We start from the raw sequence: 97,815 nt of genomic DNA, 5'->3' as shown, positions 1-97,815 counted from the left end.
GAGCGGCCGCATCATGCGTTGAAATACAGAACCCCCGATGCGGTACATAGGGGATTCTGAGTAGAAAAATGCTAGTTGAAAATGTGTAAACCTATTTCAGGACTAGACATGGCGATCTCGAAGATCAGACCCCGACGTGGAACGCCTGTTTGAGGTTGCGGATAAACTCCGCATCCCGGCAGAGGGTCTTGCCCGGGCTGTCGGAGATCTTGGCGACCGGGCCGCCATTGCACTCGATCAGCTTGAAGACGATGTTCATCGGGCTGACACCGGGCAGATCGCAGGTGAGCTTGGTGCCGATGCCGAAGCTGGTATTGATGCGGCCACGGAAGTGGCGGAACAGCTGCACCGCCTTGTCGAGGTTGAGCCCGTCGGAGAAGACCAGGGTCTTGTCGGTAGGATCGATGCCGAGCCGCTGATAGTGGCTGATCGCCTTCTCGCCCCACACTACGGGATCGCCGGAGTCGTGGCGCAAGCCCTGATAGCTGCTGGCCAGCTCGAAGTCGAAGTCCCGCAGGAAGGCATCCATGGTGATGCAGTCGGTCAGGGCGATGCCGAGATGGTCGGTGAACTCGTCCAGCCAGCTGGTGAGGGCAGCGCGCTGGCTGTGTTCCAGCGGGAAGCCGAGCTGCTGGTGCGCCTGGAACCACTCATGGGCCTGGGTGCCGACCGCGGGCAGCTTGTACTTCTGGGCCAGCATGTAGTTGCTGGTGCCGCGAAACGCCGGCAGCCGCTCCTTGAGGCGACCCACTACCGCATCCTGTACCGCGTGAGAGAAGCGGCGGCGGGTGCCGAAGTCGATGAGGTTGAACTCGCTCATCTCATCGCTGCTCAGCTCCTTCTCCAGCTTGTCGATCTTCTGATCGAGCCGCTCCAGCGCATGGCTGACGCCGAACTGGGGGTAGCGGAAGCGGTTGCGCATCTCGCTGATGATGGCGAGCACCGGGATCTCCCACAGGATCACATCCTGCCAGGGGCCCTCGACCCGCACATTGATGCGGCCATCCTGCTCGAACACCTTGAGCAGGGAGGCATCGAGCGGCTTGCGGCGCAGGTGGTCGAGGTAGTCAGGGGTGAAGAAGGGGCGTTCGGCCAGAAAATCGAGCTCTGGCTTGGTCAGTCGCAGGGAACCGGCGAGGCGCAGTTGCTCCTCGATCTGCCCCATCATGGGCAGCAGATCCTCTTCATTGCGGCTGTGAAACTCGGCCACCACCTCGGCATCCGGATAGCGATGGAACACCGCCTGCTGCATATGCAGCTTGTAGGCATCGGTGTCGAGCAGGCTGGTGAGGATTGGGGGCATATCAGGCTCCTCGCAGACTGGTGAGCACGATGGAGCTCCCCTGCCGCATATGTAACGTGCAGGCGTCGGTATCGAGCAGGCTGGTAAGAATCGGTGGCATATCAGGCGTCCAGCAGGCGTTGTACATCGATCAGGGTCTGGGCCAGTTCGGCCCCTGCCTCGATCATCTGGGTGTGGGCGCTGGCAACCGTCGCGGGGGCGATGCCACGGCAGGCATCGAGATGGACGATCACCCGGAAACCGGCGCGGCGCAGTTGCAGCACGCTGGTTTTGACACAGTAGTCGGTGGCGAGGCCGCCGACCAGTACGGTATCGACCTTGCGGGCTTGCAGGAATTCGATGAGTCCGGTGCTGCGCCGTTCGGCCAGGTCGTGGAAGCAGGTGCCGTAGGGATGGAGATCCGGTTCGACCCCCTTCCAGACGAAGAAGTCATAGTCGATGGGAGCGGGCAGGCCGTCGAGCAGCTCGAAGCCCTTGCTGCCCGGTACGCAGTGCACCGGCCAGGTGAGGTCGGCGTTGGGCAGATCCAGCGGCAGCAGCATGCCAGCGGGGTCAGAGACGGCCCAGTCGGCATTGGCAGGGTGAGAGTCCTTGCTGCCGATCCGCAGCGTGGCGAGGGTGGCCTGAGCGTTGAGCGCAGCCACAATATCATCACCGCCCGCAACGGGCAGTTCGTTCGGGCAGAGGGGGGTAAAGCCCTTCTGCGCATCAATATCCAGGCTGGCGACGGTTCCCATGATTGGCTCCTGCACATACTATTCGTGTGATATTATCTACCAAACATTAATGGAAGGCGAGCAGGGCGATCGGCATGCTGAGAATGAGTCTGGATATGGTGGTGCTGCGGTTGCATGAGGAGCGGCTCGAGCTGCTCCTCGAGACCCGCGATCACCCCCCCTTTGCCCACTGCTGGCAACTGCCGGCGCTGCGCATCGACGAGACCCGGGATCGGGATCTGGATGCCGCCCAGCGCCGTCTGCTGGCGGAGTGGGGGCTCGGTCACTGCTACAGCGAGCAGGTCTGCACCCTCGGCAATCTGGAGCGGGATCCCCGCGGCTGGTCCACGACCCTGGTCTATCTCTGTCTGGTGGATCCGGAAGTGGAGGCGATCCACGGCTGCTGGCATCCACTCGCCAACCTGCCGGGGCTGAGCCTCGCCTTCGACCATGTCCAGCTTATCGCCAAGGGGCTGGAGCGGCTGCGGATTAAGAGCCGCTACAGCACCCTGCCGCTGCAACTGCTGGGGCCCGAGTTCACCCTCTCCGAGGTGCAGCGCGCCTTCGAAATCATCCTGCAGACCCCCATGAATACGGCGGCATTTCGCAAGCGGATCCATCGCGCCGACATTCTTGTAGACACCGGCCGCAAGCGCACCGGCAAACAGCGCCCCGCTATTCTCTACCGGTTAGAGAGTCCCTGCTGCGTGATGTTCGATCAGGTGATGCATGGAGCGGAAGCATGAGTGAGACCGGCGTGCACAAGGTGCTGGTGAGTGCCTGCTTGCTGGGTCAGCCGGTGCGTTACGACGGTCAGAGCAAGGGGATCGTCAGCGACTGGCTGAGTGCGCTGGGAGCCGAAGGACGGGCGCTGGCCTTCTGCCCCGAAGTGGCGGGCGGTCTGCCGACCCCGCGCCTTCCTGCCGAGCGGCAGGGCGAGCGGGTAGTGACGGCGAGCGGACTGGATGTGACTGAAGAGTTTGATCGCGGCGCCGAGCTGGCGCTGGAAATCTGTCAGACGCAGGGCATTCGCTTCGCCCTGCTGAAAGAGGGGAGCCCCTCATGTGGCAGCGGCCGTATCTATAACGGCCGCTTCGAAGGTGTTTCTGTGGCTGGCGAGGGCAAGACCACCGCCCTGCTGCGCCGCCACGGGATTGCTGTCTTTTCCGAAAATCAGTTGGCCGAGTTGGCTTCTGCGCTCTCTTTGGATTCCTCCCCGGATTTGGCGGCAACCGGTAGCGGCGCCTGACCGCTCTGCCACCCCTCCAGCACCTCGTCCTTCTCCTGCCAGCGCTGGTTTAGCCACTCCTGAAAACCGCGCTTGAACTGCTTGTCGTTGAAGTAATCTCCTATCAGCTGCTCATTCACTGGCAGCTCCTCAATCCGCACCTGAATGCGTTTTACCCGTCCCATCAGGAAGTCCTTGAACGGGGTCTCGGCGTTGTCCGGATAGCGGATGGTGACATTGATCAGGCTGTCGAACTGCTCGCCCATCGCCGCCAGTGTAAAGGCCAGTCCTGCCGCCTTGGGCGGCATCAGGTGACGATAGCGGGAGCGGGCCGCATCCCGTTTCTGCTCGGTGAAACGGGTCCCTTCCACGAAGTTGATGACGGTAGTGGGGATGTGGCGGAACTTCTCGCAGGCGTTGCGGGTGGTCTCGATATCCTTGCCGCGCAGGTGCGGGTTCTTCAGCAAAAACTCCCGTGAGTAGCGACGCATAAAGGGCATATCGAGCCCCCAGCAGGCGAGCCCCAGCAGCGGGATGTAGATCAGCTCGTGCTTCATAAAGAACTTGGGCACCGGCAGCCGATCCCGGAACAGGTGGCCGAGCACCACGATATCAGTCCAGCTCATATGGTTGCTGATGATGAGATACCAGCCATCCTTGCGCAGCTTGGTATTGTCCTCCACCTGCCAGTCGATGCGGGTGGTGAGGCGGATCACCAGCGCATTGCAGGCTAGCCACAGGCGCATGAAGCGGTTGTTGAGGCGGCTGCAGGCGCGGCTAAAGGCCGGGATCGGCAGCAGCAGTTTGGCCAGCGACACCAGCAGGATCAGACTGGCGCACAAGGCGGTGAAAAGGATGGTCAGGCCCGCACTGATGATCAGCACCAGCGGGCCGGGAAGCAGGGATAGCATGAATGTTTACTGCGCCTTGGTTGCCAGCAGTTGGCTCAGGGTCTGGTCCTTTTCGTGCCAGATCCCGTTCAACCACTGTTGAAACTCTTGTTGGAACTCGGGGTCATTGAAGTAATCCCCCACCAGTTTGCGGTCGATCGGCAAATAGCGGACCTGAACCTTGATTTGCCCGACCCGGCCACACATGAAGTCCCAGTAGCTGGGGATGCCGTCCGGATAGGCGATGGTGACATCCACCAGTTGATGCAACTGGTCACCCATGGCTGCCAGGGTAAAGGCGATGCCGCCTGCTTTCGGGTGGAGCAGGTGACGATAGGGCGAACCCTGCTTCTGATGTTTGCCCTTGGTGAAGCGGGTGCCTTCGACGAAGTTCATCACACTCACCGGAATGTGGCGGAACCTGGCACAGGCTTTACGGGTTGTTTCAATGTCTTTTCCCTTCAGATGGGGATGCTTTTCCAGAAATTTCCTGGAATATCGCCGCATGAAGGGGAAGTCGAGCGCCCACCATGCCAGACCGAGAAAAGGTACCCAAATCAGCTCTTTCTTGAGGAAAAACTTCAGGAAGGGGATTTTTTGGTTAAAAACCCGCTGCAGTACCAGTATGTCGACCCAGGATTGATGGTTGGCAATCACCATATACCACTCATTCCGGCGCCCTTTGTCCACTCCGACCACCTCGAAAGGGGTTTTGATGATGGTTTTCTGGATCAGATTGTTGAAACCGATCCAGCAGCTGGCACAGCCATCGAGCAGCCAGTTGCAGAGGGTGCGCCACCCCTTGAGGGGGAGCAGGAGCTTGAGCAGACCCAGCGAGAAGATGGGGACAAACCAGAAGAGGGTGTTGAAAAAATAGAGCAGGGTGGAGAGGCTGCCGCGCAGTCGCTCTGTCAGCTTGTTGGGCATGAGTCGGGTCCGTCTTGCTGTCGATAAAGGGCCATCAAGTGGTCAGATCTGTGGCCATAATATCAGCCGATTGCCCGTGAGACCATTCAGGGCCGTTACGGTGTCGGACTCACCCTTTCCCTTCTGTCAACTGCTGCGCAGTCGCGACAGCAGCCTGTCCATGGCCCTGTAACCGAGTGCCTCGATAAGATGCTCCTTGCCGATGGCGGGTTGTCCGGCCAGATCGGCGATGGTGCGTGACACCCGCAGGATGCGATGCCAGGCCCGGATGCTGAGCCCCAGCTTCTGGATGGCATTCTCCAAAAATTCGGCATCTTGCGCCGATAAGCGGCAAATATCCTCTATCTCACGGCTATCCAGCAGGTTGTTGAGCTTGCCGTTACGGCTCAGCATGCGCTCTCGCGCCGCCAGCACTCGATCGCGGATCTGCTGACTAGACTCCCCCCGCTCCGCCTTGCCGGTCAGGCTCCCCTTGGGCAGCAGCGGCACCTCCACCGTCAGGTCAAAGCGGTCGAGAAAGGGGCCGGAGAGTTTGCCGAGGTAGCGCAGGATCTGATCCGGGCTGGAGCGGGTCTGGCCGTCGCCATAGTGGCCGCAGGGGCTGGGATTCATGGCGCCGACCAGCTGGAAGCGGGCGGGAAAATCCACCTGGCGGGCGGCCCGGCTGATGGTGATGTGGCCCGTCTCCAGCGGCTCACGCAGGGAGTCGAGCACCTTGCGCTCGAATTCGGGCAGTTCGTCGAGAAACAGCACCCCGTTGTGGGCCAGCGAAATTTCGCCGGGCCGCGGGTGGCTGCCACCGCCCACCAGCGCCACCGCTGAGGCACTGTGGTGGGGCGTGCGATAGGGTCTGTGGTGCCAGTGACCGGCGCGCGGGGTGAGGCCACCGATGGAGTGGATTGCGGCGGTCTGCTGCGCCTCCTGCTCGCTCAGCGGCGGCAAGATGCCGGGCAATCGGCTCGCCAGCATGCTCTTGCCGGTGCCGGGCGGGCCGATGAACAGCAGGTTGTGGCTGCCGGCGGCGGCGATCTCCAGCGCCCGCTTGGCCTGAGACTGGCCGATAACATCCTGCAGATCTGGTACGTCGGGCAGGCTCTCCGAGCTTTGGGGGGCCGGCAGCGGCAGTTCGTACTGACCCGCCAGCCAAGCGGTGACGGCCAGCAGCTGATGGGCGGTGCGCACCTCGGCATCCTGAATGAGAGAGGCTTCCGGGCCGTTCTCCCGCGGTACCAGCAGGGTGCGCCCCGCATCCCGGCAGGCGAGTACGGCAGGCAGTACCCCGAGTACGGGACGAATTTCGCCTGTCAGGGCCAACTCCCCTAAAAATTCGTGATCGAGCAGATATTTTGCCGGTATCTGCTTGGACGCGGCAAGAATACCGATAGCGATAGCCAGATCGAAACGGCCACCCTCCTTGGGTAGGTCGGCGGGGGCCAGATTGACTGTGATGTGTTTGCTCGGGAACTCGAAGTTGCCGTTGAGCAGGGCACTGCGGACCCGATCCCGCGACTCCTTCACCGAGGTTTCCGGCAGGCCGACCATGTTGAAGGCGGGCAGGCCGTTGGAGAGGTGAACTTCCACTGTAACTTGCGGGGCCGCGATCCCGAGGCTGGCACGGCTATAAACCACAGCTAATGACATAAATCCCGTCCTTGAGTTGATATATGTTCTGACTAACTGCTTGTTGTTGGTTTTTTATTCCAGAGTTCCGGCTGAGGAATAGCCAAAATCAGTGGGTTGTCACAGAAAAAAGGCTTGCCCAATAAAAATCACCGTGCTAGTTCTAATAGCCATTCGCGGTAGAAACCGCCCAAATTTCACAGGATTTCCGGTTGTAACTATGAACATGGCCTCCCGTTTCGTCAGCATTATTGTGGTCCTAGTGGTGATTATTATCTCACCGCTCGGGGCTCGTTTAGCTGCACGGAACAAGGGATAGACCCACCACCGGACAGAACGAAACAAGCGACCCCCGAGCCTCACAGCCCGGGGGTTTTTTTTCGACCAAAGGACAGGATTTTCCACATGAACGGCGCGCAGTTTTTGGTACAGGCTCTCAAAAAACAGGGTGTGACCCAGGTGTTTGGTTACCCGGGCGGGGCCATCATGCCGGTCTACGATGCCCTGTATGACGGTGGTCTGGCCCATCAGCTCTGCCGCCACGAGCAGGGCGCTGCCATGGCGGCTGTGGGTTATGCCCGTGCCTCCGGTCAGGTGGGCGTCTGCATCGCCACCTCCGGCCCCGGCGCCACCAATCTGGTGACCGGTCTGGCAGAGGCGCTGCTCGATTCGGTGCCGCTGGTGGCCATCAGCGGTCAGGTGCCCTGTTCCGCCATCGGCACCGATGCGTTTCAGGAGGTCGACGTGCTCGGCATGTCCCTCTCCTGCACCAAGCACTCCTTCATGGTGACCGATGCCGCCGACCTGGGGCGGGTGTTGGCAGAGGCTTTCGCTATCGCCACCGAAGGGCGCCCCGGCCCTGTGCTGATCGATCTCCCCAAGGATGTGCAACTGGCTGCCGTGCCTGCCCAGAGCCCGCTGTTTGCAGTGGAAGAGTCGGAGGTGCTCAACCCCTCGGATCTGGCCGCGGCCCGCACCCTGCTGGCCGCCGCCGAGCGTCCGGTGCTCTACGTCGGTGGCGGAGTGGGCATGGCCAATGCCGAGCAGCAGTTGCGTGACTTTGCCGCCGCCACCGGCATGCCTGCGGTCACCACTCTCAAGGGGATTGGCGCGCTCGACCCCGATAGCCCCGTTTACCTCGGCATGCTCGGCATGCACGGCGCCAAGGCCGCCAACTATGCGGTGCAGCAGTGCGATCTGCTGCTGGTGGTGGGCGCCCGTTTCGATGATCGGGTGACCGGCAAGCTGGAAGAGTTCGCCCCTGAAGCCAAGGTGATCCATCTCGATGTGGATGCTGCCGAGTTCGGCAAGCGCCGCGCTGCCGAGGTGGGTATCACCACGGATCTCAAACAGGTGCTGCCGCGCCTCGCCATGACTCTCGACATCGCCCCCTGGCGTGAACACTGCGCCGCCATGGCCCGCGAATATGCATTTCGCTACGATCACCCGGGTCAGGCCATCTATGCCCCGGCTCTGCTCAAGCAGCTCTCTACCCGGCTACCGGATAGCAGCGTGGTGGCCTGCGATGTGGGTCAGCACCAGATGTGGGTGGCCCAGCATATGCGCTTCACCAGCCCGCGCAACCATCTCTCCAGCGCCGGTCTCGGCACCATGGGCTTTGGTCTGCCCGCCGCCATCGGTGCCAAGATGTCGCGCCCGGAGGATGAAGTGGTGCTGGTAAGCGGTGACGGCTCTTTCATGATGAACGTGCAGGAGCTCGGCACCATCCGCCGCGCCCAGCTCAAGGTGAAGATGGTGCTGCTGGATAACCAGCGCCTCGGCATGGTGCGCCAGTGGCAGGAGCTGTTCTTCGACGGCCGCTACAGCGAGACCATCCTCTCCGACAACCCCGATTTCGTCGCCCTGGCTGCTGCTTTCGGCATTCAGGGCGAGACCATCACATGCAAGGAGGAGGTCGCGCCTGCGCTTGACCGCCTGCTGGCGCACGACGGCGCCTATCTGCTGCATGTGGCCATTTCAGAGGAAGAAAACGTCTGGCCCCTGGTTCCGCCGGGAGTCGCCAATCACCAGATGATGGAGCAACGCCCATGAACCCGCACCCCCTTGCCCAGCCAGCATTTGCACAGCACACCCTGCATATCCACGCCCAGCCCAGACCCGAAGTGATGGAGCGGGTGCTGCGGGTGGTGCGCCACCGCGGCTTCGCTCTCTGCGCATTGAATATGGAGCAGGATTGCCAACAGCTGCGGATCACGGTTACTGTCGAGTCGGTGCGTCCCATCCAGCAGTTGTGGAGCCAGCTGGTTAAGCTGGTGGACGTCTCCCGGGTCGATGCACTGGAACAGCAACCCCGGATCAGAGCTTAAGGAGCCAAGCCAATGTCACAGCCTTCCCAATCCGCCACTCACCCCCAATACATCTGGTTCAACGGCAAACTGGTGTCCTGGCAGGATGCCCAGGTGCACGTGATGAGCCACGCCCTGCACTACGGTTCCTCGGTGTTCGAGGGGGTACGCGCCTACGATACCCCCAAAGGCACCTGCATCTTCCGTCTGCAGGAGCACACCCGCCGTCTGTTCGACTCCGCCAAGATCTACTGGATGGACGTCCCCTACAGCGAGTCCGACGTGAATGAAGCCTGCCGCACCGTGGTGCGCGAGAACGGCCTGAAGAGCGGCTACCTGCGCCCGCTGGCCTTTGTCGGCAACGTGGGGCTGGGGCTGCATCCGCCGCTGGATGCCAAGGCAGATCTGATGATCGCGGCTCTGCCGTGGGGCGCCTATCTGGGGGAAGAGGGGCTGAAAAATGGGGTGGATGTGTGCGTCACCTCATGGAACCGGCTCGCTCCCAACACCATTCCCACCGGCGCCAAGGCGGGCGGTAACTATTTGTCATCCCAGCTGATCAGCCGCGAAGCCAAGCGCAACGGCTTCGCCGAGGGGCTGGCGCTGGATGTGAACGGCTATCTGAGCGAAGGGGCGGGGGAGAACCTGTTTCTGGTGAAGAACGGCGTACTGTTCACCCCGCCTGCTACCGCCGCCATCCTGCCCGGCATCACCCGCGACACCATCATGACGCTGGCCCGTGATCTTGGTTACGAGGTGCGCGAGCAGGCACTGCCCCGTGAGGCGCTCTATGTGGCAGACGAGATCTTCATGACTGGCACGGCGGCCGAGGTGACCCCGGTGCGCTCCGTCGATCGGATGAAGGTGGGCGCTGGCAGCCGTGGCCCAGTGACCGAGCAGCTGCAAAACGCCTTCTTCGGCCTGTTCAGCGGCCAGACCGAGGACAAGTGGGGTTGGCTGACGCCCGTCAACGACTGATGAGAGAGGGGAGGCGCGGAGCCTCCCCGAGTCGCTTCCGGTGAGCGCTTCCCAGAGGAGCCTTCACCAGGATCGATTCCGATCCACTCGTATCATCACCGCATAACGCATCGAGCCCATATGGGCATTCAGGGAGTAGAGACATGCCGAAGTTGAGATCCGCCACCACCACCCACGGACGTAACATGGCCGGGGCCCGCGCCCTGTGGCGTGCCACCGGAATGACCGATCAGGATTTCGGCAAACCCATCATCGCCGTGGTCAACTCCTTTACCCAGTTCGTGCCGGGCCACGTCCATCTCAAGGACTTGGGGCAACTGGTGGCCCGCGAGATCGAAGCCGCCGGCGGCGTCGCCAAGGAGTTCAACACCATCGCCGTGGATGACGGCATCGCCATGGGCCACGGCGGCATGCTCTATTCTCTGCCATCGCGCGAGCTGATTGCAGACTCGGTGGAGTATATGGTCAACGCCCACTGCGCCGACGCCATGGTCTGTATCTCCAACTGCGACAAGATCACCCCGGGGATGCTGATGGCGGCTCTGCGCATCAATATCCCGGTCATTTTTGTCTCCGGCGGCCCGATGGAAGCGGGCAAGACCAAGCTCTCCGACCAGATCATCAAGCTGGATCTGGTGGATGCCATGATCCAGGGCGCCGATCCCAAGGTATCGGACGCCCAGAGCGAACAGGTGGAGCGCAGCGCCTGCCCCACCTGTGGCTCCTGCTCCGGCATGTTCACCGCCAACTCCATGAACTGTCTGACCGAGGCGCTCGGCCTTTCCCAGCCGGGCAATGGCTCCATGCTGGCGACCCACAGCGATCGCGAGCAGCTGTTCAAGCTGGCGGGCCAGCGTATCGTGACCCTGGCCAAGCGCTGGTATGAGCAGGATGACGAGACCGCCCTGCCGCGCAACATCGCCACCAAGGCGGCGTTCGAGAATGCCATGGCGCTGGATATCGCCATGGGCGGCTCCACCAATACCGTGCTGCACCTGCTGGCGGCGGCGCAGGAGGCGGGTGTCGACTTCACCATGGCCGATATCGACCGCATGTCCCGCAAGGTGCCGCAGCTCTGCAAGGTGGCGCCCTCCACCCAGAAGTACCATATGGAAGATGTGCACCGCGCCGGCGGTGTGGTCGCCATTCTGGGCCAGCTGGAAAAAGCGGGTCTGGTGCATGGGGATGCCCGTACCGTGCTGGGTTGCTCCCTCGTCGAGCAGCTCAATGAATATGATGTCAGCCGCCAGCCCAGTCAGGAGGTGGTGGACTTCTACCGCGCCGGGCCGGCCGGGATCCGCACCACTAGGGCGTTCAGTCAGGATTGCCGCTGGCCGGAGCTGGATCTGGACCGCGCCGAGGGCTGCATCCGCTCGCTGGACAACGCCTACAGCCAGGAGGGCGGCCTTGCCGTGCTTTCCGGCAACCTCGCGGTCAATGGCGCCATCGTCAAGACCGCCGGGGTAGATGAGGAGAACCTCACCTTCCGCGGTCCGGCCCGGGTATTCGAGAGCCAGGAGAGCGCGGTGAGCGGTATCCTCGACGGCACAGTGAAAGCGGGCGAGGTGGTGGTGATCCGCTACGAAGGGCCGAAAGGGGGCCCGGGCATGCAGGAGATGCTCTACCCCACCACCTATCTGAAATCTATGGGCCTCGGCAAGGCGTGCGCCCTGATCACCGACGGCCGCTTCTCCGGCGGTACCTCGGGCCTCTCCATCGGCCACGTCTCGCCGGAGGCCGCTTCCGGTGGCACCATAGGTCTGGTGGAGGATGGCGACATCATCAGCATCAACATCCCGGCCCGTAGCATGGTGCTGGAGGTGGCCGACAGCGTGCTGGCTGCCCGCCGTGTCGCCGTGGAAGCCCGTGGCTGGAAGCCGCTCGATCGTCAGCGTCAGGTCTCCTTTGCCCTGCGCGCCTATGCCATGTTCGCCACCAGCGCCGATAAAGGCGCGGTGCGCGATCGCTCGATGCTGGGGGAATAAATCATGGTCTCTGCGGCGGATTATCTACGCAAGGTACTGCTCTCCCCCGTCTACGAGGCGGCGCGGGTCACCCCCTTGCAAACCCTGAAGAAACTCTCCGAGCGGCTCGGCAACCACGTCAGCCTGAAGCGGGAGGATCTGCAACCGGTCCACTCCTTCAAGCTGCGCGGCGCCTACCACAAGATCGCTACCCTGACCGAGGAGCAGAAGGCGCGCGGCGTTATCGCCGCCTCTGCTGGCAACCACGCGCAGGGAGTCGCCCTGTCGGCCACCAAGCTCGGTATCAAGGCGATCATCGTGATGCCCAAGACCACGCCGGACATCAAGATCGACGCGGTGCGCCGTCAGGGCGGCAACGTCATGCTGTTTGGCAATAGCTTCGACGAGGCCTATGGCGAGAGTCGCCGCCTCGCCACGCTTGAGGGCTACACCCTGATCCCGCCGTTTGACGACGTTGAGGTGATCGCCGGGCAGGGCACCATCGGCAAGGAGCTGCTGGAGCAGGATACCCACCTCACTCACATCTTTGTGCCGGTGGGCGGTGGCGGGTTGGCCGCCGGGGTGGCGGTCTATATCAAGCAACTGCTGCCGGATGTGAAGGTGATCGGGGTGGAGGCGGAGGGGTCCGCCTGTCTCAAGGCTGCCATGGCGGCTGGCGAGCCGGTCAATCTGGAGCGAGTCTCGCTGTTTGCCGACGGGGTGGCGGTCAAGCGTATCGGCGAGGAGACCTTCCGCCTGTGCAACCAGTATCTGGACGAGGTAGTGACCGTCTCCAACGACCAGATCTGCGCCGCGCTGAAAGACATCTTCGACGACTGCCGCGCCATCGCCGAGCCGTCGGGTGCCCTGTCTCTGGCGGGCCTCAAGGCCTATAGCGAGCGGGAGCAGGTCAGGGGTGGCCGGATGGCGGCCATTCTCTCCGGTGCCAACGTCAACTTCCACAGCCTGCGCTACGTGTCGGAGCGCTGCGAGATTGGCGAGAAGCGCGAGGGCATGCTGGCGGTGACCATCCCCGAGCGCAAGGGGGCCTTCCTCGACTTCTGCCGTCAGCTTGGCCCCCGCATGGTGACCGAGTTCAACTACCGCTACGCCGATGCCGAGCAGGCCTCGCTGTTCGTCTCGGTGCGCCTCACCGGAGGTGATGACGAGTTGGGTCAGATCATCGATCAGCTCGGCGGGAACGGCTATCCGGTGGTCAACATGACCGAGAGCGAGCTGGCCAAGAATCACGTGCGTTACATGATTGGCGGCCGCCCGGCCCGGCCCCTCGGTGAACGGCTCTACAGCTTCAAGTTTCCGGAGCAGCCGGGCGCCCTGATGCGCTTCCTCGAGACCCTGGGCTGTCGCTGGAACATCAGCCTGTTCCACTACCGCAACCACGGTGCCGACTACGGCCGTGTGCTCTGCGCCTTCGAGCTGCCGGACGAGGACGTAGCCGCCTTCCACGACTACCTGCGCGAGATTGGCTACGGCTGGAAAGAGGTGAGCGACGACCCCGCCTACCGGCTGTTTCTGGCTAGTTGATGCTGCGATGAGGAGAGAGGGAGGCGTTGGCCTCCCTCTGTTTTTAGGCTGCAATTGGCCACTTCTGTCTGAGCCATTGAAATCCATGAGCCAGCACCATCAGTAGCAGGGTTCCGGGTAGTACCGTTTGCCACAGGAAGGCTGGCTCTTGTCCTGTCATCAGGATCAGCAAGGGATTGGCGCCCGCTGGAGGATGGAGGATATTCAGTCCCTGCATCAGGGCGATGGCCAGCCCGGTTGCCAGAGCCATCTGCACTTCAGCGGGGAGTGGAAGCAGGCCGATAACCAGTCCGACGCAGGCCGTCAGCAGGTGACCGCCCAGCACGTTTTTGGGGCGCGCCAGCGGACTATCTGGCAGGGAAAACAACAACACACAGCTGGCCCCGAAAGGTGCCATGACTAGCGCGACATGCCAGCTCAGATTGAGCCATCCCAATATGCCGATGGTGAGTGCGGCGCCCACACCTGCCCATAACGGGCCATACCATTTTGTCATCATGCTTTCCTCTTGGTTTGCCAGAACTGATTAGGCACATTAGGTAGACAGATCGGTGTACTTCAAGAGGCAAATCATGAGTGAGAAGCGTCAACAACTGGTGGCGACGGCCTACCGTCTGTTCAACCGTCATGGCTTTCATGCCACCGGCATAGATCGCATCTGGGCCGAGGCGGGGAGTACCAAGCGTACCCTCTATCGCCACTTCCCGACCAAGGATGCCTTGATTGAGGAGGTGCTGCTCGCTCGTGACCGGGAGTTCTTCGCCTTGCTTGACCAGCGGCTGGCCGATGTGAGCGGACGTGAAGCTCGCCTGCAGGCGCTGTTTGACGGTTTTGCAGAGTGGTTTGGCCGCTCTGATTTCTATGGCTGCAACTTTATCAACGCCAGCGCCGAGTTTGCCGACCCACGCCATCCGGTGCGCAAGCTGGTGATGGCCCACAAGCAGGCGTTATTGGGCTGGGTGATAAACCAGCTCAACTGTTCTCTGGCACAGGCTACCGAGCTTTGCCTGTTGCTGGAGGGGGCGATCGTGATGGCTCACAGCTATCAGCAGCCACTGGCGCTGGAGCAGGCCAGAATGCTGGCAAAGACCATTTTGACCGACGATACCGCGATAATGCAGGCCGCTTCACACTCCTGAGCTGCTGGTCATTTGAGGCTGCGTTCGGATGGGATACCCTGAATAGCGGAGAGGCCGCCTGACGGCTTCACACAGGGAAAGTGCGCACTCAGGCGCCCATAACGACTTATTGCAGAGGCGAAAATATGAATAAATCCATGCTTGCCGTATTGGTCAGTGGTTTGCTGGCGGCCGGAGCCGTGCAGGCCGCCGCTCAGGACAATACCTGGTATGTCGGTGGCAAGGCCGGTTGGTCCAATTACTATGGCGTTGACCACAACCAGTATGCCGAGTCGATTGCCCAGACGTTGGGTAATACCAGCGAGAACACGGATGATCTGGGTCTGGGCCTGTTCGCCGGTTACCAGCTCAACCCCAACCTGGGGTTCGAGCTGGGCTATGACTGGCTTGGCAAATACGACACCACTTCGGGTACTGGCGCCAATACCCTCAATACCGAAGCCAAAGGTCAGATGATTCAGGCCACCATGAAGATCAGCTTCCCGGCAACGAATGTGCTCGATCTTTATGGCCGACTGGGCGGTGCCTATGCCTGGACGGATAGCGAGATTAGCTTCGCCAATACCAGCGAGACCGGCAAGAAGCATGGCGCCGCCTTCGTTGGTGCGCTGGGTGCCGAATATGCCATCGATCGTGACTGGGCTGCCCGTCTGGAGTACCAGTACACCACGCCGCTGGGAGATGCCTCTCTCGATCGCTCCGGCATCGAGATGGATAACGGCCTGATTTCGTTCGGAATGCTCTATCGCTTCGGTCAGCAAGGTGGCGAGGTCGTAGCACCGGCGCCCGCTCCGGCCGCCGAACCGGCACCTGTAGCCGTGGTTGAGCCCAAGACCTTCAGTCTGAGTTCCGATGTGCTGTTCGAGTTCAACAAGGCGACCCTGAAGCCGGCAGCCAATCAGGCGCTCGATGCCCTGTTCAGCCAGATTGTGGCGGCCAATCCGAAAGATGGCGTCGCAACTGTCATCGGTTATACCGACCGCATCGGTTCCGACAACTACAACTTGGTCCTCTCCGAGAAGCGGGCCCAGAGCGTGGCCAGCTATCTGGTATCCAAAGGCTTGTATGCCGACAAGGTACGAGTCGAGGGGCGTGGCAAGGCCAATCCGGTTACTGGCAACAACTGCGCCAGCCGCTCCAAGCAGGAGCTGATTGCCTGTCTGGCACCGGATCGCCGAGTGGAAATTCATCTGGAAGGGGTTTCCCAGCCTGTCCAATAAGCAGTGCGACGGGAGCAATAAAGGTAAAAACGGGAGGCTTGGCCTCCCGTTTCTTATGGGGTGTTTACGATGTCGTGCCTCAGAGCCCGAACAGCGGGCGCAGGCGGATGCCGATCAGGCTGCCAGCGAGGGCCATCAGCATCCAGACCCAGCCATGCAGGCTGCCAGAGGCGGTGCCATCGAAGAAGCCGCCGAGGTTGCAGGCGGCGTACATGGCGCCCATCCCCATCAACAGGCCGCCGATGATGGAGGCCAGACTGTTGCCGATCCGCATCGGGGCGAAGGTGCCGCCACCGCTCAAACAGCGCGCCAGCATGGCCCCCAGAATACCGAGCCAGAACATGCCGACCATGGGGTTGATAAAGAGTGGCTGGGCCAGTTTCGGGTTCCCCTCGAACAGGCCGAACAGGGAGGCGCCGCGCAGCGCCATGTCATAGACGGCGCCGGTGATGGTCCAGGCCGAGCCATGCAGGGCGACGACAGTTGAGTTGAGTATGGCGATGATGATGCCGCCGGTCAGCACGGTGAAGCGGCCATCGCGCCAGAACAGATTGCCGCCGCTGAAGAGGGGCTTGAGTTCGCCGGTACGCTTGAGTTCGCTGTTGCGAAACAGCAGGAATAGCGCGGCGACCAGCGCCAGGTTGAGCAGCATGCCGCTCCAGATATTGCCGGTCAAATCCTTGGCCAGCACCACATGGCTGGAGAAGGTGGCCTCCAGTTCGGGGCGGAACTGGTTGCTGATAAGGGTGCCGATGCCGTAGCAGATCAGCACCAGCCAGAAGCGGGGTTGTCCCTCGCCGCAGCAATAAAGAGTGCCGGTGGCACAGACGCCTGCCAGCTGCATGCCGATGCCGAACAGGAAGGCACCGACGATGAAAGGAATGCCGATAGCCATCACGTTACCCACCATGGCATCGCCAAACAGGGCGTGGCTAAAAGAGAGGAAGGTGGTGAACAGCAGAATTTCGATGGCGATGGTGAGCAGGTGAACCCGCACATAGTAACTGTTGCGCTTGGTCAGCATTTCGCGCCAACCGAACACGATGCCGAAACGGCTAAAGGAGAGGGTGAAGCCGAATCCGATCAGGGCCATCAGAGCCCATTTCATACCAAAGGTGTTGCCAAGCCAGAGTAACGCTCCCCCCGCGATTGCCACGATGGGGAGCGACCATTTTCGATTCATGTCTGTTGATCCTTGCAGTTGGTTTTCAGAGGGGCGGATCCTATTCCCTCGTGGAGTCCAATGCTACCCATTTAGTCAATGCAGAGAAAAAGGGGGGCGCTGACTCCCGTCAGCGCCGGGGATCAATGGCGGGTGGTGTCGAGATGGAAGTGGTGAGTCTGCCAGGTCAGGATGCGGGCGTGCTGGGCGACCATGGTCGCCTCTTCGGCGGCGTGGCTGGCGCTCTGATTGACTTCGGCCGCCAACCGCGACATCTCGCCGACCTGATGGTGGATCCCTTGTATCAGCCGGGTCTCATCGCTCATCAACTGATCGACCTGAGCGATGCGCTGATTGATCTCCTCGCAGCTCTGCGCGATCCGGGCGACGCTCTGGCGCGCTGTCATCGTGTGAGTGACCGCCTGTTCGACCCGGGCCAGCTCGGTATCCATCTCGCTGGCGGCGCGCAGGCTGACATCCTGGATCTTGCCGATGATGGTGTTGATCTCGGTGGTGGCGCTGCCGGTGCGGGTCGCCAGCGAGCGTACTTCATCCGCCACCACGGCAAAACCGCGCCCCTTCAATGGCGGCGTTCAGCGCCAGCAGATTGGTTTGCTCCGCAATATCGTGAATGGCGCCCGCCAGCCCGGCAATCTGCTGCGAGAGGCCAGCCAGATCCGAAATGGTATGGGAGACCTGCTTCACGCCCGTGACTTGCTCCCCGATCACCTGTTCCACGGTGTGGATGGCGAGTGTCGCCTCTTGTGCCCGCTCTGCTGACTGCAGGGTTTGCTCCCCCACCTGATGCAGCTGGCTACCCGCCTGTTCAATGGAGTGGGTGAGCTGTTCGATGGCCTGTTCGATATGGTGGGCCGCTCCGACCTGTGCCTGACTGTCATCGGTGTGCCGTTGTGCCATGGCGGTCAGGCTGGTGGCGCGATCATCCTGCGTACTGGCGCTGCGTTGCAGCGATTCCACCAGGGTTGCCAGCTGGTCACGCATGGCCCCGATCTGGCGGATCAGCTCGCCGATGGCATCAAGGCCCGGCTCCGGCATGGGGCGGTTCAACTCCCCTTCGGCGATCGCGGCGGTGGCCTTGCCTGCGGCCAGCAGTCGCTGTTGGGTGGGGCGTCCCAGCCAGAAGATGAGCCCGGCCCCCAGTAGTGCAGCGCACAACAGCAGTCCGTAGCAGAGTCGGGTTGTGTTGGCGAGATGGGCCATCTGCTCGGCGGCATACTCGTTACCGCGGATGACGGTGGCGTCCACCCCTAGCCGGTGGGCGTTATAGAGGGTGTGCAGGCGCGCCGCAATCGCGCCCGCTTGCGCCAGATCCCCAGCCTTGATGGCGGGGACAAACTTGTCGTTGAGCAACTGCCAGAACAGCTCCCCCCGCACTTTTTGCTCCCCCAGCAGCAGCTCCCTGAGGGGCTCGTTCAGGTTGCTCTCTTGCCAGAAGCGGTTACGGCTCTCGAACTCTTGCTGCAGTCGAGTGAGGGTTTGCAGCAGGGCCTCCCGCTCCTCCGGTTTGGCATGGAGCAGGGTGTAGACCTGCAACTGGGATTCGATGAGGTAGAGAGGCGGCGGCAGAATATCGGCTACCACATCCTTCCCCTGTCCCATCTGATCGGCTGCGCTCCGGACCGAATAAAGCCCGAAAAAGCTGATGGAGATCAGCGTGATAATGACCATGATCCCCAGAACCTGACCAAAAAGCAGGGATCTGTCGTGAATGTGCTTGAGCATGTTGCCTCCATTCGGCTCCGTTCATGGATAGCATAGCTCTCTGGCGGGATAGTGAGACTCGGGTGTGGTCTGTTGATGGCGAGTCGGCTCTGGAGAAGGGGAGGTCGCAGTCAGAAGGCCGCTGGTGGCACGAAAAAGAACCCCGGCTGATGAGCCGGGGTCGCTGGTGGTGAGGCGGTGTCAGGCCCGGCTTGGCGCGGCTTTGCCGCTGCGCAGCCCATCCAGACTGAACAGCACCAGCGCGCTCCAGATGCAGGCAAAGGTGAGCAGTTTGTCCATCGCCAGCGCTTCCCCATAGAGGGTGACTGCGAGGATAAACATCAGGCTGGGGCCTATATACTGGAAGAAGCCCAGGGTGGAGAGCTTGAGCCGAGTCGCGGCGGCGGTGAAGCAGAGCAGGGGGGCCGTGGTGACGGCGCCTGCGGCGATCAGCAGCAGGTTGAGGTGCCAGTCGTTCTGGGTGAGATGGCTGGTGGGGCTGTCGGCAAAGCCCCACAGATAGATGGCTGCTGGCGGCAGCATGATCATGGTTTCGATCAGCAGACCGGTGAGAGCATCGAGGGCCAGTTTTTTGCGCACCAGTCCATAGATGGCGAAACTCGACGCCAGCACCAGCGCAATCCAGGGCAAGGAGCCAAAGGCGATAAGCTGGATGGCCACGCCGGCAAAGGCCAGCGCCACCGCCCACCACTGCAGGCGGCGCAGCTTCTCGCTCAGAAACACCATTCCCAACAGTACGTTGAACAGCGGGTTGATGTAGTAGCCGAGGCTGGCATCCAGCATATGGCCGTTGTTGATGGCCCAGATGAACAGCAGCCAGTTGCCGCCGACGGTGACCGAGGTAAACGCCAGGGTGAGCAACACTTTTGGCTGGCACAGCACCGCCTGCACCTTGTGCCACTGGCGCCCTGCCTGGGTGAGTACCATCAGCAGCACGCAGGACCAGATCATCCGGTGGGTCAGGATTTCGGCGGCCGGAACGGCAGAGATGGTCTTGAAATAGATGGGGGCTATGCCCCAAAGGGTATAGGCGCACAGGGCGTAGATGACGCCCTGACGCTGGATCTGTTGCGGCATGCGGATGACCTTTACTGAAGCGTTGGATGCGGGAAAACATCGCAAAAAATCAGTGTAGCGATCCTTTTGCGGGGAAAGAAGCGAATAAACGAAGTTTGAGGGATAGGAGGAGGGTGGCTGGCCGGTCAGCCTTTACCGCGGCGGATCTTGTCGACGTCCATCAACAGCCACAACATCAGGGCGATGGCGGAGATCCAGGGGCCCCAGGTCACGTAGGCCTCGCCGTGCCCCAGCACGAAGAACAGCAGGGGCAAACCGATCACCAGAAAAAGTACGCTTCCCAGAAAAAATAGCATTTTTGTCTTTATATTTAACATGTTGGCTTTTTTATCATTATAAGGATTGAGCCCGGTGATGGAAGGCCAAAAATGCAAAAGGGGGATTTCTCCCCCTTTTTGATCCGATAGTGCTGCTTTGTCGTGTTATTCCAGCTGAATCCAGGTGCTTTTCAGCTCGGTGTACTTCTCCAGCGCATGAAGTGACTTGTCGCGACCGTTGCCGGACTGTTTGAAGCCGCCAAACGGCATGGTCATGTCACCACCGTCCCAGTTGTTGACGAACACGGTACCGGCGCGCAGGGCGCGCGAGCCTTTCACCGCCTTGTTGAGATCCGCCGTCCAGATCGCCGCCGCCAGCCCATAGTCGGTGTCGTTGCCCAGCGCAATGGCTTCTTCCAGGGTATCGAAGCCGGTCACCGCCAGCACAGGGCCGAAGATCTCCTCGCGGAAGATGCGCATCTGCGGGGTCACGTCGTCGAAAATGGTGGGTTCGATATAGAAGCCGCCACTCTCCATATTGGTGCGGTTGCCGCCCAGCAGCAGCTTGGCCCCCTCCTGCTTGCCAATCTCGATATAGCGCAGCACCTGCTCCATCTGGATGTGATCCACCATGGCGCCGATACGGGTCGCAGGGTCGAGCGGGTTGGCCGAGATCCACTCGCGGGCATGGGCCAGCAGTCGCTCCATAAATTGCGGTTTGATGCTGTTTTGCACCAGCAGGCGGGAGGCGGCGGTGCACACCTCGCCCTGGTTGTAGAAGATGGCGCCAGCGGCGCTCTTGGCCGCTGCGTCCAGATCCGGCGCATCCGCCAGTATGATGTTGGGGCTCTTGCCGCCGCACTCCATAAAGGCGCGCTTGAGGTTGGACTTGCCGGAGCACTCCACCAGATGTTTACCGATCCTGGTGGAGCCGGTGAAGGTGATGCAGTCCACATCCATATGCATGGCCAGCGCCTCGCCCACGGTATGACCAAAGCCCGGCAGCACGTTGAACACGCCGTCCGGAATACCTGCCTCCTTGGCCAGACCTGCGATACGCAGGGCCGTCAGTGGAGATTTCTCGGAAGGCTTGAGAATAACCGAGTTGCCGGTAGCGAGCGCCGGGCCCAGCTTCCAGCAGGCCATCACCAGCGGGAAGTTCCACGGCACTATGGCTGCAACCACTCCGAGCGCTTCGCGGGTCACCAGTGCCAGGGCGGACTCCTCGACCGGGGCGACTTGATCGTAGATCTTGTCGATCGCTTCGGCGTTCCAGGCGATGCAGTTGGCGGCGGCGGGGGCATCATAGCCCATGGCATCGCCGATGGGTTTGCCCATATCCAGCGACTCCAGCAGCGCCAGCTCAACCTTGTTGAGGCGCATCAGCTCGGCGAAGCGCTGCATGATCTGTTTGCGCTGTTTCGGCGGCAGGCCGCTCCAACGCTTGTCGTTGAAGGCGTCACGCGCAGCCTGTACCGCCAGTTCGGCATCGGCGGAATCGCAGGCCGCTACTTTGGTCAGCAGCTTGCCGTTGGCCGGGTTGATGCAATCGAAGGTGGCGCCATTGACGGCATCCCGATAGCTGCCGTTGATAAAGGCTTGCGAGGGCAGGGTCAGATGGGCGGCCTTGTGTTGCCACTGGGCCAGGGTCAGGTCACTCATGTTCACTCCTTGAACCGGCAAAAGTCAGTTTCCGCGTATCAATATGCTAAACATCCAGCCGCTTGTAAATCCATCTTGTAACAATTCATTAAACATTGCGCCCCTGCCGATGCGCGTCTGAATGTCAGAAACTGGCGGGGGTGTTGGCCGAAATCAGCACGCATTCCTGCTCGCCGCTATTGCGAAAACGGTGGGGGGTGCGGCTGTCGAAGTAGTAGCCATCCCCGGCGCCCAGCAGGTAGATCTGCTCGCCCACGGTCACTTCAACCTCGCCCTTGATGACGATGCCGCACTCTTCACCCTCGTGGCTCAGCATGTCGTCGCCGGTGTCGGCGCCAGGTGGCAGCACCTCCTGCAACATGCCGATGGCGCGGTTGGCTCGGCTGTGCCCGACCAGCCGGTAGCTGATGGGATGCGTGCCGAGATCCGGCATATCGGCGGCGCGGAAGATCACTTCGGTGCCCATTTCAGTCTCTTCGGTGAAGAAGCTGGCCAGCGACATGGGGATGCCTTCCAGCACCTTGCGCAGGGAGGCGACAGAGGGGCTCACCTGATTTTTCTCGATCTGGGAGATAAATCCGTTGGTCACACCGGAGCGCTTGGCCAGCTCGCGCTGGGAGAGGGCCGCCTTGGTGCGAACCGCCTTGAGGCGGTGACCGATATCCATCTATATACACTCCTTGACTGTTTACTATTATTAAAATTGTGTTAAATATCTTATACCACCCTGCTGATGCGTCTAGCTAGGGGTGGCACCAGACAGGGCGATAACGGGCCCTTTTTTATGGATTCAGGTGTTTAATTTAATAGGCATTGGCCGACAGTTGCTAAACACCTTAAGGATGAGGTGACCATGAAACCGATCAGCGACATCAATACGCCCTCCGACATGTCCGCCTTCTGGATGCCGTTCACCGCCAACCAGCAGTTCAAGGCGGCGCCGCGCATCCTGAAGTCGGCAGAGGGGATGTATTATCACTCAGAGGATGGCCGCAAGATACTGGATGGCACAGCCGGACTCTGGTGTTGCAACGCGGGCCATGGTCGGCGCGAGATTGCCGAGGCGGTCTCCCAGCAGATTTCCCATCTCGATTTCGCCCCCACTTTCCAGATGGGCCACCCCCTGCCGTTCGAGCTGGCCAACAAGCTGGTGGAGATCGCCCCCAAGGGGTTCGGTCACGTCTTCTATACCAACTCCGGCTCCGAGTCGGTCGATACCGCGCTGAAAATCGCGCTGGCCTGGCAGCGGGCTCGCGGTCAGGGCACCCGCACCCGGCTGATTGGCCGCGAGCGTGGCTATCACGGGGTAGGCTTTGGCGGCATCTCGGTGGGGGGCATTCCCGGCAACCGCAAGTGGTTCGGCTCCCTGCTGACCGGGGTGGATCATCTGCCTCATACCCTCAACATCGCCAAGAACGCCTTCACCAAAGGGCTGCCCGAGGAGGATGTGGCGCTGGCCGACGAGCTGGAGAAGATCGTCTTCCTGCACGATGCCAGCAATATCGCGGCGGTGATCGTCGAGCCCATCGCTGGCAGTACCGGCGTGCTGATGCCGCCCAAAGGCTACCTCAAGCGGCTGCGGGAGATCTGCACCAAACACGGCATCCTGCTGATTTTTGACGAGGTGATCACCGGTTTCGGCCGCCTCGGTTCCCCCTTCGCCGCGCAGGAGTTCGATGTCATTCCCGACATGATCACCTGCGCCAAGGGGCTGACCAACGGCGCCATCCCCATGGGGGCGGTGCTGGTGCAGAAGCACATTTATGACGACATGATGGCGGCAGGAAAGGGGGCTATCGAGCTGTTCCACGGCTACACCTATTCTGGTCATCCGGTGGCTGCGGCTGCGGGGCTCGCGACCCTCGAGATCTATCGCAACGAGAACCTGCTCAGCCGCGCCGCCGATCTGGCAGGCTACTGGGAGGAGGCGGCCCATTCGCTGAAGGGCTGCAAGCACGTGAAGGACGTGCGCAACTACGGCCTGGTGGCGGGCATCGAGCTCGAATCCATGCCCGATGCGCCGGGCAAGCGGGCCTACGAGGTGTTCGTGCGCTGTTTCGAGAAGGGGGCGCTTATCCGGGTGACCGGCGACATCATCGCCCTGTCGCCTCCCCTCATCATCGAGCGCAGCCAGATCGACGATCTCTTCACCCTGCTGCAGGATGCCCTGCAGGTACAACCTTAACCCATTTGATGGCCCCGCACTGGCGGGGCCTTGCGTTGATTTGCTCAGCGCATTTACTGCATCAGTTATCACGGAGGATACATGACATACAGGGTCAGCAACTTCATCAATGGCCAGCCGCAGGAGAGTCGCAGCGAGCGCCAGGGGGCCATCTTCAACCCAGCCTGCGGCAAGCAACAGGGGAGCGTGGGGCTGTCGAGCGCCGCCGAGTGTCAGGAGGCGATCGCCATCGCCGAGCGCGCCTTTGCCGACTGGTCGCAAACCCCGCCGCTGGTGCGGGCCCGGGTCTTTTTCCGCTTCAAGGAGTTGATGGAGCAGCACAGGGACGAGCTGGCCCAGCTCATCAGCCGCGAGCATGGCAAAGTCTTCTCCGATGCGCAGGGTGAGCTGACCCGCGGGCTGGAGGTGGTGGAGTTTGCCTGCGGCATTCCCCATCTGCTCAAGGGGGAGCACTCTCTCAACGTCGGCCGCGGTGTGGACAGCTACTCCATGATGCAGCCGGTGGGGGTCTGCGCTGGTATCACGCCGTTCAACTTCCCGGCCATGGTGCCGCTCTGGATGTTCCCGGTCGCCATCGCCTGCGGCAACACCTTCATTCTCAAGCCCTCCGAGAAGGATCCCTCTCTCTCGCTGCGGATGGCCGAGCTGCTCAAGGAGGCCGGTCTGCCGGATGGCGTGCTCAACGTGGTGAACGGTGACAAGGAGGTGGTGGATGTGTTGCTGACCGATCCGCGGGTCGGTGCCGTGTCGTTTGTCGGCTCGACCCCCATTGCCCAGTACATCTATGCCACCGCCTCGGCCCATGGCAAGCGAGTGCAGGCGCTGGGCGGTGCCAAGAACCATATGGTGGTGATGCCGGATGCGGATCTCGATCAGGCGGTCTCTGCCTTGATGGGGGCCGCTTATGGGGCAGCGGGCGAGCGCTGCATGGCCATTTCGGTGGCCGTGGTGGTGGGTGACGAGACCGCCGATGCCCTGGTGGCCAAGCTGACGCCGTTGGTGGAAAAACTGCGGGTGGGCCCGGGGTTGGGCCAGAGCCCGGAAAACGAGATGGGGCCGCTCATCAGCAAAGAACATCTGGCCAAGGTGCGCGGCTACGTGGATCAGGGGGTGACCGAGGGGGCCACGCTGCGGGTCGATGGTCGCACGCTGAGCCACGATGAGGGTTACTTTATCGGGGGCTGCCTGTTTGACGAGGTGACCCCCGAGATGCGCATCTACCGCGAGGAGATCTTTGGCCCTGTGCTCTCCATCGTGCGGGTGCCGGATTACGAGACGGCGCTGCGCCTCATCAACGAGCACGAGTACGGCAACGGCACCGCCATCTTTACCTGTGACGGCGACACTGCGCGGGACTTCACGGCGCGGGTGCAGGTCGGTATGGTAGGGGTGAACGTTCCCATTCCGGTGCCGATGGCGTTTCACAGCTTTGGCGGCTGGAAGCGCTCCATCTTCGGGCCGCTCAACATGCACGGGCCGGACGGGGTTCGCTTCTATACCCGGATGAAGACGGTGACGGCGCGCTGGCCCCAGAGCCTGCGCAGTGGTGCCGAGTTCTCCATGCCGACCATGAAGTGACGTGCTGGCGCGTGTTCATGGCCTAACCTCTTGCCCCCGCCGGTCAATGATTGGCGGGGGCGAACTCTGTAAAGGAACAACAGATGCGATTGGGAATTCTCGATTGTGACCGGCTCGATCCCGATCTGGCGGATCGTTTTGGCCCCGTTTACTCCGAGATGTTTATCAGGGGCTTTGCGGCCCTGGCCCCCGAACTGGAATTTCGGGTCTGGTCGGCTCTCGATGGGGAGCTGCCGGAGGATCTGCACGAGTGCGATGCCTGGCTTATCACAGGTTCGCGCCACGACGCTTACAGCGATATCCCCTGGATTCAGGCACTGCGGGCGTGGATCCGTCAGGCGCACGATGCCGACGTCAAGCTGGCCGGTGTCTGCTTCGGTCATCAGGTGATCGCCCAAGCGCTCGGTGGAGAGGTGGTGAAGTCCACCAAGGGATGGGGGCTGGGAGTGTCGGTGCATCCCATGCTGGCAGATGAGCCCTGGATGGCGCCAGCGCGGGATCAGATCCGCATTCTGGCCAGCCATCAGGATCAGGTGGCCCTGCTGCCGCCCGGAGCAACCCGACTGGCGGGCAACGATTTTTGTCCCAACTTTATGTTCCTGCAGGGGAACAACATAGTGGCCATTCAGGGACATCCGGAATTTTCGGTGGAGTACAACCGGGCGCTGATCGAGCGACGCCGCGGCCTGTTGCCCGACGAGCGCTACCAGAGCAGCCTCTCCTCGCTGGAGGGGGAGGTGGATTCGGCGACCATGATGCAGTGGCTGCTGCAGTTTCTGGGGATCCTGCCGCTGCGGGCTGGCGCGGCCTGAACCCGGTTTGTCAGCCACCCCTTCGGATGCTAGATTTTGTAGCAAAATGAAGGATCAAGCGCTGAGATGTCGGGATCGGATGGTACACTGGCCGCCCATGTGGCGGCCTGTTTGTCTGGCTTGATTGCCGTCCCGGCCTGAGCCAAACCTGTCTGAGCCAAACCAGTGTGAGAGTGTGACGCCTTGAAACTACAGCAATTGAAGTATTTGATCGCGATCCGGGACCACAACCTCAATGTGTCCGTGGCTTCCGATGCGCTCTTCACCAGTCAGCCGGGGGTCAGCAAACAGATTGGCCTGCTGGAGAGCGAGCTGGGGGTGCGGATCTTCGAGCGCCGTGGCAAGCATTTGCACCGCATCACGCCGGTGGGGGAGGAGATCATCAAGTGTGCCGAGGCGATGCTCAACATCGAGAGCAAGATCAAGGCGATCTCCCGCGAGTATCTGGATCCGACCGTGGGAACCCTCAATATTCACACCACCCACACCATCGCCCGCTACCTGCTGCCCAAGTCGGTCACCTACTTCACCAAGAAGTATCCCAAGATCTCGTTCCACCTCCATCCGGTGATGTCGGCGAGCAAGGAGCAGATCAGCAAGGGTTATTCCGATTTCTCCATCGTTGCCCACGAGATTGGCTTCGACAAGGAGCTGATTGCGCTGCCCGCCTACCTCTGGACTCTCTCGCTGGTGGTGCCGCAGGATCATCCCCTGGCCAAGGTGAAGAAGCCGACCCTGGAGCAGCTCTGCCACTACCCGATCCTCAGCTACGAGAGCGGCGCCACCGGTCGTCAGGTACAGGACGAGGTGTTTCAAGCGGCAGGTCTCACCCCAAGCTACTACATGACGGTGATGGATGCCGGGGTGATCAAGCGCTACGTGGAGCTGGGCTTTGGCATCGGCATCATCTCCTCGCTGGTGGCCAACGACACCGACAGCTCCGGGCTGGTCTCCATCAATCTGGAGCACCTGTTCAAGCCCTGTCCGGCGCAGATCTGTTTCAGTAAGAGCATCTTGCTGCAGAACTACATGTATGACTTTATCAGCTCCTTCTCGCCCCACCTTACCAAAGAGGTGATCCAGAGTGTGATGCAGCAGCCGAGTCAGGCGCGCATCGACGAGCTGCTGGCCGGGGTGGAGCTGCCCATCTATTGATCCCGATCGGATTCCCGATCGCTGCCGGTTGTCTCTTCTGTCAGGCTGGGCTCTACTCGGGGTTCAGCCTGTCTCTTTTGGGCTATCTCCATCGTCCGAGGTCTCTATGTCCCGCATTCTGCTGCTTGCCAATCTCAACTGTGATCATGTGCTCTCCCTCTCCGAACCGCTGGTGGCGGGGGCCCGGCTGCAATATGTGGATCAGGGGCGCAGGCTGGGAGGCGGCGCGGCCAACACCGGCATCGGGCTGGTGTGGGCGGGCCACGAGGTGACCATTGCTTCCCGTATCGGGCTGGACGAGACCGGCGACTGGCTGCTGGAGCAGGCGGCCGGTTACGGGCTGGATTGCAGCCATGTGGAGCGCTTTGGCGGCGAGACCGGCGAGCTGCTGATCCTGGTGGACTCCACTGGCGAGCGCACCATACTGCGCCGCCCACGGCGCCCCGATCTGCCCGGCGATCTGCCGCTGGAGGGGGTGGATTGCCTCTATGTGAACTATCCCGGCACCACCATCATCAGCTACATGCGCCAGATGCTCGGCAAGAGCTTCGTGGTGGCCCAGTATCCCAAAGGCGGCCAAGCGCGCCGCCCCTGTCATGTGCTGGTGGCCTCCCGCTCCGATCTCGGTGAGGTGAGCGACCCCTGGCAACATGCCCGCCAGCTGGCGGGGGAGCAGCTCGAATGGCTGGTGCTGACCGAAGGCAAGGCGGGGGCGGTAGCCATCCATGGTGACGAGCAGATCCGGGTCGCCGCCCGGCCCGTCTCGGTGGTCGATACCACGGGGGCGGGTGATGCCTTCGCCGGTGGCTTGATCCACGGTCTGGCGCGGGGCATGGCCATCAAGGATGCGTTGCAGTGCGCGGTGGACTGGGGCGCATTTGCTGTCGCCTCCGAGAGCTCCATCCCCTCGGTTGCCCTGAAAAACTGGCTGAAACAACCCCACTGAACCACCTCCTTGACTGTCGATTGAGGGGCGGTTTGCGGGCCATCTGGCTGCTGGTCGAAGGGGCTTGGTGAGGGGGATGGTTCGGGAGATTTACCCGCCATAAAGCGGGCAAACGCCGGGCTAACCCGGCAAGTTTGCGATCAATCAAAGAAAGTGTCGATTTATGTGCATCTTCATCGACACCCGGTTGTGCTGCTCTTAACCTGTCACTCCGCAACTCAGATTAAGAGACAGGCCCTCCTCTGGCGAACCAATGGGCAAACAGAGGCAAACCGGTTGTCTCCTGCCTCTTAGCTCAACGTTGTCGTCCTGATTCCTGGCTTGTAGTAAGAGGCAAGTGCGACCATGCAACTGACACGATTTACCGACTACGCCCTGCGTACCCTGACCTTCCTGGCGGTTCAGCCGGGGGATCGTCTGTCGACCATTACCGAAGTGGCCGATACCTTCGGCATCTCTCGCAACCACGTGGTCAAAATTGTGCACCAGCTTGGCATCAAGGGGTACATTGAGACGGTACGCGGCAAGCACGGTGGCATCCGCCTCGGTCGCTCGGCGGTCTCCATCAATTTGCGGGATGTGGTGATGGACATGGAGCATGTGCTCTGTCCGGTCGACTGCAAGCGCGAAAACTGCCGTCTCTCAGGTGGCTGCCGCATTCAGGGCATTCTGCGCCGCGCCATGAACGCCTTCCTCGAAGTGCTGGGTGAGTACACTCTGGCTGATGCGGTGCGCGATCCTAACCGTCTCTGCCACCTGCTGGGTATCGAGCAAGAGACTATTGTGACCATGGCCTGATGGGGCGCGGAATATTGAACAAGATGTGAAAGGGGCCTGATGGCCCCTTTTGCTTTTGTACGCGGGTGGTTTTTAGCGACTGCCTGGCTGGCGGATCAGAGTGATGGCGCCGTGCAGACAGGCGAGGCCGCAGGCACCGCAGCCATTGCAGGCATCCATATTGACGTTGATGCCGTCGGCCGTGGCCTTGATCGCCTGTTGTGGGCAGGCATCTTCACAGAGCAGGCAGTAGAAGCCCTGCCGTGCCTGACAGCTTTCTTCAATCTGCACCCGGGTCTGCACCTGCCGACCCAGTTGCAGGTCGAGGGCGCCGGTGGGACAGGCTCTGGCGCAGCTGCCGCAGTAGCTGCACTGGCCGCAGGCGAGATCGAGCACCGGGGTACCGGCGATGGGGCTCCCCTCGTACTCCTCCTGGGTGGCCGGTTTGAGCAGACCACGCGGGCAGGCCTTGAAACACTCGCCACAGCGGGTGCAGAGGGAGAGGTACTGGGACTCCTCGATGGCCCACGGCGGGCGCGCTTCATGGCAAACCACGGCGGGCTTGCGGGAAGCTTGCCAACCTTGTGTCAGCCAACGGAGGAAATAGTGAGTCATGCTCGCCCCTGATACCTATTAGGGGTTAATTTTATCGAAGTTTCGGGAAGCAGGCCAGAGAATAGCGGCCGTCAGGATCGCAAGCGCAGTTGCCCTTGTGTAAGCTAGGCGGGTCTTATTACGTGGTTGAATGAAAACATATGTGGCTATTTCTCTGGCGTGCGTCCCTGCTCTATGTCTTTCCCCTGCTGATGTGGGCCTACTGCCGCATCAAGGATATCGAGTTCGCCGAGCTTGATACCGGCGTCAACACCCACAAGTGGGTGGTGCTGGCCGCCTACCTTATCTACGTGGTGCTCTGGATCCTGGTTAACCGCTATCTCGAACTCTTCCTGCGTCAGCGGAGCCGCAAATGATCGACCCCGGGCTCTGGGGGATCTTGCTGCCTGCCGCCGTGCTGGCCCTCGGACTGGGCTGGCTGATCGGGCGGCGGGCCGCCACGGCGCAGGCTCAGGAGCTGATGCTGGCGCAGGAGCGTTATCAGGTGCTGCAGGATCGCTTCGACGAGTTGCAGGATGAGCGGATGCAGGGCCAGCAGAAGCTGGATCAGCAGCAGACCCTGCTGATCAAGCTCACCGCCCGCCTCAAGGATGCGGAAGCGACCCTGCGCAGCGAACGGTTGGCCGCCGCCGAGAAGCTGCAACTGCAACAGGAGGCGGAGCAGCGCCTCAGTCAGCAGTTCGAGAATCTCGCCAACCGGATCTTCGAGCAAAACTCCGGCAACTTCCGCGAACTGAACCAGAATAGCCTCGATCTGCTGCTCACACCGCTCAAAGAGCAGCTCGAGGGCTTTCGTCGTCAGGTGGGGGAGACCCACGCCCAGGAGACGGCCCAGCGCCACAGCCTCAAGTTCGAGCTGGAGCGCCTCGCCGAGCTCAATGCCCGCATGACCGAAGAGGCGGCCGCCCTGACCCGCGCCCTCAAGGGCGACAGCAAGCAGCAGGGCAACTGGGGTGAAGTGGTGTTGGCGCGGATCCTCAGCGAATGCGGCTTGCGCGAGGGCCACGAGTACCACACCCAGGTCAATATCGAGGTGGAGAAGGGCAAGCGCTACCAGCCCGACGTGATTGTCCACCTGCCGCAGGAGAAGGACATCATCATCGACGCTAAGGTGTCGCTGACCGCCTACGAGCGCTGGTATAACGCCGATGACGAGCTGGAGAAGGCGGTGGCGCTCAAGGAGCACGTCGCCTCGGTGCGCAACCATATCCGCGAGCTGGGCCGCAAGGATTACCAGCAGTTGCCCGGGGTGCGCACCCTCGACTATGTGCTGATGTTCGTGGCGGTGGAGCCCGCCTTCCTCACCGCGATGGAGGCCGATCCTTCGCTGGTACGTTACGGTCTCGACAACAACATCCTGCTGGTGAGCCCCACCAACCTGATGGTGGCGCTGCGCACCATCGAGAACCTGTGGCGCTACGAGCGGCAGAACCAGAATGCCCGCCAGATTGCCGAGCGGGCCGGTCGTCTCTACGAAAAGCTGCGGCTGTTTGTCGAGGAGATGCAGCAGATGGGCGGCAGCCTGCACAAGGCGCAGGAGAGCTACGACAAGGCAATGGGACGGCTGGTCAACGGCCGTGGCAACCTGATTGCGCAGGTCGAGCGTTTCCGCGAGCTGGGGGTGGAGGTGACCAAGAGCCTGCCCGAGCCGCTGGTGGAACGGGCGCTGGAGCGTGACAAGGAGCTGGAGTAGTTTTTACCTGCACCGTCATCAGCCAAGGCCCAAACCCGGTTTGGGCCTTTTGCTATCTGCCTGCTTGCCCAGTGCTTACCCATCATCTGAAATCCGCAAAGCAAACGGCCCACCGAAGTGGGCCGTTTTTATTTGCAGTGCCGGTGTGGATCAGCGGCTGGCTGCGCGGGCGCTCAGTTCGGCCTTCTCGCTATCGCTCAGGAAGGCCAGGGTCAGGCCATTCTGCTGGGCGGTGCGGATCTCGCTGGCGGTCATGCCGGCGGCCGGAGCGGCCACCTCATATTCGTGCGGCAGGTCGATCCCTTCCACCGCCGGGTCATCGGTGTTGAGGCAGGCCAGCACACCGGCAGCCAGGAACTGGCGGATCGGGTGCTCGGTCAGGCTCGCTACCGTGGTGGTCTGGACGTTGGAGGTGAGGCAGGATTCGATGCCGATGCGGTGCTCGGCCAGATAGGCCATCAGGGCCGGATCCTGAATCGCTTTGACGCCGTGGCCGATACGCTCGGCGCCCAGCTCGCGAATGGCCTGCCACATGCTCTCGGGGCCAGCGGCTTCACCGGCGTGTACGGTGACGCGCATGCCTGCATCGCGCACCTTGCGGAAGTGGTCGACAAAGAGTTCGCCCGGGAAGCCCAGCTCGTCACCGGCCAGATCGATGGCGACCAGCTTGTCGCGGTGAGCCAAGCAGGCGGCCAGCTCCTGATTGCACTGCTCGGTGCCGAAGGTGCGGCTCATGATGCCGATCAGGTTGGTCTTGATACCGAAATCGCGGCTGCCAGCGGCCACGCCGTCGATGATGGCTTCCACCACGCCCTGCGGGTGCAGCTTGTGGGCCATGGCCATATAGGCCGGGCTGAAGCGTAGCTCGGCATAGTCGATACCGGCGCGCAGCAGATCTTCCACGTTCTCGTAGGCAACCCGGCGGCAGGCGTCATAGTCAGCCAGCACGGCCACACCCCAGTCCAGTTTCTTCAGGAAGGCAACCAGACTCGGCTCGTTTTCGACGATCTGTACGTGGGGGCGCAGCGCTTCCAGTTCGAAGGCGGGCAGCTGGATATTGTGTTGGCGACCCAGCTCGAGGATGGTTTGCGGGCGGATGTTGCCGTCCAGATGGCGGTGCAGGTCGGTCAGGGGGAGAGATCTGTCAATCATGGGGGCGCCCTCGTCGAGTCAGGTTTGAAAGCCTGCCATTCTAGGCGGGGCTTTCAAAAAAGATACCCCGTTTATGGTTAAACGGGGTTCTGGCAGGCGGTGATTTGTCAGGGCGTGATGGGAATCGTTTTTCCCCGGGACTCAGGAGAGATCGAGCTCCTTCAGCTTGCGGGTGAGGGTGTTGCGACCCCAGCCAAGCAGGCGCGCCGCCTCCTGCTTGTGGCCGTGGGTGTGTTCCAGCGCCGTCTCCAGCATGATCCGTTCGAACTGGGGCATGGCATCGGCCAGGATGTCGGTTTCTCCCAGCGCCAACTTGCTGGCCACCCACTCCTGCAACTGCTGCTGCCAGCAACCTGGCAACGCCGGTTGACCCGGTTCGGCGTTGTGGGTGATGGGGGTGAGCAGCTCGGCAGGCAGGTCGCCGACCAGCACTTCCTGACCGGATGCCATCACGGTGAGCCAGCGACAGACGTTCTCCAGCTGGCGCACGTTGCCCGGCCATGGCAGGCGGCTGATATAGGCCTGGGTATCGGGGTGCAGGCTCTTGGCCTCCACATTCAGCTCTTTGGCGGCGCGCAGCAGGAAGTGACGGGCCAGCTGGGGGATATCCTCACGGCGCTCCTTGAGGGCGGGGATGTGGATGCGGATGACGTTGAGACGGTGGAACAGGTCTTCCCGAAACTCGCCATCGGCGACCCGCTTCTCCAGATTTTGGTGGGTGGCGGCGATGATCCGTACATCCACCTGCACCGGCTGGTGGCCACCGACCCGGTAGAACTGGCCATCGGCCAAGACCCGCAGCAGCCGGGTCTGCACATCCAGCGGCATGTCACCGATCTCGTCGAGAAACAGGGTGCCGCCGTCGGCCTGCTCGAAGCGGCCGTGGCGGATGTTGTTGGCGCCGGTGAAAGCCCCCTTCTCGTGACCGAACAGTTCCGATTCGATGAGATCTTTGGGGATAGCCGCCATGTTGAGGGCGATGAAGTTCTTGTGGGCGCGCGGGCTGTGCTTGTGCAGGGCGTGGGCGACCAGCTCCTTGCCGGTACCGCTCTGACCGTTGATCAGCACCGAGATGCTGGAGCGTGACAGGCGACCGATGGCACGGAACACCTCCTGCATCGCCGGTGCTTCACCGATGATCTCCGGAGTGGCGGTGGCTTCTTGCTGGCGAGACTTGCGCTTGGTGCGCTGCTCCTTGAGATGATTCTCAGCGCGGCGCACCAGGGTCACCGCTTCGTCGATGTCGAACGGTTTGGGCAGGTACTCGAAGGCGCCGCGCTGGTAGGCGTTGACCGCGCTGTCGAGATCCGAGTGGGCGGTCATGATGATGATGGGCAGATCGGCCTGACGGCGGTGGATCTGCTCCAGCAGGCTCAAACCATCGATGCCGGGCATCCGGATATCGGAGAGGATCACATCGGGCGAGCGCAGCTCAAGGGCGTGCAGCAGGGCTTCGCCATCGGCAAAGCTCTCGCAGTTGAAGCCTTCGCTGCCGAGAGTGCGCTCCAGCACCCAGCGGATAGAACTGTCGTCATCGACGATCCACACTTTGGCGGTCATGGGGTTCCCTTACTTGCGAAGCGGTAGAAAAATGGTGAATTCGGTGTGACCCGGCCAGCTGATGCAGTCAATCCGCCCCTTGTGCTGGTCGATCAGGTTCTGGGCGATGGAGAGGCCGAGCCCGGTGCCCCCCTCCTTGCCGGTGATCATCGGGTAGAACAGGGTGTCGCGAATGGCATCGGGAATGCCGGGGCCGTTGTCGATGATCTTGATCTCCGCTGCCAGCCGGTAACGCTGGCCGTGGATGGTGATCTGGAACGCGGTGCGGGTCTTGATGCGGATAAGCCCGGTCTGATCGCCCAGTGCTTCGGCGGCATTGCGCACTATGTTGAGAAACGCCTGCTGCAGCTGATCCGGCTCCATCTCGAATTCGGGAATGCTGGGGTCGTAATCCCGTTCGATGCGCACCGTCGGTGGTAGCTCCAGCTCCACCAGTCGGCGTACCTGCTCCAGCACCGAATGGACATTGTGCATCTGGTGACGGCCGGGGCGCTGGGGGCCGAGCAGCCGATCGACCAGTACCCGCAGCCGATCGGCCTGTTCGATGATGATGCCGGTATATTCGCGCAGCGCCGGATCCGGCAGCTCTTTTTGCAGCAACTGGGCCGCGCCGCGCAGGCCGCCGAGGGGATTCTTGATTTCGTGGGCCAGCCCGCGCACCAGCTCCTTGGCCGCCAGCTGCTGGGCATGTTGCTGCTGCTCCTGACTGATCTTCTTCTGCTGGTCGATCTTGCGCAGCTCCACCACCAGCAGACGTTGTTCGTGGTCGGCCATCGGGGTGGCGCTCAGCTCCACCAGTCTCGGTTCTCCTTCCACCACCAGGGTCACTTCGCTGTCGGTAAAGCCTTGCCCTGACACGAGGCACTGCTTGAGCCGCTGCAAATCGAGGGAGATATGTTCCAGCAGATGGGGCAGTTCGATGCCGATCAGCCTGCGTTCACTGAGGGAGAGCAGCTGTTCAGCCGCCGGGTTGACGAACTGGATGCAGAGCCGCTCATCCATCAGGATCACGGCGGTCAGCAAATTATCCAAGAGTGTTTTGGCGTTGTCCGAGCGGGTTGGCACAGGTTTCTCCCTAAAACGGTGCTACACACCTGTTATGCACCGATATGGTGCATAGAGTTTACCCGCATCGGTGCGCTATATCACCCCTAGTCGGCTTTGGGGGTGGGTTTGGGAGCCGGCGTCACGCTCGCTCTATGCAGGTAAAAGGTGACTGCACTGGATTTAGCAAGGATCGTACCGTCTTTGGCGAGCAGCTCGAGCTGAGCTTCGTGGGCGCCGCGATCGACGTTTTCGACGCGGACAGAGAGGCTGTTGCTGACGATGGGGGCGGCTTTGCCATCCAGGGTCAGGCGCACATCATACTGGGTCGGAGGTTTGGGGCTGATGGTGCCCTGAAAGACGATGTTGCCTGTGTTGTCGCGTAGGGTGCTGCCCTGTTCCGGGGAGAGCAGTTCGATAGTCAGCTTGGCCGCCTCTTTCTCTTTCTTGGCATCGGCGCCGGTCAGGCTGTTGAAGTTATCCACCTGCACCGATCTGGGCGCGCTGCTGCCCAGCAGCGGGGCGACCCGCAGATCGACCTCTTTGGCGTTTTTGCCGGGTGGTGGCGCATCCGAGTAGTGGGTGATGCCATTACCATCGACCCAGGAGTAGACCTTGGCCGCGTCCGCACCGAACGAGGTCAGCAACAGGAGGCTGAGCACCCCTATGCCATGCTTGTTGTTCATCCATCTCTCCTTGACGGTATTTTGCTTAATCCTATCAGAGAAAAAACCCGCCAGATGGCGGGTTTTGTCACGATTAAGCAAGCTGACCAGATTTAAACGGCCAGTCTGCTGAGACTTAGACGGAGTAGTACAGTTCGAACTCCAGCGGGTGCGGGGTCATGCGCACACGGTCAACATCCTGCTGTTTCAGTTCCAGATAGGAGTTGATGAAGTCATCGCTGAACACGCCGCCACGGGTCAGGAACTCGCGGTCAGCATCCAGAGCGGCCAGGGCTTCGTCCAGAGAACCGGCAACGGTCGGCACTTCTGCGGCTTCTTCCGGCGGCAGGTCGTACAAGTTCTTGTCCATGGCATCGCCCGGATGGATCTTGTTGATGATACCGTCCAGACCGGCCATCAGCTGGGCTGCGAAGGCCAGGTACGGGTTGGCAGCCGGATCCGGGAAGCGCACTTCGATACGACGGGCTTTCGGGCTCGGTACCACCGGGATACGGATGGAGGCAGAGCGGTTGCGGGCAGAGTAGGCCAGCATGACCGGTGCTTCATAACCCGGAACCAGACGCTTGTAAGAGTTGGTGGTCGGGTTGGCGAAGGCGTTGATGGCCTTGGCGTGCTTGATGATACCGCCGATGTAGTGCAGAGCCATCTCGGACAGGCCGCCGTACAGGTCACCAGCGAACAGGTTGACGCCGTTCTTGGCCAGAGACTGGTGGCAGTGCATGCCGGAGCCGTTGTCACCGAACATGGGTTTCGGCATGAAGGTAACGGTCTTGTTGTAGGCGTGGGCCACGTTGTGGATCACGTACTTCAGTACCTGCACTTCATCAGCTTTCAGCGTAAGAGTGTTGAAGCGGGTAGCGATCTCGTTCTGACCGGCAGTGGCCACTTCGTGGTGGTGAGCTTCAACGACCTGGCCCATCTCTTCCAGCACCAGACACATGGCGGCGCGGATATCCTGGGAAGAGTCGACCGGTGCAACCGGGAAGTAACCGCCTTTCACGAACGGACGGTGACCCTTGTTGCCATGCTCATAGGCAGTGCCGGAGTTCCATGCGGCTTCTTCAGATTCGATTTTCACGAAGCTGTGGCCCATGGTGTTGGAGAAGGTGATGTTGTCGAACATGAAGAATTCCGGCTCCGGCCCGAACAGCACGGTGTCAGCGATGCCGCTGGACTTCAGGAAATCTTCTGCACGTTTGGCGATGGAGCGCGGATCGCGGTCGTAGCCCTGCATGGTGGCAGGCTCCAGTACGTCACAAACGATGTTCAGGGTGGTCTCTTCGGTGAACGGGTCCAGCTTGGCGGAGGCTGCGTCCGGCATCAGTACCATGTCGGATTCGTTGATGCCTTTCCAGCCGCCGATGGAGGAGCCATCGAACATCTTGCCGTCTTCGAAGAAATCTTCATCAACCTGGTGAGCAGGGATGGATACATGCTGCTCTTTACCCTTGGTGTCGGTAAAGCGCAGATCAACAAACTTGACTTCGTGTTCCTGGATCAGGGCCAAAACGTTCTGGGCTGACATGCTAAGTAACCTCCGGTGTTAAAACTCTCTGGGTGAATGCGTCGTCGTATTCACACAAGCCAGTATCGTGCCAAGTTTGTGACAGCTTGATTTCAGGGCAATCTCGCTGAAGAGGCTCCCCAAAATCAGGCGATCTCGACTCGCGTTGCATCAATTTAGTGCGATGGTGGATCGTTTTGGTGCACTGTAATGGTGCGCGAAATACGGTCACCGCCCATCTAAGCAGGGTTTGTCAGAGAGGTCTATGATCCAGATCTGTTGTTATGCGCGAATGTACTGCAATTCTGCTAGGCAGATCACAAAGGCAAGAGTACAATTAGCGCCCAATTTTACCCGGTGATTGAGGCGAGAATGTTAGAGAATTTACGCAATATTGCGATTATTGCGCACGTTGACCACGGCAAAACGACTCTGGTTGATAAGCTGCTGCAGCAGTCCGGCACCCTGGACCGCTCCACGGAAGGCCAGGAACGGATCATGGACTCCAATGATCTGGAACGGGAACGTGGCATCACCATTCTCGCCAAGAACACTGCGATCCGCTGGAATGACTACCGCATCAACATCGTTGATACCCCGGGTCACGCCGACTTCGGTGGTGAAGTAGAGCGCGTACTGTCCATGGTTGACTCCGTGCTGTTGCTGGTTGACGCCGTAGACGGCCCGATGCCGCAAACCCGTTTCGTGACCCAGAAAGCGTTCGCTCAGGGTCTGAAGCCGATCGTGGTCATCAACAAGGTTGACCGTCCGGGTGCTCGTCCTGACTGGGTAATGGATCAGGTATTCGACCTGTTCGACAACCTGGGCGCGACTGACGAACAGCTGGATTTCAAAGTTGTTTACGCCTCTGCACTGAACGGTTGGGCCACCATGGATCAGGACGTCGAGTCCGAGAACATGGAGCCGCTGTTCCAGGCTATCGTTGACAACGTTGAAGCGCCGAAGGCTGATGCCGAAGGTGGTTTCCAGATGCAGATCTCCCAGCTGGACTACAACTCCTACGTGGGCGTTATCGGTATCGGCCGTATCACCCGTGGTCGCGTCAAGACCAACCAGCAAGTCACCATCGTTGGTGCCGACGGCAAGACCCGTAACGGTAAAGTCGGTCAGGTGTTGGGTTACCTGGGTCTGTCCCGTACTGAAGTTACCGACGCGCAAGCGGGTGACATCATCGCTATCACCGGTCTGGGCGAGCTGAAAATCTCCGACACCATCTGTGATAACGGTGCCGTTGAAGCCCTGCCGCCGCTCTCCGTTGACGAGCCGACCGTGAACATGACCTTCCAGGTCAACACCTCACCGTTCGCCGGTAAAGAGGGCAAGTTCGTGACCTCCCGTAACATTCTAGAGCGTCTGAACCAGGAGCTGGTCCACAACGTGGCCCTGCGCGTGGAAGAGACTGATGATCCGGACAAGTTCCGTGTATCCGGTCGTGGTGAGCTGCACCTCTCCATCCTGATCGAAAACATGCGTCGCGAAGGTTACGAACTGGCTGTGTCCCGTCCGGAAGTAATCCTGCGTACCGTTGATGGCGTTCTGCAAGAACCGTTCGAAACCGTAACTGTGGACGTTGAAGAAGCGCACCAGGGTTCCGTGATGGAGCAACTGGGTCTGCGTAAGGGCGAAATGACCAACATGACTCCGGATGGCAAGGGTCGTGTCCGTCTGGACTTCATGATCCCGAGCCGTGGCCTGATCGGTTTCCAGACCGAGTTCATGACCATGACCTCAGGTACCGGTCTGCTGTACCACACCTTCGACCACTACGGTCCGCACAAGGGTGGCAGCATCGGCGAGCGTCAGAATGGTGTGCTGATCTCCAACGCAACCGGTAAGGCTCTGACCTACGCCCTGTTCGGTCTGCAAGACCGCGGTCGTCTGTTCATCGGTCACGCGACCGAAGTGTACGAAGGCCAGGTGATCGGTATTCACTCCCGTTCCAACGACCTGACTGTTAACTGCCTGAAAGGCAAACAGCTGACCAACATGCGTGCCTCCGGTACCGACGAAGCTCAAGTGCTGACTCCGCCGATCCGCATGACTCTGGAACAGGCTCTCGAGTTCATCGATAACGACGAACTGGTAGAAGTGACTCCGAAGAACATCCGTATCCGCAAGAAATTGCTGACTGAGCTGGATCGTAAGCGCTCTGGCCGTGGTTAATGCCATGTGCTGAGCCTCGGCAGCCTTCGTGGCCGCTGACGGTTCACTGATAAACGGACCCAAACCTCTGGTTTGGGTCCGTTTTTTTATGCCTGTGATCCGCTCTGGTCATCCTGATGAGCTCGTTCAGGCCATCCGGTAATGGGGCTGATGAGCGTAGAGCGAAGGTCGTGGGGATGGGTGAGATAAAAAAGCCGCAGCGGGTGAACGCTGCGGCTTTTTGCTGGCTTGCAGTGAGGGATTACTGGCGCCAGAAGGAGGGGAAGAAGAGCACGGCGACCGTCAGGATCTCCAGTCGTCCCAGCAGCATGCCGAATGACAACAGCCATTTGGCCGATTCCGGCAGGCTGGCAAAGTTGGTGCTGGGGCCGACCACTGGGCCCATGCCCGGGCCAACGTTGGCAACGGCGGTGATGGAGCTGGATATGGCTGTCAGGGGGTCAAGCCCGATGGCGCCCAGCAGTGCGGCTATCACCAGAATGATGGCGAAGTAGGCCAGTACGAAGGAGATCATCGAGCGGATGATGGCGTCATTGACCGTCCGGCCATTGTACTTCTGGGGGAAGACGGCAGAGGGGTGCATCAGCTGGCGCATCTGCTTTCTGAACAGGGCGAATGCCACCTGTACCCGGAAGATCTTGAGACCACCCGCAGTGGAGCCTGAACAGGCCCCAAGAGCCAGCAGCACGATGAAGACGATGCTGGCGAGCGGCCCCCAGGTGCCGAAGTCACCAAGGCCGTAGCCGGTGGTGGTGAGCACCGAGACGATGTTGAAGCAGCTGATGCGCAGGGCATCCCAGAAGCCGAACAGGTCTCTCTCCCACAGATAGAAGGTCATGATGACGGTAACCCAGACCACCAGCCAGAAGAAGCCGCGCACCTGGGCATCCTTGAACAGGCTGTAGTCCCTGTGGTTGAGGCTTTGCACATAGAGCAGGAAGGGCAGGCCGCCGAGAAACATGAACAGGGTGCCAATCCAGTGTGCCGAGTTGGAGAAGTGGGACATGGATTGATCGGAGGTGGAGTAGCCGCCGGTACTGAGAGTGGTCATGGCGTGGTTGATCGCTTCGAACATGTTCATGCCGCTGGCCCAGTAGGCCATGAAGCAGAGCATGGAGAGCACCAGATAGACCACGACGATGTTGTTGGCCACCGTCTTGGCACGCGGGGCGCTTTTGTCTGACCAGTCCGAGCTCTCGGTCTGGAACAGCTTCATGCCGCCGACGTTGAGGTAGGGCAGCACGGCAACCGCCATCACGATAAAGCCAACCCCGCCCAGCCACTGCAGGATGGAACGCCACAACAGGATGCTGTGGGCCATGTTGTCGAGGCCGGAGAGCACGGTGGAGCCCGTGGTGGTTACCCCAGACATAGTCTCGAAGTAGGCGTCGGTGAAGTTGATGTGGGTGATGAAGACAAAGGGCAGGGCGCCGAAGGCGCAGGCCACCACCCAAACCGAGGTGGTGAGCAGGAACATCTCCCGCACCCCCAGATGAAACTCCGCCTTGCGACCGTAGTGGAGGCAGAGCAGGGCAGCGCCGTGGGTGATCAGCACGGACTTGAGAAACTCGACAAATCCCTCTGACCCGGTGAGTAGTGCCAGCAAGGTGGGCAGCCACATGAAGAGCGCCAGCTTGGAGAGCACCAGCCCGAGAGTGAAGATAATGGGACGCAGCTTGATCATGTTCGATAACCTGGTCGTTGATTAACAAAAGACCCGGACCATCCCCTTGGGGGAGCTGAGCCGGGTCTGGTTTGACAGCCTGTGCGCATGAAGACGTTACAGGAAGAAGGGGCTTGGCTGAAACAGCCGCTCCACTTCCGGGATGTACTTCTTGTCCACCAAGAACATGACCACGTGGTCATCCTGCTGGATTTTGGTGCGATCGTGGGCGATCAGTACCTCATCGCCGCGCACTACGGCACCGATAGTGGTACCCGGCGGCAGCTTGAGCTCGCCTACCGTCTTGCCGACCACCTTGGAGGTGTTCTCGTCACCATGGGCAATCGCCTCGATCGCCTCGGCAGCACCGCGGCGCAAGCTGTAGACGTTGGCGATATCGGCCCGGCGCACGTGGGTCAGCAGGGCCGAGATGGTGGCCTGCTGCGGCGAGATGGCGATATCGATGGAGCCACCCTGCACCAGATCCACGTAGGCGCCGCGCTGGATCAGCACCATGGTCTTCTTGGCGCCCATCTTCTTGGCGAGCAGCGCCGACATGATGTTGGCCTCATCCTCGTTGGTCACGGCGATGAAGACGTCGATCTGGTCGATGTGCTCCTCGGCCAGTAGCTCCTGATCCGCCGCATCGCCGCAGAAGACGATGGTGTTCTCCAGCAGTTCGGAGAGCTGCTCCGCCCGCTTCTGGTTGCGCTCGATAAGCTTGACGCTGTAGCGCTTCTCCAGCTGACGGGCGAGGCCTGCGCCGATGTTGCCGCCACCGACGATCATGATGCGGCGGTAGGGGCTCTCTAGGCGCTGCAGCTCCGACATCACGGCACGGATATGGCCCGCGGCGGCGACGAAGAAGACCTCGTCATCCGCTTCGATGATGGTGGTCCCTTGCGGGCGGATCGGGCGGCCCTGACGGAAGATGGCCGCTACCCGGGTCTCGATGTTGGGCATGTGCTCGCGCAGGGTGGAGAGGGCGTTGCCCACCAGCGGGCCACCGTAGTAGGCCTTGACAGCCACGAGACCGACGCGGCCTCCAGCGAAATCAACCACTTGCAGGGCGCCCGGATATTCGATCAGGCGACGTACATAGTCGGTCACCAACTGCTCCGGCGCGATCAGGTGATCCACCGGCACCGATTCCGGCAGGAACAGGCGATCTCGCTCGGTCAGATAGGCCGGCGAGCGGATCCGTGCCACCTTGTTCGGGGTGTTGAACAGGGAGTAGGCCACCTGACAGGCGATCATGTTGGTCTCGTCACTGTTGGTGACGGCGACCAGCATGTCGGCATCCTGAGCACCCGCTTCGCGCAGCACCTTGGGGTGGGCGCCATGACCGTTGACCACCCGCAGGTCAAACTTGTCCTGCAGTTCGCGCAGGCGTTCGCTGTCGGTGTCGACGATGGTGATGTCGTTGTTCTCCCCGGCCAGGTTCTCGGCCAGGGTGCCGCCGACCTGGCCGGCTCCCAAAATGATGATTTTCATAGGGAACGTCTACTCACGTTGAGGCTGTAAAGGGGAGCGCCAGAACGGAGCTGGCGGCTCTCCCGAATGAGGTTTGTCATGCCCGGCTCAGAGCTTGACCAGTTTGGCGTAGTAGAAGCCATCCATCTCGGCTTCACCCGGCAGGAACTGGCGACCCGGGCAGTCCGGGGTGTCCTGTTCGTGCAACGGTACCAATTTGGCATCTTTGGTCGCGGCAAGGAAGGCGCGGATCTGTTCGCGGTTCTCTTCCGGCAATACGGAGCAGGTGGCGTAGAGCAGGGTGCCGCCGCTTTTCAGCTTGCCCCAGAGGGCATTGAGAATGCGGCGCTGCAGCTCGGCCAGCTCGCGGATGTCCTGATCACGGCGCAGCCACTTGATGTCGGGGTGGCGGCGGATCACGCCGGTGGCGGAGCAGGGGGCATCCAGCAGGATGCGGTCGAACTGGCCCTCCGGCCACCACTGTTCCGGCGCCGCGGCATCGCCATGGATCACCTTGGCGCTCAGGCCGATGCGGTCCAGGTTCTCCTGCACCCGCTTGAGGCGGTTTTCGTCGGCATCGACGGCAACCACGCCAGCCAGCTTGGGCTGACGCTCAAGCAGGTGGGCAGTCTTGCCGCCGGGGGCCGCGCAGGCATCCAGCACCCACTCGCCCGGTTGCGGGTCGAGCAGTGCCGCGGCCTGCTGTGCTGCACCATCCTGTACCGAGCAGTCACCGACCTCGAAGCCGGGCAGCTTGGTCACATCGCAGGGACGCTCCAGCAGGATGCAATCCTCGCCCTCTTCACCGGCCACGGCATTGATGCCGGCTTCGGCCATGCGAGCCAGCATGGCATCGCGGCTCTGGCGCTGGCTGTTGTTGCGGATCCACATGGGGGGGCGCTGGTTGTTCGCCTCCATGATGAATTCCCACTCATCGTGATAGGCCTGACGCAGGCGCTTGGTGAGCCACTCCGGATGACCGAGGCGAATGCTGGGAACACGGTCAATACGCAGCAGAATGACTTCGGCGCTGCGCTGGAAGTTGCGCAGCACGCCGTTGATGAGGCCACGCAGGGAGGTGCCCTTGAGCAGTTTGACGGCGTTGACGGTCTCGGCCACCGCGGCGTGAGCCGGAATGCGGGTGTAGATGAGCTGATAGAGACCGACCAGGATGAGGTAGTGGAAAATGCGGCTCTTGTTTTTGAGCGGCTTGTCCATCATCTCGTTGACTGCCGCATCAAGGCGGGGCAGCCAGCGCAGGGTGCCGTAGCAGAGTTCTTGCAGGAGAGCGCGATCGCGAGGTGCAACCTTCTCCTGGGCAGCAGGCAGAACAGCGGAGAGGGATTGACCCTGATCCAGCACCTGTTGAATAACGAGAGCGGCCTGTGCACGTGTTTTCATAGAGTTACCTTAGATGCGCAAGTCGGGGCCTGGGCCCCGCTTGTGTCAATTCAATCCAGTTCAATTCAATTGCGTGCCGGGTTCAAACCAGTCGCGGCGAGAGTTGAGCAGATCCGAAACGGACATCGCCTTCTTGCCGGGCGGTTGCAGGGTTAGCAGGCGCAGTACCCCTTTGCCGGTAGCGATATCGATCCCCTGCTTGTCGGCCTTGAGCAGGGTGCCGGCGGGTTGGCCGTGGTCACTGTCAATGACGGCGGCTTGCCATACCTTGACGGTCTGGTCAGCCACTTCAAACCAGCTGATGGGCCAGGGGTTGAACGAGCGGATGCAGCGTTCGATGGCAACAGCCTCCATCGACCAGTCGATGCGGGCCTCTTCCTTGGAGAGCTTTTCGGCGTAGTTGGCCAGCGCATCATCTTGTGCCTCGGCAGCGGTTTCACCGGCAGCCATGGCATTGATGGTGTCGACCAGTGCCTGAGGGCCCAGCTCGGCCAGCTTGTCATAGAGGCTGGCGGAGGTCTCGTCGGCGGCGATGGGGCAGCTGACCTTGCGGATCATGGCACCGGTATCCAGCCCCACATCCATCTGCATGATGGTGACGCCAGTTTCGGCATCGCCCGCCCAGATGGAGCGCTGGATCGGTGCCGCGCCGCGCCAGCGGGGCAGCAGGGAGCCATGGACGTTGATGCAGCCCAGACGCGGGGTATCGAGCACCACCTTGGGCAGGATCAGGCCATAGGCCACCACCACCATCAGGTCGGCGCCAAGGGCGGCCAGTTCGGCTTGCGCCTCTTCCTTGCGCAGAGAGGCAGGTTGGTAAACCGGCAGGTTGTGGGCCAGTGCCAGCTCTTTGACCGGGCTGGCAGTGAGCTTCTGGCCACGGCCAGCAGGCTTGTCAGGCTGGGTATAAACGGCAACGACCTCGTGGTCGGAAGACAACAACGCCGCCAGGTGACGGGCGGCGAAGTCGGGAGTACCGGCAAAAATCAGTTTCAGCTTATTCAATGGGGCAGATCCTCAGAGGACTTTGCGATCTTCACGGGCCATCTTTTCCAGCTTCTGGCGAATGCGCTGGCGCTTGAGCGGGGACAAGTAATCCACAAACAGCTTGCCGACCAGATGATCCATCTCATGCTGGATGCAGATGGCGAGCAGATCGTCGGCTTCCAGCTCGAACGGCTTGCCGTTGCGATCCAGGGCGCGGATTTTGATCTGTTCGGCGCGAGGCACCAGAGCACGGCTGCCGGGCACGGAGAGGCAACCCTCTTCAATGCCGGTGCTGCCGCACTGCTCGATGACCTCCGGATTGATCAATACCAGAGGATCTTCACGGTTTTCAGAGACATCGATCACTATGATGCGCTGGTGAATGTCGACCTGAGTCGCGGCCAGGCCAATGCCTTCCTCCGCGTACATGGTTTCGAACATATCATCTACAATCTGTTGTAACTCGGGTGTAAAGGTCTCGACAGGGGCTGCAACGGTGCGCAGGCGCTCATCGGGAAAACGCAATACATCTAGAATGGCCATAGTTTTTTCTTTAGTTTCGTATAAATGCAGTCAATATTGGCGTAATTCTAGTCATTTACGCCGACAAAAAACAGCAACACTTTGCGTACAGAAGTAACAGGGAGTGTTATGTATCTGAAGCAAACCATCCTCGCCTGCCTGCTGGTGACCGTGAGTCAGGCAGCACTGGCCGATCAGCTGAGGCTGAAAGCGGGTTACCCCGAAAGCTATGTAGTGCAAAAAGGCGACACCCTGTGGGATATCTCCGGCAAGTATCTTTCCGAACCCTGGCTCTGGCCCCGTCTCTGGAATATCAATCCGCAGATTGCCAATCCTCACTGGATCTACCCCGGTGATGTACTGCATCTGAGCTGGGTCAATGGTGAACCCCGACTCGGCAAGGCGATGCAGGGTGGCAAGCAAGTTATCCGTCTCGGTCCGAAAACCCGTTACGAGAACAAAGCCAACCCCATTCCGACCCTGCCTATCAGCGAGATAGGCCCCTTCCTGCAAACCGACCATATTCTGGCTGACAGCCAGCAGCAGAAAACCTTGCCCTATCTGCTGGGGTCGGATCAGAAACATATCGGCATGCTGGAGGGGGACACCCTCTATGTGCAGGGCTCCCTGACACCGGGGCAGGTCTATGGCATTTATCATCCCGGAGTGGTCTACAAGGATCGCGAAACCGGTGAACTGCTGGGCCAGGAGGCGATCTTTGCCGGTGTGGTGCGGGCCGTGGCGCGTCTTGATGGCGATCGGACTGAAGTTACCCTCACTCATAACCAGCGCGAAGTGCTGCAGGGCGACAAGGTGATGCCGCTGCCGGCTCAGGAGAACATGCCCGCCGTCTTCACACCGAAAGCGGCACCTGCCATCACGCCGGGCTATATCATCGATTTGCCGAACAAGACCCGGGGTGGTGGCAAGTTTGATGTGGTGCTGATCAACCGGGGTGGCCGCGATCAACTGGTCGCCGGGGATGTACTGGATGTCAGACGGCCCGGTGCTGCCTTGGTCACCAAGAATGGCGATGTGCAGTACAAGGAGCTCTCGTCGGTTTTTAACCGGGTGTTTTACAGCAGCAACAAGAAGGCACCACTGCCCTCTGAAGCGATTGCCCGCGTCATGTTGTTCAAGGTGTATGACAAGCTGAGTTACGGTCTCATCATGCAGAGTAACGACATGGTGAGTGCGGGTTATCAGGTCACTCACTTCTGACGTGAACTACCCCGACGCGCGTCTGGCGCTCTGGCTCACTCTCGATGCGGTCACCGGTATCGGTCCGGTGACCGCTGCACGTCTGTTGGAGCGGGCCGGGGGAAGTATTGAGGCCCTGTTTCAGAGCGATGAAGCGCAACTGCATGGTATGGGGTTGTTGTCAGAGCAGATCAAACAACTGCGCTGGCCCTCGCCGGTGGTTGAGCAGAGCCTGGCTTGGGCCGCTTTGCCTGACAATATCCTTATTCCGCAAGATCACCCGATTTATCCACCCTTGTTGCGGGACATTCCCGCGGCCCCCCTGTTGCTCTACTGTCGTGGCGATCTTGCTACGCTGTCGCTACCCCAGCTGGCAATGGTGGGGACACGCCATCCTACCTATGCAGGCAAAGATAATGCATCCCGCCTCTGTAGCGAGCTGGTTGGATGCGGGTTAGCTATCACCTCGGGCCTTGCGCTCGGTATCGATGGTGTTTGCCATCAGCAAGCGCTGGCTTGTGGCGGTATTACCCTTGCCGTGTTGGGGTCCGGGCTGGATTGCCTCTACCCCAAACGCCACCAGGGGCTGGCAGGTCAGATTCTGGAGAGTGGTGGCTTGCTTATCTCCGAGCTGGCGCCGGATAAAGGGCCGCTGGCTGAACATTTTCCTCGTCGCAACCGTATTATCAGTGGTCTGTCGCTGGGAACTCTGGTGGTGGAGGCGACCGAGCAGAGCGGTTCGCTGATCACAGCTCGCTATGCGCTTGAACAGGGGCGTGAAGTGTTTGCAGTACCCGGTGCCCCGCAAAACGCCCAGGCAATAGGGTGCAACAGATTAATTCAGCAGGGGGCCAAACTTGTGCTGAGTGCGGCCGATATAGTGGAAGAGCTGCCAGAGTGGGTCGCACGGCCACATTCGTCGGCCATACCATCTGAGCAACCGCATAATAGCGAATTGCCTTATGCCGATTTGTTGGATAACGTAGATTATGAGACCACGAGCGTGGATACCGTTGCCGAACGGGCCCAGCTTCCTGTCGAAGTGGTATTGGGCAGGTTGGTAGAGCTGGAGCTGGCCGGTGCAGTGATGGCGGTAGCCGGTGGATACGTCAGAGCGAGGAGGGCGAATCATGTTTGATGTATTGATGTACCTTTTCGAGACCTACATCCACAGCGATGCAGATGTGATGGTCGAGCAGGATGAGCTCACCGACGAGTTGAGCCGGGCCGGTTTCGATAAAGAAGAGATCGACAAGGCGCTCGACTGGCTGGAGCGGCTGGCCAATCTGCACGATAGCGAGCGGGAGGTCTATGTCACCGCCAGCGCGCAAGGCTCGATGCGTATCTACGCTCCGCAAGAGCTGGCACGCCTCAGCACCGAGTGCCGCGGCTTCCTGCTCTTTCTGGAACAGGCCCAGGTGCTGAATGCCGAAACCCGCGAAATCTGTATCGAGCGCCTGCTCGAGCTGGACAAGCCGGATATCGAGCTGGATGACCTGAAGTGGGTCGTCATGATGGTGCTGTTCAACGTGCCGGGCAGTGAAAATGCCTACCAGCAGATGGAAGAGCTGGTGTTTGATGAGTCAGACGGCGTCATTCACTGACAGTCCGGTGCCGCGCTGGTAGAATTCAGGCCATCTGGATTTCAAGGCGCGGCCCATGTCAAAAATCGATCATCACCTCTTTTCAGCCCACGAACATGCCTTCGAGCGCGAGCCGTGCCCGCAGTGCGGGGCCGAGCTGGTGATCCGCCAGGGCAAACATGGCCCCTTTCTCGGCTGTTCTGCCTATCCTGCCTGTGATTACATTCGCTCCCTGACGCCATCCGGCCGCGACATCGAAAAGGTGCTCGAAGGCTCTGCCTGTCCCGATTGCGGAGAGCCGCTGGCGATCAAGAAGGGGCGTTACGGTCTGTTTGTCGGCTGCACTCAGTATCCGGCCTGTCAGCACATCGAATCCCTGCAGGAGAGCGATGATACCCAGATCCTCTGCCCCGAGTGCAGCAAGGGTCATCTGGTGAGCCGCACCTCCCGCTACGGCAAGCAGTTTTACTCCTGTGATGGCTATCCCCATTGCAAATATGTGGTGAACGACAAGCCGATCCCCATGCCTTGCCCCGCGTGTGGTTGGGGCATCATGGTAGAGAAAAAAGTGAGGGGAACTCTGCGTTGGGTCTGTCCGCAAAAGAAATGCGGCCACCAAAGTGAGCAGGTATAATCCCGCCGCCGCAACCGGATTGAAACGTTTTCGGTGAACTTCAACCCCCCACTTGGAGTAAGGAAATTCCCACCATGAATAAACCCTTTGTTGCCGTATTGATGGGCTCTGATTCTGATTTCCCCGTGATGCAGACCACCCTCGAGGTGCTCAAGTCATTTGATATCGCAGTGGAAGTCAAAGTCACCTCCGCGCACCGCACGCCGGCTGCGACCCATCAGTATGTGACCGATGCCGAGGCCCGTGGCTGCAAGGTCTTTATCTGTGCTGCCGGTCTGGCGGCGCATCTGGCGGGTGCCGTAGCCGGCATCACGACTCGTCCAGTGATCGGGGTGCCCATCGATGGTGGCCCGCTCAAGGGGCTGGATGCGTTGCTCTCCACCGTGCAGATGCCGGGTGGTGTGCCGGTAGCGACCGTGGCGATCGGCAAAGCCGGTGCCAAGAACGCAGGTTATCTGGCAGCCCAGATGCTGGCAGTAGCCGATGATGAACTGGCGGCCAAGGTTCGGGCCGAACGCCAGAAGAATGCCGAAGAGGTGATGGCCAAGGATGCCGCCCTGCAGGCTCAACTCAAGTAAGTGAACGGGTGGCGATCCGGATGTGTCGTATTTTTCCTGTGCTACAGCAAAACGTCACTTTGTTGTGGTCGCCGCCGTATGGATTCAACTTGCTACTAAGCGACGAGGCGGCAGCCTGGCTGCCGCATTTTTCCTATGCCAAATGAATTTGAACAGGCGGTTGCCGCCCTCCAGCAGGAAGGGGTGATCGCTTATGCGACCGAGGCCGTGTTTGGTCTGGGATGTGATCCCGACTCCGAAGTGGCGGTGCAGCGACTGCTGGCCATCAAGCAGCGTCCGGTAGAGAAGGGGTTGATCCTGATTGCTGCCGACATGGCACAGCTGCAGGACTACATCGATCTGAGCCAACTTAGCGGTGAGCAACTGGCTCGGGTTGAAGCCAGCTGGCCCGGCCCCTTTACCTGGATCATGCCTGCCCGTGCAACGACGCCGGCCTGGCTGACCGGGCAGTTCGAGACACTGGCGGTGCGCGTGACGGCTCATCCTCAGGTACAGGCGTTGTGCCGTGCCTTTGGTAAGCCGCTGGTCTCTACCAGCGCCAACCTGACCGGTGAGGTGCCTGCCCGTCGGGTGGCCGATATTGGTGAGCGGCTGGCAAGCAAGTTGGCCTATATCCTGCCCGGTGAAGTGGGTGGTCAAGCTAACCCCTCCGAGATCAAGGACGCCCGAACCGGCGCCATTATCCGCCCCTCCTGAGCGGGCGGATACGTCATGATTTGCTATCAATCTGCTGAGCGGTGAGCTCATCTGATTGATTTAACTATAAAAATGGACAGGGCGTTCACGATCCTGCCTGACTGGAGACAAGATGAGCAAACCGGATGTGGCCCAGGTCAAGGCCTTCCTGTTGCAGTTGCAGGACGAGATCTGCCGTGGTCTGGAGCAGGCCGATGGCAGTGGACCCTTTGTGGAAGATGCCTGGAGCCGTGAAGGCGGTGGCGGTGGTCGCACCCGTGTGCTGCGCCACGGCGCGGTGATCGAGCAGGGGGGCGTCAACTTCTCCCATGTCTATGGCGATGCCATGCCTGCCTCTGCTACAGCCCATCGGCCAGAGTTGGCCGGTCGCAAGTTCGAGGCGATGGGCGTGTCGCTGGTGATCCATCCGCACAACCCCTATGTGCCGACCAGCCACGCCAACGTCCGTTTCTTCATCGCCGAGAAGGAAGGCGAAGAGCCCATTTGGTGGTTTGGCGGTGGCTTCGATTTGACGCCCTTCTATCCGTTTGCCGAGGATGTGCAGCACTGGCATCAGGTCTCCCGTGATCTCTGCCAGCCGTTCGGTGATGAGATCTACCCCGAGTTCAAATCCTGGTGCGATCGCTACTTCTTCCTCAAGCACCGCAACGAGACACGAGGGGTGGGCGGTCTCTTCTTCGACGATCTGAATTGCTGGCCTTTTGCCGACTGCTTTGCCTTTATGCAAGCGGTAGGTCGGGGTTATCTCGATGCCTACCTGCCGATCATCGAACGACGCAAGGCGCTGCCCTATGGCGAGCGGGAGCGGGAGTTCCAGCTCTATCGTCGCGGTCGCTATGTGGAGTTCAATCTGGTGTATGACCGGGGCACCCTGTTCGGGCTGCAGACCGGCGGACGTACCGAGTCGATCCTGATGTCGATGCCACCGCTGGCCCGTTGGGAGTATGACTGGCAGCCGGAGGCGGGCACTCCTGAAGCCTTGCTCTACACCGATTACCTCACGCCGCGAGAGTGGCTGTGACCCGAGGGACCATGATGGTCCCTTTTTACTGGCCGTTATTCGGCTTGTTCCCGAGAGTGAAAACCCGTTAAATCGGAATATTGCCCTCTGATGGAATTCATTGATGGATCGTTATCTGGTTTTTGGCCACCCGGTGCGCCACAGCAAGTCCCCCTTCATTCACACCCTGTTTGCCAGACAAACCCAGCAAGAGCTGGAGTATGGGTTGGCTGAACCCGCCGTCGACGAGTTTGCCCAAGCCCTGCGCACCTTCTTTGACCAAGGGGGCAAGGGATGCAATGTCACCGTTCCCTTCAAGGAGCAGGCATTCACTCTGGTCGATCGCTTGAGCCCGAGGGCCAAGCGGGCGGGCGCGGTCAATACCATCAAGCTGACCGATGATGGCGTGTTGCTGGGGGATAATACCGATGGTGCCGGATTGGTCGCCGATCTCAAGTCCCATGGTGTGACGCTGGCGGATAGCCGGATCCTGCTGCTGGGTGCCGGTGGCGCGGCTCGCGGTGCATTGGCGCCGCTGCTGGCAGAGCTGCCGAGCGAGCTGGTGATCGCCAACCGTACCCACACAAAAGCGCAACAGTTGGCTGCCGAATTCCACGATCTGGGGCCTGTGACTGCCCAGATCTATGAGCAGTTGGCAGGGCCATTCGATCTCGTCATCAATTCGACTTCTGCCAGCCTGCAAGGAGAGCTGCCGCCGTTGGCCCCTGCCCTGATCCACACTGATATTGCCATCTACGACATGATGTATGGCGCCTCGGATACGGCGTTTATCTGTTGGGCCAAACAGCATGGGGCCCGTCAAACCATGGATGGACTCGGCATGCTGGTGGAACAGGCCGCCGAAGCGTTTACCGTGTGGCGCGGAATTCGTCCCGGGACTAAACAGGTATTGAGAGAGTTGAAGCGTAACTTGGGGGTGATATGAACCAGGGTATTCTGTTTCCTGATCTGATGGAGTGGCAGGCTGACGAACAGCGGGTGCGTTTTCCTGCCCAGCAGATGGGGGCGCTGATAGATTGTTACATCAGTCAGCGGCGGCTGGAGAGAATGACAGGTCTGGCGCTGACGAGGGAGGATGACATCGTCAGAGCCTTCGAAAGTGTACGTTTTGATATTGAAGATATGGCTGAAAAACTCATTGAAGAACAAGAGTTTGCTGAAGATGGCGCTATCTACCTCTGATTTTTCAAAGTTTTTTTGTTTTGTAGCGGAACTACTTTGAAATGGCGCTGACTAACTAGATAGTTGAGGAAGTGCTAGCTAGTCACCTTTATAACTCCCCGGTATTCGTACTGGGGATTTTTTTATCTGCATGAAAGTAAAAGGTTTTTTCTTAATCTGTAAGTTGTGAAACTAAATTACATAAATTACTTTCACTTTCTGCTGCTTTGCTGTACAGTTGTCTGCGTAGGGTACAGAGGTAAGATGTTCTATCTTTCAGACCTTTTATTTCACGTAATTGAATGTGGCTGAATAGCTGCCCCGATGAGGTTCTCGTCGGGGTGTTTTTTTATGCGCATCATTTAGAGTAAATGCTTTAAATTGGCGATGCATTTGATAGAATGAGGCTGCTTCTTGAGGAATACCTGTCGTCTGGTACTCAAGATTCAGCTTCTTCCCAATTTTTTGAACTTATTATTTCAGGCTGGATGGCACCACTGTCGTCCGGCCTCATTTTTATCCCTTTCGGTTAGAACTTGTAATTAAATTTCATTTTTGTCTCTTTTTGTAATTCTTGTTCGTTTTGAAAGAACGAATTTGAAAACGCTATCAACGCCTGCTTAAGTTAATTATTTTTGTGAATTAACTGCCTATCTATATGAACTTTAAGCAGTATTGGATATATCAGGGGAGGTGAATGCGGGGTATTTGTCGTGAGGCAGGTGAAAGCGGCAATCTGAAACCCTTTCAATCAGCGGAGGAGTGCTCCGCCAATTGCAAGGAGAGCGAGGAGTAGATTACTCCTCGGCAGGTTGCTGTTCATCAGCGTCCAGCAGGTCGGTATCGTCACCACTGACGTACCATTCGGTCAGGGTTTGCGCCAGCTTCTCCACACCGATATTGGTGAGGGAGGAGAACGCTTCGACCTGGATCTGGGAACCAAGGTTGGCAACGGCCTGGCGCACCTTGATCACCTGGTTGTTGCGCGGGCCGGGGCTCAGTTTGTCAGCCTTGGTCAGCAGCAGCATGACGGGCAACTGACGGTGCGAGCTCCACTCCAGCATGTTCATGTCGGTATCTTTGAGCGGGTGGCGGATGTCCATCAGGATCACCAGACCTTTCAATGACTCACGGCGCTGCAGATACTCTGCCAGTGACTTTTGCCACTTGAGCTTCATTTCCAGCGGAACTTGCGCATAACCATAACCCGGCAAGTCGACCAGACGCTTGCCCGGTTCCAGCTCAAACAGGTTGATCAGCTGGGTACGACCAGGTGTCTTACTGGTGCGCGCCAGGTTCTTGTGTTTGGTTAAGGTGTTCAATGCAGATGACTTACCGGCGTTGGAACGGCCGGCAAACGCGATCTCGACACCCCCATCATTTGGCAGGTGACGGATGTCGGGTGCGCTGGTCACAAAATGCACCTTATTGAAATTCAGAGTTTGTGTATCCAACGTAAATTCCCCATGGAGATAGAGGGTTATAGAGTTACTTTTTTGTAAAATGGTGTAAAATAGCGTCGCTTAAACGCGTTTATTTTAACATGCCTTCAGCGGCATGGGATCTGGAAGCCTAATAACGAAAAGTTGGAACGCCATGAAGAACCTAGTCATTACTCTTGCTCTGATGGTTGGCGTAACGGGGATGGCACAAGCCAAGGGCGATGCCGCTGCGGGACAGACCAAGGCTGCCGTTTGTGCGGCTTGTCATGGACCGGACGGAAACAGCCTGGTTGATATGTACCCCAAAATTGCTGGTCAGCACGCATCATATATCAAAAAGCAGTTAGTTGAACTGAAGGCTGCCGCTTCTGGTCAAATTGGCCGGGTTGCGCCAGTGATGGGGCCGATGGCGTTACCTTTGTCGGAACAGGACATGGATGATCTGGCGGCTTATTTCTCCAGCCTGAAGGTTACCCCTATCGCTGTCCCTGACGACGTGGTCGAAGCGGGCAAGGCACTCTATATGGGTGGTGACATGAGTCGCGGTCTGGCAGCTTGTACGGCTTGCCATGGTCCCCGTGGCTCTGGTGTCGAACAGGCGAAGTATCCCAACCTGTCCGGCCAGCATCCTGCCTATATCAAGGCTCAGCTCACCGCATTCCGTGCCGGGACGCGTGACAACGATCCGAATGGCATGATGCGGGATGTTGCCAAGAAACTGACTGATCAGGATATCGAAGCCCTCTCCAAATATGTGGCGGGTCTGCACTGATATAGTCGATACGGTCGATTTGAGTTGAAACGGGGAGCTTGGGCTCCCCGTTGTTTTTATGGCTTTCAGATAATTCTCGGTTTAATCCCCCCGTTCTGTAAGAGATCTCCCATTCTCAAGGCAGGTCAAGGCTCATAAAATTGCATAAAATATTAAATAATCATTATTTATCAATAAATTATATGAATATTGATATTTTTCGACATGTTGAGAATGTTTTGAGTGGATTGAGCCGCTTTATAGAGTTGGTACAGTAGGCTTAATGGATTCACCCACGGATTGGGTGGCGGTTTCACGACAGGGTGTTGTGAGCAGAGGATGGCTGGCGTGGCGGGATGCCATGGGCTCGGATGAGCTGGCAAAGGATTGAAGGATCAGGATGGTGACCATCTCCGGAGCGGGATGGGGTTGCGGGATGCAGACTCCCCGGCACGATGGCAGGATGCGGTCGAGATGGGTCAAACAGGCACACGCACATTCAGGAACGACCAATATAAGGTCAGGATGACCACACAACGATATGATGCGGCGACAAGTTGTCACGGAGAGGACGAAACAGATTGTTTTCCCATTCAGGATGGCGCACGCATGAGCATATCAAGGCAGCTTCGGCTGCCTTTTTTCTTTTGGGTCATTAACCCGATCAGCCATTCTGTGTCAAAATACCAGCAACATGCCCAGAGGATACCGATCCTGCGGTGTTCAGTGGCCTGATTGGGCCTGATTGGTGCGGGATCCTGCTCTTGTTCCAGCCTTACTGTTCCTCGCATCGTATCCCACCGGGTGAGATCATCCCGGGTACGGGTCAAACCAGTTATTTTCGGAGTTAGCCATTCATGTCTGCCAAACAACCCACTCGCAAGCCTACTGGCAAGCGCAAAGAATCTGATGTCAGTGCTCAGGAAGGCCGTGAGCGTAAACGGGCAGCCAAGCGCAAAGGCCTGAAGGCTGGTTCTCGTCAGCAAGTTGAACAGCCGAAGAGCAAGTCTGGCAATAGCCAGTCCAAAGATCCGCGTATCGGTTCCCGCAAGCCGGTGGTACTGGTGGTGGATGACAAACAGAAGAAGCCGACAGCCCCCAAGGCGGTGAAAGAGAAGAAGCTGGTGATGACCCCCGAGCAGGAGCTGGCTTCCATCGAAAACGATGACCGCTTGAATGATCTGCTGGATCGTCTTGATGCAGGTGAAACCCTGGAAGCGGCCGAGCAGGCCTGGGTTGATCAGCGTGTCGACCGTTATCAGGAGCTGATGGATGAGCTGGGCATCATCGACAACGACGATGATGAAGATGATGAGCTGCCGTTTGATGATGGCGATGATGCCGAGTTCGACGAGCAGAAACCAGCCTCCGAAGAGGAGTTGTGGGACCGTTTCAACCAGGTTGATTTCAAGCCGGAACCCAAGCCTGAGCCGAAGAAAAAGTGATGAGTGGATGGATGCTGGCCGCCCTGTTGGGCGGCCTGATTTTGTCAGGATTGGCCATCTATGCAGGCATGCTGCTGGCCAGACTGAGGCGACAGCAAGCGATGCAGTGGCAGGCTATAACTGCTCGCAATGAGCGAATTCTGGAGAGCGTACGGGTCATTGCCCATGCGGTGCAGGAGGGGCAGTGCGATTACTCCGAAGGCGCCATTCGGCTGACCAATCTGCTGGATGCGTTGCAGATCAAGGGGGGGCGAGCGTTCGTTGCCGAGTTCCCGGGTCTGTACGGGCTGTATGAGAAGGTGAAAGATATGCCGACTCATGAGGCCAGACGCGCCCTCAAGCGCAATGAAGTGATGAAGATGGATCTCGAACGCAGCGGCTACGAGGCCGAGCTGGAGGCCCAGATCCTCAAGGATGTGGCCCAGCTGAAGGATTTTCAGTTAGGTCGGTGAGCCAACAATAACAACAAGAGAGGAAGCGAGCGTGCAAGCAGAACAGATTGTGTGGGATCAGGCCTTGATCGAAAAATATAACTACAGTGGCCCGCGTTACACCTCTTATCCCACTGCGCTGGAGTTCAACGAGAGCTTCGGCTATCCGGATTTTGTCCGCGCAGCCGGCCAGTATCCCGAGCGCAATCTGTCGCTCTACGTGCATATCCCTTTCTGTCACAAGCTCTGCTACTACTGCGGCTGCAACAAGGTCATTACCCGTCATCAGCACAAGGCTGACGAGTATCTCGACTACCTGGAGCAGGAGATCAAGGCGCAAGCCCCGCTCTTCAAGCACCGTATGGTCACCCAGCTGCACTGGGGGGGCGGTACACCCACCTATCTGGATGAAGCGCAAACGCGCCGTCTGATGGCCATGCTGCGTGAGCACTTCCATTTCGCCGAAGAGGGGGAGTTCAGCATCGAGGTTGATCCCCGCGAGATTGCCATTACCATGCTGGATGTGCTGCGAGACGTCGGCTTCAATCGCATCAGCCTTGGGGTGCAGGACTTCAACAAGGATGTGCAGGTTGCGGTCAACCGCGAGCAGGACAACGACTTTATTAAAGCCATGTTGGAACGGGCCCGTGAACTGGGTTTCCGCTCGACCAACCTCGACCTTATCTATGGCCTGCCGTATCAGGATCGTGCCAGCTTCCACCATACGCTGGAAGAGGTGCTCAAGACGGATCCGGCGCGCCTCTCCATCTTCAACTACGCCCATCTGCCGAGTCGCTTTGCTGCCCAGCGCAAGTTGAAAGAGGTGGATATGCCTGCGCCGCAGGAGAAGCTGGCCATGCTGCAGGACACCATTGCCTTCCTCACTGGCCAGGGTTACCAGTTCATCGGCATGGACCATTTTGCTAAACCCGATGACGAGCTGGCAGTGGCGCAGCGCGAGGGCAAGCTGCACCGCAACTTCCAGGGCTATACCACTCAAGGTGATTGCGATCTGCTGGGGCTAGGGGTTTCCTCCATCAGCATGATCGGTGATGCCTACTCCCAGAACCAGAAAGAGCTCAAGACCTATTACGCACAGGTTGCAGAGCTGGGTCATGCCCAGTGGAAAGGCTGCTCGCTCAATCAGGATGACCTGATCCGCCGTGAGGTGATCAAGCGGCTTATCTGTGATTTCCGTCTGAACTTTGCGTCTGTCGAGCAGGCGCACGGTCTCAATTTCAGAGAGTATTTTGCCGATGATCTCAAGCTGCTGCAGACCTTCATCAACGATGGATTGGTGCGTATGACGGAGGATGGTCTGGAGGTCTCCTCCACGGGGCAGCTGCTGATCCGCAATATCTGCATGTGTTTCGACGTGTACTTGCGCAACAAGGCGCGCCAGCAACAGTTCTCTCGCGTGATATAAGCTTGTTTGCCGATTAGAAAACAGAAAAGGGCGCCATCGTGGCGCCCTTTTCATATGTATTTTTGCTTAAGCAGCGGGTCGGAAAGGTTCTGGTAAGAAGTCTCTGCGCTGAGGCAAGCAATTGAGAGCCAAGCAAGGGGACGGTGAAATGCAGATAAAAAGATGGGGGCGACTTGCGTCGCCCCCGGTAGTCGTATCGCTCAGATCCTTGAACGAAGTTGCTCCCTGCAATCCCTGACTGTTTACCTCTTCCTTTAGGTTTCCCCTTCCCAATCCTTTGGGGTGTCCTTTAGCCATCTTGGCCTGACGAGTCATCCTGTCCCGTCGCACTTTCTCCGTCCTGGGAGGTGTCCTTTACCACATCCTGTGGTGAGTCCATTTGCCCAACCCTGGCAGCCAGTCTTCCTGACCGACTTCATTGCGTCCGTGCATGAGTAACTATAAGGATTTTCTAACCGGCTACAACGCCAGATTGGAAAACGTTTTTGTCATTAGCTATTTCGAAAGTTATGGGTTTCGATTTTTTCATTTATAAACAGCTAGTTAATTTAATCATCTTCATGTTTTAAGATCTTATCTTCCGATTATCTCGGGGATCTTTTCGGCTGTTGGCTTACATCTGGAATGGCAGATCTCTTACACGGCGTTTTGGTTGCTTCAGAAACAGATTTTGCCGTCTGATGATGGTCATTCGGGGTGAGTGGGCGAGGCACACAAAGAGCGGTTGAATGGAGAAATTATGAGCGCTGGTTGAGCCGCTCATAGATGGTCTGGCGCTCCTCAGGAGTCAGCGAAGAGAAGTAGTGGGTAAAGAGGCGCAGCAACAGGGACTTGTTCATGCCATCTTGCTGGGTCAGATTACCCAGCTCGTCGATGGCCATCGTGCTCATGGAGAAGGTAGCCTTTTTGTAGCTGGGCTTCAGGTGCTCGCCGCTCTCGATAAAGGCCAGCGCCGACAAGGCTTCGTCACGGTGCAGGCCCAGTTCGAGGCTGACCACCTTGGGTTTGCCCTTGGCGTAGAACTCCGCATCTTCGATAAATTCGTCGACGGTGAACTTCTTCTGGTGATGCAACTGGTGCTTTTTCTTCAGATCAGCCAGACCCATCTCACACCCCCACTTGCAGGAACTCTTTGGCGATGGCCCGGATCTCTTCGGCGGATTTGCCATCCGGCTCGATCTCCATCACCGACAGTCCCTTCTCTTCGCTGTCGTCATAGACGTTGCGGCCATAGGTGATGGCGTTCAGGACGTCGACACCGAACGAGGAGCAAACCTCTTTCGCTTCCAGAATGCGTTTTACCTGATTGGGCAGGGCGGGGCACTGGGTCAGCACTACGGCTGCATTGAGGGTCGGGTTGACCATCTTGCAGGTGGTGATGAGATCTTCCATGTGGGGCAGGGTCTTGAGGTCACGTCGTTTCGGGCGCAAGGGGATCAAGGCGTGGGTGGCGACAGCCATGGTGGAGCGCAGAGCTCGGTTGTCTTGCCCGCCGCAATCGACGATGACGTAGTCGTAGCGGTTTTTCAGGCTGAGCAGGTCGTTGCGAATATTGCCATAGAGCTGTACGCAGTTGATTTGTGGCAGCTCCGGATTGTCATTGCGCTCCTGAATCCAGTCAGAGGTGGTGCGCTGCGGGTCGCAGTCGACCAGTAACACCTCCCCCTGAAATTGGGATCTGAGGTAGACCGCCAGATTTTGTGCCAGGCAGCTCTTGCCACTCCCCCCCTTCTCTCCACCGACCAACAAGATCATGACGTTCCCCTATCCATGAGAAAACCGCTGATTTCAGTATAGGAGGGGCCTGTCTCATCACAAGGCGAGAGGAGTGATGCTCCTCTCGTTGTTTCGACTAGTAATGAACGCTGCCTCCCTGCCAGCGGCAGACATAGTCAGGCACCAGCATCTGGGGGGCCTTGTCGACATGGCATACCACCATGGGTATGGCAGGGGCTCCTTCAGCCTGACTGAGGGTGGGGAGCGCAGAGAGCAGCAAAGTCGCGAGCAACAGCATGGGTTTCATTTTCATAACAACTCCTTGGTAGTGCCATTCCTGTGTGATCTGGATCACTTTCTGAGTTAAGTCGAGGTTGGAGCCAGCGCAAGGTGAGACGAATAAATTCAATTAATGAAAAAAGTATCAAAAGGCGTTGTGGTGACCGACGAGGATGGTTGCCCACCTTGATGCGGACTTTGTGCATATTAAGTTGAACTGCACAAAGAGGTGGTGACTGATGAGGCCGAGCCTGATGGGGTTGGCACCAATGCCATGATCTGGAACAAGAAAAGATTTATGCAGTGAATGTGGTCGATGTGAGTATTTATTTCTACCGCGTTCCCCTCGTCACGGCGATGTATTCAATACATAGGGAGTAATATTCAAACTCTATTTATATTTTCATTTATTATTATGATTTTTAACGGTTTTTGTTATTTGCATTTAATCACTCCAGTGAACTGGCATGAATAAAAAATGAATCAATCTGAAATATAGCAGGGTGGTTTTGCATGGTTATTCGGTGCACTTTGTGTGGAAAATGCGCAATTTGCTACCGGGGTCATAGATTGGATGGTGAATATATTCAGTTCTGGGTGAATGTGATCAATGTCTAAGTTTGTCGTGATTTGCAGGGCTAACCTCGGTCTCGAAAGGCAAGGGCAGGATAGAACATAAGCCGATTACCCTACATAAAGAATATCCCGCCTTAGCCACGAGCATGAATAGAAGGAATCTATTCAATCACTCGCAGGGACCACTGCTAGACGGAATATAATCATGAGCAAATTTTATGTAGGTTCTGAAGTTGGCCAATTGCGCCGTGTCATGTTGCACCGCCCCAACCTCAGTCTGAAGCGTCTGACTCCTTCCAATTGCCAGGATCTGCTGTTCGATGACGTCCTGTCAGTTGAACGCGCCGGTCAGGAGCACGACAAATTCGCTCAGGTACTGCGCGATCAGAATGTCGAAGTTTTCCTGCTGACCAATCTGCTGGCGGAAACCCTGGATGTGCCGGAAGCCAAAACCTGGCTGCTGCAACATCAGGTCTCCGACTACCGCCTCGGCTCTTCTTTTGCCAACGATGTGCGCTGCTTCCTGGCTGACATGCCGCACCGCGAACTGGCCCGCATTCTCTCCGGCGGTCTGACTTACTCCGAGATGCCCTACAGCGGCGTCAACATGGTAGTTGGCATGCACGCTCCGACCGATTTCATCATCGAACCGCTGCCCAACCACCTCTTCACCCGTGACACCTCCTGCTGGGTTTATGGCGGCGTCTCCATCAACCCGATGGCCAAGCCGGCTCGTCGCCGCGAGACCAACCATGTGAAGGCCATCTACCGCTGGCACCCGATGTTTGCCGGTCAGGACTTCATCAAGTACTTCGGTGACGAGGAGCGTGACTACGACAACTCTACCATCGAGGGTGGCGACGTACTGGTTATCGGCCGCGGTGCCGTGCTGATCGGCATGTCCGAGCGCACCACCCCGCAAGGTGTCGAGCATCTGGCTCGCAGCCTGTTCAAACACGGTCAGGCCAAGCAGGTCATCGCCATGGAGCTGCCGAAACACCGCAGCTGCATGCACCTGGATACCGTCATGACCCACATGGACATCGACACCTTCTCGGTCTATCCGGAAGTGATCCGCAAGGATGTGCAGTGCTGGAGCCTGACTCCGGGCGGCGCCACCGGCATGAACATCAAGGAAGAGGGTTACTTCGTCACCGCTATCGAGAAAGCACTGGGCGTGGATCAGCTGAAGATCATCACCACTGGCGGTGACAGCTTCGAAGCCGAACGCGAGCAGTGGAACGACGCCAACAACGTGCTGACCGTACGTCCTGGCGTGGTGGTGGGTTACGAGCGCAATACCTACACCAACGAGAAGTATGACAAAGCCGGTATCACAGTTCTCTCCATCCCGGGTGATGAACTGGGCCGTGGCCGCGGCGGCGCCCGCTGCATGAGCTGCCCGATGGAACGCGACAGCATCTGATGAGACGGCGTGGCGCCGGCAGAAGCTGGCGCCACACAGAACCAAACTCGAGATTAACCACTATGAAAAAACCAACTGTCGTCGTCGCTCTGGGTGGCAATGCACTGCTCCGTCGTGGTGAGCCACTGGAAGCGGATATCCAGCGCAAGAATATTGCAACTGCCGCCAAGACCATCGCCTTGATCGCTCAGGAGTACAACGTGGTGCTGGTGCATGGCAACGGCCCGCAAGTCGGCCTGCTGGCCCTGCAGAACAGCGCCTACACCAAGGTATCCCCCTATCCGCTGGATGTGCTGGGTGCCGAGTCTCAGGGCATGATCGGCTACATGCTGATCCAGGAGCTGAAAAACCTGATGCCGAGCCGCAACGTCACCGCGCTGCTGACTCAGGTGCAGGTTGATCCCAAGGATCCGGCATTCGCCAACCCGACCAAATTTATCGGCCCCGTCTACGAAGAAGCTGAAGCCCGCACCTTGGCAGAAGAGAAGCACTGGGTGGTCAAGGCTGACGGCAAGTTCTTCCGCCGCGTAGTGCCGTCCCCGCTGCCTCAGCGCATCGTTGAAGGCGACGCCATCGAAACCCTGATTGCCCAGGGCCACCTCATCATCTGTACCGGTGGTGGCGGCATCCCTGTGACCTGGGATGGCCAGAGCCTGACCGGTATCGAAGCCGTCATCGACAAAGACATGTCTGCCGCCTATCTGGCCAAGCAGATCAAGGCCGACGCCCTGCTGATCCTGACCGACGCCGATGCCGTCTATCTGGATTGGGGCAAACCGACCCAGCGTCCGCTGCGAGTCACCAGCCCGGACGAGCTGGCCGGGGTCAAGTTCGATGCAGGTTCCATGGGACCAAAAGTCGAAGCCTCCTGTGAATTTGTCAAAGCGACCGGCGGCATGGTCGGCATCGGCTCGCTGGAAGATGGCCTCGCCATCCTCAAGGGTGAAGCCGGCACCAATATCGTCGCCACCCGCACCGTACATGCGTAATTACCGATATCTGTACTGAGAATGCGTAGTCAACACTACTGCCCGAACTGGTCTGAAACATATATAGAGAGAACTCATCATGGCTTTTAATCTGCGTAACCGTAACTTCCTGAAACTGCTGGACTTCACCCCGCGCGAAATCCAATACATGATCGATCTGGCCATCGACCTGAAGAAAGCCAAATACGGTGGCTACGAGCGCAAGCATCTGGTCGGTAAGAACATCGCCCTGATTTTCGAGAAGACCTCTACCCGCACCCGCTGTGCGTTTGAAGTAGCGGCCTTCGACCAGGGCGCACAAGTCTCCTACCTTGGCCCAAGCGGTTCCCAAATCGGTCACAAGGAGTCCATGAAGGACACCGCCCGTGTACTGGGTCGCATGTATGACGGTATCGAATACCGCGGCTACGGTCAGGAGATCGTGGAAGAGCTGGGCGCCTACGCGGGTGTCCCGGTCTGGAACGGCCTGACCAACGAATTCCACCCGACCCAGATCCTGGCCGACTTCATGACCATGCTGGAGCACGGCAAGGGCAAACGTCTGGATCAAATCAAGTTCGCCTACCTGGGTGATGCCCGCAACAACATGGGTAACTCCCTGATGGTCGGTGCCGCCAAAATGGGTATGGACATCCGTCTGGTCGCGCCGAAAGCCTTCTGGCCGGAAGAGGAGCTGGTTGCCAAGTGCCGCCTGATCGCCGAAGAGACCGGCGCACGCATCACCCTGACCGAAGATGTGAAAGAGGGTGTGCTGGGTGCTGATTTCCTCTACACCGACGTCTGGGTATCCATGGGTGAAGCAAAAGAAGCCTGGGATCAGCGCGTCAAACTGATGACCCCGTATCAGGTCAACATGGATGTCATCAACGCCACCAAGAACCCGGATGTGAAGTTCATGCACTGCCTGCCGGCGTTCCACAACGACGAGACCACCATGGGCAAGGAAGTGGCTGACAAATATGGCATGAAAGGCCTGGAAGTGACCGAGGACGTGTTCGAATCCGAGCACAGCATCGTGTTCGACGAGGCCGAAAACCGGATGCACACCATCAAGGCAGTGATGGTTGCTACGCTGGGCGACTAAGGTCGCAGTAGTGGTGCCGGGGGGCGACCCCCGGCTTTTCGACCATGTGACAGCGGCATAATACCTCCAACCCTACAACCCGCAGCCTGCATGGATACCACACCCACAGAAGGAAGCTGGACCATGACCAAATTCAAGTTCCCGTCAGCCTACACGATACTGTTTGTGCTGATCGCCCTGGTGGCCGCCCTGAGCTGGATAGTGCCGGCCGGCAAATATGAGATGACCATGAACGAAGCCCTCGGCAAAGAAGTGCCGGTGGCGGGTACCTACAAACTGGTGGAGGGGAATCCCCAGGGGATCGTCGACGTGCTGCTGGCACCTATCGATGGCCTCTACAACCACGACACCTATGAGGCAGGCGCCATCGACGTCTCCCTCTTTATCCTGATCATCGGTGGTTTTCTTGGCATTGTGACCAAGACAGGTGCCATCGATGCTGGTATTGAACGTGTGACCGACCGCCTGCGCGGCCGGGAAGAGTGGATGATCCCGATCCTGATGGCGCTGTTCGCCGCAGGCGGCACCATCTACGGGATGGCCGAAGAGTCACTGCCGTTCTACACCCTGCTGGTGCCGGTGATGATGGCCGCCCGCTTCGACCCTGTGGTGGCTGCAGCAACCGTATTGCTGGGTGCCGGTATCGGTACTCTGGGTTCTACCATCAACCCGTTTGCGACTGTTATTGCCGCCAACGCTGCCGGTATCTCCTTCACCGACGGTATCTGGCTGCGTGTTGCCATGCTGGTCGCCGGTTGGCTGCTCTGCGTTGCCTACGTCATGCGTTACGCCAAGATGGTGCGCAGCGATCCAAGCAAATCTCTGGTGGCTGACAAGTGGGAAGAGAACCGTGCCCACTTCCTTGGCAACAAGAGCGACCAGATGCTGGAGTTCACCCTGACCCGTAAAATCGTGCTGGGTATCTTCGTCGCCGCCTTTGCCGTGATGATCTACGGTGTGGCCGTGCTGGGCTGGTGGATGGCGCAGATCTCCGGCGTGTTCCTGGCTGCCGCCATCATCGTTGGTCTTATCTCCCGCATGAGCGAAGAGGAGCTGACCTCCAACTTTATCGACGGTGCTCGCGACCTGCTGGGTGTGGCGCTGATCATCGGTATCGCCCGCGGTATCGTGGTGGTAATGGATAACGGCATGATCACTCACACCATTTTGCACAGTGCAGAAGGGATCGTGACCGGCCTCTCCACCATCGTCTTTATCAACGTGATGTTCGTGCTGGAAGTGGTGCTCTCTTTCCTGGTGCCGTCCTCCTCCGGTCTGGCCGTACTGACCATGCCGATCATGGCGCCGCTGGCCGACTTCGCCAACGTGGGCCGCGATCTGGTGGTGACTGCTTACCAGTCAGCCTCCGGTCTGGTGAACCTGGTGACCCCGACCTCCGCCGTGGTCATGGGCGGTCTGGCCATCGCCAAGGTGCCTTATGTACGCTGGCTGAAGTGGGTGGCTCCGCTGCTCGGTATCCTGACCGTGCTGATCGTGGTCTGCCTGAGCCTGGGGGCCGTGCTCTCCTGAGGGATAACAAGCAAGATGAAACGGGAGCCTGCGGGCTCCCGTTTTTTATGGGCGCAAGAAGTGATGGGCACAAAGTAGCAGGTAACAAAAAGGCGACCCGCAGGTCGCCTCAGTGTATTTGGGGGAAAGAGCTTAGAGGGCCTGCGCCAGGGTGCGCACCACGGCGGCATGGGCCTGACGGGTACGGCTGATATGGCGCGGCGCGACCAGCACCACGTCATTGCCCGCGACGGCGCCCATGATCTCGGGATTGGCGTTGCGATCCAGCAGGCGAGCCACCACGGTGGCGGCCCCCGGAGTGGTGTGGATCAGCACCATCTGCTGGTTGTGTACCACTTCACGCACCATGTCGTGGATCGAGCGGGTACTGCCGGCGGGTTCCAGCTGCTCATCGACCAGGGTGTAGACCTTCTTGCCGTTGGCATTCTGCGCCTTGGCCACGCCGAGGCGGCGCAGCAGACGGGAGATGGTGGACTGGCTGATGTCGGCAAAGCCGCGCTCCGACAGCTCGCGGCGGATCTCTTCCTGGGTGCTGTAGCAGTGCTGACCGATGATCTGGCGACAGGCATCCAGCTGGGCCAGATCGGGCTCTTGGGCAACGGGACGACTGAGGGTTTTGACCACGGCGAATTCCTTTGATGATGACCGGAGGTAAACGCGCGATATCTGCCATAGCAGTCAGTTATCAGGTAAAAACACTGATAATCAACCTATATGCAGGGAATGAGCGGGCATTACCATCTTGCGATGGCAAATTATAGCTGACTGGAAATTTGGTGATGTGACAGGGTTCAAAAATGGGCCCCGCGGGGCCCAATCAGATATCAGTAACGCTCGCTGACGATGTCCTGTGTGAAGGACTTCTCGCAGTATTTGCACTTCATCCGTACCACGCCTTTCACTTCGCGCACCCGGAAGTAGCTGTCAACCGGCTCGTTGTGGGAGATGCAGTTGGAGTTGGGGCAGTGGAACACCCCGGCGATGAACTCCGGCAGCTCCAGCTGGTGCTTCTTCACCACATTGAAGTCTTCGATGATGTTGACGGTCGCTTTCGGGGCGAACAGCGCCAGCTGGTTGGCCTGTTGCTCGGTCAGACGGGTGTTCTCAATCTTGATGAGATCCTTCTTGCCCAGCGCGCCGGATTTCAGGTTGAAGCCGACGGTGATCCGCTCCTGGGTTTCGACCAGCTGGAACAGCTTGAGGATCTTGATGCCCTGGCCAGCGGGGATGTGATCGATGACGGAGCCGTGACGGATGGCTTCGACTTGCAGTTGGTTCTTGTCAGACATGATATTCCCCTAAGCTCAGACAGTTTCGTTCAGTACCAGTGCCAGCAGCGCCTGGCGTGCATAGACCCCGTTCTCCGCCTGCTGGAAGTAGCAAGCGTGGGGAGTCTTGTCGACCGCCACATCGATCTCGTCGACGCGGGGCAGGGGATGCAGGATCTTCATGGTGGGCTTGGCCCCTTCCAGAGTCGCCAGCTCCAGAATGAACTTGGCGGCCATGTGCTTGTATTCGGTCTCGTCGAAGCGCTCTTTCTGGACGCGGGTCATGTAGAGGATGTCCAGCTCCGGCATCACCTCTTCCATGGTCTGGTGGACGCTGAACTGGATACCCTTCTCTTCCAGCTCTTCGCAGATGTAGTCCGGCATCGCCAGCGCTTCCGGGGAGATGAAGAAGAAGCGGCAGTTGAACAGGCTGAGGGCCTGGGCCAGCGAGTGCACGGTGCGGCCATATTTCAGGTCACCGACGAAGGCAACGTTGAGGTTGTCCAGACGGCCCTGGGTCTCATGGATGGTGAACAGGTCGAGCAGGGTCTGGCTCGGATGCTGGTTGGAGCCGTCGCCGCCGTTGATGACCGGCACGCGGGAGAATTCGGAGGCCAGACGGGCCGCGCCCTCTTTCGGGTGGCGCATCACTACCGCATCCGAGTAGGAGCCGATGATCTTGATGGAGTCAGCCAGCGTCTCGCCCTTCTTGGCGCTGGTGTTGCCACCGTCGGCGAAGCCGATGATGTTGCCGCCAAGGCGCTGTACCGCGGTCTCGAAGGAGAGGCGGGTGCGGGTGGAGGCTTCGAAGAAGCAGCTGGCAACCAGCTTGTCTTTCAACAGGCTGGTGTCAGGTTCAGCCTTCAACCGTTGTGCGGTTGAGACTACCAGTTCCATTTCTGACCGGGTCAGGTCCGAAATGGAGATGACATGTTTCTTATAGAGTGGATTGGTCATCGTCTGCATTCCCTTTGACATCATTGGAGGTTTTTCGGGCACAAAAAAAAGCCCCTGAAACAGGGGCTTTTTTTAAAAATAACTGGGGATCGTTGGGGTGGGAACCGGAAACAACGGGGCCGCTCTGGTGCGTACCACCCGTCTGCAAGGCTGTTTTCTGAATCAAAAACTGCATCGTTTCGTCCCGACCTTTTTCAAAACCGGACAGATTATAGGGCCGCTTTTTTAATTGTCAAAATTTTATTTCCGATGCCAATTTCAGCATGAAAAACGTTTAAGTGTCGGAAACATGACGACAAATCCACACTCTGTGCGTCTCTTGCAGCGATTCCCCATCGCGGGCCATGGCGCGCAAATAACCGAGTCTGTGGTGTCCTTCCAGCAGGCAGTAGGGTTGCGGTAACGGTTGCCCATTCGGGTAGCGGGCTCCCTCCTCCGGCACCAGCACGATGACAGGTTCGGGCCAGGTGCCTTCGCTCAGCATCTTCTCGCCGAGCCAGGAGCGGCGGACATAGCGGTTGCTGCGCAGCATCTCGCCCCAGCGCTCGATCACCTCCATATGGCGGGAGTCCACCTGATCCACCAGTTGGGCGGTGGGCCAGCTTTCACAGGTGAACTGATGGTTGGCGAGATCGATAAAGCTCCAGTTGGACTCAAAACCGCGCCAATGGCGGTAAATCCACTGGGAGAGCACATTTTCAGGAATAAAGGGCACCAGCGGTGCGACCCGTTCAAGATAGGCGGGCAGGGACTCTGTCTTGCGTTCATCCCTGAAATTGAGGGGCGCCAGTTGTTGGAGCAATCGGTAATTGAGCATAAGTGGCCTCCCGGTACCTGATTTCACCCTACCCCCATTTATGTCCCATTCCTACCCCGGCAGGGCTGCAAATACAGCAAGTTATCCCGCTTTGCTGCACAAACAACCGCGACTTGTTCGGGATTTGTGCAATCGCATCGAAAGCGTAAAAAAAGCCTTTACCTTTGATCTCCACTTTGTATACTACGCCTCGTTTGTTGCAGGGGCGTAGTTCCAATTGGTAGAACAGCGGTCTCCAAAACCGATGGTTGCGGGTTCGAGTCCTGCCGCCCCTGCCATTTTCAGAAAGGCCAGCTCATTGAGCTGGCCTTTCGCATTTCCGGCGTTCGCCAATTTATCCCTCTCTCCTTTCTCTTCTCCTTCTTGCCGCTAGCCCTCGGTGACTGTGGCCACATTGATCTCGATGTCTGCCGCAAGAGCGTTCAATGTGCAGCAACCCGCTGTTTCAGGACGGTGACCAGCCGCTGGTGGCGGGCGGGGAGCGGCCACTCGGCGCGGTAGATCAGCCAGAGGGTGTCGATCACTTCAATGCTGCTCTGGATCACCCGGATCTTCTCCTGCTGGGCAAAGGCGGTGACGGCGAAGCGGGGCAGCACGGTAAAGCCGAGGCCGCGGGCGACCGGCTCCAGGATCAGGCCGATCTGGTTGGTAAAGCCGCGCAGGGGGAGCTCGTCAACGCGCTGGCCGGGGTAGCGTCGTCCCAACAGGCGTTGTGCCATGCTGCGGCCATCCGGGTGATCGATAAAGCCGAGCTGACAGAGGTGCTGCCAGCTCTGCTCCTCGCCGTCGTTGGGTACCACCAGACAGAGGGGTTCGCGGGCGAAGGGCTCGGTGGCGATGCTGGGATGCTCCGGCGGTTGATCCACCAGTCCCAGATCGCTGCGCCCCGCCAGTACCGCCTGCACTATGTCGGGGGTGGGGGCAAAGCGGTGCTGGATGGTGAGTCCGGGGTGCTCCTGTTGCTGGTCGAGCAGCAGGGGATAGAGCAGCAGACCAATGCTGCCCGGGGTGGACAGGGTGATGGCGCCGCGGTGAGGGTCATCGTCCGAGAGGCGCGCCCGCAGCTGTTCGGCGGCCTGTGCCTGCTGGCGGGCGAAGTCGAGCAGCACCAGCCCACGCGGGGTGAGCTCCAGCTGACGGGGCTTGCGCAGCAGCAGGGGGCCAAATTCGGCCTCGAGGCGCGAGATATGCTGACTGACGGCGGCCTGAGTGAGATCCAGCCGCTCGGCGGCGCGGGTAAAACTGCCGGTTTCATGCACCACCACCAGGGTATGGAGCCAGAGCGGATTAACCATAAATTTAATTTATGCCTTCCATTAGTTTGACCTTATTTTTCATTATGTCGCCCCTTCCTATCATGTCACCTGTTTCCCACACACAATTTCAAGGTGACTTATGACTTACCCGCGCAACTTCTCCCACATCGGCATCACGGTGACTGACCTCGACAAAGCGGTCGAGTTCTATACCAAGGTGATGGGCTGGTATCTCATCATGCCGGCGACCACCATCACCGAGGATGACTCTGCCATCGGCGTGATGTGTAACGACGTGTTTGGCCCGGGTTGGGGCTCCTTCCGCATCGCCCACCTCTCCACCGGCGACAAGATCGGCATCGAGCTGTTCGAGTTCCCCAACAGCGAGCAGCGCGAAAACAACTTCGAATTCTGGAAGACCGGGGTGTTCCACTTCAGCGTGCAGGATCCGGATGTCGAGGGGCTGGCGGCGCGCATCGTCGCGGCGGGCGGCAAGCAGCGGATGCCGGTGCGCGAGTACTACCCGGGCGAGAAACCCTACCGCATGGTCTACATGGAAGATCCCTTCGGCAATATCGTCGAGATCTACAGCCACAGCTATGAGCTGACCTACTCCGCCGGTGCATATCAGGGGTAAGTGACAGGCCGCCTTCGGGCGGCCTACTGCTTTGTTGTTACAAGAGTCAGTAGCATGGAATAGCGATCTGGTTCACACGAATAGCGCGTTCTGTTGTTGATAGATGGGAAAATATACAGATTCACTAAAGTCTGTTCATATTGCGGCCGATAGCCTTTGATACATCAGGGTTTTCCCTGCCTGACACAACAACAAGGATTCGTCGTCATGACCCTCTCTCTGCGCGGCAAGCTGCTGGCCACCAGTCTTGGCGTAGTGCTGCTGATGGCATCACTGCTCGGCATCGTTGCCTTTCACACCCTAAAATCCCGCACCATGAGCGCCATCCAGAGCGAGGCGGTCAACTATGGCCACGCCTACTCGGTCGCCATCGGCGAATGGATGACGGATCGCAAGAACACAGTCCACGCGCTGGTCAACCTGATCAGCGATAACCCCCAAGCCGAGCTGGTGCCCCACCTGAAGCAGGCCTACACCTCCGGTGGATTCGGGCTTACCTATTTTGGCTCCGCGCAGGGGGTGATGACCCGGCAGGACCCCTCCCTCAACACCGGTAACTATGACCCGCGCGAGCGCCCCTGGTATCAGGATGCGGTGAAAGCGGGTCAGCTCATCGTCACTGCCCCCTATGTCAGCGTCACCATGCAGAAGCTGGTGGTCACCCTCTCCGAGCCGGTACGCCATCAGGGCGAGCTGGTCGGTGCCGTGGGGGCCAACCTGGCGCTCGACAAGCTTATCGACGAAGTGCTGGCGATGAAGGTGCAGGGTGAGGGCTACGCCATGCTGCTCGACAGCAGCGGCCTCATCGTCGGCCATCCGCAGAAGGATTTGGCGCTCAAGCCCATCGCCGAGCTGGCGCCGGGACTCTCTGCCGCCACCTTCCAGCAGTGGGGCCGCGAAAACAGCGAGCTGCACGCCGCCACCCTCGACGGGCGGGATGTGCTGCTGGCAGTACAACCGGTGCCGGGCACCGACTGGCTGCTGGCCATGGTGATGTATCGCGATGTGCTGGAGGCGCCGCTCAGCAGCCTGTTGTGGGAGCTGGTGGGGCTGACCCTGGTGCTGATGCTGGTGTTCAGCGCTCTGCTCACCGCCACCTTCAAATACCTGTTCGCCGATCTCGGTCGGGTCGCGCACGCCCTGCACGATATTGCCCACGGCGAGGGGGATCTCACCGTTCACATCAACACCCACAGCAAGGATGAGGTGGGCCAGCTGGCCCAGAACTTCAACCAGTTTGTGGCGCGGCTGCACGGTATCGTCAGCCGGTTGCGGGATGTGACCGTCGAGCTGGCGGCACAGTCTCGCGCCCAGGCGGCCGGGGCGCAGGCCCGCAGTCAGCGGGTACGCCAGCAGCAGGATGAGATCGTGATGGTGGCGACCGCGGTGACCGAGATGGCCTCCGCTACCCAGGAGATCGCCGGCAACGCCGAGTTTGCCGCCACTACCGCCACCGATGCGGTCGCACTGGCGGTCGCCGGCCAATCCCAGGTTGGCCAGAGTCAGCGCAGCATTACCGGTCTGGCGGACGAAGTGGCCGATGCCAGCCAGATCATCAATGAGCTCGACAGCCATGCCCAGAAGATCAGCGGCATTCTGGCGACCATCAGCGGCATCGCCGAGCAGACCAATCTGCTGGCGCTCAACGCCGCCATCGAGGCGGCCCGGGCCGGTGAGCAGGGCCGCGGCTTCGCGGTGGTGGCAGACGAGGTGCGGGTGCTGTCGCGCCGTACCCACGACTCCACCGACGAGATCCAGCAGATGATCGAGACCCTGCAGCAGACCACCCGTCGCGCCGTGGGTGGCATGGAGACCAGCCGTCAGCTGGCGGGTACCAGCGTCGAGGATGCGGAAGCGGCCAACCAGAGCCTTGCCCGGATCAACGAGGCGATCGGCTCCATCAGCGACATGGCGACCCAGATCGCCGCAGCGGCCGAGGAGCAGACCTCGGTGACCGGCGAGATCAGCCGCAATACCGAGAATATCCGCCACGTCTCGCAAGAGCTGGCCGAGCAGGCGGGCAGCGAGGCAGCGCAGGCGGCCGAACTCAAGTCGCTGACCGAGCGGCTGGAGCAGGAGATCGGCCGCTTCCGGCTTTAACATCCCGCCACGCCAGCAACAGAAAGGGCAGCCCGCGGGCTGCCCTTTGTTATTTCACGACTGGCTCAAGGGTTCTGCTTGACCCAAATCAGCTGGTCGGTGGCAAAGCCCAGCGACTTCGCCTTGGCGACCAGCGCATCCACTTTCGCCTTGGGCGGGTTGGGTGAGCGGGAGAGGAGCCAGAGGTAGTCGTGGTTGTAGCTGGTCACCAGCGAGAGCTGATAATCGGGGTCGAGGTCGATGACGTTGTAGCCGCCGTAGAAGGGGCCGAAGAAACTCACCTTGAGCCGCGCCTCGTCCGGGTTGCCGACGAAGTAGGCCTTGCCCTCGGCTTCGCGCCAGCTGCCATCGCTCTGCTTGCCGCGGTTGAGCACATTGACGCCGCCATCATCCCGCAGGCTGTAGGTGGCGCTCACCTGCTCCAGCCCCCGTTCGAAGCTGTGGTCGAGGCGGGCAATCTCATACCAGGTGCCAAGATAACGATCGAGCTGGAAGCCGGTAACGGGGCGGATGCCATCGGCAATCCCGGTACAGGCCGTCAGCAGTAAAGCGGTGAACAGGCAAAGCAGTGAACGCATAAGTAATCCCTCTCTTGTTATCCCTCGATGATGCGCAGCTGGCCATCCCGGAAGCGGGAGGCCTGATCCGTCGGCGTGCTGCCGAAGAAGCGCTTGTACTCCCGGCTGAACTGGGAGTTGCTCTCGTAACCGACTCTGGCCGCCGCGGTGCCCGCCTTGATGCCATCGTGCAGCATCATCATCCGCGCCTTGTGCAGGCGAAACGACTTGATGTACTGCAACGGCGAGGTAGCGGTGACCGCCTTGAAGTGGTGGTGAAAGGCGGAGACGCTCATGTTCACCTCCCGCGCCAGCTCCTCCATGGTGAGGTTGTCGGCATAACGGGACTCTATCATACGCAGCACCCGGGCGATCTGGCCTACATGGTTGTGGCGATTGGCGAGCGCCTGCAGCGCCGGGCCGCCCCCCTCTGTGAGGGCGTGGAACAGCATCTCCCGCACCGTCTGCGGCCCCAGCACCCTGGCGTGCAGCGGGTTGTCCATCAGCTCGATCAGTCGCTCGGCAGCGCAGAACATGGTTTCCGACAGGGGGACCGAGTGGACTCCGCTCTTTTGCGGCGCGGGGGCGGGCAGGGCATCGCCCAGCTCCAGCAGCAGCTCTTGCAGGGTGACCAGATCGATCTCGATGGTAAAACCGATAAGCGGCTGCTCGGGGGAGGCGAAGCACTCGCACTCGCAGGGGAGCGGCAGGGTCATCAGCAGGTAGTGGTTGGGGTCGTAGCGAAACACCTGATCCGCCAGATAACCCACCTTGTGTCCCTGCAGGATAACGATCATCCGCGGTTGGTAGAGCACCGGGGTGCGGCCATGGTGCTCGGTGGTATAGATGAGGTTGACCTGTTTCACCGGTGATGGGGTGATGCCGGGGGCGGTGACGTGGCGGGTCAATCTGGTTGCGAGGTCGCTGTAACGGTTTTGCATGGGCGCTCTTTGATTCGACAGTTCCGGTTTTCGCAGCTTTGTAGAAATAGGCAAGAATAAAGCAGGATGTTGTCTTGATGGTAGGGTGGTTCTGGAGAAAAATGCAATCACGATTTCGCGGCCTGGCCGCCCTGACTATCAGAAGAAGGCAATGTCGATGAACAACTTTACTCTCCATACCCCGACCAAAATCCTGTTCGGCCAAGGGCAGATCGCCCAGCTGCGCGAGCAGCTTCCGAGCGATGCCCGCGTCATGATCACCTATGGCGGCGGCAGCGTGGTACGCAGCGGCCTGCTGGAGCAGATCCGTAACGAGCTGGCTGGCATGACCCTGTTTGAATTTGGCGGCATCGAACCGAACCCGGCCTACGAGACCCTGATGGGCGCCGTGGAGCTGGCCCGTGCCGAGCGGGTCGACTTCCTGCTCGCCGTTGGCGGTGGCTCCGTGCTCGATGGCACCAAGTTTATCGCCGCTGCCGCGCACTACGATCTGGCCAAGGATCCCTGGCACATTCTCGAGACCGTCGGCAGCGAAGTGCGCTCCGCCATCCCGCTCGGTTCCGTGCTGACCCTGCCGGCGACCGGTTCCGAAATGAACATGGGCGCCGTCATCACCCGTCGCAGCAGTGGCGACAAGGTGCACTTCTTCTCGCCGTTCGTGATGCCGCGCTTCGCCGTGCTGGATCCGGTGCTCACCTACACCCTGCCCGAGCGCCAGGTGGCGAACGGGGTAGTGGATGCGTTTGTTCACATCGTGGAGCAGTACCTCACCTATCCGGTCAACGCCAAGGTGCAGGATCGCTTCGCCGAAGGCTTGCTGCTGACCCTGATCGAAGAGGGGCCCAAGGCGCTGGTTGAGCCGCAGAACTACGAGGTACGCGCCAACATCATGTGGAGCGCCACCATGGCGTTGAACGGCCTGATCGGTGCCGGTGTACCACAGGACTGGGCCACCCACATGCTGGGTCACGAGCTGACTGCCCTGCACGGCCTCGACCACGCCCAGACTCTGGCGGTGGTGCTGCCCGCCCTGCTGCAGGCCAAGCGCAAACAGAAGCATGCCAAGCTGCTGCAATACGCAGATCGGGTGTGGGGTCTGAACAGCGGCAGCGAAGCGGAGCGCATCGACGATGCCATCGCCGCGACCCGCGACTTCTTTGAGCGGATGGGGGTCAAGACCCGACTGCGCGACTACGGTCTGAAAGATCTGGGTATCGACACCCTGATCGGCAAGCTGGGTGAGCACGGCATGACCCGTCTGGGCGAGCACGGCGATATCGATCTGGTGCAGAGCCAGCATATTTATGAAGCGGCCTGGTAAGGGCCGCCAATCGGTGCCAAACGGGCGAAACGATTGAATTGCCGGGGCCCTCTCCCGCTATCTGGCGGCTGAGCGGCCCCGCTTTTGTTGGGAAAATGTTACTTTTCGGCGTTTCGCTGCGAGAAGTGAGACGAAAGCGGATTTCGTAAGAACAAAAAACGCTAAGATAGAGGGCCGGTAAAACATTTTTTTTGACTGGTTGGATCACTTTTTTCAGCCGTTTTTACTGGTATAAGCCTCTAATTTGGTTTGTTTTTTTTAATCGTAGCCAGGGATGGGCTGAATTCTGTACGAGTGCCGTCGGGACTGCGGTTGTAATAAAACTCCAAAATTTGATACTAATCACCTTCGCGCCTGAAAAGCGGGGGCCTGACCATGACAGGAGGTTGAGGTAAAGCCTACTGATTTTCATAACAAAGAGCCCTGGACCTGCACTTTGGTCATGTCTTGTTTCGTCAGAAGTGAGACACTGGGCAGCGATTGTTTATTAACCATCAGGGAATAGTCATGCAGATTGGAATACCGAGAGAGAGTCTCGCCGGTGAGACCCGGGTCGCAGCGACCCCGGCTACCGTCGAGCAGCTGAAAAAGCTCGGCTTCGAGGTCGCCATCGAGACCGGCGCAGGCCTGTCGGCCAGCTTCGATGATGCCGCCTTCGAGGCTGCCGGTGCCAGCGTGGTGCCGAATGTCTGGCAAGCCGACCTTATCTTCAAGGTCAATGCGCCGACCGATGCCGAGATCGCACAAATTAAAGATGGCGCCACTCTGGTGAGCTTCATCTGGCCTGCCCAGAACCCTGAGCTGGTCAAGAAGCTGTCCGAGCGCAACATCAATGTGATGGCGATGGATATGGTGCCGCGGATCTCCCGTGCCCAGTCCCTCGATGCCCTCTCCTCCATGGCCAACATCGGTGGCTATCGCGCCGTGGTTGAAGCTGCGCACCAGTTCGGTCGCTTCTTCACCGGTCAAATCACCGCAGCCGGTAAAGTGCCGCCTGCCAAGGTACTGGTGATCGGTGCCGGTGTTGCCGGTCTGGCTGCCATCGGTACGGCCGGTTCCCTCGGTGCCATCGTGCGTGCGTTCGATACCCGTCTGGAAGTGGCCGAGCAGATCGAATCCATGGGTGGGGAATTCCTCAAGCTGGACTTCGGTGGCGAAGACGGCGCATCCAGCGATGGTTACGCCAAAGTCATGTCCGATGAGTTCATCAAGGCCGAGATGGAGCTGTTCGCCCAGCAGGCCAAAGAGGTGGACATCATCATCACCACCGCCCTGATCCCGGGCAAGCCGGCTCCCAAGCTGATCACCAAAGAGATGGTCGACAGCATGAAGCCGGGCTCCGTCATTGTGGACATGGCCGCTCAGGCTGGCGGTAACTGTGAATACACAGTGCCGGGCGAACTGCATGTCACTGCCAACGGCGTCAAGGTGATCGGTTACACCGATCTGCCGGGTCGCCTGCCTGCCCAATCCTCCCAGCTCTACGGTACCAACCTGGTCAACCTGATGAAGCTGATGTGCAAGGAGAAGGACGGCAACGTTGCCATCGACTTCGAAGACGTGGTTCAGCGCAACATGACGGTGATCCAGGCCGGTGAAGTGACCTTCCCGCCGCCCGCCATCTCCGTCTCTGCCGCTCCGCAGAAACCGGCCGCCGCCAAACCGGCCGCCAAGAAGGAAGAGGCCAAGCCCTCCAACAAGAAGTTCGTGTTCGGTGCTCTCGGCATCGCCGCCTTCGGCTGGATTGCGTCCGTTGCCCCGGCAGCCTTCCTCTCCCACTTCACCGTATTCATCCTGGCCTGTGTGGTCGGTTACTACGTGGTGTGGAACGTATCGCACGCCCTGCATACGCCGCTGATGTCGGTCACCAATGCCATCTCCGGCATTATCGTGGTCGGTGCCCTGCTGCAGATCGGGCAAGGGTCGACTCTGGTTACCGCGCTGGCGTTCATCGCCGTGCTGATTGCCAGTATCAACATCTTCGGCGGCTTCACCGTCACTCAGCGCATGCTGAAGATGTTCCGTAAGGATTAAGGGGGTTTAACGTGTCTCAAGGACTGGTAACAGCATCCTATATCGTTGCCGCCGTACTCTTCATCCTCAGTCTCGCGGGACTGTCGAAGCAAGAAACGGCCAAGCATGGCAACCTGTTCGGTATCGCGGGTATGGCTATCGCCCTGCTCGCCACCGTATTCAACCCGGAGACCAGTGGCGTTCACTGGATCATCCTGGCCATGGTGATCGGCGGTGCCATCGGCGTGCGTCTGGCACTCAAGGTCGAAATGACCGAGATGCCCGAGCTGGTGGCCGTGCTGCACAGCTTCGTGGGTATGGCTGCAGTGCTGGTGGGCTTCAACAGCTTCATCGATCTGCACCCCTCTGCACCTGCTGAGGTGGTCGTCTCCGTCGGTTCCAACCTGGATGCCACCCTGGCAGCCGCCCGTGCGGCGTTCGAGCAGGCCAACAGCGTTGCCCAGGTCGAGCACCTGACCGGCGCCATGCTGAACATCCACCTGGTCGAGATCTTCCTGGGCGTCTTCATCGGTGCCGTAACCTTTACCGGTTCCGTGGTTGCCTTCGGCAAACTGCGCGGTCTCATCTCCTCCAAGCCGCTGATGCTGCCGCACCGCCACAAGCTGAACCTGCTGGCCGTGGTCGCCTCGCTGGCGCTGATGGTCTACTTCGTCAACGCGGGCGGCTCTACCTTCGCCCTGCTGGTGATGACCCTGATCGCCTTCGCCTTCGGCTGGCATCTGGTTGCCTCCATCGGTGGCGCCGACATGCCGGTGGTGGTCTCCATGCTGAACTCCTACTCCGGTTGGGCGGCAGCGGCGGCGGGCTTCATGCTCTCCAACGACCTGCTGATCGTCACCGGTGCTCTGGTAGGTTCCTCCGGTGCGATCCTCTCTTACATCATGTGCAAGGCGATGAACCGCTCCTTCATCTCCGTGATCGCCGGTGGCTTCGGTTCCGATGGCGTGGCCTCCACGGCTGATCAGGAGATGGGCGAATACCGCGAAACCAACGCCGAGGAAGTGGCTGACCTGCTGAAGAACTCCAGCTCCGTCATCATCACCCCGGGCTACGGTATGGCGGTGGCGCAGGCCCAGTATCCGGTGGCTGAAATCACCCAGAAGCTGCGTGATCGTGGCGTCAAGGTGCGCTTCGGTATCCACCCGGTTGCCGGTCGTCTGCCTGGCCACATGAACGTGCTGCTGGCGGAAGCGAAAGTCCCGTATGACATCGTGCTGGAAATGGACGAGATCAACGACGACTTCGCCGATACCGACACCGTGCTGGTGATTGGTGCCAACGACACCGTCAACCCGGCTGCGATGGAAGATCCGGGCAGCCCGATCGCCGGTATGCCGGTGCTGGAAGTATGGAAAGCGCAGAACGTCATCGGCTTCAAGCGTTCCATGAATACTGGCTACGCCGGTGTCCAGAACCCGCTGTTCTTCAAGGAAAATACCCAGATGCTGTTTGGCGATGCCAAGGCCAGCGTCGAGGCAATCCTGAAAGCACTGTAAGTGCCATTCAGAGAGTGGATATCAAGGAGGCTTCGGCCTCCTTTTTTATTGCTCATCCCTTGTATATCCTCAATCCATACGGACCATGAGGGATCTCCATGATGTGGTGTCAGGGTTGGCGAAGGATCGGGTTGTACGGCTGGCTGCTGGCCTCCCTGTTTGGTACTGGTTCGGCAGTGGCGGCGGACGAGCCGCCGACTCTGACGCTGCTGACCGAGCTGTGGCCCCCTTATGTGATGCGTGGTGACAATGGCGAGCTGGCCGGCGCCGATCTCGATCTGGCCTGTACCGTGTTGCGCCAGATGGGTTATCGCACTGAAATCAGGGTGCTGCCCTGGAAGCGGGTTCTGCAGCAGGCCCGTCTCAGACAGGGGGATGCGGTAGTCGACGTCTTCTTTGAACCTTCCCGCCAGCACTGGCTCCACTACCCCGAAGAGCCGCTCTCTTACAGTGGCGAAGTGCTCTTCTATCCATCGGCCCGTCCGGTGGATTTCAAACAGCTCTCCGACCTCAAGGGTCTGCGGATAGGTATTCAGGAAGATTATGCCTACAGCCCCGATTTTCTGACCGATCCCGGGGTGATCCGGATGCCGATGACGGGGGAGGGGAATGCCATCAAACAGCTGCATTTGATGATGGCCGGTCGGCTGGATGGGGTGGTGCTCAACGAGCGGGTCGGTCGCTACTTGCTGCATACCCAGGGGCTGCAGGATCAGGTGAACCACGGCTCGCGCCTGCTGACCGACGACAACCGCAACTTCCTCGCGTTTACCCACAAGCCCGGCCACGACCAGCTGGCTATCCGCTTCTCCTCTGCCCTCAAGGCGTTCAAACAGACTCCCGCCTACAAGCAACTGCTGGCCCGCTATCACCTCTGAGTTGCCGCCCTGCTGTGCGCCGCTTCACAATTTGTCGCACTTTGTTAAAAGGTGGGCATAATGGCGAGCAAAAAGGGGATGCCGCTCAACATTAGTTGAGCTTGTTGATAGTAGAATCAACTGCGGTTTACTCAAAGTTACTCATATATGTCCACAGCAGCCACCACTGACCAGATCAATTCGTTAACGGATGAAGAACGTCATCTGATCGCCAGTTTTGAGCCCGCGGTCGAGGCGCTGGCCGCGCTGTTTGGCGCAGGGTGCGAGGTGGTGTTGCATGCGTTCGATACGCTGGATGCATCGGTCATCAAGATTGCCAATGGCCATGTCACCGGTCGTCGGGAGGGGGCGCCGGTCACCGACTTTGCCCTCAACCGCTTGCAGGGGGAGGCGGGCAGCCAGTGGAGCAGCTACTTCAGCCGTACCCGCGACGGGACGCTGATGAAGTCCTCCTCCATCACCATCAGCAACCGGCAGGGCAAGCCCATCGGCATGCTCTGCGTGAACTTCAGTCTGGATACTTCCCTTGGCAGCCTGCTCGATACTTTTGCGCTGCCAGCGGCACCGGCGCCGCTCAATAACGAGACCTTTGCCAGCTCGGTGGACGATCTGGTGACCCAGGTGATTGAGAAGGTGGATCGGGACGATTCGCTCTCCTGCACGGTGCGCAACAAGGAGATAGTGACCCGGCTCTTCGACATGGGGATCTTCGAGATCAAGGAGGCGGCCCAGCTGGTTGCCCGGATGCTCGGCATCTCCCGTCATACTGTTTATCTGCATATCCGTAATCACAAAGCGGATCTGAACAAGCAATAACTGCCTGCGGGCACCCTGAACATGAGAAACACTGCGATGAAAGCACAATGGACCGACTTTATTACCCTGCTCAAGCGTGAAGTGGTGCCGGCCCTGGGCTGTACCGAGCCGATGTCGGTGGCGCTGGCAGCGGCCAACTGCCGCAAGTTGCTGGGTGAGACCCCGACTCGCGTCAGCGTCTGGGTCAGTGGCAATCTGTTCAAGAATGGCATGGGGGTCGGGGTGCCGGGCACCGGCATGATCGGTCTGCCGGTGGCCGCTGCGGTCGGCATCACCGGCGGCAATCCCGATGCCGGGCTGGAGGTGCTAAAGACCCTCACACCAGAACAGGTGGAAGCGGCCAAGACGTTGTTGCCGGTCATCAAGGTGGATGTGAAGGATGTGCCGGACGTGCTCTACGCCGAGGTGCTGGCCGAAGTTGAAGGGCACAGTGCCCGGGTGGTGATCTGTACCGACCACACCCGCATCATCCTGATGGAGAAGGATGGCGAGGTGCTGATGGAGCAGGCCAGTGCCCCCGGCGTGCAGATCCAGCCAGCCAAATCCGCCAAACCGGCCATGACCCTGCGGGAGATCGTCGATTTTGCATTGGAAGTGCCGCTGGCGGAGATCGACTTTATCCGCGAGGCTGCCACCATGAATCAGGCGCTGGCGGACGAAGGGTTGCAGGGTTACGGCCTGCAGATCGGCAAGATCCTCACCGAGCAGGTGGAGCGCAAGCTGCTCTCCGATGACCTGATGACTCTGGCGATGCGCCTCTCCTCCGCCGCCTCCGATGCGCGAATGGATGGCGCCATGCTGCCCGCCATGTCCAACTCCGGTTCCGGCAATCAGGGCATTGCCGCCACCATGCCGGTGGTCGCGGCTGCCCGCTTCCTCAAGGCGAGCGACGAGCAGCTGACCCGGGCACTGGTGATGAGCCATCTGGTGGCCATCTACATCAAGACCTATCAGAACAAGCTGTCGGCCCTCTGTGCCGCCAGTACCGCCGCCATGGGGGCCGGTGCCGCCATCACCTGGCTTCTGGGCGGCCAGTATCAGCAGATCAGCCACTGCATCAACAACATGATTGGCGATGTCTCCGGCATCATCTGCGACGGCGCGGGCAGCGCCTGCTCCATGAAGGTCTCCACCTCCACCTCGGCGGCGGTAAAGTCTTCGCTGATGGCCATCAACAACCTGCATGTGCCCCAGAGCGAGGGGATCGTCTCCGATGACGTGGACCAGACCATCGCCAATCTGGGCCGCCTCTCCAAAGAGGGGATGCTGGATACGGATATCGAGATCATCAACATCATGCGAGCGAAACAGCAGAAGCAGTGAATCTGTGACAAGGGGGCGATAGACCCCCTTGTTCTTGTCACGACGGCGCAGACCGTCTGACACGGTTGCCAGGGCAAGCATGGCGCTTGCTCTTGTTTCTCGGGCCCAAGCCCGCTTTTTGGGGAGTCATACCATGACATTTAGCGTTATCGGCAATCTGGCCATCGCCGCCATCTTGCTGTTCTTTCTCTACCGGTTACAGGAAAAACATGTGAGCTTCACCCGCCGGGTATTTGCCGGTCTGGGGCTCGGTATTCTGTTCGGCGCCGCGTTGCAACTGCTTTACGGTGCCGGTTCGTCCGTCATTGTTCAGACCATCGACTATCTGGATATCGTGGGTAGCGGCTATGTGAAGCTGCTGCAGATGATCATCATCCCGCTGATCATGGTCTCCATCATCAGCGCCATTCTCAAGCTCAATGGCGGCACTGCGCTGGGCAAGATCAGCGCCATGACCATAGGCGTGCTGATCTTCACCACCGCCATCGCCGCCGGGGCGGGCATCCTGATGTCCAACCTGTTTGGCCTGACCGCTGAAGGACTCACCTCCGGTGCCGCCGAAAGTGCCCGGGGCGCCGCGCTGCAGACCACCCTCGGCAGCGTTGAGAGCATGTCCTTTGCCAAGATGATGCTGGAGTTCATTCCCGCCAACCCCTTCCTCGACATGACTGGGGCCCGCAAGACCTCCACCATCGCTGTGGTGATCTTCTCCATCTTCATCGGCCTCTCCGCCACCGGCATCGCCCGCAAGAAGCCGGAGATCTTCGCCAGCTTCAGCCACTTCGTGGCCGTGGCTCATGCCATCGTAATGCGAATGGTGACCCTGGTGCTGCGCCTGACCCCGTTCGGCGTACTGGCGCTGATGACCAAGGTGGTCTCCGGCTCCAACTATGCGGATATTCTTAACCTGCTCAGCTTTGTGATGGCCTCTTACGGTGCCATCGCCATCATGTTTGTCGTGCACCTGCTGCTGGTGAGCATGGTCGGCATCAACCCGCTGCGCTTCCTCAAGAAGATCACGCCGGTGCTGGCGTTTGCCTTCACCTCGCGCACCAGTGCGGGCTCCATCCCGATGAACGTGCAGACCCAGACCAAGTCGCTGGGTATTCCTGAGGGGATCGCCAACTTCGCCGCCTCCTTCGGTTCCACCATCGGCCAGAACGGCTGTGCCGGTATCTATCCGGCCATGCTGGCCGTGATGATTGCCCCGACCGTCGGGGTCAACCCGATGGATCCCGGTTTTATCATGACCCTGATCGCCATCATCACCGTCAGCTCCTTCGGGGTGGCCGGGATTGGCGGTGGCGCCACCTTTGCCGCGCTGATCGTGCTCTCCGCGCTGGACTTCCCGGTGGCGCTGGCCGGTCTGCTCATCTCCATCGAGCCGCTGATCGACATGGGTCGTACCGCTCTTAACGTCTCCGGCTCCATCACCGCAGGGACGGTCACCAGCCGCCTGATGGGCGAGACCGACATGCATGTGTTCAACAGCGATCATGAAGTGAGTCTGGACGGCGAAGAGTCCACCGTCTGATTTGCGTCGGTTGATCTGCCCGTGGAAAGGGGCGACTCTTTCCCGTCATAGACCGCAGGGAGGGCATGCCCTCCCTGCGCCATTGAGAGGAAAAACAATGAGAATTCTGATCATCGGTGGCGAAGCCGCCGGTATGAGCGCGGCGGCCAAGGCACGCCGTCTGGCCATCGATGCCGACATCGTGGTGTATGAGGCCTCCGAGGTGATCTCTTTCGGTGCCTGCGGCCTGCCTTACTTCGTCGGTGACGAGTTTCAGGAGCCCGGCTACATGGCCGAGTTCACCCCCGAGCAGTTCGCCGCCAAGGGGATCGAGGTCAAGATTGGTCATCGGGTGCTGAGCGTTGACGCGGCTGCCCAGACTCTGGTGGTGGAGCACAACGGCGACACCTTCACCGACCGCTACGATCGGCTGATGATCGCCACCGGTGCCCGCGAAGTGATGCCCCCCATCCCCGGTCTGCAGCAGCAAGGGGTATTCGGTCTGCGCCGGATGGCCGACGGGCTGGCGCTCAAAGCTGCGGTGCAAGACAAGAGTAATCGCCGCGCCGTGGTGATTGGCTCCGGCTTTATCGGGCTGGAGGTGGTCGAGGCGCTGGTCCATCAGGGCAAGGAGGTGCGTCTCATCGAGCTGGCGGATCGGGTCATCCCCGACGCGTTTGATGGCGAGATCACCCAGCACATCGAAACCGAACTGCGCGAGCAGGGGGTCTCTCTCCATCTGGGTGAGCGAGTTGAAGCACTGCTGGGGGATGGTCGGGTGACCGGCGTGCGCACCAGCCAGGGCGAGTACGAGGCCGATATCGTGGTGGTCTGTACCGGGGTCAAGCCCAACACCGAGTTTCTGACCGATACCGGCATCGAGCGGCTCGGTAACGGCGCCATCAAGGTGGATCGTCAGGGGCGCAGCTCGCTGGCCAATGTCTGGTCGGCCGGTGACTGTGCCAGCGTCTGGCACGGCGTGAAGCAGCAGCAGGTCTATGTGCCGCTTGCCACCATCGCCAACAAGCTGGGGCGCATGGTGGGTGAGAACCTGGCCGGTGCCGAGCAGGAGTTCCCGGGCACTCTGGGTTCCGCCGCGCTCAAGGTGCTGGGGCTGGAGGCGGGCCGTACCGGCCTCTCCGAGCAGGAAGCCAAGGCGATGGGGATCGATTACCGCACCGTGGTGATCAAGGACAAGTGCCACACCAACTACTGCCCGGGCCAGTCAGACATTCACGTCAAGCTGGTCTATGAGGCGGGCAGCAAGCGGCTGCTGGGCGGCCAGATCCTCGGTCGCAAGGGGGCGGTCCACCGCATCGACGCGCTGGCGGTGGCCATCACCATGGGGGTGACCACCGAACAGCTCGGCATGCTGGACTTTGCCTACGCGCCGCCCTTCTCCCGCACCTGGGATGCCCTGAACGTGGCGGGCAACGTCGCGAAGTAACAGGCGCTGGTCAGGCGGAAAATGAGAAGAGGCGGCACCCTGTGCCGCCTCTTCTTTTTGTTTAAAGCTGCCTCAGGGGTCGGCAGGGGGATCTTGCCGCTCCGGCTTGCCTGTCGCCGGTTTGCTGCCGACCAATACGGCGCCCAGAAAGATAAGGGCGACGCCTGCCGCCTTGCTCGCCACCAGCGGTTCGGCAAAGGCCGGCATGCTCACCGCCAGCAGATAGACCAGCCCGTAACTGGTGCTGAGCAACGGGTAGGCGATATTGAGCGGGGTGGAGTGCAGCGCCGCCAGCCAGCAGAGCAACGACAGCCCGTAGCAGAGGATGCCGATGACGATGGTGAGGAGCGGCAGGGGGTGAGCCAGCATCACGGCGGGATCGGCCTGCCACTCAGGGAGGCTGATTGCCCCCCACTTCATGCAGAGCTGCGCCACTGTCACCAGCACTATGCTGCCCAACACGTAGAGATAACCCTTCATAACAGACCTCCCAGCAGCAGGGCGCCGACAATGATGGTGGCAGCCCCCAGCCAGTTGCGGCTGCTCACCGGCTCGCGGAAAAAGAGGCGCGAGCCGAGCAGCACCAGCACCAGATTGAGGCTGAGCATGGGGTAGGCCATGCTCAGCGGCAGCCGCTGCAGCAGATAGATCCAGAGCAGCATGCCGCAGCCAAGTGCTGCAATGCTCCCCAGCAACCAGGGAGAGGTGAGCTTCTGCCAGTGGCCGTGCGGTGTGCGTTGCCAGCTAATGACCGCCTGCTTTTGCAGCATCTGACCCGCACTGGTGAGGAGGCTGACCAGCAGGAGGAGCAGGATATCCATCAGCGATTCCCGTGGTAGACGAGCAGGGTGAAACGGTGGCTGCGGATAGTCTTGTCTGCCGGGGGCAGCGCGGCGATCTGCTCGTCATCGTCGGTGCGCAGCAGCAGGGCGACCTGCCCCTCCTGGCGAGCCTGTGCCAGCCAGTTCGGGAACTCCTCTTGCGTGACGTAGCGTCCCTTGCCCTGCGGATAGCCAAGGCCATATCTCAGCTCGCCCATGCTGTCGAACAGGTTGACCTCGCTGCGCTTGGTCTCCCAGGCGATGGAGGAGGCGGTGCCCACCTCGTTGGCCAGCAGGGTGTGGGATTCCATCAGGATCTCCCGGTTGGTCTTGATGAAGTGCTCCGGCAGTTTGGAGTCCACCAGCGATAACGGCAGTGCCAGCGGCAGGGCTACGGCCAGCACCATGGGGCAGAGGGCGCTCAGCTGCCAGCTGCGGACGGGAGCCACTAGCTGGATAAAGCCGAGCAGCGACCAGCTGGCGAAGATCGCCATGGCAATGGCCAGCTTGCCCATCTCGTAGCGGCCGTAGACCGCATGTTGTGGCGAGAAGGCCAGTACCGCCAGCACCCCTACGCAGACGAGACCGAACAGGCCGTTGATCCAGGCGTTGAGGCGAAATGGCTGAGCGCGACCCTCCCTGAGGGCATTGACCGCGCTGTTGGCGAGCAGGATGGCCAGCGGGGCGAAGCAGGGCAGGATATAGGTGAGCAGCTTGCCCTTGGCGATGCTGAAGAAGATAAAGGGCAGTACCAGCCAGGCCAGCAGATAGAGAGTCTGCGGGCCGACCTTGCGCTCCTGCCACCCCTGCTTCAGTGCGCCCGGCAGCAGCCCCAGCCAGGGTAGGGTGCCGAGCAGTCCCATCGGCAGGTAGTACCAGAAGGGGGACTTGTGCTGGGCATCTTCCGAGGCGAAGCGCTGGATGTGCTCAATCCAGAAGAAGTAGTGCCAGTAGTCCGGCTCCCGCTGATGAATGGCGATGGCCCAGGGGGCGGCCAGCAGGGCGGCGCTCAGGATGGCCAGCGGTCCGAAGCGCACCAGTTCGAGCAGGCGCCCCTGGGTCAGCATATATGGGACAAGTACGATTACCGGCACCGCCAGCGCGATAAACCCCTTGGTGAGAAAGCCCATGCCGCAGGCGAGACCGAACAGCAGATAGCCCGCCATCCTGCGACCGGGTGGCCCCTCCTGCCGGATGAGGTAGAAGCTCACCATGGCGGCGTTGAGCCAGAGGGTCACCATGGCGTCAAGCACGCTGTAGGTGCCGATGCCGTAGACGATCAGGGTCGAGAGATAGATGAGGCTGGCGAACCACGCCTTGCGCCGGCACTGCCAGAGCTGGAGGGTAAACCAGAAGACCAGCAACGCGCTCAGCCCGGTCGAGGCGGCCGAGGCGAATCGGACGGCAAAGTTGCTCTCGCCGAACATCAGCTGGCTGAGGCTGTTGAACCAGTAACCGGCGATAGGTTTCTCGAAGTAGCGCAGGCCGAGGAAGTGGGGCACCACCCAGTCACCCGTGGTGACCATCTCCCGGCTGATCTCGGCGTAACGGTTTTCGTCCGGGCTCCACAGCATCCGCTGGTTGAGCGGCAGCAGGTAAAAGAGCAGAAAGAAAAGGGGCAGGGCCCATCGGGTCATCTTCATGAGATCCTCGGTTGCAGTCTGGTGAGCTGGTTCATGGGGTTGCCTTGCAGCCGAGCCACCCTTCGCGTCCCGGCAGGGTGCCGCGCAGCAGGTGACCGGTCGGTAGTTGAGTCGGGTCGGACGGGAGCAGCTCGCCAAGGGGGACGAAACGGATGCCACGCGCTTTGGCCTCGCCGAGCAGGGCATCGAACTGATCCGCCATGACGATCCCCTCCACCTCGGCGTGGATGGTGTAGACATGGGGGCCCGGTTGCGGTGTCGCGGTCAGCTGCTCCAGCAGGAAGTGGTTGAAACCGTCGACCGTCACCTGATGCCCCACCACCTCGTCAAAGGTGGGCAGGTTGACCGGGATCTGCGGGGTGCCGGGCCGCCCATCCTCCAGAATGGGGCGGAACAGGCCGCAGCCGCGACAGTCACTGTTGTAGCGAAAGCCGAACTGCTCCTTGGCTTGGGTGGTGAGCGGATCGGCCCGCCAGCCGGCGGCGGCGGAGCAATCCACTTCGCGCCCCAGAATGTCGCTCAGGGCATCGACTCCGAGCCGGGTCTGGCGGATCAGCTCGGCCTCGCCCCAGCGACCGGTGTTGGCCTGCCAGCCGTGGTGATCCCAAGCGTGCAGCCCCACCTCGTGACGGGCGTTGTCGGTGTCGCGCATCAGGGAACCCAGCTCTCTGCCGATAGGCTTGCCGGGCCAGGCGGTGCCGGCCAGCAGGATATCGAGCCCATACAGAGATGCTGCGTTGGAACGCAGCATCTTGAGCAGGAAGCGGGGCTTGAGCAGGCGCCACAGGTGGCGCCCCATGTTGTCGGGACCGACCGAGAAGAAAAAACTCCCCTTCACCTGATGCCGGTCGAGCAGTTGCAGCAGGCGGGGAACCCCGTCACGGGTCCCCCTGAAGGTATCGACGTCGATCCGCAGACCCACCTCAGTCATGCTCGACTCCTGTGGTGACCGCCCCTTGCAGGAAGAAGTCCAGCGTCTTGCCGATGGTCTCTTCCATCTCGATGGTCGGTTCCCAGTCGATCAGCTTGCGGGCATTGCGGATGCTCGGACGACGGTGAGAGACATCCTGATAGCCGTCACCGTAGAAGGACTTGCTCTCTACCAGCTTGAAGCCGGCGAACGGCGGGAAGTGGTCGCGCAGCGGGTGGGCATCGAACTTGGCGAGCAGCACCTCCGCCATCTCGCGAATGCTCGCCTCGTTGTCCGGGTTGCCGATGTTGATGATCTGGCCGTTGCAGCGATCGCTCTTGTTCTCGACGATGCGGAACAGGGCTTCGATGCCATCCTCGATATCGGTGAAGCAGCGCTTCTGGGCGCCGCCATCCACCAGTTGGATCGGGGTACCGTCCACCAGATTGAGAATGAGTTGGGTGATGGCGCGGGAGCTGCCGATGCGGGCAGAGTCCAGACTGTCGAGGCGCGGCCCCATCCAGTTGAAGGGGCGGAACAGGGTGAAGTTCAGCCCCTCTTTCTTGCCGTAGGCCCAGATGACCCGATCCAGCAGCTGTTTGGAGACGGAGTAGATCCAGCGCTGCTTGTTGATGGGGCCGACGATGAGGCGGGATTCATCCTCGTCGAAGCTGTGATCGTCGCACATCCCGTATACCTCGGAGGTGGAGGGGAAGATGATGCGCTTGTGGTACTTGACGCAGTAGCGGACGATCTTGAGGTTCTCCTCGAAATCGAGCTCGAACACCCGCAGCGGGTTGCGGGTGTACTCGATGGGGGTGGCGATGGCCACCAGCGGCAGGATCACGTCGCACTTCTTGATGTGATACTCGATCCACTCGGTATGAATGCTGATGTCCCCCTCCACGAAGTGGAAGTTGGGGTGGCTGATGAAGCGATCCACGGCGCTGGAGCCGATGTCGAGGCCATACACTTCGTAGCCGCCATCCTTGAGCAGACGCTCGGTGAGGTGGTTGCCGATAAAGCCGTTGACGCCGAGGATCAGCACCCGGGTCAGGCGCGCCTTGCGCAGGGCATTGCTCGCCTTGGCGCCGATCTTCATTCCTTCGACCAGCCCCAGTTCGCGGGCCAGTTGGGCGCCGCGTACATAGAGCCCCCCTTCGGCCTGACCGGCCAGGATCTCCAGCACTCCTTCACCACAGGCCACGCGCAGCGGGTCGTGGGAGAGAATGGTGCCCGGTTGCTGGTTACTCTGGAGCGCCAGCGGCCGCGCCTTCCAGACCGTCAGCTTGCGATCGCCGGCAAAGCTGAAGGCCCCCGGATAGGGCTGGGTGACGGCGCGTACCAGATTGTTGAGCTCGCGGGCTGGGCGGTGCCAGTGCAGTTCGCCATCGGCCGGGGTGCGGCGGCCATAGTAGCTCGCCTTGCTCTCGTCCTGCGGGGTGAAGCGGCTCTCCCCGCGCTTGAGTTTGACCAGTTCACCTTCCAGCAGGGCATGGGCAGCTTGGCGTACCTTGCCATGCAGGGTCAGCGCCGTGTCGTCGTCGGCAATGGCCACCGCCTGCTGGGCGACGATATCGCCGGCATCGGGTTTGGCCGTCATCCGGTGCAGGGTGATGCCGGTCTCGGTCTCGCCGTTGACCAGACACCAGTTGATGGGGGCGCGGCCGCGATAGGCGGGCAGCAGGGAGCCGTGCAGGTTGAAGGCCCCGACGGTCGGGATATCGAGGATCTCCTGCTTGAGCATGTTGCGGTAGTAGAAGGAGAAGATGGCCTCGGGTGCCAGCTCGCGAATGCGCTCAATCCAGAGCGGATGGTTTACGTCTTCGGGGGAGAAGACCGGCAGGTCGTGCTCGGCACAGAGCTGGGCGACCGAGTCGAAGAAGCGGTTCTCGCCCGGGTCGTCGGCGTGGGTAAAGACCGCCTGGATCTGATAGCCGGCCTGAAGCAGGGACTCGATACCGGTGCAGCCGATATCGTGATAGGCAAAGACGACAACTTTCATGATTGAGTTTCCTGTTGCGAAGCATCCGGGGTGGAGCGAACGATTTGGTGAATGAAGTAGCGGGGGCGAGCGCGCACATCGGTGTACATGCGGCCGATGTACTCACCCAGCAGCCCCATCCCGATCAGCTGCACGCCGACAAAGGTGAAGAGAATGGCAAACAGGGTGAAGACGCCGTCTGCTGCCCAGTCGGCGCCCATCAGCAGGCGCAGCAGGATCAGCAGGATCGAGAAGGTGAAGCCGATCCCCGCCACCACGCTGCCAACGATGCTGAGCAGGCGCAGCGGGGCCGTGGTCATGCAGGTGACCAGGTCGTACATCAGGTTGATGAGGTGCATCAGGCCATATTTGGATTCGCCGTGGGCGCGCTCGGCGTGGCCCACCTCCAGCTCGGTGGTGCGGCGGGCAAAGCTGTTGGCCAGAATGGGGATGAAGGTGCTGCGCTCCTGACAACAGAGCATGGCGTCGATGATGTGGCGACGATAGGCGCGCAGCATGCAGCCGTAGTCGCTCATCTGGACGCCGGTCGCCCGCTGTACCGACTTGTTGATAAAGCGCGAGGCCGTCTTGCGAAACCATGAGTCCTGCCGGTTGCGGCGGATGGTGCCGACCACGTCATACCCTTCCTTGGCGGTGGCGACCAGCCGCGGGATCTCTTCCGGCGGGTTCTGCAGGTCGGCATCCAGGGTGATCACCAGATCCCCTTTGGCGGTCTCGAAACCGGCCATGATGGCGGCATGCTGGCCATAGTTGCGGTTGAGCAGCACCGCGACCAGCTTGCTCCCTTGGCGGGCCGCTGCCTCGCTGATGATGGCGGCGGAGTGGTCGCGGCTGCCATCATCGATCAGGATCACCTCGTAATCCTGACTCAGCTGCTCGCAGGATTCGGTGACGCGCCGCAGCAGCTCGGGCAGGCTCTCCTCCTCGTTGTAGACGGGGATGATGACGGATACCCGCTTGATATCGTTATGGTTCACGTGTTGTTACTCCAGTATGTCGGTCAGGGCTGCCACGACCCGATCCACGTCGGAGAGCGTCATGTCGGGGAAGAGGGGCAGGGTGCAGAGCCGTGACGAGTTCCACTCGGTATTGGGCAGCGAGAGCGTCGGGTAGCGCTCCCGGTAGTACTTCTGGGTATGGGCCGCCTTGAAGTGCAGGCCGGTGCCGATGCCACGCTCCTGCAGCGCCTGCATCAGTTGATCGCGATCGAGGCCGCAGCGGGCCGGATCGACCCGCACCATGAAGAGGTGCCAGGCGTGCAGATGGGCATAATCGGGGATGGCGAGCGGTTCGAACGGCAATCCCTCCAGCAGCTCCCGATAGCGGGCAACCAGGATGGCACGCCGGGCGTTGAGCTCGGGCAGGCGGGCCAGCTGAACCAGCGCGATGGCGGCGTTGATGTCGGCCAGGTTGTATTTGAAGCCCGGCATGATCACCTCTGCCTGCGGCTTGCGGCCCAGCGTCATCCGGTCGAAGGCATCGACCCCCAGACCGTGAAATTTCAGCATCCGCACCTTGTCGGCCAGCGCCTTGTCATCGGTCACCAGCATGCCCCCTTCGGCACAGGTGAGATTCTTGATGGCGTGGAAGGAGAAGATGGCGGTGCCGGTCTCGCCGATCCAGCGGGCGCGATAGCGGGTGCCGACTGCATGGGCGGCATCTTCGATGACCGGAATATCGTGCTGGCGACCCAGGGCGAGGATGGGGTCGAGGTCGACCGGCGCCCCGGCGTAGTGAACCGGGATGATGGCCCGGGTGTTGGGGGTGATGAGCGGCGCTATCTGCCCGGCGCTGACCATCAGGGTATCCCTGTCCACATCGACAAAGACGGGGGTGGCCCCCAGCAGGGTGATGATGTTGATGGTGGAGACCCAGGTCTGGGAGGGGGTGATCACCTCGTCACCCGGGCCAATCCCCAGCGCCATCAGGGTGACATGCATACCGGCCGTTGCGGAGCAGAGCGCCACCGCATGCTGGCAGCCAAAGGTCTCGCAGAAACTCTGCTCCAGCTCATGATTTTTCGGGCCCGTGGTGATCCATCCCGATTGCAGAACCTCGCTGACGGCGTTGATCTCGGCCTCGCTCATGGCGGGTTTCGAGAATGGCAGAAAGTTTTTCATACGACTCCATTCTTAATGTCGCAAGAGATCAAATGGCGATGAAAACCGGTATTGTCGATTTTCACTGGAAATATGCACGGCACAGATATCTATATCGCTCGATATATTTTCGAAAGTAGCTGAATAGCGAGTTTTTATTCAAGCGCACAGCAACACTTGGTAACAATTGCTGGAGTTTTTATGGATAACCAAATCTGGAAATATCTCGTAACAAAATATTGCTTGGTTTTATTTTGAATTGGTGTTTAGCCACTTATTTTAGTGTTGTTACTCGAGTTATTGGCCATTGCTGAATAGTTGCAATGTCATTCAGTATTGAAATTGCTTGTTACAAATTGCCCGTAGTGCAATTGGGGAAAGGATGTAAAGTTTCCGGCATCACGCATTATGGAATAGTCGTTATGAATATCACCGTTTTTGGCAGTGGCTATGTTGGCCTGGTACAAGCAATTGTATTGGCTGACGTTGGCCATCAGGTTGTTTGTATTGATCTCGATGCAGAAAAAATAAGTCGGTTGTCCCGTGGCGAATTACCTATTTATGAACCCGGGCTGGATTCATTGCTGCATCAGACGCTACAAAATGGCTCGCTGAAATTCACCACGGATATATCCATGGCGGTTACCCACGGTGACGTGCAATTCATCGCCGTCGGTACGCCCCCTGATGAGGATGGTTCGGCCGATCTGAGCGCCGTCAGGGCGGTGGCGAGGTCGATTGCCCAACATCGTGTCGACGAGGTTATCATCGTCAACAAATCCACCGTGCCGGTCGGTACGGCAGACAAGGTATTCCACTGGGTCAGGGAGCAGCAGGCAGAGCTCGGCAAGCAGTTCGAGTTCGATGTGGTCTCCAATCCCGAGTTTCTCAAAGAGGGGGCGGCTGTGCGTGATTGCCAGCGCCCGGATCGCATCGTCATCGGCACCGGCAAGGAGCGTTCCAGAGCCGTGATGCGCGAGTTGTACGAACCCTTCAACCGCAATCACGACCGTATTCTCTTAATGGACGTGCGCAGTGCCGAGCTGACCAAGTACGCCGCCAACTGCATGCTGGCTACCAAGATCAGCTTCATCAACGAGATTGCCGGGCTGGCCGAGCGGGTTGGTGCCGATATCGAGCTGGTGCGGCAGGGGATCGGTGCCGATCAGCGCATCGGCTACCAGTTTATCTATCCCGGTTGCGGCTATGGCGGCTCCTGTTTTCCCAAGGATGTGAGGGCGTTTCTGGCGACAGCCGCCGCCCTCGACTACGACACGCCGCTCATCCGCGCGGTGGAGCGGGTCAACGAGCGGCAGAAGTTCAAGCTCTTCGATACGCTGTCCACTCACTTTCAAGAGCGGGGCGAGTCGCTGGCGGGCAAGACCATCGCCATCTGGGGGCTCGCCTTCAAACCCAATACCGATGACATGCGCGAAGCGCCGAGTCGGGTGCTGATGGAGGCGCTGTGGCAGGAGGGGGCGCGGGTGCAGGCCTTTGACCCGGTGGCGATGAAGGAGGCGCAGCGCATTTATGGCTGCCAGCCCGAGCTGTCGTTGATGGGCACCAAGGAGGCTGCGCTGGCGGGGGCCGATGCACTGGTCATCTGCACCGAGTGGAACGAGTTCAAGGCACCTGACTTTGCCCAGCTCAAGAAGATGCTGGCCATGCCGCTCATCATCGACGGTCGCAATCTCTATGACCCGCACAAGATGAAAAGCCAGGGCTTCTCCTACTACGCCATCGGACGCGGGGAGACCATTGCAGAAGGAATGAGCCATGCCACGCCCTGAAATCTCGGGGCGCAAGCTCTGCTGGATGTTGCTGCTGGTGACTCTGGTGCTGCTGTTTGGTCAGTTTGATCATCAGCTCTGGACGCCAGATGAACCCCGCGAAGCAGCCATTTCGCTCGAAATGTACCGCAGTGGTGACTGGGTGGTGCCGACCCTGGGCGGGCGCAGCTTTATCGAGAAGCCGCCGCTCTTCTACATGGCCGCTCTGCCGTTTCTTGATGGGTTTGCATCCTGGCTGGGGATAACCAACACCCTGCGTTTGGCGGGCGTGGTCTGGGCGGCAGGCATGCTGCTCTTCACCGGCCTGTTGGCCTATCGCCTGCTTGGTAACAGGTCGGCGGCACTCTGGTCGGTCATCGCGCTGGGCACCATGGAGGGATTTATTATCAATACGCACTGGATCAGGACGGACAGTGCGCTCGCCTTCTTTGTCGTATTTACCCTCTGGGCATTCGCCGAATATTATCTGGCGCATCGCAACTTGATGGCGATTATTGCCGGACTGGGTCTGGCTGGCTGTTTTATGGCAAAAGGACCGATCGGGCCGTTGACGGTGTTTTTCGGCTGGTTGCCCCTCTTTCTCTTTGCTGCCCGCAAAGCAGTAAACGAGCAAAGTGTTCCCGTTTTTATATTTCAACACTTGCTGGTGTTGTTGTTTTTTATATTGCCAATCGCAGCCTGGGTTCGTGAGCTAATTAATCATGCTGATGGCGATGCCTTGTGGCATGAGTGGTTCTGGCAGAATCAGGTTGGCCGTCTTACCGGCACTTCGACCGAACTGGGTCATATCAAGAAAGGTGCCTATCTCTATTATTTGTGGGGCATAGTGGAATATACCATCCCATGGTTGCCATTCATTTTTTATTGGGGATGGCAAACGGTGAAACAGCGGGAGTGGAGCCGTGAGCGGCTACTTTTGCTGTGCTGGGCACTTGGAACTCTTTTATTGTTAACTCTCTCTTCGACCAAACGTACCCTCTATCTTTTCCCGCTATTGCCGGTATTTGCCATCATGCTGGGTCAGGTCAGTCTGAGCTGGCCACTGTGGACTGCCCGTTATGGTCGGGGGTGGCTCTACTTCATGCTGCTGTTTTGCGTCGCCATCATTGCGCTCCCTCTGCTGGGTCTGCCGCTGCCATTTGCCAGCCAGATTCCGGCAGAAGTGCAGCTAGCCGCCAGCAAGCTGGGGTGGCGGTACATTCCCGCCATCATCCTGTTCGTGATGGCGCTGGAACTATTGTTGCGGCGCAAGGAGGTACATGGCGCCATTCATGTCACCAGCTCGGTGGCCATCATGTTTCTGCTCACTTTTGCGCTGGTCTACCCGCTGATCGATGCCGCCAAGGGGGTTTCGGGCAAGATGACCCATCTGCTGGAGGGGATACCGCTCGAGACGCGGGATCGCATTGCCGGCTGGAGGCTGGGTGAAACCGAGCTAGGTCTGCTCTCTGTCTATGAAGAGATGCAGGTAGTGAATCTGGACGGGAAGGGGGTGAGGGATGTGCTTGCCTGTCATGATGCCAGATTCGATGCGGTGCTGGTCAACGGTACGGCGCAGGAGATGGCAAATCTGCTGGAGGGGGTCCCCTATCAGCAACTTGCGCAGACCTCGCTTCGTTCGGACAAGGGGCAGCTGTTGACGCTGGTTGCCGCAGAGCAGTGCCATTGATCTGTCTATTTCCACTTCAGGATCGTCGGATAACGCAATATGTTCGTTTGGTCATCGCACTGTGGTAGCGGCGGTTGCCATGCACTGGGATGCCCGCAGGGTGGGGTTGCACTACCGCTATTGATGGTGGGCTTTCCCCGGCCGGGCTGATTGCAGATATAAAAAAACCGATGCCAAGGCATCGGTTTTTTGTTACCGGCTTATCCGCGCTCAGCTGCGGGCGAGGCGGTTTTCCGGGTAGTTCTTGGCCAGCACTTCGCGGGCATGCTTGGCCAGCTCCGGCATCTTCAGGGTGTCGTAAGACTCGACCATGATCTCCAGCGCTTTTTCGGTTTCGGCTGTGTCGGGGTAGGTTTCGACAATCAGCTTGGCCCGGTTGGCAGCCGCGACCAGCGCATCACGCTTCACGTAGTACTCGGCGACGCTCAGGTCATATTTGGCCAGACGGTTCTTCAGACCAATCATGCGGGCACGGGCATCGGCGGCATAGACGCTGTTGGGGTAGTTCTGCAACAGGGTCTTGAAGTCCTGGAATGCCTGGCGGGCATAGGCCGGGTCTTTGTCATCGCGGGAGATGCCAAAGAGGCTCTGGAAGAAGTTGTAATCCGCCGCCATGTTGGTCAGGCCGCGCATATAGAAGACGTAATCGATGTTCTTGTGCGCCGGATTGAGGCGGATAAAACGGTCGATATTGGCGATCGCCTGAGCGGTATCATCCTGCTTGTAGTAGGCATAGATGAGGTCAAGCTGCACCTGGTTGGAGTAGGCGCCGAACGGGTAGCGAGAGTCCAAAGCCTCAAGCAATTCAGTGGCTTGCACGTAATTGCCAACGTCCAGTTTGAGGCGTGCTTTCTGGTACAGGGTCTCCGGCGGTTCGTCGGGTACCTTGGGTTTGGTGCTGGAACAGCCTGTGATCAAGGTAGCGACCAAGGCGAGCGACATCAGCAGGTGAGACTTCTTTCCCATCAACAACATCCGGTCCATTTCCACGAAATTGGCAAAGTATCCGTTATGCTTGGCTAAAAGAAAAGCTAGAATACCCGGATTATTTCGAATTGATACCCCCCGCTCAAGAGACCATACATGAGCCAGCATATTGAACTGACAGGCGAATTCCAGGATCACCAATTCGGGCAGCGACTCGACCAGGCCCTGGCCGAATTGTTTCCCGACTACTCCCGAACCCGCATCAAGGAGTGGATTTTACAGGACAAAGTGACCCTGGATGGTCAGGTTGCCAACACCCCACGCGAGAAGGTGATTGCTGGGCAACAGGTGCATGTGGATGTAGAGCTGGAAGATGACACCCGCTTCGATGCGCAGGATATCGAGCTCAACATCGTTTACGAAGATGAACACATTCTGGTGATCGACAAGCCGGCCGGTCTGGTGGTTCACCCGGGCGCCGGTACGCCGGATGGCACCATTCTCAACGCCCTGCTGCACCGCTACCCCGGTATTGCCGAGGTGCCCCGTGCCGGTATCGTGCACCGTCTGGATAAAGACACCACTGGTCTGATGGTGGTTGCCAAGACCGTTCCGGCCCAGACCCATCTGGTAGAGGCGCTGCAGGCGCGCCAGATCACCCGTGAGTACGAAGCGATCGCCATCGGTCACATGACTGCTGGCGGCACCGTTGATGCGCCCATCGGCCGTCACCCGACCCAGCGTACCCACATGGCCGTCGTACCCAATGGCCGTCCCTCCGTGACCCACTACCGGGTGCACGAGAAGTTCCGTGGCCACACCCGTCTGCGTCTGCGTCTGGAGACCGGCCGTACCCACCAGATCCGTGTCCACATGGCCCACATCAAGCACCCGCTGGTGGGCGATCCCGCTTACGGTGGCCGTCTGCGCCCGCTGCGCAACGCGACC

The 97,815-nt window shown here is 59.8% G+C and carries 90 protein-coding genes, 1 tRNA gene and 1 pseudogene (1 of these 92 running past the window's edge); 49 read left to right on the top strand and 43 right to left on the bottom strand.

The window, feature by feature from the left end; all coding sequences use genetic code 11:
- Window positions 1–124: 124 nt before the first annotated feature.
- Entirely contained in the window at window positions 125–1,303 is a 1,179-nt protein-coding gene (pncB, locus tag ACB035_RS12510) for a nicotinate phosphoribosyltransferase (RefSeq protein WP_005339605.1), read from the bottom strand.
- A gap of 101 nt (window positions 1,304–1,404) precedes the next feature.
- Entirely contained in the window at window positions 1,405–2,040 is a 636-nt protein-coding gene (locus tag ACB035_RS12505; RefSeq protein WP_005357452.1) for a nicotinamidase, read from the bottom strand.
- 74 nt (window positions 2,041–2,114) lie between these two features.
- Here ACB035_RS12505 and ACB035_RS12500 point away from each other — a divergent pair, with 74 nt between their 5' ends.
- Together ACB035_RS12500 and ACB035_RS12495 are read left to right on the top strand one after the other, a co-directional pair.
- The gene (locus tag ACB035_RS12500; RefSeq protein ID WP_371167387.1) at window positions 2,115–2,765 is read left to right on the top strand and encodes a DNA mismatch repair protein MutT; all 651 of its coding nucleotides are present in this window, start codon (window positions 2,115–2,117) and stop codon (window positions 2,763–2,765) included.
- The gene (locus ACB035_RS12495; protein ID WP_371167386.1) at window positions 2,762–3,268 is read left to right on the top strand and encodes a DUF523 domain-containing protein; all 507 of its coding nucleotides are present in this window, start codon (window positions 2,762–2,764) and stop codon (window positions 3,266–3,268) included. Before ACB035_RS12500 ends, ACB035_RS12495 begins: the two co-directional genes overlap by 4 nt.
- Here ACB035_RS12495 and ACB035_RS12490 read toward each other — a convergent pair.
- The 3 genes from ACB035_RS12490 to ACB035_RS12480 all read right to left on the bottom strand — a co-directional run bounded on the left by ACB035_RS12490 (window position 3,193) and on the right by ACB035_RS12480 (window position 6,705).
- Window positions 3,193–4,158: an acyltransferase gene (locus tag ACB035_RS12490; protein ID WP_371167385.1), complete on the bottom strand. Its 966-nt coding sequence runs from the start codon at window positions 4,156–4,158 to the stop codon at window positions 3,193–3,195. The genes ACB035_RS12495 and ACB035_RS12490 overlap by 76 nt on opposite strands.
- Before the next feature lie 6 nt (window positions 4,159–4,164).
- Window positions 4,165–5,064 (bottom strand): acyltransferase, encoded by a 900-nt coding sequence (locus tag ACB035_RS12485; RefSeq protein ID WP_005339610.1) that lies wholly within the window; start codon window positions 5,062–5,064, stop codon window positions 4,165–4,167.
- Window positions 5,065–5,190: 126 nt separating this feature from the next.
- The gene (locus tag ACB035_RS12480) at window positions 5,191–6,705 is read right to left on the bottom strand and encodes a YifB family Mg chelatase-like AAA ATPase (RefSeq protein ID WP_106844321.1); all 1,515 of its coding nucleotides are present in this window, start codon (window positions 6,703–6,705) and stop codon (window positions 5,191–5,193) included.
- A gap of 384 nt (window positions 6,706–7,089) precedes the next feature.
- Between ACB035_RS12480 and ilvG the strand changes: the two genes are divergently transcribed.
- The 5 genes from ilvG (at window position 7,090) to ilvA (ending at window position 13,477) form a co-directional block, all read left to right on the top strand.
- On the top strand, window positions 7,090–8,736 hold the full coding sequence (gene ilvG, locus ACB035_RS12475; protein ID WP_106844320.1) for an acetolactate synthase 2 catalytic subunit: 1,647 nt from the start codon (window positions 7,090–7,092) through the stop codon (window positions 8,734–8,736).
- On the top strand, window positions 8,733–9,011 hold the full coding sequence (gene ilvM / locus ACB035_RS12470) for an acetolactate synthase 2 small subunit (RefSeq protein ID WP_323970252.1): 279 nt from the start codon (window positions 8,733–8,735) through the stop codon (window positions 9,009–9,011). Before ilvG ends, ilvM begins: the two co-directional genes overlap by 4 nt.
- 12 nt (window positions 9,012–9,023) lie before the next feature.
- Window positions 9,024–9,968: a branched-chain amino acid transaminase gene (locus tag ACB035_RS12465; RefSeq protein ID WP_371167384.1), complete on the top strand. Its 945-nt coding sequence runs from the start codon at window positions 9,024–9,026 to the stop codon at window positions 9,966–9,968.
- A 143-nt stretch (window positions 9,969–10,111) separates the two neighbouring features.
- Entirely contained in the window at window positions 10,112–11,953 is a 1,842-nt protein-coding gene (ilvD, locus tag ACB035_RS12460) for a dihydroxy-acid dehydratase (protein ID WP_371167383.1), read from the top strand.
- A 3-nt stretch (window positions 11,954–11,956) separates the two neighbouring features.
- A complete protein-coding gene (gene ilvA, locus ACB035_RS12455; RefSeq protein WP_371167382.1) occupies window positions 11,957–13,477 on the top strand; it encodes a threonine ammonia-lyase, biosynthetic in 1,521 nt (506 codons plus the stop codon).
- 43 nt (window positions 13,478–13,520) lie between these two features.
- On the opposite strand, the gene ACB035_RS12450 is transcribed toward ilvA, so the two are convergent.
- The gene (locus tag ACB035_RS12450) at window positions 13,521–13,973 is read right to left on the bottom strand and encodes an HPP family protein (RefSeq protein WP_076492734.1); all 453 of its coding nucleotides are present in this window, start codon (window positions 13,971–13,973) and stop codon (window positions 13,521–13,523) included.
- A 76-nt stretch (window positions 13,974–14,049) separates the two neighbouring features.
- On the opposite strand from ACB035_RS12450, the gene ACB035_RS12445 reads away from it, so the two are divergent.
- Together ACB035_RS12445 and ompA are read left to right on the top strand one after the other, a co-directional pair.
- Complete coding sequence (locus ACB035_RS12445) at window positions 14,050–14,616, top strand: TetR/AcrR family transcriptional regulator (RefSeq protein WP_005339629.1); 567 nt, start codon at window positions 14,050–14,052, stop codon at window positions 14,614–14,616.
- Window positions 14,617–14,741: 125 nt separating this feature from the next.
- Window positions 14,742–15,836 (top strand): porin OmpA, encoded by a 1,095-nt coding sequence (gene ompA / locus ACB035_RS12440; protein ID WP_371167381.1) that lies wholly within the window; start codon window positions 14,742–14,744, stop codon window positions 15,834–15,836.
- A 79-nt stretch (window positions 15,837–15,915) separates the two neighbouring features.
- Here the strand turns inward: ompA and ACB035_RS12435 are convergent, their stop codons facing one another.
- From ACB035_RS12435 to ACB035_RS12410, 6 genes and pseudogenes are all read right to left on the bottom strand, one after another.
- Window positions 15,916–17,019 (bottom strand): YeeE/YedE thiosulfate transporter family protein, encoded by a 1,104-nt coding sequence (locus ACB035_RS12435; protein WP_371167380.1) that lies wholly within the window; start codon window positions 17,017–17,019, stop codon window positions 15,916–15,918.
- A 122-nt stretch (window positions 17,020–17,141) separates the two neighbouring features.
- Window positions 17,142–17,916 (bottom strand): annotated as a pseudogene (locus ACB035_RS12430) (methyl-accepting chemotaxis protein).
- 1,005 nt (window positions 17,917–18,921) lie between these two features.
- A complete protein-coding gene (gene rarD, locus ACB035_RS12425; protein ID WP_371167379.1) occupies window positions 18,922–19,818 on the bottom strand; it encodes an EamA family transporter RarD in 897 nt (298 codons plus the stop codon).
- Window positions 19,819–19,943: 125 nt separating this feature from the next.
- Entirely contained in the window at window positions 19,944–20,114 is a 171-nt protein-coding gene (locus ACB035_RS12420; RefSeq protein WP_005341999.1) for a hypothetical protein, read from the bottom strand.
- Between the two features lie 126 nt (window positions 20,115–20,240).
- On the bottom strand, window positions 20,241–21,737 hold the full coding sequence (locus ACB035_RS12415) for an aldehyde dehydrogenase (RefSeq protein ID WP_257691071.1): 1,497 nt from the start codon (window positions 21,735–21,737) through the stop codon (window positions 20,241–20,243).
- Window positions 21,738–21,861: 124 nt separating this feature from the next.
- Window positions 21,862–22,404, bottom strand: coding sequence for a cupin domain-containing protein (locus ACB035_RS12410; protein ID WP_005339643.1), 543 nt, complete (start codon window positions 22,402–22,404; stop codon window positions 21,862–21,864).
- A 186-nt stretch (window positions 22,405–22,590) separates the two neighbouring features.
- On the opposite strand from ACB035_RS12410, the gene ACB035_RS12405 reads away from it, so the two are divergent.
- The 6 genes from ACB035_RS12405 to ACB035_RS12380 all read left to right on the top strand — a co-directional run bounded on the left by ACB035_RS12405 (window position 22,591) and on the right by ACB035_RS12380 (window position 29,211).
- Window positions 22,591–23,922, top strand: a complete 1,332-nt coding sequence (locus ACB035_RS12405) for an aspartate aminotransferase family protein (RefSeq protein ID WP_064338975.1) — start codon at window positions 22,591–22,593, stop codon at window positions 23,920–23,922.
- A gap of 81 nt (window positions 23,923–24,003) precedes the next feature.
- Window positions 24,004–25,500, top strand: a complete 1,497-nt coding sequence (locus tag ACB035_RS12400) for a CoA-acylating methylmalonate-semialdehyde dehydrogenase (RefSeq protein WP_150390113.1) — start codon at window positions 24,004–24,006, stop codon at window positions 25,498–25,500.
- 83 nt (window positions 25,501–25,583) lie between these two features.
- The gene (locus ACB035_RS12395; protein ID WP_069527013.1) at window positions 25,584–26,312 is read left to right on the top strand and encodes a glutamine amidotransferase; all 729 of its coding nucleotides are present in this window, start codon (window positions 25,584–25,586) and stop codon (window positions 26,310–26,312) included.
- Between the two features lie 183 nt (window positions 26,313–26,495).
- Window positions 26,496–27,467: a LysR substrate-binding domain-containing protein gene (locus tag ACB035_RS12390; protein ID WP_236374852.1), complete on the top strand. Its 972-nt coding sequence runs from the start codon at window positions 26,496–26,498 to the stop codon at window positions 27,465–27,467.
- Between the two features lie 106 nt (window positions 27,468–27,573).
- Window positions 27,574–28,413: a PfkB family carbohydrate kinase gene (locus ACB035_RS12385; protein ID WP_167573513.1), complete on the top strand. Its 840-nt coding sequence runs from the start codon at window positions 27,574–27,576 to the stop codon at window positions 28,411–28,413.
- 345 nt (window positions 28,414–28,758) lie between these two features.
- Complete coding sequence (locus ACB035_RS12380; protein WP_005339654.1) at window positions 28,759–29,211, top strand: Rrf2 family transcriptional regulator; 453 nt, start codon at window positions 28,759–28,761, stop codon at window positions 29,209–29,211.
- A gap of 72 nt (window positions 29,212–29,283) precedes the next feature.
- Here the strand turns inward: ACB035_RS12380 and ACB035_RS12375 are convergent, their stop codons facing one another.
- On the bottom strand, window positions 29,284–29,805 hold the full coding sequence (locus ACB035_RS12375) for a ferredoxin-type protein NapF (protein ID WP_005339657.1): 522 nt from the start codon (window positions 29,803–29,805) through the stop codon (window positions 29,284–29,286).
- A gap of 140 nt (window positions 29,806–29,945) precedes the next feature.
- On the opposite strand from ACB035_RS12375, the gene ACB035_RS12370 reads away from it, so the two are divergent.
- Both ACB035_RS12370 and rmuC read left to right on the top strand, forming a co-directional pair.
- Window positions 29,946–30,161 carry a hypothetical protein gene (locus ACB035_RS12370; RefSeq protein WP_005339659.1) on the top strand — a complete coding sequence of 72 codons (216 nt, stop codon included), beginning with the start codon at window positions 29,946–29,948 and terminating at the stop codon, window positions 30,159–30,161.
- Window positions 30,158–31,498, top strand: a complete 1,341-nt coding sequence (gene rmuC, locus ACB035_RS12365; protein WP_257700250.1) for a DNA recombination protein RmuC — start codon at window positions 30,158–30,160, stop codon at window positions 31,496–31,498. The genes ACB035_RS12370 and rmuC overlap by 4 nt, the downstream gene beginning before the upstream one ends.
- 150 nt (window positions 31,499–31,648) lie before the next feature.
- Here rmuC and add read toward each other — a convergent pair whose 3' ends face one another.
- The 5 genes from add to glnA all read right to left on the bottom strand — a co-directional run bounded on the left by add (window position 31,649) and on the right by glnA (window position 37,465).
- Window positions 31,649–32,650, bottom strand: coding sequence for an adenosine deaminase (gene add / locus ACB035_RS12360; RefSeq protein WP_075116081.1), 1,002 nt, complete (start codon window positions 32,648–32,650; stop codon window positions 31,649–31,651).
- Window positions 32,651–32,791: 141 nt separating this feature from the next.
- Complete coding sequence (gene glnG / locus ACB035_RS12355; RefSeq protein WP_005339666.1) at window positions 32,792–34,210, bottom strand: nitrogen regulation protein NR(I); 1,419 nt, start codon at window positions 34,208–34,210, stop codon at window positions 32,792–32,794.
- 9 nt (window positions 34,211–34,219) lie between these two features.
- A complete protein-coding gene (gene glnL, locus ACB035_RS12350; protein ID WP_005341973.1) occupies window positions 34,220–35,275 on the bottom strand; it encodes a nitrogen regulation protein NR(II) in 1,056 nt (351 codons plus the stop codon).
- A gap of 86 nt (window positions 35,276–35,361) precedes the next feature.
- Window positions 35,362–35,940 (bottom strand): DUF4124 domain-containing protein, encoded by a 579-nt coding sequence (locus ACB035_RS12345; protein ID WP_005356205.1) that lies wholly within the window; start codon window positions 35,938–35,940, stop codon window positions 35,362–35,364.
- Between the two features lie 115 nt (window positions 35,941–36,055).
- Window positions 36,056–37,465: a glutamate--ammonia ligase gene (gene glnA, locus ACB035_RS12340; RefSeq protein ID WP_005339672.1), complete on the bottom strand. Its 1,410-nt coding sequence runs from the start codon at window positions 37,463–37,465 to the stop codon at window positions 36,056–36,058.
- Window positions 37,466–37,816: 351 nt separating this feature from the next.
- Between glnA and typA the strand changes: the two genes are divergently transcribed.
- Window positions 37,817–39,628 (top strand): translational GTPase TypA, encoded by a 1,812-nt coding sequence (gene typA / locus ACB035_RS12335; RefSeq protein WP_005339679.1) that lies wholly within the window; start codon window positions 37,817–37,819, stop codon window positions 39,626–39,628.
- Window positions 39,629–39,869: 241 nt separating this feature from the next.
- Here typA and ACB035_RS12330 read toward each other — a convergent pair whose 3' ends face one another.
- The 5 genes from ACB035_RS12330 to def form a co-directional block, all read right to left on the bottom strand.
- The gene (locus ACB035_RS12330; protein WP_042054858.1) at window positions 39,870–41,312 is read right to left on the bottom strand and encodes a TrkH family potassium uptake protein; all 1,443 of its coding nucleotides are present in this window, start codon (window positions 41,310–41,312) and stop codon (window positions 39,870–39,872) included.
- A 96-nt stretch (window positions 41,313–41,408) separates the two neighbouring features.
- Window positions 41,409–42,785, bottom strand: coding sequence for a Trk system potassium transporter TrkA (gene trkA / locus ACB035_RS12325; protein ID WP_005339689.1), 1,377 nt, complete (start codon window positions 42,783–42,785; stop codon window positions 41,409–41,411).
- Between the two features lie 87 nt (window positions 42,786–42,872).
- Entirely contained in the window at window positions 42,873–44,165 is a 1,293-nt protein-coding gene (gene rsmB / locus ACB035_RS12320; protein ID WP_128834727.1) for a 16S rRNA (cytosine(967)-C(5))-methyltransferase RsmB, read from the bottom strand.
- Between the two features lie 60 nt (window positions 44,166–44,225).
- Window positions 44,226–45,170, bottom strand: coding sequence for a methionyl-tRNA formyltransferase (gene fmt, locus ACB035_RS12315; RefSeq protein WP_005357507.1), 945 nt, complete (start codon window positions 45,168–45,170; stop codon window positions 44,226–44,228).
- Window positions 45,171–45,182: 12 nt separating this feature from the next.
- Entirely contained in the window at window positions 45,183–45,695 is a 513-nt protein-coding gene (def, locus tag ACB035_RS12310) for a peptide deformylase (RefSeq protein ID WP_005357510.1), read from the bottom strand.
- A 108-nt stretch (window positions 45,696–45,803) separates the two neighbouring features.
- Between def and ACB035_RS12305 the strand changes: the two genes are divergently transcribed.
- The 9 genes from ACB035_RS12305 (at window position 45,804) to ACB035_RS12265 (ending at window position 52,568) form a co-directional block, all read left to right on the top strand.
- A complete protein-coding gene (locus ACB035_RS12305) occupies window positions 45,804–46,895 on the top strand; it encodes a LysM peptidoglycan-binding domain-containing protein (protein WP_005339696.1) in 1,092 nt (363 codons plus the stop codon).
- A gap of 1 nt (window position 46,896) precedes the next feature.
- A complete protein-coding gene (gene dprA / locus ACB035_RS12300) occupies window positions 46,897–48,012 on the top strand; it encodes a DNA-processing protein DprA (protein ID WP_371167378.1) in 1,116 nt (371 codons plus the stop codon).
- The gene (locus ACB035_RS12295) at window positions 48,005–48,478 is read left to right on the top strand and encodes a DUF494 family protein (protein WP_005339699.1); all 474 of its coding nucleotides are present in this window, start codon (window positions 48,005–48,007) and stop codon (window positions 48,476–48,478) included. Before dprA ends, ACB035_RS12295 begins: the two co-directional genes overlap by 8 nt.
- 55 nt (window positions 48,479–48,533) lie before the next feature.
- The gene (locus tag ACB035_RS12290) at window positions 48,534–49,091 is read left to right on the top strand and encodes a type I DNA topoisomerase (protein ID WP_129504918.1); all 558 of its coding nucleotides are present in this window, start codon (window positions 48,534–48,536) and stop codon (window positions 49,089–49,091) included.
- Window positions 49,092–49,165: 74 nt separating this feature from the next.
- Window positions 49,166–49,669, top strand: a complete 504-nt coding sequence (purE, locus tag ACB035_RS12285; RefSeq protein ID WP_005339704.1) for a 5-(carboxyamino)imidazole ribonucleotide mutase — start codon at window positions 49,166–49,168, stop codon at window positions 49,667–49,669.
- Window positions 49,670–49,804: 135 nt separating this feature from the next.
- Window positions 49,805–50,365, top strand: a complete 561-nt coding sequence (locus tag ACB035_RS12280) for a Sua5/YciO/YrdC/YwlC family protein (RefSeq protein WP_371167377.1) — start codon at window positions 49,805–49,807, stop codon at window positions 50,363–50,365.
- Window positions 50,366–50,477: 112 nt separating this feature from the next.
- On the top strand, window positions 50,478–51,386 hold the full coding sequence (gene hemF / locus ACB035_RS12275) for an oxygen-dependent coproporphyrinogen oxidase (protein ID WP_371167376.1): 909 nt from the start codon (window positions 50,478–50,480) through the stop codon (window positions 51,384–51,386).
- Window positions 51,387–51,489: 103 nt separating this feature from the next.
- Window positions 51,490–52,311: a shikimate dehydrogenase gene (gene aroE, locus ACB035_RS12270; protein WP_371167375.1), complete on the top strand. Its 822-nt coding sequence runs from the start codon at window positions 51,490–51,492 to the stop codon at window positions 52,309–52,311.
- Complete coding sequence (locus ACB035_RS12265) at window positions 52,308–52,568, top strand: DUF1488 domain-containing protein (protein WP_019445781.1); 261 nt, start codon at window positions 52,308–52,310, stop codon at window positions 52,566–52,568. The genes aroE and ACB035_RS12265 overlap by 4 nt, the downstream gene beginning before the upstream one ends.
- Before the next feature lie 776 nt (window positions 52,569–53,344).
- Here the strand turns inward: ACB035_RS12265 and yihA are convergent.
- Window positions 53,345–54,001: a ribosome biogenesis GTP-binding protein YihA/YsxC gene (gene yihA, locus ACB035_RS12260; protein ID WP_026034975.1), complete on the bottom strand. Its 657-nt coding sequence runs from the start codon at window positions 53,999–54,001 to the stop codon at window positions 53,345–53,347.
- Window positions 54,002–54,143: 142 nt separating this feature from the next.
- On the opposite strand from yihA, the gene ACB035_RS12255 reads away from it, so the two are divergent.
- From ACB035_RS12255 to hemN, 4 genes are all read left to right on the top strand, one after another.
- The gene (locus ACB035_RS12255; protein ID WP_005339710.1) at window positions 54,144–54,761 is read left to right on the top strand and encodes a cytochrome c; all 618 of its coding nucleotides are present in this window, start codon (window positions 54,144–54,146) and stop codon (window positions 54,759–54,761) included.
- An 836-nt stretch (window positions 54,762–55,597) separates the two neighbouring features.
- Complete coding sequence (gene yihI, locus ACB035_RS12250; protein WP_108613527.1) at window positions 55,598–56,185, top strand: Der GTPase-activating protein YihI; 588 nt, start codon at window positions 55,598–55,600, stop codon at window positions 56,183–56,185.
- Between the two features lie 11 nt (window positions 56,186–56,196).
- On the top strand, window positions 56,197–56,637 hold the full coding sequence (locus ACB035_RS12245) for a DUF2489 domain-containing protein (RefSeq protein WP_005339712.1): 441 nt from the start codon (window positions 56,197–56,199) through the stop codon (window positions 56,635–56,637).
- 31 nt (window positions 56,638–56,668) lie between these two features.
- Window positions 56,669–58,042 carry an oxygen-independent coproporphyrinogen III oxidase gene (gene hemN / locus ACB035_RS12240; RefSeq protein ID WP_371167374.1) on the top strand — a complete coding sequence of 458 codons (1,374 nt, stop codon included), beginning with the start codon at window positions 56,669–56,671 and terminating at the stop codon, window positions 58,040–58,042.
- A 737-nt stretch (window positions 58,043–58,779) separates the two neighbouring features.
- Here hemN and ACB035_RS12235 read toward each other — a convergent pair.
- From ACB035_RS12235 to ACB035_RS12225, 3 genes are all read right to left on the bottom strand, one after another.
- Window positions 58,780–59,148, bottom strand: coding sequence for a CopG family transcriptional regulator (locus ACB035_RS12235; protein WP_335865243.1), 369 nt, complete (start codon window positions 59,146–59,148; stop codon window positions 58,780–58,782).
- Between the two features lies 1 nt (window position 59,149).
- Window positions 59,150–59,797: an AAA family ATPase gene (locus tag ACB035_RS12230; RefSeq protein ID WP_005339716.1), complete on the bottom strand. Its 648-nt coding sequence runs from the start codon at window positions 59,795–59,797 to the stop codon at window positions 59,150–59,152.
- A gap of 97 nt (window positions 59,798–59,894) precedes the next feature.
- Complete coding sequence (locus tag ACB035_RS12225) at window positions 59,895–60,071, bottom strand: hypothetical protein (RefSeq protein WP_167573527.1); 177 nt, start codon at window positions 60,069–60,071, stop codon at window positions 59,895–59,897.
- A gap of 747 nt (window positions 60,072–60,818) precedes the next feature.
- Here ACB035_RS12225 and arcA point away from each other — a divergent pair.
- The 4 genes from arcA (at window position 60,819) to ACB035_RS12205 (ending at window position 65,642) form a co-directional block, all read left to right on the top strand.
- On the top strand, window positions 60,819–62,039 hold the full coding sequence (gene arcA, locus ACB035_RS12220; protein ID WP_005339718.1) for an arginine deiminase: 1,221 nt from the start codon (window positions 60,819–60,821) through the stop codon (window positions 62,037–62,039).
- Between the two features lie 62 nt (window positions 62,040–62,101).
- Window positions 62,102–63,028 (top strand): carbamate kinase, encoded by a 927-nt coding sequence (gene arcC / locus ACB035_RS12215; protein WP_005339719.1) that lies wholly within the window; start codon window positions 62,102–62,104, stop codon window positions 63,026–63,028.
- Between the two features lie 79 nt (window positions 63,029–63,107).
- The gene (argF, locus tag ACB035_RS12210) at window positions 63,108–64,112 is read left to right on the top strand and encodes an ornithine carbamoyltransferase (RefSeq protein ID WP_005339721.1); all 1,005 of its coding nucleotides are present in this window, start codon (window positions 63,108–63,110) and stop codon (window positions 64,110–64,112) included.
- A 123-nt stretch (window positions 64,113–64,235) separates the two neighbouring features.
- A complete protein-coding gene (locus tag ACB035_RS12205; RefSeq protein WP_005339725.1) occupies window positions 64,236–65,642 on the top strand; it encodes a YfcC family protein in 1,407 nt (468 codons plus the stop codon).
- A 132-nt stretch (window positions 65,643–65,774) separates the two neighbouring features.
- Here ACB035_RS12205 and ACB035_RS12200 read toward each other — a convergent pair whose 3' ends face one another.
- The 5 genes from ACB035_RS12200 to ACB035_RS12180 all read right to left on the bottom strand — a co-directional run bounded on the left by ACB035_RS12200 (window position 65,775) and on the right by ACB035_RS12180 (window position 68,684).
- Window positions 65,775–66,266, bottom strand: a complete 492-nt coding sequence (locus ACB035_RS12200) for an arginine repressor (RefSeq protein ID WP_371167373.1) — start codon at window positions 66,264–66,266, stop codon at window positions 65,775–65,777.
- Window positions 66,267–66,466: 200 nt separating this feature from the next.
- On the bottom strand, window positions 66,467–66,931 hold the full coding sequence (gene pyrI, locus ACB035_RS12195) for an aspartate carbamoyltransferase regulatory subunit (protein WP_005339730.1): 465 nt from the start codon (window positions 66,929–66,931) through the stop codon (window positions 66,467–66,469).
- Window positions 66,932–66,946: 15 nt separating this feature from the next.
- A complete protein-coding gene (pyrB, locus tag ACB035_RS12190) occupies window positions 66,947–67,867 on the bottom strand; it encodes an aspartate carbamoyltransferase (RefSeq protein WP_005339735.1) in 921 nt (306 codons plus the stop codon).
- Window positions 67,848–68,042, bottom strand: coding sequence for a hypothetical protein (locus tag ACB035_RS12185; protein ID WP_371167372.1), 195 nt, complete (start codon window positions 68,040–68,042; stop codon window positions 67,848–67,850). Before ACB035_RS12185 ends, pyrB begins: the two co-directional genes overlap by 20 nt.
- A 99-nt stretch (window positions 68,043–68,141) precedes the next feature.
- Entirely contained in the window at window positions 68,142–68,684 is a 543-nt protein-coding gene (locus tag ACB035_RS12180) for a hypothetical protein (RefSeq protein ID WP_371167371.1), read from the bottom strand.
- 201 nt (window positions 68,685–68,885) lie between these two features.
- Between ACB035_RS12180 and ACB035_RS12175 the strand changes: the two genes are divergently transcribed.
- A tRNA-Trp gene (locus ACB035_RS12175) sits at window positions 68,886–68,962 on the top strand.
- Window positions 68,963–69,106: 144 nt separating this feature from the next.
- Here the strand turns inward: ACB035_RS12175 and ACB035_RS12170 are convergent.
- A complete protein-coding gene (locus ACB035_RS12170; protein WP_371167370.1) occupies window positions 69,107–69,979 on the bottom strand; it encodes a LysR family transcriptional regulator in 873 nt (290 codons plus the stop codon).
- Between the two features lie 100 nt (window positions 69,980–70,079).
- Between ACB035_RS12170 and ACB035_RS12165 the strand changes: the two genes are divergently transcribed.
- The gene (locus ACB035_RS12165; protein WP_042054839.1) at window positions 70,080–70,577 is read left to right on the top strand and encodes a lactoylglutathione lyase family protein; all 498 of its coding nucleotides are present in this window, start codon (window positions 70,080–70,082) and stop codon (window positions 70,575–70,577) included.
- Window positions 70,578–70,784: 207 nt separating this feature from the next.
- Complete coding sequence (locus ACB035_RS12160; protein ID WP_064338951.1) at window positions 70,785–72,677, top strand: methyl-accepting chemotaxis protein; 1,893 nt, start codon at window positions 70,785–70,787, stop codon at window positions 72,675–72,677.
- 65 nt (window positions 72,678–72,742) lie between these two features.
- Here ACB035_RS12160 and ACB035_RS12155 read toward each other — a convergent pair whose 3' ends face one another.
- Both ACB035_RS12155 and ACB035_RS12150 read right to left on the bottom strand, forming a co-directional pair.
- Window positions 72,743–73,255: a lipocalin family protein gene (locus tag ACB035_RS12155; RefSeq protein ID WP_371167369.1), complete on the bottom strand. Its 513-nt coding sequence runs from the start codon at window positions 73,253–73,255 to the stop codon at window positions 72,743–72,745.
- 17 nt (window positions 73,256–73,272) lie between these two features.
- The gene (locus ACB035_RS12150) at window positions 73,273–74,175 is read right to left on the bottom strand and encodes an AraC family transcriptional regulator (protein ID WP_005339751.1); all 903 of its coding nucleotides are present in this window, start codon (window positions 74,173–74,175) and stop codon (window positions 73,273–73,275) included.
- A gap of 157 nt (window positions 74,176–74,332) precedes the next feature.
- On the opposite strand from ACB035_RS12150, the gene yqhD reads away from it, so the two are divergent.
- The 8 genes from yqhD (at window position 74,333) to ACB035_RS12110 (ending at window position 85,003) form a co-directional block, all read left to right on the top strand.
- A complete protein-coding gene (gene yqhD, locus ACB035_RS12145) occupies window positions 74,333–75,496 on the top strand; it encodes an alcohol dehydrogenase (protein WP_371167368.1) in 1,164 nt (387 codons plus the stop codon).
- 507 nt (window positions 75,497–76,003) lie between these two features.
- Window positions 76,004–77,530 carry a Re/Si-specific NAD(P)(+) transhydrogenase subunit alpha gene (pntA, locus tag ACB035_RS12140; RefSeq protein ID WP_040070064.1) on the top strand — a complete coding sequence of 509 codons (1,527 nt, stop codon included), beginning with the start codon at window positions 76,004–76,006 and terminating at the stop codon, window positions 77,528–77,530.
- 11 nt (window positions 77,531–77,541) lie between these two features.
- Entirely contained in the window at window positions 77,542–79,026 is a 1,485-nt protein-coding gene (gene pntB, locus ACB035_RS12135) for a Re/Si-specific NAD(P)(+) transhydrogenase subunit beta (RefSeq protein ID WP_371167367.1), read from the top strand.
- A gap of 98 nt (window positions 79,027–79,124) precedes the next feature.
- Window positions 79,125–79,904 carry an ABC transporter substrate-binding protein gene (locus ACB035_RS12130; RefSeq protein WP_127007107.1) on the top strand — a complete coding sequence of 260 codons (780 nt, stop codon included), beginning with the start codon at window positions 79,125–79,127 and terminating at the stop codon, window positions 79,902–79,904.
- A gap of 147 nt (window positions 79,905–80,051) precedes the next feature.
- On the top strand, window positions 80,052–80,720 hold the full coding sequence (locus ACB035_RS12125; protein ID WP_005357564.1) for a transcriptional regulator: 669 nt from the start codon (window positions 80,052–80,054) through the stop codon (window positions 80,718–80,720).
- Between the two features lie 21 nt (window positions 80,721–80,741).
- The gene (locus ACB035_RS12120) at window positions 80,742–82,043 is read left to right on the top strand and encodes a serine dehydratase subunit alpha family protein (RefSeq protein WP_371167366.1); all 1,302 of its coding nucleotides are present in this window, start codon (window positions 80,742–80,744) and stop codon (window positions 82,041–82,043) included.
- 133 nt (window positions 82,044–82,176) lie between these two features.
- Window positions 82,177–83,577 carry an L-cystine transporter gene (locus ACB035_RS12115; protein ID WP_005339766.1) on the top strand — a complete coding sequence of 467 codons (1,401 nt, stop codon included), beginning with the start codon at window positions 82,177–82,179 and terminating at the stop codon, window positions 83,575–83,577.
- 97 nt (window positions 83,578–83,674) lie between these two features.
- Complete coding sequence (locus ACB035_RS12110; RefSeq protein WP_371167365.1) at window positions 83,675–85,003, top strand: CoA-disulfide reductase; 1,329 nt, start codon at window positions 83,675–83,677, stop codon at window positions 85,001–85,003.
- A gap of 72 nt (window positions 85,004–85,075) precedes the next feature.
- On the opposite strand, the gene arnF is transcribed toward ACB035_RS12110, so the two are convergent.
- The 7 genes from arnF to arnB are packed head-to-tail and all read right to left on the bottom strand — an operon-like array spanning window position 85,076 to window position 92,502.
- The gene (gene arnF, locus ACB035_RS12105; protein WP_371167364.1) at window positions 85,076–85,483 is read right to left on the bottom strand and encodes a 4-amino-4-deoxy-L-arabinose-phosphoundecaprenol flippase subunit ArnF; all 408 of its coding nucleotides are present in this window, start codon (window positions 85,481–85,483) and stop codon (window positions 85,076–85,078) included.
- Window positions 85,480–85,824: an EamA family transporter gene (locus tag ACB035_RS12100; protein ID WP_219271398.1), complete on the bottom strand. Its 345-nt coding sequence runs from the start codon at window positions 85,822–85,824 to the stop codon at window positions 85,480–85,482. The genes arnF and ACB035_RS12100 overlap by 4 nt, the downstream gene beginning before the upstream one ends.
- Window positions 85,824–87,467, bottom strand: coding sequence for a lipid IV(A) 4-amino-4-deoxy-L-arabinosyltransferase (arnT, locus tag ACB035_RS12095; protein WP_371167363.1), 1,644 nt, complete (start codon window positions 87,465–87,467; stop codon window positions 85,824–85,826). The genes ACB035_RS12100 and arnT overlap by 1 nt, the downstream gene beginning before the upstream one ends.
- A gap of 31 nt (window positions 87,468–87,498) precedes the next feature.
- The gene (arnD, locus tag ACB035_RS12090; RefSeq protein ID WP_371167362.1) at window positions 87,499–88,398 is read right to left on the bottom strand and encodes a 4-deoxy-4-formamido-L-arabinose-phosphoundecaprenol deformylase; all 900 of its coding nucleotides are present in this window, start codon (window positions 88,396–88,398) and stop codon (window positions 87,499–87,501) included.
- Entirely contained in the window at window positions 88,391–90,382 is a 1,992-nt protein-coding gene (gene arnA, locus ACB035_RS12085) for a bifunctional UDP-4-amino-4-deoxy-L-arabinose formyltransferase/UDP-glucuronic acid oxidase ArnA (protein WP_371167361.1), read from the bottom strand. Before arnA ends, arnD begins: the two co-directional genes overlap by 8 nt.
- Window positions 90,379–91,359 carry an undecaprenyl-phosphate 4-deoxy-4-formamido-L-arabinose transferase gene (gene arnC / locus ACB035_RS12080; protein WP_371167360.1) on the bottom strand — a complete coding sequence of 327 codons (981 nt, stop codon included), beginning with the start codon at window positions 91,357–91,359 and terminating at the stop codon, window positions 90,379–90,381. The genes arnA and arnC overlap by 4 nt, the downstream gene beginning before the upstream one ends.
- A 6-nt stretch (window positions 91,360–91,365) precedes the next feature.
- Window positions 91,366–92,502, bottom strand: coding sequence for a UDP-4-amino-4-deoxy-L-arabinose aminotransferase (gene arnB, locus ACB035_RS12075; protein ID WP_371167359.1), 1,137 nt, complete (start codon window positions 92,500–92,502; stop codon window positions 91,366–91,368).
- A 401-nt stretch (window positions 92,503–92,903) separates the two neighbouring features.
- Between arnB and ACB035_RS12070 the strand changes: the two genes are divergently transcribed.
- Together ACB035_RS12070 and ACB035_RS12065 are read left to right on the top strand one after the other, a co-directional pair.
- On the top strand, window positions 92,904–94,271 hold the full coding sequence (locus ACB035_RS12070) for a UDP-glucose/GDP-mannose dehydrogenase family protein (RefSeq protein ID WP_371167358.1): 1,368 nt from the start codon (window positions 92,904–92,906) through the stop codon (window positions 94,269–94,271).
- Window positions 94,258–95,940 (top strand): ArnT family glycosyltransferase, encoded by a 1,683-nt coding sequence (locus ACB035_RS12065; RefSeq protein WP_371167357.1) that lies wholly within the window; start codon window positions 94,258–94,260, stop codon window positions 95,938–95,940. Before ACB035_RS12070 ends, ACB035_RS12065 begins: the two co-directional genes overlap by 14 nt.
- A gap of 210 nt (window positions 95,941–96,150) precedes the next feature.
- Here the strand turns inward: ACB035_RS12065 and ACB035_RS12060 are convergent, their stop codons facing one another.
- Window positions 96,151–96,906 (bottom strand): outer membrane protein assembly factor BamD, encoded by a 756-nt coding sequence (locus ACB035_RS12060; RefSeq protein ID WP_033114826.1) that lies wholly within the window; start codon window positions 96,904–96,906, stop codon window positions 96,151–96,153.
- Window positions 96,907–97,023: 117 nt separating this feature from the next.
- Here ACB035_RS12060 and rluD point away from each other — a divergent pair, with 117 nt between their 5' ends.
- A protein-coding gene (gene rluD, locus ACB035_RS12055) for a 23S rRNA pseudouridine(1911/1915/1917) synthase RluD (protein WP_371167356.1) crosses the window boundary here: on the top strand, window positions 97,024–97,815 show its 5' portion. The gene runs 189 nt beyond the window's last position; 792 of the gene's 981 nt are visible here — the first part of the coding sequence; its start codon is at window positions 97,024–97,026; the stop codon falls past the right edge of the window.

Source organism: Aeromonas sp. S12(2024), assembly GCF_041402305.1.
In the GTDB taxonomy this organism is placed as follows: Bacteria; Pseudomonadota; Gammaproteobacteria; order Enterobacterales; family Aeromonadaceae; genus Aeromonas; species Aeromonas veronii.
This window is presented reverse-complemented; position numbering and strand designations above follow the sequence as displayed.

What these genes read in the sequence shown, in the direction of transcription:
- pncB (WP_005339605.1), bottom strand. Translation starts at nt 1,303, where the DNA reads ATGCCCCCAATCCTCACCAGCCTGCTCGACACCGATGCCTACAAGCTG.
- ACB035_RS12505 (WP_005357452.1), bottom strand. Translation starts at nt 2,040, where the DNA reads ATGGGAACCGTCGCCAGCCTGGATATTGATGCGCAGAAGGGCTTTACC.
- ACB035_RS12500 (WP_371167387.1), top strand. Translation starts at nt 2,115, where the DNA reads ATGCTGAGAATGAGTCTGGATATGGTGGTGCTGCGGTTGCATGAGGAG.
- ACB035_RS12495 (WP_371167386.1), top strand. Translation starts at nt 2,762, where the DNA reads ATGAGTGAGACCGGCGTGCACAAGGTGCTGGTGAGTGCCTGCTTGCTG.
- ACB035_RS12490 (WP_371167385.1), bottom strand. Translation starts at nt 4,158, where the DNA reads ATGCTATCCCTGCTTCCCGGCCCGCTGGTGCTGATCATCAGTGCGGGC.
- ACB035_RS12485 (WP_005339610.1), bottom strand. Translation starts at nt 5,064, where the DNA reads ATGCCCAACAAGCTGACAGAGCGACTGCGCGGCAGCCTCTCCACCCTG.
- ACB035_RS12480 (WP_106844321.1), bottom strand. Translation starts at nt 6,705, where the DNA reads ATGTCATTAGCTGTGGTTTATAGCCGTGCCAGCCTCGGGATCGCGGCC.
- ilvG (WP_106844320.1), top strand. Translation starts at nt 7,090, where the DNA reads ATGAACGGCGCGCAGTTTTTGGTACAGGCTCTCAAAAAACAGGGTGTG.
- ilvM (WP_323970252.1), top strand. Translation starts at nt 8,733, where the DNA reads ATGAACCCGCACCCCCTTGCCCAGCCAGCATTTGCACAGCACACCCTG.
- ACB035_RS12465 (WP_371167384.1), top strand. Translation starts at nt 9,024, where the DNA reads ATGTCACAGCCTTCCCAATCCGCCACTCACCCCCAATACATCTGGTTC.
- ilvD (WP_371167383.1), top strand. Translation starts at nt 10,112, where the DNA reads ATGCCGAAGTTGAGATCCGCCACCACCACCCACGGACGTAACATGGCC.
- ilvA (WP_371167382.1), top strand. Translation starts at nt 11,957, where the DNA reads ATGGTCTCTGCGGCGGATTATCTACGCAAGGTACTGCTCTCCCCCGTC.
- ACB035_RS12450 (WP_076492734.1), bottom strand. Translation starts at nt 13,973, where the DNA reads ATGACAAAATGGTATGGCCCGTTATGGGCAGGTGTGGGCGCCGCACTC.
- ACB035_RS12445 (WP_005339629.1), top strand. Translation starts at nt 14,050, where the DNA reads ATGAGTGAGAAGCGTCAACAACTGGTGGCGACGGCCTACCGTCTGTTC.
- ompA (WP_371167381.1), top strand. Translation starts at nt 14,742, where the DNA reads ATGAATAAATCCATGCTTGCCGTATTGGTCAGTGGTTTGCTGGCGGCC.
- ACB035_RS12435 (WP_371167380.1), bottom strand. Translation starts at nt 17,019, where the DNA reads ATGAATCGAAAATGGTCGCTCCCCATCGTGGCAATCGCGGGGGGAGCG.
- rarD (WP_371167379.1), bottom strand. Translation starts at nt 19,818, where the DNA reads ATGCCGCAACAGATCCAGCGTCAGGGCGTCATCTACGCCCTGTGCGCC.
- ACB035_RS12420 (WP_005341999.1), bottom strand. Translation starts at nt 20,114, where the DNA reads ATGCTATTTTTTCTGGGAAGCGTACTTTTTCTGGTGATCGGTTTGCCC.
- ACB035_RS12415 (WP_257691071.1), bottom strand. Translation starts at nt 21,737, where the DNA reads ATGAGTGACCTGACCCTGGCCCAGTGGCAACACAAGGCCGCCCATCTG.
- ACB035_RS12410 (WP_005339643.1), bottom strand. Translation starts at nt 22,404, where the DNA reads ATGGATATCGGTCACCGCCTCAAGGCGGTTCGCACCAAGGCGGCCCTC.
- ACB035_RS12405 (WP_064338975.1), top strand. Translation starts at nt 22,591, where the DNA reads ATGAAACCGATCAGCGACATCAATACGCCCTCCGACATGTCCGCCTTC.
- ACB035_RS12400 (WP_150390113.1), top strand. Translation starts at nt 24,004, where the DNA reads ATGACATACAGGGTCAGCAACTTCATCAATGGCCAGCCGCAGGAGAGT.
- ACB035_RS12395 (WP_069527013.1), top strand. Translation starts at nt 25,584, where the DNA reads ATGCGATTGGGAATTCTCGATTGTGACCGGCTCGATCCCGATCTGGCG.
- ACB035_RS12385 (WP_167573513.1), top strand. Translation starts at nt 27,574, where the DNA reads ATGTCCCGCATTCTGCTGCTTGCCAATCTCAACTGTGATCATGTGCTC.
- ACB035_RS12380 (WP_005339654.1), top strand. Translation starts at nt 28,759, where the DNA reads ATGCAACTGACACGATTTACCGACTACGCCCTGCGTACCCTGACCTTC.
- ACB035_RS12375 (WP_005339657.1), bottom strand. Translation starts at nt 29,805, where the DNA reads ATGACTCACTATTTCCTCCGTTGGCTGACACAAGGTTGGCAAGCTTCC.
- ACB035_RS12370 (WP_005339659.1), top strand. Translation starts at nt 29,946, where the DNA reads ATGTGGCTATTTCTCTGGCGTGCGTCCCTGCTCTATGTCTTTCCCCTG.
- rmuC (WP_257700250.1), top strand. Translation starts at nt 30,158, where the DNA reads ATGATCGACCCCGGGCTCTGGGGGATCTTGCTGCCTGCCGCCGTGCTG.
- add (WP_075116081.1), bottom strand. Translation starts at nt 32,650, where the DNA reads ATGATTGACAGATCTCTCCCCCTGACCGACCTGCACCGCCATCTGGAC.
- glnG (WP_005339666.1), bottom strand. Translation starts at nt 34,210, where the DNA reads ATGACCGCCAAAGTGTGGATCGTCGATGACGACAGTTCTATCCGCTGG.
- ACB035_RS12345 (WP_005356205.1), bottom strand. Translation starts at nt 35,940, where the DNA reads ATGAACAACAAGCATGGCATAGGGGTGCTCAGCCTCCTGTTGCTGACC.
- glnA (WP_005339672.1), bottom strand. Translation starts at nt 37,465, where the DNA reads ATGTCAGCCCAGAACGTTTTGGCCCTGATCCAGGAACACGAAGTCAAG.
- typA (WP_005339679.1), top strand. Translation starts at nt 37,817, where the DNA reads ATGTTAGAGAATTTACGCAATATTGCGATTATTGCGCACGTTGACCAC.
- ACB035_RS12330 (WP_042054858.1), bottom strand. Translation starts at nt 41,312, where the DNA reads ATGATCAAGCTGCGTCCCATTATCTTCACTCTCGGGCTGGTGCTCTCC.
- trkA (WP_005339689.1), bottom strand. Translation starts at nt 42,785, where the DNA reads ATGAAAATCATCATTTTGGGAGCCGGCCAGGTCGGCGGCACCCTGGCC.
- rsmB (WP_128834727.1), bottom strand. Translation starts at nt 44,165, where the DNA reads ATGAAAACACGTGCACAGGCCGCTCTCGTTATTCAACAGGTGCTGGAT.
- def (WP_005357510.1), bottom strand. Translation starts at nt 45,695, where the DNA reads ATGGCCATTCTAGATGTATTGCGTTTTCCCGATGAGCGCCTGCGCACC.
- ACB035_RS12305 (WP_005339696.1), top strand. Translation starts at nt 45,804, where the DNA reads ATGTATCTGAAGCAAACCATCCTCGCCTGCCTGCTGGTGACCGTGAGT.
- ACB035_RS12295 (WP_005339699.1), top strand. Translation starts at nt 48,005, where the DNA reads ATGTTTGATGTATTGATGTACCTTTTCGAGACCTACATCCACAGCGAT.
- ACB035_RS12290 (WP_129504918.1), top strand. Translation starts at nt 48,534, where the DNA reads ATGTCAAAAATCGATCATCACCTCTTTTCAGCCCACGAACATGCCTTC.
- purE (WP_005339704.1), top strand. Translation starts at nt 49,166, where the DNA reads ATGAATAAACCCTTTGTTGCCGTATTGATGGGCTCTGATTCTGATTTC.
- ACB035_RS12280 (WP_371167377.1), top strand. Translation starts at nt 49,805, where the DNA reads ATGCCAAATGAATTTGAACAGGCGGTTGCCGCCCTCCAGCAGGAAGGG.
- hemF (WP_371167376.1), top strand. Translation starts at nt 50,478, where the DNA reads ATGAGCAAACCGGATGTGGCCCAGGTCAAGGCCTTCCTGTTGCAGTTG.
- aroE (WP_371167375.1), top strand. Translation starts at nt 51,490, where the DNA reads ATGGATCGTTATCTGGTTTTTGGCCACCCGGTGCGCCACAGCAAGTCC.
- ACB035_RS12265 (WP_019445781.1), top strand. Translation starts at nt 52,308, where the DNA reads ATGAACCAGGGTATTCTGTTTCCTGATCTGATGGAGTGGCAGGCTGAC.
- ACB035_RS12255 (WP_005339710.1), top strand. Translation starts at nt 54,144, where the DNA reads ATGAAGAACCTAGTCATTACTCTTGCTCTGATGGTTGGCGTAACGGGG.
- yihI (WP_108613527.1), top strand. Translation starts at nt 55,598, where the DNA reads ATGTCTGCCAAACAACCCACTCGCAAGCCTACTGGCAAGCGCAAAGAA.
- ACB035_RS12245 (WP_005339712.1), top strand. Translation starts at nt 56,197, where the DNA reads ATGCTGGCCGCCCTGTTGGGCGGCCTGATTTTGTCAGGATTGGCCATC.
- ACB035_RS12235 (WP_335865243.1), bottom strand. Translation starts at nt 59,148, where the DNA reads ATGGGTCTGGCTGATCTGAAGAAAAAGCACCAGTTGCATCACCAGAAG.
- ACB035_RS12230 (WP_005339716.1), bottom strand. Translation starts at nt 59,797, where the DNA reads ATGATCTTGTTGGTCGGTGGAGAGAAGGGGGGGAGTGGCAAGAGCTGC.
- ACB035_RS12225 (WP_167573527.1), bottom strand. Translation starts at nt 60,071, where the DNA reads ATGAAAATGAAACCCATGCTGTTGCTCGCGACTTTGCTGCTCTCTGCG.
- arcA (WP_005339718.1), top strand. Translation starts at nt 60,819, where the DNA reads ATGAGCAAATTTTATGTAGGTTCTGAAGTTGGCCAATTGCGCCGTGTC.
- arcC (WP_005339719.1), top strand. Translation starts at nt 62,102, where the DNA reads ATGAAAAAACCAACTGTCGTCGTCGCTCTGGGTGGCAATGCACTGCTC.
- argF (WP_005339721.1), top strand. Translation starts at nt 63,108, where the DNA reads ATGGCTTTTAATCTGCGTAACCGTAACTTCCTGAAACTGCTGGACTTC.
- ACB035_RS12205 (WP_005339725.1), top strand. Translation starts at nt 64,236, where the DNA reads ATGACCAAATTCAAGTTCCCGTCAGCCTACACGATACTGTTTGTGCTG.
- pyrI (WP_005339730.1), bottom strand. Translation starts at nt 66,931, where the DNA reads ATGTCTGACAAGAACCAACTGCAAGTCGAAGCCATCCGTCACGGCTCC.
- pyrB (WP_005339735.1), bottom strand. Translation starts at nt 67,867, where the DNA reads ATGACCAATCCACTCTATAAGAAACATGTCATCTCCATTTCGGACCTG.
- ACB035_RS12185 (WP_371167372.1), bottom strand. Translation starts at nt 68,042, where the DNA reads ATGCAGTTTTTGATTCAGAAAACAGCCTTGCAGACGGGTGGTACGCAC.
- ACB035_RS12180 (WP_371167371.1), bottom strand. Translation starts at nt 68,684, where the DNA reads ATGCTCAATTACCGATTGCTCCAACAACTGGCGCCCCTCAATTTCAGG.
- ACB035_RS12170 (WP_371167370.1), bottom strand. Translation starts at nt 69,979, where the DNA reads ATGGTTAATCCGCTCTGGCTCCATACCCTGGTGGTGGTGCATGAAACC.
- ACB035_RS12165 (WP_042054839.1), top strand. Translation starts at nt 70,080, where the DNA reads ATGACTTACCCGCGCAACTTCTCCCACATCGGCATCACGGTGACTGAC.
- ACB035_RS12160 (WP_064338951.1), top strand. Translation starts at nt 70,785, where the DNA reads ATGACCCTCTCTCTGCGCGGCAAGCTGCTGGCCACCAGTCTTGGCGTA.
- ACB035_RS12155 (WP_371167369.1), bottom strand. Translation starts at nt 73,255, where the DNA reads ATGCGTTCACTGCTTTGCCTGTTCACCGCTTTACTGCTGACGGCCTGT.
- ACB035_RS12150 (WP_005339751.1), bottom strand. Translation starts at nt 74,175, where the DNA reads ATGCAAAACCGTTACAGCGACCTCGCAACCAGATTGACCCGCCACGTC.
- yqhD (WP_371167368.1), top strand. Translation starts at nt 74,333, where the DNA reads ATGAACAACTTTACTCTCCATACCCCGACCAAAATCCTGTTCGGCCAA.
- pntA (WP_040070064.1), top strand. Translation starts at nt 76,004, where the DNA reads ATGCAGATTGGAATACCGAGAGAGAGTCTCGCCGGTGAGACCCGGGTC.
- ACB035_RS12130 (WP_127007107.1), top strand. Translation starts at nt 79,125, where the DNA reads ATGATGTGGTGTCAGGGTTGGCGAAGGATCGGGTTGTACGGCTGGCTG.
- ACB035_RS12125 (WP_005357564.1), top strand. Translation starts at nt 80,052, where the DNA reads ATGTCCACAGCAGCCACCACTGACCAGATCAATTCGTTAACGGATGAA.
- ACB035_RS12120 (WP_371167366.1), top strand. Translation starts at nt 80,742, where the DNA reads ATGAGAAACACTGCGATGAAAGCACAATGGACCGACTTTATTACCCTG.
- ACB035_RS12115 (WP_005339766.1), top strand. Translation starts at nt 82,177, where the DNA reads ATGACATTTAGCGTTATCGGCAATCTGGCCATCGCCGCCATCTTGCTG.
- ACB035_RS12110 (WP_371167365.1), top strand. Translation starts at nt 83,675, where the DNA reads ATGAGAATTCTGATCATCGGTGGCGAAGCCGCCGGTATGAGCGCGGCG.
- arnF (WP_371167364.1), bottom strand. Translation starts at nt 85,483, where the DNA reads ATGAAGGGTTATCTCTACGTGTTGGGCAGCATAGTGCTGGTGACAGTG.
- ACB035_RS12100 (WP_219271398.1), bottom strand. Translation starts at nt 85,824, where the DNA reads ATGGATATCCTGCTCCTCCTGCTGGTCAGCCTCCTCACCAGTGCGGGT.
- arnT (WP_371167363.1), bottom strand. Translation starts at nt 87,467, where the DNA reads ATGAAGATGACCCGATGGGCCCTGCCCCTTTTCTTTCTGCTCTTTTAC.
- arnD (WP_371167362.1), bottom strand. Translation starts at nt 88,398, where the DNA reads ATGACTGAGGTGGGTCTGCGGATCGACGTCGATACCTTCAGGGGGACC.
- arnA (WP_371167361.1), bottom strand. Translation starts at nt 90,382, where the DNA reads ATGAAAGTTGTCGTCTTTGCCTATCACGATATCGGCTGCACCGGTATC.
- arnB (WP_371167359.1), bottom strand. Translation starts at nt 92,502, where the DNA reads ATGAAAAACTTTCTGCCATTCTCGAAACCCGCCATGAGCGAGGCCGAG.
- ACB035_RS12070 (WP_371167358.1), top strand. Translation starts at nt 92,904, where the DNA reads ATGAATATCACCGTTTTTGGCAGTGGCTATGTTGGCCTGGTACAAGCA.
- ACB035_RS12065 (WP_371167357.1), top strand. Translation starts at nt 94,258, where the DNA reads ATGCCACGCCCTGAAATCTCGGGGCGCAAGCTCTGCTGGATGTTGCTG.
- ACB035_RS12060 (WP_033114826.1), bottom strand. Translation starts at nt 96,906, where the DNA reads ATGGGAAAGAAGTCTCACCTGCTGATGTCGCTCGCCTTGGTCGCTACC.